Genomic DNA, 92,064 nt, shown 5'->3' with positions numbered 1-92,064 from the left:
CCCGCGCCGCCCGCGCCGCCCGCGCCGCCGGCGCCGCCCGCGCCGCCACCGCTGTCGCGGCCATCGGCAGAACCGCGCGAAATCGCACCGTGGGAAGACGAGCCCGTTTCGCCTCCGCCCCAAGCCGTTTCGCCTCCTCCGCAGCCCGTTCGGCCTGCACCTGCTGCGCCCGTCGTTCCCCCCGCCGTTCCGCCCGCCGTATTACGCGGCCGCGAGGCGATTCGCCGGCGCGATGAACCCGATACGCACTTGCCCGAAGACGACGCCGACGACGAGGACGCAAGCGAAGACGACAGCGCGTATCGTCCCAGCCCTTCCCGCAATGAGCCCGTCTTCGCGCCGCGCGCCGCTGAACCGGTCATCGACTGGGACGCGCGCCGCCGCGCCGCCGGGCACGCCGAGCCGACGTTTGCCGATAACGGCGGCAGCGGCATCGGTAACGACACTGAATACGACGCCGATGGCGACCGTGACGACGACCGCCTTGCCGCCGCCGATACCCGCCATTCCCACGACAAGCTCGACGCCGATGACGACCGCGGGCATCACATCCGCATCACCGACTACGACGACGAGCCCGAGCCCGACGACGGCCGCGAACCCGTCCTGGGCGATACGCGCACGCGCTACTCCAGCGCCACGGATGTCGGCCGAACGCCGCCCGAATTCCTGGATCAAGACCGCCAGGAACGCCGCGGCCTGTTCCGCAAATTGTGGGGCTACGCCTGCCTGTTGGGCCTGATCGCGCTGGGCCTGCAACTGCTGTACGCCTACCGCACTGACATCGCCAATTCCGTACCCGTCATGCGGCCCGTGCTGGAGACGGTGTGCAAGCCCTTGGGCTGCACGGTCGGCTACGCGCGCCGCCTGGAACGCATTGCGATTTCTTCATCGTCCTTGCAGCCGCCTACGGGCGCCGCCGCGATCGACGACGGCCGCAGCCGTCTGGTGCTGAACCTGGTGCTGCGCAACCGCTACGACAAGCCGCAGCATTGGCCCGCGCTGGTGCTCGACCTGACCGACTTGTCGGACACCGTGGTCGTGCGCAAAGTGCTAAGGCCCGAAAATTACCTGACGCCCGAGCAACTGCGCGGCCCCTTCGGCCCGGCAGGCGAGCTCAAGATTTCCGTACCCATTGAAGTGACCGGTGTGCAGGTCAATGGCTACCAACTCGATAAGTTCTTTCCCTAAAGGATGACAAGCATGGCAACCCCTGTTCTGGTTTGCGGTTCGATGGCGTTTGACACGATTGCCGTGTTCGAAGGCCGTTTCAAAGACCACATCCTGGCTGACCGCATCCAGTCGCTGAGCGTGTCGTTCCTGGTGCCCAGCATGCGCAAGGAATACGGCGGTTGCTCGGGCAACATCGCTTACAACATGAACCTGCTGGGCGGCGCGCCCGTGCCGGTGGCCACCGTTGGCGAAGACGCGGGTGAGTACATGGAGCGCCTGTCGGGCCTGGGTATCGACACCAGCCGCGTCAAGGTCATCCCCGACACCTTCACCGCGCAGTGCTTCATCACGACCGACCTGGACGACAACCAGATCACCGCTTTCCACCCGGGCGCCATGTCGTTCGCGGCAGACAACGACCTGAGCGATGCGGATGCGGCTTGGGCCATCGTGGCACCTGATGCCAAGGAAGGCATGTTCGCGCACGCCGAACGCCTGCATCGCCGTGGCATCCCGTTCATTTTCGATCTGGGCCAGGCCATGCCGTTGTTCGACGGCGCCGATCTCGAACGCATGCTCAAGCTCGCGCAGGCGCTGACGGTCAATGATTACGAAGCCGGCGTGGTTGAGCAACGCACGGGCCGCAGCGTGGCGGACATTGCCAGCACGCTGCAAGCCGTGGTCGTGACGCGCGGCGCCGAAGGCGCCACCCTGTACACCGGCGGCAAGACGATTCAAATTGATCCGGTGCGCGCGTCGCAGGTCGTGGACCCGACGGGTTGCGGCGACGCACAGCGCGGCGGCCTCTTGTACGGCCTGACCACCGGCTGGAGCTGGGAAGACAGCTGCCGCCTGGGCAACGTCATGGGCGCCATCAAGATTGCCTCGCGCGGCCCGCAGAACCACAACCCGTCGCGCGCAGAGATCGACGCTGTGCTGCACGCCACCTACGGCATCCATCTGCCCGCCTGATTCCCACGCAGGACGGGAACCGCCACGCGGCGGCGCGGTCGAACAATGCATCAAGTTTTGATAATGCGGCGGCTTTCGGGCCGCCGTATTTACACGGTGTTATCCGCCTATGGCCGTGAGTTTCAGTGTGTTGCAGGGGAGCCTGACACTCATTTTGGGCGGAGTATGATCAATGTTCGTCGGCAGTGCCCGATCGAGGAGTCCAAATGAATCAAAGTAAATCTCTATCCCTGGTGACGCCGCGTACTGGCCGGTGGTTGGCTATCGCAGCAGTTGTGACGTCGATGGCTGTGCTGGGCGGCTGCGCAAATCGCAGCGCGTCCAGTGGCGTGTACAGCTACGACCAGGCCCAGCGCGAGCAGATCGTTCGTACGGGTACGGTCACGGGCGTGCGCCCGATCGTGATCCAGAACGACAAGTCCAGCGGCGTCGGCATGTTGGCCGGCGGTGCGTTGGGCGGCGTGGCAGGCAACGCAATCGGTGGCGGCACGGGCCGTACCATTGCAACCGTCGGCGGCGCCATTCTGGGCGCTTTGGCGGGGAACGCCGTAGAGAACAGGGTTGGCACGAATTCCGGCTACGAAATCACGGTGCGTCTGGATAACGGCGAAACCCGTGTGGTGGCGCAGGAAGCCGATGTGCCCGTCAGCGTGGGCCAGCGCGTTCAAGTGATCAGTGGTTCGGGTCCGACCCGCGTCACCCCGATGTAAATCAAAAGCCCGCGCAAGCGGGCTTTTTTACATGCCGACGGCAGGTTTGCAGGCTGCAAGACAAGCCCCGATTCCGGGGCTTTTTCATGCCTGAATCTCCACTGCCCGATATCGGGGCCGGGCCAGCGCAGGGCGTAAAGTCGTAAAAATCTGTCGCGCTGCCGCAACGCAGCACCCGGGATTTACCCGCAGGCGTTACGTTTGCCAGCCTTTTCTCGCGATTTACCCCAAAAGTTTCATGGCGATTCAACGTCCGAAGTGCAATGATTGCGCCTGCGATCGGCATCACGATGCGATTTTGATGTAACCAAGTGCATCCTGGCGCTGTTCTGGATCGCTGGAACGGTCAGTTGAGTTTCAGCATTTTTCTGTATCCTCACTTACCTGAATCCCAGGGGCGGGGATGTTTTGCCGACGAGGCAATCAGCACTATCTATGCATACCGAGCAAGAACTCCACACCAAGATCGGCGAGATCGTCGAGTCGATCGTCATGAAGAAAGTCACCCCCGACACGCAGTTGATTGCCACTGGCCTGGTTGATTCCCTGGCCGCGGTGGACATCACGCTTGCGGTCGAATCGGAGTACGGCTGCAGCATCCCGGCTCCCGAAATCGCAGAGCATCTTCAGTCGGTCCGCACGCTAGCCGGCTATGTCGCTGCCCATTCTTCGTAATACCCGGTTGTTGTCCCACGTCGCGGCTGCCGCGACGGCGGTAGCACTGGCGGTTGGCGCGTACTGCGGAGCGGATGATCTGCTCAGCCGTATCGTCACGCCCACGTCTGCCCCGTCGACCGCTGCTGCCGACAGGAACAACTACCTGCCCAATCTGGGGCCGGACTGGGGCACTCAGCACGTCAACCTGAATCGCCTGGGCAACGCCCTGAGCGACGGGACGCTGGTTGTGCTGGGCTCGTCCGAACTGTCCAGCCACGATCTGCGCTTCGTGCCTTACCGGTTCTTCCCCGATGAATTGAAGGTGCCGACGCTGGCCTACGGCCACGCCATGTTCCAGTCCTATGGCATCGTCAGCGTGCTGGAGTCCGTGGCGGATTCGCTTACGCCGAACACGCGGCTGGTGATCATGGTGTCGCCTGCCTGGTTCGCCTCGGGCGGCCAGTTGCCGCGCAGCGCGTTCGCTGAACACGTGACGGGACCCGTCTGGGATCGCCTCTGGGATCAGCCCAGCACGCGCGAGCAGATGCAGAACTGGATCACCGACAACGCGAACTGGGGCTTGATCTGGCTGATCGCCAATGGCCAGGTGGCCGAGCTCAAGGACAAGCTGTCGCTGTGGTGGCATGCCCGCAAAGAGCCTGCGCCTGACCGTCCGCGCAGCAAGCTGTCGGTGCCGGCGCACCGCTTCGTGTCCTGGCCGTCGTCGGCGCGCTTGAACGAAGGGCAGTGGGGCCGTCTGACGCACGAGGCGCGTGAAGTGGAACGCGGCTTGGGCGGCAACAATCCCTACGACGTTCGCGACGACTACTACAAGCAGTACCTGGCGCAGCTGTACTCGCCAGCCCGTAACGAGTTCGCCGACGTGGACCCGATCACCCGCACCGAGCTGGGTGACCTGTCGCGCGTCATGGCCCTGCTGCAAAAGCGCAGGGTGAAGGCGTACTTCGTCATCCAGCCGTTCAATCCCAAGCTCATTCTGGATGTCGAACGTTTCGACCCGGTGGTGGCCGCCATTACCGGCATGTGCCAGCGCTATCAGATGGGTTGCCTGGATCTTTACAGCATCCCGTTTGAACCCGGCATGGTGCGTGACGACATGCATCTGGCCGAACTCGGCTGGGCGATGGCGGACCAAGGCATTGCGGAGTACTTTTCCCGATGAAACGTTTCTTCTGGCACCTGTGTTTGTACATAGGCGTGATCCTGGTGTTCGTGCTGCAGGCTCAACCCACCACGGGTAGCGGCGGACCGATCAAGGTCGAATTCCAATACCAACAGTTCTGACCGCACCATGGAATTGTTCGCAAGCTTGAGCTTTTTTGGCGGCGCCCTGTGTGGCGGCCTTGGCCTGTTGGCGTACCGGTCATTCGGCATGCCGTTCAAGATCGGCTACCGCCACATCATCGGCGTGATCTGTCTGGGCGTGTGGATGGCGGTGTTCTGGGCGCGCCCCTATCAGCCCATCGCGCTGCTGGCCATTTCGGGCGGCGCCTTGTGGGCCGTGCGCCGCAACTACATTCCCACGTGGCTGGCGGTGGTCATCACGATGACGCCGTTGCTGCTGGTGAAGACCGGCGTATCGCACCTGGGCGCGATGCTGGGCCTGTCGTTCGCCACGTTCCGCGCGATCGACGTGCTGCTGTTCGCGCAGCGCAATGAGCGCGTGTCGCCGCTGGACTACTTCATCTATCTGTTCTTCCCGCTGACGTTGCTGGCCGGCCCGATGTACCGCTGGCGCAATTTTCAGGCCGATCTCAAGCGCGGCTATGAAGGCGTGAACCTGAATACGTGGCTGACGGGGCTTGAGCTCATCATGCTGGGCGTGATCCAGAAATTCGGCGTGGCCGAGCTGATCTGGCGCTACGGCCTGGCCACGCTGGACGCGCACGACTATTCGTTCTCGGGCGTGGCGCTGAACGCGTCGCTCTATAGCGCCTATCTGTTCTTCGACTTTGCCGGTTACTCGACGATGGCGATCGGTATCGGCATGCTGTTCGGCTTCACCTTGCCGATCAACTTCCGCAACCCGCTGGCCACGCTGAATCCGCAGGACTTCTGGCGCCGCTGGCACATCAGCTTGTCGGAGTGGTTGCGCGACGTCGTGTTCATGCCGATCTACAAGGCGTTGAGCAAGACCAAGTTCTTCGGGCGCCATCGCATGGCCGCGCAGAACATCGGCATCTTCGCGACGCTGCTGGCCATGGGCGTGTGGAACGGCTTGTCGCTGCACTACATCGTCAGCGGCCTGATGTTCGGCGCGTATTCGGTGGGCCACAACCTGCTGATCAACGCCTCGCGCACGCGTCCTGCGCTGCAAGCGACCCTGGCGCATCCCGTGATGCGCTTCCTGGGCCGCGTGCTTACCTTGATTCTGGCTGCGCTGGCGCTGTACGTGTTCAGCGGCCGCAGCCCCATCTGACGCCGGGAGTTTCGGCATGCGTTTCGACCTGAAGTCCTTCCAGTTCGTTGAACTCGATATTTCGCCCGACGCGCTTGCCGTCGCCGCCGCCGACCGCACCTTGAGCTGGGCGCAGTTGCGCGCCGAGGCGCAGGCCTGGGCCGACAAGGCCCGCCAGCACGGCGTGGCGCCGGATGTGCCCGTGGCCATCTACGGCCACAAGGAAGCGTCGTTCTTCGTTGCGATGGTGGGGGCGCTGCTGATCGGCGCGCCGTTCGTTCCCGTTGACACCATCTATCCGGCCGAGCGCCTGCGCCGCATCGTCGAGATCGTGCGCGCCGCCGCCGTCTACGATGCCGCGGCGAACACGTTCACGGCGGGCGAGGGCGCGATGCTGGCCGAGCGCGGCCTGGCTTACGTCATGTTCACGTCTGGCAGCACGGGCGACCCGAAGGGCGTGCAGATCGGCCGCGAAAGCGTTGGCCTGCTGGGTGACTGGATGCTGGGCAGCTTTGGCCTGGGAGATGCGCCCGTGTTCATGAACCAGGCGCCGTTCAGTTTTGATTTGTCGATGTATGAAGTGTTCGCCACGCTGGCCTCGGGCGGCGCCTGCGTGCTGAATGCGCGCGAGCAGATCGCGGCGGCGGGCACCTGGATGCCGCGCCTGGCCGAGCATGGCGTGACGGTGTGGGTATCGACGCCGTCGTTTGCACATCAGCAATTGGCCAACCGCGATTTTTCGCCGGCCACCTTGCCGGCGCTGCGCACGTTCCTGTTCTGTGGCGAACCCTTGCCGGCTGCGCTGGCCAAGAAGCTGCGCCAGCGCTTTCCTGGCGCGGTCATCCTGAATACCTACGGCCCCACGGAAGCCACGGTGGCCACAACCTGGATCGAAGTCACCGATGCCGTGCTGGCCGCGCATGACCCGCTGCCGGTGGGCCATGCCAAACCCGACAGCGTGCTGATCGTGGACGAAGGCGAGATCTGCATCGTGGGCGACCACGTCATGCGGGGCTATCTGAATCGGCCCGACCTGAACGAAGCCAAGCTCTACACCTACGACGACGGCCGCCGCGCATTCCGCACGGGCGACCTCGGGCTGATGGAAGAGGGCGGCTTGTTGTTCTGCCGCGGCCGCATGGACGACCAGATCAAGCTGAACGGCTATCGCATCGAGCTTGCCGAAATCGACGAAGCGCTGCACGGTCTGCCCGGCGTGGAAGGCGGCGCCTGCGCGGTGCTGCGCCGGCCCGATGGCACGGCGGTGCGCTTGATTGGTTTCGTGGCAGGTGTGGCCGAGGAAGCCGCGGCGCGCTTTCTGGCGCCCGAGGCGTTGGCCGGTTGGAAGGAGCGGTTGGCGCAACGCCTGCCGCCCTATATGGTGCCGTCCGAACTGGTGGCCTGCCCGGCGCTGCCCATGTCGAACAACCATAAGATCGACCGCAAGAAGCTGGTCGAGATCTACGCCGGTATTCCGGCGTAGTTCAACGCGTGCGGGGCGCGATGCCCCGCACTTTCACAGACCGATCATGCGCTGGCTGACATTAGCCAGCACCATCAGCAGCACTTGCGCCAGAATCAGCAGCACCAGCGGCGAGAAGTCGATGGTGGTGCGCGGCAACAGGCGGCGGATGGGGTCCAGCATGGGCGCGGTCAGCGCTTGCAGCAGCGGCATCATGGGCGCCATCGGGTTGACCCACGACAGCACGGCCTGAATCAGCGTCAGCCACACCACCAGATTCAATGCCCATTTGATCGCCATGATCAGTGCCGAGCCCATTGCGGCGGGCAGCAACTGGGCAGGAATCAGCGCGCCCAATGCGACGAGCCAGATCAGCACGATGTAGAGCAGCGCGGCCAGCCACGTGGCGACAAGGCTCGTCCAATCAATCTTGTTGCCGGCGGGGATGATCTTGCGCAGCGGCCCGACCAGCCAGTTGGTGGCTTGGTAGACGGCGCGCGCCAGCGGGTTAAAGGGCGGAAGGCGGATCGCGTGCATCCAGGCGCGGGCAATCAATGCCGCGCCAAACAGCGTGAACACGATTTCGAGAAGGAAGCGGAAGATATCACCGAGCATGGACGCGATCACCGAAAAAATAAGGAATCAATTGTCGCATGGTGGCGCAAGTTTATTGCCGCCGCATTTTGCATGCGCATCGTCCGAATGGACGAGCGCAAAAAAGCCGCCCGGCTAGCCGGGCGGCTCTAGTGAAGCTAGTGCTTCGAACCGTCCTGATTACGGACGGCCACCCGTCGGGAACGGCCACGACGCGGCGGGATTCAGCGCGGTCTTCGCGCCCGGGGCAGCAGCCGTGGACGGCGGCGTGGCGGGCTTCTTCGGAGCGGCTTTCTTCGCAGCGGGCTTCTTGGCGGCGGCGGGCTTGGCAGCAGCAGCCGGCTTGGCGGCAGCAGGAGCCTTCTTCGCAGCCGGAGCCTTCTTGGCTACAGCTTTCTTGGCGGCAGGAGCCTTTTTGGCGGCAGGCGCCTTCTTGGCTACGGCTTTCTTGGCAGCGGGGGCCTTCTTGGCAACTGCCTTTTTGGCAACAGCCTTCTTGGCGACGGCCTTCTTGGCAACAGCCTTCTTGGCTACTGCTTTCTTGGCTACGGCCTTCTTGGCTACGGCTTTCTTGGCAACGGCCTTCTTAGCAACGGCTTTCTTGGCAACCGCCTTCTTGGCGACAACCTTCTTGGCTACTGCTTTCTTGGCAACCGCCTTCTTGGCGACAACCTTCTTGGCTACCGCTTTCTTAGCGACGGCCTTCTTGGCGACGGCCTTCTTGGCTACCGCTTTCTTAGCGACAACCTTCTTGGCGGCTGCCGGCTTCTTCGCGGCAACCTTCTTCACTGCCGGCTTTTTGGCGGCGGCGACTTTCTTCACAGCTACCTTCTTGACAGCGGCTTTCTTGGCCGGTGCGGCCTTCTTCGCGACTGCCTTCTTGGCGGCGGCGGGCTTCTTCACCGCTGCTTTCTTTACGGCTTTCTTGGCTGTTGCCATGGTCATGCTCCTTAGGTTCAGGGGTCCCAGAACTTAAACCCGTGCCCCGACTCGCCAACAAGGCGAACCGTGCCCGGGCTATTCATCGGCGCATGCCGCTGTTCTGTGCGAGCAACAGCTACTACGGTTTGCGCTAATGAATTCGGCACAGCCATTTGATATGGCCCCCGCTCCTTTGGCGCGAGCCATTTCAAATGGCGCCGGTCGCAGCCTGATCACAGGCCGCCGACCGCTTGTTCTACGTGTTCGAAAACACCCTGACCGGGAAGAGCGTCATCAAGCCTGTCGCGAACGCAACGCTTCTTGAATCTGAAGCGTGCCCGCGCCGGGCCTGATGACGTACTGCTTTACTCCCAGCTCAGCGTGCCACCGGTTTGGTATTCGATCACGCGAGTTTCAAAAAAGTTGCGTTCCTTTTTCAGATCGATCATTTCCGCCATCCACGGGAAGGGATTTTCTTCCTGCGGGTACAGCGGTTCGATACCGATTTGCTGGCAACGACGGTTGGCGATGAAGCGCAGGTAGGATTTGAACATAGGTGCGTTCAAGCCCAACACGCCGCGCGGCATCGTGTCTTCGGCGTAAGCGTATTCGAGTTCGACCGCTTTGCGGAAGAGTTCTCGAATTTCTTCGCGGAATTCCGGCGTCCACAGATGCGGATTTTCCAGTTTGACGGTGTTGATCAGGTCGATGCCGAAGTTGCAGTGCATGGATTCATCGCGAAGGATGTACATGTACTGTTCGGCCGCGCCGGTCATCTTGTTCTGGCGGCCCAGCGCCAGGATCTGCGTGAAGCCCACGTAGAAGAACAAGCCTTCCATCAAGCATGCGAAAACGATCAGCGACTTCAACAGCGTCTGATCAGCTTCGGGCGTGCCCGTCTTGAAGTGGGGGTCCGCGATCGCGTCGATGAACGGGATCAGGAACTCGTCTTTGGCGCGGATGGACGGAACTTCGTTGTAAGCGTTGAAGATCTCGGCTTCGTCCAGGTCCAGGCTTTCGACGATGTATTGATAAGCGTGCGTGTGGATCGCTTCTTCGAACGCCTGGCGCAGCAGGAACTGGCGGCACTCAGGCGCCGTGATGTGGCGGTACGTGCCCAACACGATGTTGTTCGCGGCCAGCGAGTCGGCCGTGACGAAGAAACCCAGGTTGCGCTTGACGATGCGGCGCTCGTCCTCGGTGAGCCCGTTCGGGTTCTTCCAGAGGGCGATGTCGCGCGACATGTTGATCTCTTGCGGCATCCAGTGATTGGCGCACGTGGCCAAATACTTTTCCCACGCCCACTTGTACTTGAACGGCACAAGTTGATTGACGTCGGTTTCGCCGTTGATGATGCGCTTGTCGGCAACCTTCACACGTTGCGAGGTTGCGGCGCCGCTCGTGCTCAGACCCGCCGCGTGTTCAGGCGCGGCAGGCGTCGGCATGGCGGCGTCGCCAAATACACCGGTCGCAGCCCGGACGCCGGGTGCAGCCTGCCCGCCGCCCGCGGGGGCGGGGGATGCAGGTTGCGTTGCGATGGTGTCGTCTTCCCAATTAATCATTTCAATTCTCCGGAGGCGGTTATTGGCAGGCTTCGCACTCTTCGAAGCCGGCGTCGCCAGGCCTCATGGTGCAAACCGCCCCGAGAACTTCGGGTTCCGGCAAAGCAGGTGCAGCGCCCATCGCCGCAGCCGTGGATTGACCACCAGCAGTGACGGCATTCAATTCGCCGCCGCGGCCCGTGGACTTCTCGGCGCTGGTGGCGCCCAGGGTACGCAGGTAGTACGTCGTCTTCAGACCACGCAGCCATGCCAGCTTGTAGGTGTCATCCAGCTTCTTGCCGGATGCGCCCGACATGTAGATGTTCAGCGACTGAGCTTGATCGATCCACTTCTGACGGCGCGACGCGCATTCAACCAGCCAGCTCGGTTCGACTTCGAACGCAGTGGCGTAGAGTTCGCGGAGTTCGGAAGGTACGCGATCGATGCGGGACAGGCTGCCGTCGAAGTACTTGAGGTCGGCGACCATGACTTCGTCCCAGAGACCGAGTTTCTTCAGGTCACGCACGAGGTAATCGTTAACGACCGTGAACTCGCCGGAGAGATTCGATTTGACGTACAAGTTCTGGAAAGTAGGTTCGATGCACGCAGATACACCAATGATATTGGAAATAGTCGCGGTTGGGGCAATTGCAACGCAATTGGAGTTGCGCATGCCATGTTGTTTGATGCGCGCGCGCAACGTATCCCAATCGAGCGTGCTCGATTCATCAACTTCAACATGACCACCGCGCTCATCGCGCAGCATCTTCAACGTGTCTTGCGGCAAGATGCCACGCGACCACAACGAACCTTCATACGATTGATAACGGCCGCGCTCTTCAGCTAGCAGGCTCGATGCGAAGTACGCGTGATAGCACACGGCTTCCATCGAACGATCCGCGAATTCAACAGCGGCTTGCGATGCGTACGGCACGCGCATCATCTGCAGGCAATCCTGGAAGCCCATGATGCCCATGCCCACCGGACGATGGCGCGCGTTGGAATTGCGGGCCTTCTCGACGGCGTAGTAGTTGATGTCGATGACGTTGTCGAGCATGCGCATCGCGATGCTGACGGTGCGCTTGATCTTGTCGTGATCCAGCTCGAAACCGCCGCCGGCAGCCGGCTTCATGTGCGCGACCAGGTTCACGGAACCCAGGTTGCACACCGCGATTTCCGATTCGTTCGTGTTCAGCGTGATCTCGGTGCACAGGTTCGAGCTGTGAACCACACCCACGTGCTGCTGCGGCGAACGGATGTTGCACGGGTCCTTGAACGTGATCCACGGATGGCCGGTTTCGAACAGCATCGACAGCATCTTGCGCCACAGCGTCAGCGCCGGCATCTTCTTGTAGAGCGTCAGTTCGCCGTTGGCGACACGACGCTCGTAGCCCAGGTAGGCTTCTTCAAAAGCGCGGCCCACCTTGTCGTGCAGGTCGGGGCAGTCGGACGGCGAGAACAGCGTCCATTCGCCCGCTTCCATCACGCGCTTCATGAACAGATCGGGAATCCAGTTCGCCGTGTTCATGTCGTGCGTGCGGCGGCGCTCGTCGCCGGTGTTCTTGCGCAGTTCCAGGAATTCTTCGATGTCCAGGTGCCACGATTCCAGATACGTGCAGACCGCGCCCTTGCGCTTGCCGCCCTGGTTCACCGCAACGGCGGTGTCGTTGACGACCTTCAGGAACGGCACGACGCCCTGGCTTTCGCCGTTGGTGCCCTTGATGTGGCTGCGCAGCGCGCGCACCGGGGTCCAGTCGTTGCCCAGGCCGCCGGCGTACTTGGCCAGCAGCGCGTTTTCCTTGATGGCGTCGTAGATGCCTTCCAGATCGTCGGAGACGGTGGTCAGGTAGCACGACGACAGCTGCGAGTGCAGCGTGCCCGAGTTGAACAGCGTCGGCGTCGAGCTCATGAAGTCGAACGAGGACAGGATCTCGTAGAACTCGATGGCGCGCGTTTCGCGGTCAGCTTCGCGCAGCGCAAGGCCCATGGCCACGCGCATGAAGAACACCTGCGGCAGTTCGATGCGGGTGCCGCGGATGTGCAGGAAGTAGCGGTCGTACAGGGTCTGCAGGCCGAGGTAGCCGAATTGCAGATCGCGCTTGGCGTTCAGCGCCTTGCCCAGACGGGTCAGGTCATAGTTGGCCAGTTCGGGCGACAGCAGGCCGCCTTCGATACCGCGAGCGATGAACGTGGGGAAGTACTCGGCGTAACGCGCAACCATGCCGTCTTGCGAGACTTCTTCACCCAGCACTTCCTTGCGGATCGTGTGCAGCAACAGGCGAGCGGTGACCTGGCTGTAGGCCGGGTCCTTTTCGACCAGCGCGCGCGCCGACAGGATGGCGGACTTGAACACTTCGTCAACGGGGATGCCGTCGTACAGGTTCTTGACCGTTTCCTTCAGGATGGATTCGGTGTCGATGAATTCGGCCAGGCCTTCGCCAGCGGCGACGATGGTCGCGCGCAGTTCAGCCAGATCCAGCGGACGGCGCACGCCAGCGTCGGTCACGTTCAGCACGTGTTCCGCAGGCGCGGCAGCGGCCTTGTCCTGACCTTCGGCGGCAGCGGCGGCGGCGCGTTCTTGCGTGCGCTTCTCGCGGTACAGCACGTAGGCGCGGGCAACATCATGCTGGCCCGAGCGCATCAGCGCCAGTTCGACCTGGTCTTGAATGTCTTCAATATGGAAGGTGCCGCCATTGGGGCGGTTGCGCACCAGGGCGTTCACGGCCTGGCTGGTCAGGTTCTCGACCAGTTCACGCACCCGGGCGGACGCGGCGCCCTGGCCACCGTTTACGGCCAGGAAGGCCTTGGTCATGGCGATGGCGATCTTGCTGGGTTCAAACCCGACCACCGAGCCATTGCGGCGAATGATGTTGTAGCTGGCCCATTGCCCGCCATTGGCGTCGGCAGGGGAATCGGTTTGTGAGGGCGGCACGGCCGAAGGCCGGGTCACAGAGGCGATCGTAGTCTGCATGGAAGCTCCTGTGCGAAAACGCGTAGATAGCGACATGACGACGTCATGTCAGGTACGAATGTGGATCTTTTAGAGGGGGTCGGAACGCTTGGACGGACTAGTCCAAAAGGCGTGGCCGACGAGAATCAGCGCTTAGGCGACCACAACATATAGTGTAGCACCCCTCGTTGGACACTAATTCTAGTGATCGAGAACTACAGGGACAAGAAAAGATTATGACGATGCTCACAAAAGATTGTTACTAAATGCACTAGGCGCGCCCAGTAAGGCGCGCCTAGGACAGGACCGCTCAGAGCGAATGTTTATGCGGTTTTCCGCAGGGGCATGTCGCGCGGGGCCGGTGCCATATAGCTCTGCATCAATCGACCCAATTCCGTCCGATACTTCTCGACGTTCGAAGCCTTCACGTGACCGTAGCCACGGATGGTTTCTGCAAGGCCGGCGATTGTAGCCGCTTGTGCGAGCTTGTCTCGGGTCAACCCTACAAGCAGCTGGTCTATGGTCTGGCGGTACTCTTTGACGAGCGCGCGTTCCATCTTGCGTTCGGCGGTGTGGCCGAAGGGATCGAACCACGTGCCGCGCAACCCCTTCATGCGCGTCAGCAATTTCAGTGCCGTCATCGTGCGCGGGCCCAACGTCATCTTGCGCGGCACGCCGGTGCGCGGGTCCTTGCGGGCAAATATCGGCGGCGCCATATGAAAGCGCAGGCTGTAGTCGCCTTCGAACTGGCCCTTCAATTGCGCCTGGAAGTCGTCGCCGGTATAGAGGCGCGCCACTTCGTATTCGTCTTTGTAGGCCATCAGCTTGAACAGGCCGCGGGCCACCGCCATGGCCAGGCGCGGCGTCTTCGCGTCGGGCGCCAGTTCGCGTTCACGGGCCGCGATGGCTTCCACCACGTCCTGATATTCGCGGGCATAGTTCGCGTTTTGATACGCCGTCAGGTCCGCGATACGGCGCGCAACGGCGCGTTCGAAGGTCTCGGGCACGTGCAGCTGCACGACTTGTGCGCGCGGACGCAGCGCGCTGTCCAGCGCGTCGGGCTGATGCGCGGCCAGACGGCCGCTGTCGAACGCGGCCCGGTTGGCGGCCACCGCCACGCCATTCAATTCGATGGCGCGGTTGATGGCGGCTTGCGACAGCGGCACGCCGCCACGCTGCCACGCATAACCCAGCATGAACATGTTGGACAGGATGCTGTCGCCGAACAATGCCAGCGCGGCTTCGTGCGCATCGATGGCAGCCGTGTTGGCATCGCCCGCCGCATGGCGGATCTTGGCCAGCAGCGCTTCGGGGCGCATGGCGGCATCGGGGTTGCGCGTGAACTCGGACACGGGCGCCACATACGTGTTGACCGTGACCTGCGTGTGCCCGCGGCGCAGCGCACCGAGTGAATCCGGCGCAACAGAGGCCACCGGGTCGCACAGGATCGCGGCGTCGGCCTGTTGCCAATCCAACCGCACCGGGCCGGCCGAGGCGCCCGCAGGCGCCAGGCGGATGTGGCTGACGACCGTGCCGCCCTTTTGCGCCAGGCCCGTCAGGTCCAGCACCGCCGCAGACAGCCCTTCCAGATGCGCCGCCATCGACACGATGGCGCCGATGGTGATGACGCCGGTGCCGCCCATGCCCGCGACGAGCAGGCGGTAAGGCCGGTCAAGCGCGGGTGTCGCCGGCATCGGCAGTTGCTCGATCAGGCGTTGCAGACGTTCCTGATCGGTCTTGGGCGCCGCGCTTTTCCTGGGCTTGCCGCCCATGACGGACACAAAGCTCGGGCAGAAACCTTCCGCGCAGGAATAGTCCTTGTTGCAGCTGGACTGATCGATGGCGCGCTTGCGGCCATACGGCGTTTCCAGCGGCACCACCGACAGGCAGTTCGATTGCACGCCGCAATCGCCGCAGCCTTCGCAGACCGCGCTGTTGATCAGCATGCGGCGTGCCGGGTCCGGGAATTGGTTCTTCTTGCGGCGGCGGCGTTTTTCGGCGGCGCAGGTTTGATCGTGGATCAGCACGGTCACGCCGGGAATGTCGCGCAGCTCGCGTTGCAGCGCGTCCAGGTCGCGGCGATGGTGCACGTTGATGTTCGGACCCAGGTCCACGCCTTGGTATTTTTCAGGCTCGTCGCTGGTGACGACAATGCGCGCCACGTTTTCGCCACGCAGCTGCTGGCAAATCTGCGGCACCGAGATCGGCCCGTCTACAGGCTGCCCGCCCGTCATCGCCACCGCATCGTTGAACAGAATCTTGTAGGTGATGTTGGCGCGCGCGGCGACCGCTTGGCGGATCGCCAGATAACCCGAGTGGTAGTAGGTGCCTTCGCCCATGTTCTGGAAGATGTGCGGCATCTTCGTGTAGCGAGACAGGCCGATCCAGTCCACGCCTTCGCCGCCCATCTGCGTCAGGCCGCCGGTGTCGCGGTCCATCCAGGCAGCCATGTAGTGGCAGCCCACGCCCGACAGCGCCTGGCTGCCTTCGGGCACTTTGGTCGACGTGCTGTGCGGACAGCCCGAACAGAAATAGGGGCGGCGGCGCATGCCGTCGGCGTCGTTGGACAGCGCGGCCTGGCATTCGAACGCCGCCATGTCCGCCGCCAGCGGCAAGCCCGCGGTGCGCGTCAGCCAGCCGGCCAGCGGCTGCGCCAACAGCGACGGCCGCAACTGGCCTGCGGACGGCACCATCGTTTCACCGGCAAAGCCCTTCTTGCCGATGACGGATGGGCGCTCCGGCAGGTTGAACAACAGGTCCTTGATCTGGCTTTCGACCACCGCGCCTTTTTCTTCGATGACCAGGATGTGCGACAGGCCGCGCGCAAACTCCAGCAGCCGTTCGCCATCCAGCGGCCACGTCAGGCCCGGCTTGTAGATGCGCACGGGTGCGTTGGCGGTGACGGTGTCTACGCCCAATCGCGCCAGCGCTTCCATGGTGTCCAGATGCGCCTTGCCCACCGTCACGATCCCCACGGTGGCGCGGGGTGCGGGACAGGTCAGGCGGTCGATGCTGTGGCGGCGCGCAAACGCAGCCACGGCCTTCATGCGCAGGTTCATGCGCGTCTCGACAGCCAGCGACAGGAAATCGCGCGCGGAATACTCCAGCGATTCGGGCGGCATGTCCGGGTCGGCGGGCATGTCGTAGTGCTGAACGGCGGCGGGCGTGAACGAGTGGCCGCTTTCGATGGTCTCGGACACGGCCTTGAAGGCGACCCAGGTGCCGGAATAGCGCGACAGCGCCCAAGCCCATAGCGCGAACGTTTCGTACTCGTCGATGGACGTCGGATGCACGATCGGCATCTGCCAACCAATCAGTGACGCTTCACTGGCGTGCGGAATCGACGACGAGACGGCGGTGTGGTCATCGCCCACCACCACCAGCACGCCGCCATTGCGCGATGCGCCTGCGGCATTGCCGTGATGCAGCGCGTCGCCCGCGCGGTCCACACCCGGGCCCTTGCCGTACCACATGGCGAAGACGCCATCGACGTTGCGGTCGGCGCGCACGCCGGCCTGCTGCGTGCCCATGACGGCGGTGGCGGCCATGTCTTCGTTGATGCCGGGCAGGAACGAGATTTTGCTGGCGTCCAGCGCCTTCTTCGACTTCCACATCGCCATGTCGACGCCGCCCAGCGGCGAACCCCGGTAACCCGACACGAAGCCGGCGGTGTTCAGCCCGCGTTCGCGGTCGACGCGGGCCTGCGTGAGCATGATGCGGACGAGCGCTTGCGTCCCCGTCAGGAAGATGCGGCCGGACTCTCGGGTCAGGTTGTCGGCAAGCTGGTACTCAAGGTCCAGCTGGGGTTCGGGGGCGGGAGTGCCGTCCATAGTGAATGCTCCTGGTATTTCGCACCATGATAGGTTCGCGGGGCATCCGATTTATTGCGTTTTTGGATCGTGCTATCCCTATAATTCGCAATGAACATTTCGTGTTCGATAAAAACCAGGAGACAAAGCGATGGACAAGACCGATATCGGCATCCTCAAGGCCTTGCAAGAGGACGGCCGGGCCTCGGCGCAGCAACTGTCGGACAAGGTGGGCCTGTCGGCCGCCCCGGTGTGGCGGCGGGTGAAGGCGATGGAAGCCAGCGGGGTGATTCAGGGCTATAGCGCCCAGGTCGACCGCAGCAAGGTGGGGCTGGGCTGCATGTTTGCGCAGATCAGCCTGGAGCGGCATTCGTCGAACACGGTCGAGAACTTCGAGCGATCGGTGCGCGACGCGCCCGAGATCCTGGAGTGCTACGCGGTGACGGGCGATTCGGACTTTCTGTTGAAGATCCTGGTGGAAAGCCCCGAAGCGTATGACCGCTTCCTGCACCGGTTCCTGTTCAACATGCCGGGCATCCGCCAGACGCGCACCATCGTCGCGCTGCGCGAAATCAAGCACGAACAGCGTTTGCCGCTGTAACGCGCGCTGCCAAACGGCGCCGCCCGACGCCGTCCCCGCAAACAGACGCGCCCTCTATATATAGAGGGCGCGTGAAATCTTGCGAAAAGCGGCTGGTTGCCGGGGTGAAGCCCCCGGGTGGAAGGCTATTGGGGTTGTATGCCCGAAATGCGAATCCACTCCTTCCAGCGCGCCGTGTCTTCCTTCACGAACGCGTCAAAGCGCGCCACATCCATCGATTCCGGGGTCAGACCCAATGCGCGCAGCTTGCTGGCGGTGGCTTCATCTTTGACGGCCGCCTGCATGTGGGCGTTCATCTTTTCCACGATGTCGGCGGGCGTGCCGGCGGGCGCCGATAAGCCCAGCCATCCTGCGACGACGAAATCCGGGTAATAGCTCGCCATCGTCGGCACGCTGGGCCAGGCCGGATGCGGCTGGGCGCCCGTGACGGCAATGGGAATCAAGCCCTTGCCGTCGATCTGGCCCATGGCGGTCAGGTAGTCCACGAACGCAAAGCTGATCTGCTTGCCGCGCAGGTCGGTGATGATTTGCGTGATGTTCTTGTACGCCGCGCCGGTGATGTTGATGCCGGCGCGCTGCTTGAACAGTTCAGACGGCACTTGCGACGACGAGCTGTAGTAGCCGAAGAAGACCTCGCCGGGATGCGCGCGGGCGTAGTCCACCAGCTCCGGCACCGTGCGATACGGGCTGCCGGGGGCCACGACGCCCACCGTGCCGAAGGTGCCTAGCAAGCCGACTTGGCGAAAATCCTTCTGCGCGTCGTACGGCAGGCTCTTGTACAGGAACTGGTTCGCTGCATGCGTGGAGTTCGTCGACAGCAGGAACGTGTAGCCATCGGCGGCCGCATTTTTCGACGCATTGGTGCCGACGATGCCGCCTGCGCCGGGGCGGTCTTCGACCACAACCGTTTGCCCCGTCTTCGCGCCCAGGTACTGGGCGAACGTGCGCGCGGTCAGATCGGCTGCGCCGCCCGGTGCGGACGGCACGATGATCGTCACGGGCTTTTCGGGCCAGCCGGCGGCATGCGCCGACGCAGCCAGCATCAGGCCCGCAGTAAGCAGCGCCGGACGAAGGTGGCGGGAAATGGACATGCTTGTCTCCTGATGGCGCGCTTGCGCGGCATGCGGCGTGCGCGCTGTTGTCGTTGTTGAAATCGTGGTGGTGAGGGTGATGTTGTGCTTGTCGTGGTTCGGGATCGAACGGGCTCAGCCGAAGTGCTCTTGATGCCACGCCAGGATCGCGGCCGCGCTGACCTGCCAGTGGTCGGCATACATCATGCAGTGCGGTTGATCGGCAAGCACCTGATGCGAAAACCCGTAGCGGCGCGCAATCGCCTGATCCTGGCCAGGCGGATGGCGGTCGTGCGTGTCCAGGCCCGCTTCCAGGCACAGGCCGGGGGCGTTGATCGACTCGGCCTTGATCGCCACGCGCAGCAGGTAGCGGTCGTTCAACACCTGCGGGCTTTCGGCATTCAGGCGTTGCGACACGGCGCTGACGTCGCGGTTGGGCGTGGTGGCCAGAAAGCGCGCGCGGATTTCGGTTGCGGCGGGCGCGGCACGCGGCGTGTCAGCAGGCACCGGCGGCAGGCCGAGCGCGCCGGGCAGGTCACCGGGCGGGGACGGCGCCATCAGCACCACGCCGGCAACCGGGCGCGCTTGTGCGGCCAGCATGGCAGGCAAGGCGCCCATGCTGTGGCCGACGACCACGGTGGGGCGATCCAACACATCCAGCGCGCTGACCACGTCCTGACCCAAGTCCGCGATGGTCACGGACGGGAAGGCGGCGTCTTGCGGCAGCGCGCCGTGGCCGCGCAGATCAAGCGCCGCGCAGGCCAGGCCTGCTTTGGCGAAGTAGTCCAGATAGTGCGCGTAGCACCAGGCGCCGTGATACGCGCCCGGCACAAACAGCAGACCGGGCCTGCCGTCTTGCGGCGTCGCGCCGATTACCAGCCGGCCGCTGCCAGCGCGGCGAGTGGGCAACTGGTCGGCCAAGCTGAAATCCAGCGGGTCGATGGGTGGCGCGCCGGGGGCGGACGGCGTAGGGGCAAAGGCAGGGATAGGAGCATTCATCTTGCGGCCATGTTAAGTGCCGCCCTATGATCAGAAAACTTTATTTTTCCTATGAATCAATAAGGTTTCCAAATCACCCGCCGGCTGTCTTTACGCATGCGTTCGCTTCCCGATTTATCCATCACGCATTACCGGCACTTTTTGCTGGTGGCGGAACTGCGCAGCTTTCGCGCGGCGGCGGCTCGGGCGTTTCGCTCGCAACCGGCGTTGTCGTTGTCCATCCGTGAAATGGAGCAGCGCCTGGGCCAGCCGCTGTTTGAGCTTGGCAACCGCAATACGCTGACGCGCTTCGGGCAAGATTGCCTGCCATTGGCGCGCGAACTGGTCGAGCATCACGACCGCGTTGCGGGCGCGTTATCCGGCTTGGCCAATAACGGGGCCGGCACGTTGACGATGGCGTCAGTCGCCACGGTGGCCACGCACTGGCTGCCGGAGCTGGTGGGCGTCTATCGCGAACGCTATCCGGCGGTGGCGCTGCGCCTGTTCGATGACAACTCCGAAGGGGTCGAGCGCATGGTGCTGGCGGGCGAAGTGGAAATTGGTGTTTGCAGCCCGGTGCTACAGGACCGCCGGCTGACGTTCGAGCCGCTGCTGCGTGATGCATTTGGCCTGGTCTGCCATCGCGGCCATCCGTGGGCGGGACGCAAGTCTGTGACGTGGCGCGAGATCGCCGACTTGCCCTTGGTGGGCACCGTTGCCCACCGCCAATTGGCTGGCTACCCGCAAGCGGCGTTCATGATGGACCGGCAAGTGTTCGTGTCCAACATGATGTCGCTGCTGGCGATGCTGGAACGCGGCGTGGGCGTCACCGTGCTGGCGCGCTTGGGCGTGCCGCCAGACTCGCCGGAACTCGCGTTCGTGCCGTTGGCGCGGCCTCGCATCGAACGCGAATTGGGCATCACGCGGCTGGCCGGACGCAGCCTGTCGCCGGCTGCGGCGCGCATGGAAGAAATGCTGCGTGCAAAGGCGCTGCGCGGCGGACGCAGTGTCGTTTGAAACCAACGCATTCGTGCGTGTTCCGCGCCTAAAACAGGGGCTTTCAGGGCCCGACTGTTGCGCAATTGCACACCGCGCGGATCGTCGTTGATTCTTCCTTGGCGGCTCTTTAGAGTGCGTCATGTTTGCTGCGCGGAGGACGTGCCGGTGTGATCGGTGCGGCGCGTCGACAGACGTGTTGAGGAAGTCATGAGCAGTGTGTATTTGCGTTCGGCCGGCATCGCCTGCGCCGTACTTATTCTGGCCGGTTGCGTCGCCAGAAAGCCCGCCGTCATCACCGAGGCCCAGCCCGCGGAACCGCCCAAGCCGGTGGCCTGCGTGCCGGCCAAAAGCGGCGATCCCATGATCGGCACCTGGTTGTCGAACACGAAGCCGCGCGACGTCAGCGGCGACTTGCAATCGCTGACCGTGTTGTCCGCCGATGGCACGATGGCCTTCGAGTCGTTGTTGAAGATTGGCCGCAAGACGCGCCCCGCGTTGCGCGAGACCGGCTGTTGGACCGTGGCGGACGGCGTCTATACGATGCAGACCACGAAATCCGCCGGCGAGCCCGTAGACGCCAACGACCCCATCTACAAAAACCGCTACCGCGTTGAAAAGGTCGAGCAGGCCAAGCTGACGCTGCGCGAACTGAAAAGCGGCGGCCAGCTCGTGACCGCGCGCCGCATGCCCTCGGGCTACCGCTTGCCTTACTGACAGGCTGACGGTTCTACCGGTTGACCCCGTCGGTCGCGGTTGACCGTTGCGCCGGGCGGACACTCCGCCCGGCGGCTACACCAAGATGGCTGGGCTGCGGTAAGGTGCGGGCTTCGACTTTTGCCTAGCCGCCGGTTCCCCATGCCCGCCATGTCCTCTGAAGCACGCGCCATTGCGCTGCTTGCCCTGGCCGCTTTCGTCAGCGCCAGCGCGTTCCGTATCTGCGATCCCATGCTGCCGCAATTGGCGGCGGAATTCGGCACGACCACCGGCCAGGCTGCGCGCGCGGTGACGGCGTTTGCGGTGGCCTATGGCGTGCTGCAAATGTTCTTCGGGCCGGTGGGCGACCGCTACGGCAAGTTCCGGGTCGTCAGCGTCGCGACCGTGGCGTGTGCGCTGGGCAGCGCGGGCGCCGTGATGGCGGAATCCCTGGATGTGCTGGTGCTCTGCCGTGCGCTGTCGGGCGCGGCGGGGGCGGGCATCGTGCCGCTGTCCATGGCCTGGATCGGCGACAACGTGCCGTATGAACGCCGTCAGGCGACCTTGGCGCGCTTTTTGACCGGCACCATCCTGGGCATGTCGGCCGGCCAGTTGGCGGGCGGGCTGTTCGCCGACACCATCGGCTGGCGCTGGGCCTTTGCCGCGCTGGTTGTGGGCTATCTGACCGTGGGCGTGTTGCTGCATTTCGAAGTGCGGCGCCAGCGCGCGACCGGCTTTGGCCAGGTTGAAGCCGGCGCAGCCACGAAGGGTTTTGTTGCGCAGGCGCGGCTGGTGCTGGGCACGCCGTGGGCGCGCATCGTGCTGGCGACGGTCTTTGCCGAAGGCTTGCTGGTGTTCGGCGCCCTGGCATTCGCGCCGTCGTACCTGCACGAACGGTTCGACATTTCTCTGACCGCAGCGGGCGCGCTCGTTGCGGTGTATGCCGTAGGCGGCCTGATCTATACGGTGGTCGCCGGCCGCATCTTGAAGCGTTTGGGCGAACGCGGGCTGGCCATCGCGGGTGGCCTGGTGCTGAGCGTGGCGTTCCTGTCGTACTTGTTGGGGCCGGTCTGGATGTGGAGTTTGCTTGCCAGCGTGCTGGCGGGCTTCGGCTATTACCTGCTGCACGCAACCTTGCAGACGAACGCCACGCAGATGGTGCCGTCCGCGCGCGGCACGGCCGTGGCCTGGTTCGCGTCGTGCCTTTTCATGGGGCAGGCGGCCGGCGTGGCGTTGGCGGGGGCGGTGGTGGACGAGATTGGGGCGGCGGCCCTGTTTGGCGGATCAGCCGTGCTGCTGCCGTTGCTGGGCGCGTTCTTCGCGCGGGCGCTGAAGGTGCGGGCGGCCATGCAGCAAGCCTGAGGGCAGCGACTGGCGCCTTGCGTGCGCCCCAAAACACCGCGGGCCTTGTTCATCCATCGATGAACAAGGCCCGCGGGCTATGGGCTTCAGGCTGCTTGGACCTTAGATCGCCGCCAGGCGCGCCAGCACCGTCTGCTTGCCCAGCAAGGCCAGCACGGCGTCAACCGCCGGGGTTTGCGTCTGGCCGGTGACGGCCACGCGCAGCGGAATGGCCAGTTGCGGCATCTTCAAACCGCGATCCGCCAGCACCGCCTTGATCAGCGCCGACAGCGCTTCGCGGGTCCAGTCGGTGTCTTGCGCGCGCTGCGCAAAATCGGCCAGCGCTTCGCGCGCCGGGGCGGTCAGGTGCTGTTCGATCAGTTCCGGCGCGGCGGGCGCGAACGGGGCGCAGAACAGCATGGCGCCGTCGGCCAGTTGCTCAAGCGTTTCAGCGCGGTCTTTCAACAAGCCCATCACGCCCGGCAGATCAATCTTTTCCGGATGGCCGCCACGGTTCGCCACGCGCGGAGCCACGCGCTCTGCGAGTTCGGCGTTGTCCATCTGCTTGATGTAGTGGGCATTGACCCAGTTCAACTTCTTCGGGTCCCATTGCGACGCCGACTTCGACAGGTGCTTGGTATCAAACCAGGACACCAGCTGTTCGCGCGAGAAGAGTTCGTCGTCGCCGTGGCTCCAGCCCAGGCGGGCCAGGTAGTTGATCATGGCCTCGGGCAGATAGCCCTCGTTGTCGTACTCCATGACGTTGACCGCGCCGTGGCGCTTGGACAGCTTTTCGCCATCCGGACCCAGAATCATCGGCACATGGCCATATTCGGGCAGCGTCGCGCCCAGCGCGCGCAGGATGTTGATCTGGCGCGGGGTGTTGTTGACGTGGTCATCGCCGCGCAGGACGTGCGTGATGCCCATGTCCCAGTCGTCAACCACGACGCAGAAGTTGTACGTGGGCGTGCCGTCCGGGCGCGCGATGATCAGGTCGTCAAGTTCGGTGTTGTCGAAGCTGATCGTGCCCTTGACCATGTCGTTCCAGGACGTGGCGCCTTCTTGCGGATTCTTGAAACGCACGACGGGCTTGCGGCCTTCGGGGATGGCAGGCAGCGTCTTGCCGGCTTCCGGGCGCCAGGTGCCGTCGTAACGCGGCTTGTCGCCACGGGCGCGGGCGGCTTCGCGCATGGCTTCCACTTCTTCAGGCGAGCTGTAGCAGTGGTAAGCGGTGCCGGCGGCCAGCATCTGCGCAACCACTTCGCGGTAGCGGTCCATGCGCTGCATCTGATAGAAGGGGCCTTCGTCGGGCTGCATGCCCAGCCATTCCATGCTGTCCAGAATGGCCTGCACCGCTTCCGGCGTGGAGCGTTCGACGTCCGTGTCTTCAATGCGCAACACGAACGTGCCTTGATGGTGGCGCGCGAAGGCCCAGGAGAACAGCGCGGTGCGCGCGCCGCCCAAGTGCAGGAAACCCGTGGGCGAAGGCGCGAAACGGGTACGAATGGGGGAAGTGGCGTTGGAGGTCATAGGTGGCAATGATAGCGGCTGCGGCGCCACAAAGCGGCGTCGGGCAGGGTCCACATCAAGCGGACGGCGGGCTTGTCTTGTTACGATGAACGGTATTTTAGATTAGGGCGCACCCCCTATGCTGCGACACGCGCTTGCCCCGATGTTCGAACCCAGCTCGCTGGTGATCGTTGCCGACCGGCCCCTGCCGGCGACGGGGTCGCTATCGCCCGCTTTGAAGGCGAAAACCACAATCGTGGACTGTGAAGTCGGCGTCGCGCCCGAGCTGCCCGCCACGTTGGAAGGCCTGGCGGCGGGCGCCCGCCCTGATCTGGCCCTGGTTTGCGTGTCGCCCGCCGTGTTGCCGGAAACGCTGCGCCGGCTGTCGGCGCTGGCGCCAAGATCGGTCATCTTGTTGCCCCACCCTCTGCCTGACCCCTATCCGCGCGGCACCCTTGCGCTGTGCCGCGCCTGGGCCGAAGAGAACCGCTGCGAACTGCTGGGGCCGCGCTCGTTTGGCGCGCAGCGCCCGCACGCCGGCTTGAACTTCAGCCAGCATCCGGTGTTGGCGCGCGCGGGCCGGGTGGCGTTGCTGGCGCAATCGCGTTCAATCATGGCCGCGGTCATGGACTGGGCCGAAGACGTGCATATCGGCTTCTCTACCGCGGTGTCGCTGGGTGACGAGGCGGTGGTGGGCTTGTCCAAAGTGCTGGACTACCTGGCCAGCGATCCGCGCACCGACAGCATCGTGCTGTATCTGGAAGACGTGGGCCCGGCGCGCGAATTCATGAGCACGCTGCGCGCCGCAGCCAGCGTCAAACCCGTCATTGTGCTGAAGGCCGGGCGGTCAGACGCCGACGGCGCCGACGCCATCTTCGACGCCGCCTTGCGGCGCGCGGGCGCCGTGCGCGTGCGCTACTTCGTGCAGCTGTTCTCGGCGGTGAAGGTGCTGGGCTACACGCGGCGTCCGAAAGGTCAGCGCGTGGCGCTGATCTCAAACGGCAGCGGCCCGCCGCAATTGGCCATGGACTTGATCGGCCCCGACGCCGCCGTGCAGCGCGCCGACCTTGCACCCGCCACGCGGCGCGCGCTTGAAGCCATGTTGGAGCCGGACGCCGCCGTCGCCAACCCGGTCATCACCTATACGCCGCTGACGCCGGAACGCATCCGCACCATTCTTGAGGCCGTGCTGGATGACACGGGCGTGGATGGCGTGCTGGTGCTGCTGGCGCCCGACGCGCTGTCTGACATGCCCGCCGTCGCGCGCGAGCTGGCGCAGATTGCACCCAAGGCGAAGAAGCCCGTCGTCACCTGCTTCATGGGCGACGCCGGCATGCGGCCCTTGCGGCGCATGCTGGACGACGCGGGCACGTCTGCGTTTCGCACGCCGGAGTCCGCCGCGGATGCGTTCGGCGTGTTGGCGTCTCACCATTACAACCAGCAGCTGCTGTTGCAGACGCAGCCGCAAGAGCCGCCCACGCATGTGCCCGACCTGGCCGCCGCCCGCGAGCTGATCGCGCGCGTGCGCGCTGACTGCCGGCGCGAGTTGAATACATCAGAAATCCGGACCTTGCTGAGCCTGTTCTACGTGCCGCTGCGCGACATGCCGGTGGACGTGGCGTCGGTGGAACCCGAATCCCGTCCCATGGCGATCCGCGTGCGGCGTGATCCGCAGTTCGGGCCGGTCGTGCGCTTTGGCGCGGGTGGCCCCGACGCGGTGCTGTCCGTGGCTGATCGCGGTATGGACCTGCCGCCGCTTAATGGCTTCCTGGCCCGTCAGCTGATTGAACGCAGCCGGCTGTGGCGCCGGGTGCTGGCGCCGCGAGTCGGCCACATGGCGGCCGAATCGCTGCAACAGGCGGTGGTGCTGGTGTCGGAAATGGTGTCGGAATTGCCCGACATCGAATCGCTGGACATCGACCCGCTCTACGCCGGTGAAGCGCATCTGCGCGCGGGTGGCCTGCGCATGACGCTGACCGAAACGCCGGGCTGTGAAACGCCGCAGACGTCGGGCTATCCGCATATGGCGATACACCCGTACCCCACGCGTCTGGTGCAGGTGCGTCGCTTCAACGACGGCATCCCGTGGGTGCTGCGCCCGATCCGCCCTGAAGACGGCGAGGCCTTGCAGGAATTCATTCGTGGCTTGTCGGAACGGTCACGCTACATGCGCTTCGTGTCGATGATGCGCGAGCTGACGCCGCGCATGGTGTCTCGCTACACGCAGGTGGACTATCACCGCGAGCTGGCGCTGGTGGCGGCCACGCAGGTGCCCAACCCGGCCAACCGCGGGCATCCGCGCGAGGTCATCGTGGGGTTTGCGCACTACCTGCGCAACCCCGACGGGCGCGGGGCGGAATACGCGCTGGTGATTGGCGACGACTGGCAGCGGCGCGGCCTGGGCCATCAGCTGATGACGGCGTTGATCGACGCGGCGCGCGAGCAGGGGCTGGAATATATCGATGGCCTGGTGCTGTCGACCAACCGGCCCATGCTGTCGCTGATGACACGTCTGGGCTTCACTAACGACGCAGATCCGGAAGACCCGACGATGCGCCGGGTCTGGTTGAATCTGGCTTGAGGCGGCTCGACAAGGCCGGGCCCGGCTTGGCCCGACGCGGCTCGGCCCGGTCCGGCCTGACCGCGGCTTGGCCTAGCGCCTCCCGATCTGACGCGGCCTGTTCAGGCGGTTTTTCTGGCCGCCTGCGCGGGCGTCAGGCGTGATGTCACTTCGTCCACCGACAGCACGTCGCCAAAGAAAAGCATCCATCCATGCAGGGAATGCTCGTGCTCGGCCGGGGTTACGGCGGCCAGCGCGTCGTCGACCATGATGGTGCGGAAGTCGCGCATCATCGCATCGCGCGCCGTGGATTCGCAGCAGACGTTGGTGACAGTGCCGGCAATCAGCAGCGTGTCTACACCCAGCCCGCGCAGCAGCGGTTCCAGCTCGGATGAACCCGGCGCCATCGCGCTGTAGAAGCGCTTCACCACGCGCAAGTCCGATTCCTGTGCATGCAGGTCAGGATGCAGCTGAAAGCCCGGGGAATCGCGGCGCAGCGTTTCCAGCCGGCGCGCACTGCGCTCCGGCGTCAGCATCACGCCATGGTGATGCGACCAGAACGCATCGGCGTTGTCCGACGCCGTCTGTATCCAGACGACCACGCCGCCCGCCGCGCGCACGGCGTCGCACAGGCGGTTCACCGGCGTGATGATTTCGCGGGCCGGCGCGCATTCCCCCTGGTAACCCGGCAGCGTGAAGTACTGCTGCATGTCCACCACGACCACCGCGGTGCGAGCCGCGGGCAGTTCGTCGTACGGATGCAGGCAGCCCTGCCGGGCCACCACGCGGTCTTGTACCCATTGCGGAAATTGCATGTCGATTCCTTATCCGTAGCGCCGCGCCACGGCGGCTTCGATGCGGTAGATGATCAGGTACATCACGCTGGAGATCAGCGCCAGCATGGCGATGGCCGTCATGACGATGTTCAGCTTGAATACCTGGCTGCCGTTCATGATCAAAAAGCCCAGGCCGGAATCCGCCGACTGGAATTCGCCCACGATAACGCCCACCAGCGCCAGGCCGATGTTCATCTTCACGGCCGCGATCAACGTGGGCACGCTGCCCGGCAGCACCACTTTGGTCAGCACTTGCCAGCGGTTGGCGCCGAAGGTGTGGGCAAGTTTCACCTTGTTCAGGTCGATACCGCGAAAGCCCGCGTACACGACCATGATCGTGACGAACACCGCGATGGCGACCGCCATGCCGTACACCGCGTAGTCCGAGCCCAGCCACAGATAAAAGATCGGCACGAAGGCGATCTTGGGCATGGCGTTGGCCACGACCAGGAAGGGGTCCAGCACCTTGTACAGAAAGTCCGACCACCACAATGCGGCCGCCACCACGATGCCGATCGCCATGCTCAGCGTGAAGCCGACCAGCGTGGCCGACAGCGTCGTCATGATGTGCTTGGCCAGATTGCCGTGGTTCCACAATTCGATGAACGTGGGCCACAGCGCGCTGGGGTAGCTCGTCAACAGCGGGTTCAGGATGTGCATGCGCGGCAGGATTTCCCAGGCGCACAGAAAAGCCACCATCAGCAGCGCCTGCGTCAGGCGGATGTTGCGTTTGCGGGCGCGGTCGCGGCGCAGGTAGTCCAGATATTTTTCACTGGGCGCACGCACGGCGCGCAAGGGAACGGTGTTGGCGATGGGCGCATTCATGGGTCAACCCTCCACGTGGACGTCCAGCTCGTCCCACAGCTGTTTGAAGTAAGCATTGAATTCCGGACGCGAGCGCGCCTGGAAGGGCGTGGGCCGCGCGCCGTCACCATAGTGGATGCGGTACTGGCTTTTCAGCCGCCCCGGCCGGCGCGACAGCACGATGACGCGGTCCGTCATGGCAATGGCTTCGCCGATGTCGTGCGTGACCAGCACCACGGTCTTGCCTTCGCGGCGCAGAATGTCCACCACTTCATCCGAGATCGCCAGCCGCGTCTGTGAATCCAGCGCCGAGAAGGGCTCGTCCAGCAGAATCACGTCGGGCTCGGTCACCAGCGTGCGCGCCAGCGCCGCGCGCTGCCGCATGCCGCCCGACAACTGGCGCGGCGTATGCGTCAGGAAGGCGCCCAGCCCGCATTTTTCCAGCAGGTGCACGGCGCGCGCCTCGCTGCGCGCATCGCGTCTGCCCTGGATTTCGGCGCCCAGCATCACGTTGTCCAGGATGGTTCGCCATTCGAAAAGATAATCTTGCTGCAGCATGTAGCCGATGCGCGGGTTGGGCTTCGTCACGCCCTGGCCGTCGATCATCACGGCGCCTGATGTGGGCGGAATCAACCCGGCAATCAGCGACAGCAAGGTGCTCTTGCCACAGCCGCTTTGGCCAATCAGGCTGACGAATTCCCCCGGCGCCAACGTGAACGACACGTTCGACAGCGCTTCGGTTTCGCCTTCCGTCGTGAAGTACGACAGGCATACGTCGCGCAGCTCGATCTTCGCCGTGGCGGCGGCCGGCTTCAGGTTATGGATGGCGGCGCCCATTACTGCACCTTCTTGGCAAAATCAGCCACCACCACGTCTTCATACTTCACGCGGGCGGAGTCCTTCATGACGGCGCTGGCGATCAGCATGTCTTGCAGCTTGTTCATCGCCTCGGCGGTGACCAGCGGCGACGTCTTCCAGATTTGATATTGCTTGTAGCGGTCGATGGCTTCCGTTATCGCGCCCTGGTCCATGCCGGGAAAGAACGTCATGATCTGCGGGGCGAGCGTGGCGGCCGGCGTGTCCTTCACGTATTTCTCGGCGCGCGCCACTACATCGGTCCAGGCCTGAATCACCTTGGGGTTGTCGCGGATGTATTTGTCGGTGGAGGTGAAGACGGTGTAGTCCACCTGGCCGACTTCATGGCCCACCGAGGCCACGATGTAGCCTTTGCCGTTGCGCACCAGTTCGCCGGCTTCGGGTTCCAGGAAGATGCCGTATTCACCCTGGCCTGCCATCCACGCGCCTGCGCGCGCCGGAATGCCGATGTTGTTCAGCAGCTTGACGTCTTTCTGCGGGTCCAGCCCATGCTTGCGCAGCGCGGTTTCCAGGAACACGATCGGGTTGGACCCGGGGCGAAAGCCGATGACTTCCTTGCCCTTGAGCATGGACCAGTCAAACTTGTCGATGGGTTTGCGCGCCAGCAGGAAGAAGCCGTCGGTCGCGGTCAGCCCGGCAAAGATTTTCGGTTTGACGGGCGATTCGCTGTTCTGCACATAGATGGAAGCCTCGGGGCCGATCAGCACGATGTCGGCGCTGCCCGACAGCAGGGCGGTCATGCCCTTGTCGGTGCCTTGTGACGTCTTCATGGACACGTCCAGCCCGGCGTCCTTGAAGTAGCCCTGCGACAGGGCCACGTATTTCGGCACGTATAGAACGGAACGCACGACTTCTTCGTAGCGGACCTTCACGGGGGGATTCAGGGCTTCGGCCTGGGCGGCCAGCGGAGCAAGCAGCGCAAGCAGCGCTGCGCCCGCCAAGCGGGGCAGTGGCAAGGATTTCACGGGACTTTCTCCTGCGTCTTGTATGGCACGCCGAAACCCGGCGCAGCAAGGCCAAAGGGATGGAATCGACAACAACAACAGGGAAGCCCGAACGTGTGCTGCCCGGGCCGATAAGGCATGGATCGAATACTATATTCAACACAAATGGGCGGCAAGCATTTTGCGATTGGCGTTTTTCTCTATGGACGAGCGCCAGCGAAGCCCGGAAAATTCAGGGCTTGAATACCACTTGGTATACAGAAATGGGTTTTGGCCGCGGGGGGAAGGTTGCGGGCGGCCGAGCGGAAAGAGTGGGTTGAGCGGGGTTGAAAGGATGGGGCGGGCGCGTGGAAAGTCACCGCGCGCCACCCATCATCAAACCAATATCACTTCAACACGCCATTCAAAAACGCCGAGATGTCGCGGACTTCTTCGGCGCACACCGAATGCGGCATCGGGTACGTGTGCCAGCGCACGTCGTAACCCAGGCGCTTCAATTCCGTCAGCGATGCCTCGGCCCGCGCCAGCGACACCACCGGATCGTACTGGCCGTGGGCCATGAAGATCGGGGTGGCGTTGTTGGCGCTATTGCGCTCGGCTTCGGCGGTATCCACCAGCGGCAGGTAGCCCGACAGCGCCATCATCCCCGCCAGCTTTTCCGGCAAGCGCAGGCCCGTGTGCAAGGTCATCGCGCTGCCTTGCGAGAAGCCCGCCAGCACGATGTTCGATGTGGGGATGCCACGCGCGTTTTCACGCGCGATCAGCTTGTGGATGGCGGCTTCGGATGCGCGGATGCCCTTGGCGTCTTCCACGCGTACCAGGTCCATCACCAGGATGTCGTACCAGGAACGCATCGACATGCCGTTGTTGATCGTCACGCGCTGCACGGGCGCGTTCGGGAACACGAAGCGCACGCCCAGGCCAGCAGGCAGGTCCAGCTCCGGCACGATGGGCGCGAAGTCGTTGCCATCGGCGCCCAAGCCATGCAGCCAGATGACGGCGTGCGTGGGGTTGGGGGCGGTTTCGATCTCGATGCAATCGAGCAGGTCGGTAGGTGCGTTCATGGACGGCCGGCGGAAATTCAGGGTAGGGGGGTCAGAGCGTCAGGGTCTTCAAGGCCTGGAACAGCGCGCGATAGTGCTTCTTTTGCGGCTCCTGGCCTTGCAGCAGCGAGGCGTTGCCCAGCTTTTCCTTACGCGCGGCGCGAATCAGCGTGCGCAATTGCTGCGCATCGGCTTGCGGATTATTCGCCAGCAGCTTGGTCAGCAGGTCGTCGTCGTCCAGCAGGCGGTCGCGCAGCGTTTCCAGCCGGTGCATGGCGGCGGTTTCTTCGCGCGAGCCGTTTTCCCAGACGTCGAGCTGGGCGCGGATCTCGTCGGCGGGGGCATCGCGCATCAGCTTGCCCACGAAGTGCACCTGACGGCGGCGGCCTTCGCGGCCGGTCGTGCGCTGCGCCATGCGGATTGCCTCATAGAGGCGTTCCGCCAGCGGCAATTGCTTGAGGCGTTCGGGGGACAGTTCGATCAGCTGCTTGCCCAGGTCCAGCAACGCGTGCATGTCACGCTTGATCTGGGACTTGCTGGGACGGTCGTAGCCGTTCTCGTCGTAACCGTCGTCGACGGATTCTTCTTCAGTATGGGAATTCATGGAAAACTGCGCAATGACAGACTTGGCTATGATAACCGTCTCTGCAAATTGGACAGCAATGGTTAAATCCTCCTCCTCCCTGCCGCTGGCGGCGAATCACGCGCGTTTTTCCGAACTCGTCGAACAAACCCTCGCCTACGCGCGCCAAATTGGCGCCTCGGACGCGGCGGCGGAAGTTTCGGAAAGCCTGGGGCTGTCGGTCTCCGTGCGTAAGAACGACATCGAAACCGTTGAGCAAACGCGCGATCGCTCGCTGGACCTGACGGTCTACGCCGGCCAGAGCCGCGGCTCCGCCTCGACTTCCGACTTTTCCGAAGCCGCCCTGCGCCAGACGGTCGAAGCCGCCTGGCACATCGCCCGCCACACCGCCGCTGACCCGGCCGCCGGCCTGCCCGACGCCGATCAGCTGGCCACCGAATTCCCCGACCTGGACCTGCACCACGCCTGGACGGTGTCCACCGAGGAAGCCGCCGAACTCGCGCTGCGCGCCGAGCGCGCCGCCCGCGACGTGGACCCGCGCATCACCAACACCGACGGCGCCACCGTAGGCACCTATGAAGGCCAGTTCGTCATGGGCAACACCCGTGGCTTTCTGGGCGGCTACCCGTATTCGCGCCACAGCCTGTCCGTGGCCCCCATCGCCGGCCGCGGCAACGGCATGCAGCGCGACTACTGGTACACCTCCGAACGCGACCCGGCCAAACTGGCCTCGCCCGAAGCCATCGGCCGCTATGCCGCCGAGCGCACGCTGTCGCGCCTGTCGGCCCGCCGCATCCGTACCGGCAAGTTCCCGGTGCTGTTCGAAGCGCCGCTGGCGCTGGGCCTGGTCGGCGCGCTGACGCAAGCCGTCAATGGCGGCGCGTTGTATCGCAAGGCCAGCTTCCTGATCGATTCTCTGGGCAAGCCGATCTTCCCCAAGCACATCAACCTGACCGAAGACCCGCACATCGCGGGCGGCATGGGCAGCTCGCCGTTCGACGATGAAGGCGTGCGCACGCGCCGCCGCAGCGTCGTGTCGGCCGGAGTGCTGGAAGGCTACTTCCTGTCGTCCTACACCGCGCGCAAGCTCGGCATGACCACCACCGGCAACGCGGGCGGTTCGCACAACCTGGTGTTCAGCTCCACGCTGACCCAGCGCGGCGACGACTTCGAAGCCATGCTGAAGAAGATGGGCACGGGCTTTCTCGTCACCGAACTGATCGGCCAGGGTGTCAATTACGTCACCGGCGATTACTCGCGTGGCGCATTCGGCTACTGGGTGGAAAACGGCAAGATCCAGCACGCTGTGCAGGAAGTGACCATCGCCGGCAATCTGGCTGACATGTTCCAGCAGATCGTGGGTATTGGCGCCGACACCATCTCGCGCGGCACGAAGACCACCGGCTCGATCCTGATCGAGCAAATGGCCATCGCCGGGACCTGATGCCCGCAACAAGCGCGGCGCTGGCCATCGGCCGCCGCCGCGCTTGCTCATCCCGTTGGCCGAGGCCGCATCCGGCTATGCATTCAGCCTTCGCCGTCCGACGCCGCATCCGGCCACGTATTCAGGCTTCGCTGGCCGGCGAAGCATTCCGGCCACGTATTCAGGCTTCGCTGGCCGACGCTGCATTCCCCCTTCGTCTTCCGCTTTGCAATTCCTGACTCGCTGGGGAATTCCTCTAGCGATTCCGACCCCCTTCAACGTGTAATATCCGGCGGGTATTGCTCGAAGTCCTTGAGGTGCTCGACGCCCTTGAGGTTGCTGGTGAGGAGCCAAGAGATGCAACGACGTTCATTCTTGAAGCACGCCGGATTCGGCGCCGTCGCAACGGGGGCGGCCGTCAGCGCGCCCGCGTTCGCGCAGGATATGCCGTCGTTGAGCTGGCGCCTGGCCTCTGCATTCCCCAGCACGCTCGACCTGCGCATCGGCGCGGGCGAGCACTTCTGCAAGTTCGTCTCTGAAGCCACGGGCGGCAAGTTCAACATCCGCCACTTCCCCGAAGGCGAAATCGCCGCCGCAGCCGACCTGCTTGAAGCCGTCTCCACCAACAAGGTGGAATGCGGCCACGGTTCATCGCGGCTCTTCTTCGCCAAGAATCCCGCCTTTTGCTTTGATGCGGTGGTGCCCTTCGGCCTGAACGCGCGCCAGATGAATGCCTGGATGAGCGAAGGCGATGGCCTGCGCCTGACCCGCGAACTCTTCAAGCCCGAGAAAATCATCAACTTTCCGCTGGGCAATACCGGCGCGCAGATGGGCGGCTGGTACGCCAAAGAAATCAAGCGGCTGGGCGACTTGAAAGACCTGAAGATGCGGGTGGACGGCTTGCCCGCCGAAGTGCTGGCGCGCATGGGCGTGTCACCCCAGCCGGCTGACCCCGCCAAGCCTTTGTCGGAAGCGTTCGAGAAAGACGGTCTGCAAGCCGTGGCCGGGGCAGGGGCCTACGACGACGAGAAGCGCGGCCTGAATAAAGTAGCTAAGTATTACTACGCACCCGGCTGGTGGGCGGCGGGCGAACAGTTGTCGCTCTATATCAATGACGAAGCCTGGAACAAGCTGCCCAAGCATTATCAGGCGGTGGTGCAGGCGGCGTCGCTGGCGGCGCACGTGTCGCTGACCGCGCGCTACGACGCGCGCAACCCGGCCGCGTTGGCGCAACTGACCGCAAGTGGCGCGCAAATTCGCACATTTCCGCGCGCCATCATGGACGTGGCGTTCGAAACCACACAGCAGGTCTACAAGGATTTGGCCGCCAAAGACCCAAAGTTCAAGGCGATACACGACAGTTGCATGGGCTTTCGCGATAGCGAGATGCCGTGGTTCCGCTTGACCGAAAGCGCTTACGGCCAGTACCTGGGCGTGGCGTTGTCGGGCAGGTAGCAAGGAGGTCCGCCGCAGGCCGAATGGCATTCGGCGGAGAGTAGGGTTTTTGCTAGTAATACCGCGTTTTTTACAAAAAAATGGGCGGTTTTTGGGCTTTTCTCGAACCACATTCGAGTTTCGGCCTGATACAAAGGAGTAATATCCCGGGTCTTGACGCGCAAACATGGCGCCTTTAGGCGGCATAAGACGTCAATCCGGCGGGATTACACCAGCCCGGATTACCAATATTCCGAGACAGACTTTAGGGTGGTATCAACCATGCAATCCAAGACCAAGAAGCTGCTGGCCGCGCTGATCGCCGCCGGTATCGTCCCGGCTGCGCACGCGGCTGACATCAAGCTGGGTGTGGCAGAAGCCCTGTCCGGCGGCGCCGCTCAATATGGCGTGTCAATCCGCAATGGTTTCCAGCTTGCCGCTGACGAAATCAACGCTGCGGGCGGTATCAACGGCAACAAGCTCGTGCTGGTGGTCGAGGACGAACAAGGCAAGAAAGAAGAAGCCATCAACGTCTTCAAGAAACTGATCTTCAAGGACAACGTCCTGATGGTCTTCGGCCCGACGCTGTCGAACTCGGCCCAAGCCGCCGACCCGATCGCCCAAGCCGCCAAGACGGTCGCCTTTGGCACGTCCAACACCGCCGACGGCATCACGTCCATCGGCAACTACGTGTTCCGCAACTCGGTCACCGAAGCCGACGTGCTGCCGGCCACCATCTCCACCGTCAAGGCCAAGACCGGCCTGAAGAACGTGGCGGTGCTCTACGGTAACGACGACGTCTTCACCAAGAGCGGCTACGACAACTTCAAGAAGGCCCTGGAAGACCAGAAGATCCCGGTCACCACGACCGAAACGTTCGCCAAGGGCGACGTGGACTTCAAGGCTCAGCTGACCAAGATCAAGGGCACCAACCCCGACGCCATCGTGCTGTCCGCACTGCTGGCCGAAGGCGCCCCGATCATGGTGCAGGCCCGCCAACTGGGCCTGAACGTGCCGGTCATCGGCGGCAACGGCATGAACTCGGTCAAGATTTTCGACCTGGCCCCTGGCGGCGCATCGAACAATCTGTGGATCGGCAGCCCGTGGTCGATCGAGAACAAGGCCCCCGAGAACGTCAAGTTCATCGACGCCTACAAGGCCAAGTTCAACGGTTCGCCCGACCAGTTCGCCGCTCAGTCGTATGACGCCATGTACATCGTGGCCCAGGCGCTGAAGAACACCAAGATCTCCGGCGATCTGCCCAAGGACCGCGCAGCCCTGCGCGATGCCCTGCCGTCCGTAACCTGGACTGGCGCCACCGGCCCGTTCAAGTTCCGTCAAGCCAACGACCGCGCTGGCAAGCCCGCCGGCTACGACGCCGACCAGGCGCCGATCGTCAGCGTGACCAAGGACGGCAAGTACGTCATCGAGAAGTAAGCAGTACACATCCCCGCGCGGGGGGATGCGCCTTGCGGACGGCGCCGCCGCCGTTCGCAAGGCGCTTTTGATTTGGAAAGTCCCATCATGTTCGAACAACAATTCGTCAATGCCTTGTCGCTGGGCTGTGTGTATGCACTGTTCGCGCTGGGCTTCACGCTGATCTTCGGCGTGCTCGGGGTGATCAACCTGGCGCACGGCGCCGTCTTCATGGTTGGCGCCTACGCGGCACTGTTCGTCGTTCAGCAATTCGGCCTGCCCCTGTGGGCGGCGCTGATGGTCGCGTTCTTTGTGGCTGGCTTCACCGGCGTCATCATCGACTACCTGGTGCTCAAGCCGCTGCGCAAGCGCAACGCGCCCCACTTGATTCCCATGATCGCCACGATTGGCGTGGGCATCATCCTGAATAACGGCGCCCAAAGCATTTTCGGCGCCAGCAACCTGCGCTTTCCGCACGGCACCGTGCCCGAGGAAGTCATTGAAGTCGCCGGCCTGCACCTCACCGTGATCGAACTGGGCATCATCTTCCTGTCGTTCGCGCTGATGGCCGTGCTGATGTACGTCATGCGCCGCACCCAATTTGGCCGCGCGCTGCGCGCCATCGCCGAATCGCCCAAGGCCGCCTGGCTGCTGGGCATCAACGTCGAGAAGCTGTTCGTCACGACCTCGTTCGCCGCCGCTGCGCTGGGTGGTGTGGCGGGCGTGCTGATCGGGCTGTACTCGAATGCGCTGTTCCCGCTGATGGGCCAGCCGATGCTGCACAAGGGCATCGCGGTCATCATCCTGGGGGGCATGGGCGACATCCGTGGCGCCATGCTGGGCGGTCTCTTCCTGGGCTTCGCCGAGGTGCTGTCGGTGGCTTACATCGGCTCCACCATGCGCGACGCGGTGGCTTTCGGCCTGCTGTTCCTGATCCTGCTGGTGCGCCCGCAAGGTCTGTTCGGCAAAGTGGTTCAACGCAAGGCTTAAAGAATGAGCGGATTCGAAAACTTCTGGGCCATCTACGGCAACCTGGTGCTCACGCTGGGCACCAACGCCTTGCTGGCCCTCTCCATCTGGCTGACCCTGGCCTGCGGCATGTTGGCCATGGCCAACGCCGCCTTCATGGGCATCGGGGCGTACGCCGCCGCGCTGCTCACCATGAACTACGACGCCCCGTTCACGGTCGCGCTTGCCGGGGGCATGGCTGCGCCCGCGCTGGTGGCGGCGCTGATCGGCTTGCCGACTTTGCGATTGTCCGGGGTCTATCTGGCCATGGCCACGCTGGGCTTCGGCGAAGTGGTGCGCGTGACCATCCTGAACACCGAATCGATCACCGGCGGCGCACTGGGCTTGAACGGCATTCCGCAACTGACGCAGTGGTGGCATGTGGTGCTGGCGGTCGTCATCGTGCTGTTCGTGTTGTGGCGCGTTCGCGCCTCCAAGATCGGACGCTCGTTCGACGCCATCCGTGGCGACGAAACGGCGGCTGGCCTGATGGGCATCGACGTGCGCGCCAACAAGATGCTGGCCTTCGTCGCCGGCGCGATGATTGCGGGTCTGGCGGGCGCGTTGAACGCGCACCTGACCTTCTTCATCGGTCCCAATGAATACGGTTTCGACCGTGGCGTTGAAATCCTGACCATGGCCATCCTGGGCGGTATCGGCGGCCTGGCGGGCCCCGTGCTGGGCAGCTTCATCATTACGGTGTTGCCCGAACTGCTGCGCGGATTTGCGGATTTGCGCCTGGTCGCCAACGGAGTGATTTTGGTGGTGATTGTGTTGTTCCTGCCGCAAGGCATCTGGGACCCGGCGCGCTTCAAGCGCTGGATGCGTCAAGGCCAAGGCGGCCAGGGAGGCAAGCGCCATGCTTGAACTTTCATCCGTCTCCAAGAGCTTTGGCGGCCTGCATGTGCTGCATGACGTCAGCCTGTCCGTGCCAGAAGGCTCGATCTTCGGTCTCATCGGCCCCAACGGCGCCGGCAAGACCACGGTGTTCAACCTGATCACCGGCCTGTTGCCGCCCAGCGGCGGCACCATCACGTTCAACGGCCAAAGCGTGCTGGCCAAGAAGCCGCACAGCATCACGCGCATGGGCATCGCCCGCACGTTCCAGAACATCCGTCTCTTCAAAGAGATGACGTTGCTGGAAAACGTGGTGGTGGGCGCGTATCGCCACATGAACTACGGTTTCCCCAGCCTGCTGCTAGGTCTGCCGGGTTACCGCGAGCACGAAAAGCGCGCCCGCGAACGCGCGCACGAATTGCTGACGTGGATGCGTCTGGACCACAAGGCCAACGACTTGGCCGACAACCTGTCTTACGGCGAACAGCGCCGCCTGGAGCTGGCGCGTGCGCTGGCCACCGAGCCCAAGCTGTTGCTGCTGGACGAGCCGGTCGCAGGCATGAACACCGGCGAACGCGCCGAACTCATGCGCGAAATCCTGGCCATCCGTGATCGCGGCTACACCATCCTGATGATCGAGCACGACATGCGCTTCGTCATGGGCTTGTGCGAACGCATCGCGGTGCTGAACTTCGGCAAGATCATCGCTTGCGGCGGTCCTGACGAGATCCGCAACAACGAGCAGGTCATCGAGGCCTATCTGGGCCGCGAAGACGACGAAGACACCGAACAAGCGGAGGCTGCACGATGAGTCGCCGGGCCGCTCCCAAGACGAATACCGTAGCGCATTGCGCGGAGGCTGCACGATGAGCGCGATGTTGGAAGTCCGCGGACTCGAGGTCAACTACGGCCATATCGAAGCCGTCCGCGGCATCGACCTGGACCTGAACGCCAAAGAAATCACCGCCCTCGTTGGCGCCAACGGCGCCGGCAAATCGACCACGCTGCTGGCGCTGTCGGGCCTGTTGCCCAAGGCGCGCGGCCGCATCCTGTTCGAAGGCGAAGACATCACGAACTTGGCGCCCCACCAGTTGGTGGCGCGGGGCATCGTGCAGGTGCCGGAAGGCCGGGCCATCCTCACCACGATGACGGTGCTGGAAAACCTGGAACTCGGCGCTTATCGCCGTGGCTTGAAGAACGTGGGTTCCGATCTGGAATACGTGTTCAACCTGTTCCCGCGCCTGAAAGAGCGGATCACGGGTATCGCCGGCAACCTGTCGGGCGGCGAACAGCAGATGCTGGCCATCGGCCGGGCCTTGATGGCCAAGCCGCGCCTGCTGCTGCTGGATGAGCCGTCGATGGGTCTGGCCCCGATCGTCGTGCAGGAAATTTTCCGTTCCCTGCGCGCCATCAACGCCGACGGCCTGACGCTTTTCCTGGTGGAGCAGAACGTGCGCCAGGCGCTGAAGATCGCGCAAAGCGGCTATGTGCTGGAAAACGGCGCCATGGCGCTGACGGGCACGGGCCGCGAACTGCTGGGCCACCCCCGCGTGCTGGAAGCCTATCTGGGCGCCTGATCGCGCCCTTGCCTCGGGGTTTTGTCCCCGAATTGCATGTGCGCTGGCTGCAACATGGCTTGCGGCCAGCCACCGCCTGACGTCTTTCCGCTTGCCCATTTTTTGAGCAACCGTGTTAGAATTTCAGGCTTTCCCTCATTTTGACCATTGCACGGGCGGGTAATAACGCTTAGGCGGGACGTCGATAAAGGTAAAACCCCCGAACCGAACCCTTGGGTTGCGGTTCATCAGGTTTTTGCCCAGTTGGGGAAAGAACACTGGTTAGATGTTCTGGCCAGCAAGAACTTTTTATTCTTAGGAACCATCATGAAGACCTTTGTGGCCAAGCCGCATGAAGTCCAACGTGACTGGTTTGTGATCGACGCCAAGGGCAAAGTCCTCGGTCGTGTGGCCAGCGAAGTCGCACGTCGTCTGCGTGGCAAGCACAAACCTGAATTCACGCCGCACGTTGATACTGGCGATTACATCGTCATCATCAACGCTTCCGATATCGTCGTTACCGGTACCAAGGCGAAGGACAAGAAGTACTTCCGCCACACCACGTACCCGGGCGGTATCCGCGAAACGAACTTCGAGAAAATGCAAGAGCGTTTTCCCGGTCGCGCCATTCAGAAGGCCGTCAAGGGCATGCTGCCCAAGGGTCCTCTGGGCTACGCCATGATCAAGAAGCTGAAGGTCTATGCTGGTGCCGAGCACCCGCACACCGCCCAGCAGCCCAAGACGCTGGATATCTAAGGAAACGCCATGATCGGTAACTGGAATTACGGAACCGGCCGTCGCAAAACTTCGGTGGCTCGCGTTTTCATCAAGAAGGGCACGGGTAAGATCGTTGTCAACGGCAAGCCCGTCGACGATTTCTTCGCCCGCGAAACTGGTCGCATGATCGTGCGTCAGCCGCTGGAATTGACCGGCCACCTGGAATCGTTTGACATCAAAGTCAACGTCCACGGCGGCGGTGAAACCGGCCAGGCCGGCGCAGTCCGTCACGGCATCACGCGTGCCCTGATCGACTACGACGCGACCCTGAAGCCCGCACTGTCGCAAGCTGGCTTTGTGACCCGCGATGCCCGTGAAGTCGAACGTAAGAAGGTCGGCTTCCGCAAGGCACGTCGTCGCAAGCAGTTCAGCAAGCGTTAATGTTGCTGCAAAAAACCCGCTTCGGCGGGTTTTTTGTTTTTGGGCGTCTCGCGCGCTATCGCTCGGGACGCCTTGCGCGGAACTCTGCGCGCCCTCGTCAGGTCGGACAACGGGGTTAGTGCACCAAATTTGGCACGGTGCCGCATGACCCCTTTTTCGAGCGATACAATCTAGCCTCGTTCTACGAAGAGCACATCATCATGGCCCAAGCATCGAACACCCGTATCAAGGTTGGTATCGTCGGCGGCACCGGTTATACCGGCGTCGAGCTGCTGCGCTTGCTGTCGCAGCATCCCAATGTGGAATTGACCGCCATCACGTCCCGCAAGGAAGACGGGCTGCCGGTTGCTGATATGTATCCGAACCTGCGTGGCCGCGTGAAGCTGGCATTTTCCGCACCGGAAAAGGCCACCCTGACGGATTGCGACGTGGTGTTCTTCGCCACGCCCCACGGTGTGGCGATGGCGCAAGCCCAGGAACTGATCAACGCGGGCACCCGTGTCATCGACCTGGCCGCTGATTTCCGCCTGCAAGACATCCCCACCTTTGAACGCTGGTACAAGATCCCCCACACTTGCCCGGACATCCTTGCGGAGTCCCAGTACGGCTTGGTGGAACTGAACCGTGAAGCCATTGCTAAGGCGCGTGTCATCGGCAACCCCGGCTGCTATCCCACCACGGTGCTGCTGGGCTTGGCCCCGCTGCTGGAAGGCGGCAAGTCGCTGGTCGATGCGCAAACGCTGATCGCCGACTGCAAGTCGGGCGTGTCGGGCGCTGGCCGCAAGGCGGAAGTGAGCTCGCTGTTCTCGGAAGCATCCGACAACTTCAAGGCCTATGGCGTGTCGGGTCACCGCCATCATCCTGAAATCGTGGCGCAGCTGGAAAAGATCTCGGGCGGCAAGGTTGGCCTGACGTTCGTGCCGCATCTGGTGCCGATGATCCGTGGCATGTTCTCTACGATTTACGCGCGCATCCTGCCGGAAGCGCGCGACACCGACTTTCAAGCCCTGTTCGAACAGCGTTATGCCGACGAGCCCTTCGTTGACGTGATGCCTGCCGGCAGCCTGCCTGAAACGCGTTCGGTGCGTGCGTCGAACAATCTGCGTATTGCGCTCAGCCGTCCGGGCAATGGTGATCAACTGATCGTCATGGTCGTGCAAGACAACCTGGTCAAGGGTGCGGCCGGCCAAGCCGTCCAGAACATGAACCTGATGTTCGGCATTGCCGAATCGACAGGTCTGGATCAGGTGGCGATTCTGCCCTAATGCCTCGTAAGGGCGAGGGGCTGCGCGCCGCTCGCCCTGCGCGCTTTATGCCAACTGACGCTCCCGTTCCCTCGCAACCCCGCCCCGCAGGCGGGTGGCTGCGTGTGATCGCGGGTTTGCTCGTTGGCGTGTTGCTAGGCGGTTCGGCGGGCTATTTCCATGCCATGCGACAAGCCCGCCCGCAGGACGCCGTGGTGATCAGTACGCAGCAAGCCGAGGCGCAGGCGGATGCCATGCGCCAGCAAGCCACGCAGTTGCGGTACACCCAAGGCCAGTTGGACACCGCGGATGGCGAGCTCGTCATCGAGCGCGCCGCCCGCGAGGAACTCGAAACCCAGTTGCGTGCGGCGCAGGCCGAGGTCGGCCGTGTGCGCGACCAACTGGCTTTCTATGAACAGCTGCTGCCCGCCGGGCCGGAAGGCTCTGTCGATATCCGTGGGGTGCAGATCGACCGCGAAGGCGGCGGGCTGCGATACAAGGTGCTGCTGATGCGCAGCGGCCGCAATGGCGGCACGCCGTTTGCGGGCGCCTTGCGTTTCCAGGCGACGGGCGTACTCAAGGGCGAAACCGTAACGGTCGATTTGGCGCCCATGCAGGTCAAGGCGGAAGTGGGCCCGGTGACCGCTACCGGAGAATCCACGTCGGCCGCGTCGTTGGCCCTGCAATTCGACCAATATCAGCGCAGCCAGGGCATCCTGGCAGTGCCTGAGGGATTTGTCCCCGAAAGCGTCACCGTCAGCGTGCTCGAGGGGGAAACCGTCCGAGCATCCCGCAGCGTGAAACTGGAACTTTGAGTCTAGTCAAGCCCTGCGCTATAGTGGCGCTATGCGAGCGCCGTTGCCGCTCACCGAAATATGGCCGATCCGGCCAGGAGTGAACCATGAATGCAGTAACCGAAACCGTCGATCTCCAGGCCGCCCCGCCTGTGCCCTTGGTATTTACCGACTCGGCTGCCGCCAAAGTGAAGGACTTGTTGGCCGAAGAAGGCAACCCTGATCTGAAGCTGCGCGTGTTTGTCCAAGGTGGCGGCTGTTCGGGCTTCCAGTACGGCTTCACGTTTGACGAAGTCGTCAACGAAGACGACACCGTGCTGGACAAGGCGGGTGTCCAACTGCTGGTTGACCCCATGAGCTTCCAATATCTGGTCGGTGCCGAAATCGACTACAAGGAAGACCTGGAAGGCGCGCAGTTCGTCATCCGCAATCCCAACGCCAGCACCACCTGCGGCTGCGGTTCCTCGTTCTCGGTGTAATCACCCTGAGCAGGAAAACAAAAGCCCTTCGGCATGCCGAAGGGCTTTTTGTTTGGTGCTGACCGGACGCAAGGCGCCGGCCACTGCAAACCGGCCACTGCAAACCGGCCACTGCAAGCCGGCCGCTGCAAGTCGGCCACTTCAAGCCGGCGACTTCACGCCGGATACAGCGCACCCAGGATGCGAGCCCCGCGCGCGCCTGTGACCGCAGGCAACCCCGCGGGCCGGCGTTCAACGAACGCTTGCGCGAGCCATGCGAAGGCCAGTGCCTCAACTTGTTGGGCGGGCACGCCCAGTGCATCGGTGGGCTGCACAGGGCGTTGCAGGCAATAGGCCAGTTCGCGCATGAGTCCGGCATTGCGGGCGCCACCGCCACACACAAACACCTCCTGCGTGGCCGCAGCGGCTGCGTCGATGGCGTTGGCGACCGTTCTGGCGGTGAGCCGTTGCAGCGTTGCCTGCACGTCCTGAGGGGCTGGCTTGGGGCCGTCAAATGCACGCAGCCGGTCATCCAGCCATTGCATGTTGAACAGATCGCGCCCGGTGGACTTGGGCGGAGGCAGGGCGAACCACGGCTCGCTGGCGATCAGTTGCTCAAGCAGTGGCGCCAACACCTTGCCGGTGGCGGCCCAGCGGCCATTGGCGTCATAAGGCTGGCCTAGGTGACGTTGGCACCAGCCGTCCAGGAAAACGTTGGCCGGGCCTGTGTCAAAGCCGCGCACGGGCTGGGCCGGCGACAGCAAGGTCACATTGGCGATGCCGCCCAGGTTCAGCACGGCGCGGCCATGTTGCGCGCCGAAGATCGCCGCGTGGAAGGGCGGCACCAGCGGCGCGCCCTGGCCACCGGCCGCCACATCGCGGCTGCGGAAGTCCGCGATTACGTCGATGCCGCTTAGCTCCGCCAGCAGCGCGGGCGCATTCAGTTGAACGGTGTAGCCGCTGTCCGGACGGTGACGAACCGTTTGGCCGTGCGCACCGATTGCCTTCACGTCGCTGGCCTGAACGCCCGCCTCCCGAAGCAGGGTGGCGACGGCATCAGCGTACAGCCGGGCCAGCGCATTGGCGGCCAACGCGGCGCGCGCGAGCTCGTCGTCGCCTGACACGTTCAAGGCCAGCAACTCGCGGCGCAGGTTCTCGGGCATGGGCAAGCTGGCGCTGGCCAGCACCTGCGGCGGCTGATCGGCGTCAAGGCGCACGAGCACGCCGTCCACGCCGTCCACGCTCGTGCCGGACATCAGGCCAATGTAGAGCGTTGCGTTCCCGTGCGTGGTGGTTTGCGTAGCGTTCACAGGCGGCCTCAAAAAGAAGAAAGGCGGCCGGCAGAAATGCGCGGGCCGCCTTTTTGGGACGATAACTGATGGGGCCGGTTAGCGGCTGGCCACGTTGGTCAGTGCGTCGGGCAGGGTCTGCTGGAATTCGGTCAGCAGTTGGATCTGCTGCTTATACGGCGCCACGGCCTGGTTGAACGCGCGGACTTCCGCAGGTTCCAGGGCGCGGGCGACCGGCAGGTCCACCGACAGCGGGTCGATCGGCTGATTGTCGACGCGGAACTCATAGTGCAAGTGCGGCCCGGTGGCCCAGCCGGTGGAACCGACGTAGCCCAGCAGTTGGCCTTGCGAGATCTTGGAGCCCTTGGTGATGCCTTCGGCGATACGGCTTTGGTGCGCGTACAGCGTCGAGTACTTGCCATGGTGCTTCACGATTACGACGTTGCCGTAGCCGTTCTGCCAGCCCGAGAATTCAACCGTGCCATCCGCAGTGGAATGGATCGGCGTGCCCGAAGGCGCGGCGTAGTCCACGCCCTTGTGGCCCGTCCAGGTCTTGTGGATGGGGTGCATGCGCATGCCGAACGTCGAGCTGATACGGCTGAACTTCAGGGCGGTGCGCAGGAACGCGCCGCGCAGGCTGGTGCCGTCGAAGTCGTAGTACGAACCGCTCTTTTCGTCGGGGCTGAACCAGACGGCGCTGTAGGTCTTGCCGCCGTTGATGAATTCCAGGGCCAGCACGCGGCCGGCGCCGGCGTAGCGGCCGTCGTGCGAACGCACTTCGTACACCACGCGGAATTGGTCGCCCTGACGCAGATCGCGCAGGAAGTCGATCTTGGCGCTGAGGATGTCGGCCATCTGCATGGTGACCGAGTCCGGAATGCCAGCGGAGTCCGTCGCGCCGAAGAGCGACGACTTGATCGTGCCCACGGCGACGCGAGTCTGGCGTTCGGTGCTTTCGGTGACTTCCTCGGCCTTGTAGCTGTCGCCGGCAGGGGCCACGTGCAGCATGCGCGTCACGACCTGGCCGTCGGTTTCATTGCCAGGGGTGTGGATGTAACGCAGCCAGATCAGGTTGCCCTGTTCGTCCGTGGCGGCTTGCACCGAGCGGCCCGGGTACAGCTTGTAAATGCTGCGGGCGCTGGCGTCGTGCGTCAGGAAGGTCTGCAAATTGGGGGCGTCCAGCTCCAGGCGCTGCAGCACGGCGGCCAGCGTGTCGCCCGCGCGGATGCGGGTTTCGCTGATGTACGGCGCGGCGCTGGGCGTGCTGACTTCGACTTGCTCGGCAGTCAGGGGCAGAACGCTCTGGATGATGCGGGACGGGGGGAGTTCGGTACGGTCGGGTTGCTGCACCATGCCCAAGGCGGCGGCGCCAGCAAACAGACCAATAGCGGAGACGAGAAGAGTGCGACGGAAAAGTCCCGAGCGATGGGGCTTGGGCTCAACGGGCGCAAACAGGGCAGCAACTTTGCGCTTGATGCTACTCGCCAGTTCGTGGAGGCCACGATTCATCGTGAAGATACCCTCTCAGGTGGCTTGAGCTCGCAGGGTGCGTGACACGAACGGCCCCCGCGCGCCACGAAATCCGGGGCAAGGGCTGGCGCGGGGCGCATCTTGTGAACAACGGGTGGTAGGCCGAACCGCAACTGCGTATATATGGCATTTGCGTATGATTGGGCGGTATCCTAGCTGATTCGGCTAGAATTTTCGATAGTTTTCGTCACTTTTTACACCTTTTTGTCGGCTGAAGCCGCTTTGGTCCCCCTGCCATGTCTCCCTCTGAAGCCCCTATCACTCCTGAAGTTGAAGCCGATCTGCGTATAGCCAAGCGCGGCTGCGATGAACTGCTGGTTGAGTCCGAATTCGCCCGCAAGCTGGCCAAGAGCCGCGCCACTGGCGTGCCGCTGCGCATCAAGCTGGGGCTGGACCCCACCGCGCCGGACATCCACCTGGGCCACACCGTGGTGCTGAACAAGATGCGCCAGCTGCAGGACTTGGGCCACAACGTCATCTTCCTGATTGGCGATTTCACGTCGACCATTGGCGACCCCAGCGGCCGCAACAGCACCCGCCCGCCGCTCACGCGCGAGCAGATCGAGTCGAACGCCAAGACCTATTACGCGCAGGCCAGCCTCGTGCTGGACCCGGCCCGTACCGAGATCCGTTACAACTCTGAATGGTGTGATCCGCTGGGCGCCCGCGGCATGATCCAGCTGGCCTCGCGCTATACGGTGGCTCGCATGATGGAACGCGAGGACTTCACCAAGCGCTTCAAGGGCGGCATCCCGATTTCGGTGCATGAATTCCTGTATCCGCTGATGCAGGGCTATGACTCGGTGGCGCTGAAGTCCGATCTGGAGCTGGGGGGCACCGATCAGAAGTTCAACCTGCTGGTTGGGCGCGAGCTGCAGAAGGAGTATGGCCAGGAGCCCCAGTGCATCTTGACGATGCCGCTGCTGGTGGGTACGGACGGGGTCGAGAAAATGTCCAAGTCCAAGGGCAACTACATCGGCATTTCGGAGTCGCCCGATTCGATGTTCGGCAAGCTCATGTCGATTTCCGACACGTTGATGTGGCGCTACTTCGAGCTGCTGTCGTTCCGTTCGCTGGAAGACATCGCCGCTCTCAAGCAAGAGACGGATGGCGGACGCAACCCGCGTGATGCGAAAGTCATGCTGGCTCAGGAAATCATCACTCGCTTCCATTCCGCCAAGGCCGCCGACGAGGCGCTGGCTTCCTTCGAGGCCCGTTTCCGCGATGGCGCCATTCCGGAAGACATGCCCGAAGTGAACATCGGCGGTGCACCGGTGGGCATCCTGAAGCTGCTGCGCGAAGCGGGTCTGGTTGCCTCTGGCTCGGAAGCGCAACGCAATGTGGAGCAGGGTGGCGTGCGCGTCAACGGCGACCGGGTTGAAGATAAATCGTTGCAATTGCCCGCTGGGACTTACGTCGTACAGGTGGGCAAGCGCAAGTTTGCGCGTGTTAACTTGAACCCATAATTGCGAAGTTTTGATACGCTGAGGGTACAGACAGAGGCAGGGACGCCTTTCTCGGCACTTCAAGGAGCACGACATGAAACTTTCGAGTTTGTCTTTTTCCGATCACGAGTCGATTTCGGAACGCTACGCGTTCGGCAAGATCGATGCGCAATCGCACGTCGCGCTGGCAGACAACAACAACCCGCAGTTTTCCTGGGACGATGTCCCGGCGGGGACGCAGTCGTTCGCGTTGATCTGCCATGACCCCGACGTGCCGTCGCGCCCCGATGATGTCAACCAGGAAGGCCGCGAAGTGCCGGCCGACTTGCCTCGTGTGGATTTCTTCCACTGGGTGCTGGTCGATCTGCCCGCCGACCTTCGCGAGATTGACGAAGGCGCCTTTTCCAACGGCATCACGCCGCGTGGCAAAGGCGGCCCGCTGGCGCCGATGGATGCGCGCCAGGGCATCAACTCGTATTCGTCATGGTTCGCCAATGACCACGACATGAGCGGCGACTACTTCGGCTACGACGGCCCGTGCCCGCCCTGGAACGATTCCATCGTGCACCGCTACATCTTCACGCTGTACGCGCTGGATGTGCCCAGCCTGAATCTGAACGGCTCTTTCACTGGCGAAGACGCGTTGCGCGCCATGCAAAAGCACGTGCTGGCGCACGCTTCGGTCACGGGCACCTATACCCTCAACCCGAAACTTGCTCCCAAGCAGATCGGGGCGACATCGGCGTAATCCGCTACGCCAAATCAAAAAGGCCGCAATCGTTGCGGCCTTTTTTTATTCCCGGCTTTCGCCGGCCTCAAACGGTGGATCGCTTCAGACGCAGCAGCGCTATGCCGAAGGCGACGAAGATCGAGCCGACCAGGCGGTTGAGCCACACGACGATGCGGGGACGCCGCAGCGCGTTGCGGGCGCGCCGGGCCAAGGCGCCATAGGTCAAGAGCGACACCAGAGACATCGCCATGAAGATGCCGGTCAGAACGAAGAACTGCGGAAGCAGCGGCTCTTGCGCGTTCAGGAACTGGGGGAACAAGGCCGTGAAGAACAGGATGGGTTTGGGGTTCATGGCGGCGACGAAAGTGGCCTCCAGGTACAGGACGCCCGCGCGGCGTGGCGGCAGGTTGGCGGCCAAGGCTTCTGGCGGCGCAATGTGGGCGCGGCCCAGCAGATGCCGCAGGCCCACATAGATCAGGTAAGCGGCGCCCGCCACCTTCAACGCCATGAACAGCATGGCGGACGATTGCAGCACCACCCCCAGCCCCAGCATGGCCGCGGCCGACAGCAGGAATAGCCCGGTCACATTGCCCAGCGTGGAGGGCACCACGGCGCGCACGCCGCCTGCCGCGCCGTTGCGAATGGCGAGCATGGTGGCGGGGCCTGGGCTGATGACGCTGGCGGCTGCTACTAGCGAGTAGGTTATGAGTGTGGCGCTTTGCATGAAAGTTTCTCAAGTCGGGTTGAGAGCGGTTTTCGGGCGCCGCGCGATGGCGTGGTTTTCGCGCCCGTCCGCCGTATTTTGCTCGCCTTCGGCGCATTTTGGCGGCAATTGATTCCGCTTGACGGGGTAAACTACAAGAATTCTTCGGGTTTACCCCCGACACTGCTTTCTCCTCTCTTACCGCCTCAGGAATCCCCCGTCATGTTTGACCGCAACCTCACCTTGTCCAAGGCTGACCCGGACGTTTGGGCCGCCATCCAGAAGGAAGACGTTCGCCAAGAGCAGCACATCGAGCTGATCGCTTCGGAGAACTACGCCAGCCCGGCCGTCATGGAAGCCCAGGGCACGCAGCTCACGAACAAGTACGCCGAAGGCTACCCGGGCAAGCGCTATTACGGTGGTTGCGAGTACGTGGACATGGTCGAGCAACTGGCCATTGACCGCCTGAAGCAGATCTTCGGTGCTGAAGCCGCCAACGTGCAGCCGAACTCGGGTTCGCAGGCCAACCAAGGCGTGTACATGGCCGTGCTGAAGCCGGGCGACACCGTGCTGGGCATGAGCCTGGCTGAAGGCGGCCACCTGACGCACGGCGCGTCGGTCAACGCTTCGGGCAAGCTGTACAACTTCATCTCGTACGGCCTGGACGAAAACGAAGTCCTGAACTACGCGCAAGTCGAACAGCTGGCCAAAGAACACAAGCCCAAGCTGATCGTGGCAGGTGCATCGGCCTACGCCCTGCACATTGATTTCGAACGCATGGCCCGTATCGCCCGTGAAAACGGCGCGCTGTTCATGGTCGACATCGCCCACTACGCCGGGCTGGTTGCTGGCGGCGCCTACCCCAACCCGGTCCCGCACGCTGACTTCGTCACGTCGACCACGCACAAGTCGCTGCGCGGCCCGCGCGGCGGCGTCATCATGATGAAGGCCGAGCACGAGAAGATCATCAACTCGGCGATCTTCCCCGGCATTCAAGGCGGCCCGCTGATGCACGTCATCGCCGGCAAGGCCGTGGCGTTCAAGGAAGCGCTGGAACCCAGCTTCAAGGACTACGCGCAACAAGTGGTCAAGAACGCCAAGGTGCTGGCCGACACGCTGGTCAAGCGTGGCCTGCGCATCGTTTCCGGCCGTACCGAAAGCCACGTCATGCTGGTTGACCTGCGTGCCAAGGGCATCACGGGCAAGGAAGCGGAAGCCGTGCTGGGCCAGGCCCACATCACGGTCAACAAGAACGCCATCCCGAACGATCCGGAAAAGCCCTTCGTGACCAGCGGCATCCGTCTGGGCACGCCGGCCATGACCACGCGTGGTTTCACGGAAGCCGACGCTGAACTCACCGCCAACCTGATCGCCGACGTGCTGGACAACCCGCGCGACGAAGCCAACATCGCCGCCGTGCGCGCTCGCGTTAATGAACTGACGTCGCGCCTGCCGGTTTACGGCGCGAAGTAAGCGGTTTTGATATCGGCCCGGCGGGATATCCCCCGCCAGGGCCAGACCAAAGGGACGGCCCCGTCAGGCGCCGTCCCTTTGCTTTCGTGGCGGCAGCGGCTATCCTCCACCGATTCCGTCCTGGATATTGGGGACGAATTAGCCCGTATTGGCGCTTCCCGAGCGGCGCATCGTTACAATATGCTTGTTTTTTGCAATCCGTGCCTTTAGGGAACACACATGCGGTGTCCATTTTGCGGCAATGCCGAAACGCAGGTTGTCGACAGCCGGGTCTCGGAAGAGGGCGACGCCATCCGCCGCCGTCGCCGCTGCCTATCCTGCGACAAGCGATTCACCACGTATGAACGGGTGGAACTTGCCATGCCTTCCATCGTCAAGCGCAATGGCAGCCGCAGCGACTACGACCCGACGAAACTCCGCGCCAGCTTGAGCTTGGCGTTGCGCAAGCGCCCCGTCAGCACGGAAGACGTGGATGCCGCCGTGGCGCGCATCGAAGAACAGTTGCTGGCAAGCGGGCTGCGCGAGGTGCCCTCAGAACAGATCGGCGAACTCGTCATGAACGAACTGCGCAAGCTCGACAAGGTGGCGTACGTGCGTTTTGCGTCCGTCTACAAGAGCTTTGAGGACATCGGCGAATTCGTTGAAGCCATCCGCGAAATGCAGGGACCTTTGTTGCCGGGCAAGCTGCGCAAGGAATAAAAGCCCCGGCTGGGCCTTTGGCAGGAACATAACGGCGCCGAGGCGCCGTTATTCGTTTTGGCTCGGGTGCCGTGGCGCCGTTATTGCATGGGAGCCGACCGCGCCAGGCTGGGCGTAAGCGGCTGAAATTTGCGCCAAACGCGGCGCATGTGCTGCGCCGAGCCAAAGCCGGATTTTTCCGCCACGCGCTCCAGGTCCAAGCGGGTTTCGCGCAGCAGGTCGCGCGCCAGCGCCACGCGGATTTGATACAGGTAATCCATCGGCGTGCAGCCGGCGTGTTCGCGAAACAGCCGCGTCAGGTGGCGGGCGCTGGTGTGCGCCTGGTCTGCCAGCGATTGCGCGGACCACGGCGCGGCCGGGTTGCGCACCACGGCGTCCTGCACCCGATGCACGCCGGGGTGCATGTGGCTGCGGTGCTCGAGCCAGGGCGACAACGTGGAATCCGTGCCTGCGCGGCGCTGATAGACCACCATGTCGCGCGCGACCTCACTGGCGACGCGCGGCCCGCAATGGCGCGACACCATATGTAGCGCCAGATCGATGCCGGCCGTGATGCCGGCGCTGCTGACCAGGTTGCCATCTTCAACAAAGATGCGGTTGTCGTGCACGCGGGCGCTGGGGTCGATGCTGGCCAGTTGTTCCAGGCAGGAATGGTGGGTGGTGCAGTCGCGTTGCCGCGTCAGCCCGGCCGATGCCGCGAATAGCGCGCCCGCGCAGACCGTCATCAGCGTGAACTCGTCTGCGGGATGGCGCTGGGCCAGCCAGTCGATGATGGCGTGGGCGTCGGGGTCGTCCAGCCGGGTGTGTTTACCCACCACGCCGGAAATAATGACAAGCGCCTGTGGCGGCAAGGCGGCAGGCAGCGGCTGAATGTGCGCCAGATGCAGCCCGGGAATGCCGCTTTCCACCTCTTTCGACGGGCCGCAGAAATGTTGCTCGAACGTGCCGGGACACAGCTTGTTGGCCACCCGGAAAGCCTCTGCCGGGCCGGCAAGGTCCAGCAGAACGATGCCCCGCGGCAGCACAAAGTACACGGGAATCATGCGGCTTTCCGATGGGTCAAGCGGCCAGCGCGTCGGCGGCGCGCACGATGCGGGCAAAGCGGCCTTGCAGCACAAGTTCGGTGTGGTCGCGGATTTCGGCGGGCGTGTAGTGCTTGCCTGACGGGCTTTGCATGGCGAAGGTCAGCGTGGCGTCGGTGGGAAACACGACTTTGAAGCCGGCGTCGCTGGCGTGCCGCGACGTGGTTTCGCAGCACTGTTCAGTGCGAATGCCGCTGACGATGATGCCTTCGATGCCGTTGTCGCGCAGCCAATCATGCAGCGTCGCGCCGTTGGCGTCTTTGGCGTACAGCGAGGAATGCACCGTTTTGTGGAACACGGCGGCGGGCGCAATGCGCACTTCTTCAAGCGTCTTGACGTGGCCTGAAGCCAGCGAGAACGGGTTGGCGGGGTCTGTGGATGGGCTGATGTGGAACACCTGAAGCACCGGAATGCCTTGGGCCGTTGCCGAATCAATCAGCCCCTGGATCTGTTCCACAAAAGCCGGATACTCGGTTTCATCCCAAAACGGACGTTGCCGGAAGGAATCTTGTACGTCGATGACGATCAGTGCTTGTTTCATGTTTCGGCCTCCGGGCCTGGGATATCAGCAGGTGTAGCGCTATTCTGAAACGGAAGTCCCGCCCGCGCGAGATCGTCCCAAGCCACCTGGCGGCCCAAAACGGACATTCGGTGAGCATACCCCTTCCGGCAGCGCCGGGTTGCACCACGTCATCCAGGCCCGGACATACAATTCCTGCCATGACGACCCCAAGCGAACCCGACGATATCTTCTGGATGCGACGCGCCCTGGCGCTGGCCGAAAGCGTGCTCTACACCACCGCGCCCAACCCCCGTGTGGGATGCGTCATCGTGCGCGATGGGCGCGTGCTGGGCGAGGGTGCTACGCAGCCCCCCGGCGGGCCGCACGCCGAAGTCTGCGCCCTGCGGGACGCTCAGGCCCGCCAGGAAGCGGTTCAGGGGGCCACGATGTACGTCACCCTGGAACCGTGCAGCCATTTTGGCCGCACGCCGCCGTGCGTGGATGCGGTGCTGGCCGCCAAACCCGCGCGAGTCGTCGTGGCCATTGGCGACCCGAATCCGTTGGTCAACGGGCAGGGGCTGGCCCGTTTGCGCGCCGCCGGCATCGAGGTGACAACCGGTGTGTGCGCCGAAGAGGCCTTGGCCATCAATGCCGGCTTCATTTCGCGGATGAGCCGCGGCTTGCCCTGGGTGTGGATGAAGATGGCGGCGTCGCTTGATGGCCGCAGCGCCCTGCATAACGGCATGTCTCAATGGATTACCGGCCCCGAGGCCCGCGTGGATGGCCACCGCTGGCGTGCGCGCAGCTGCGTGGTGCTGACCGGCATGGGCACCGTCCTGAAAGACGATCCGCAACTCAACGTGCGCGGGGTGGACACGCCGCGCCAACCGCGCAAAGCGGTCGTGGATGGCCGCTTCGAGATTCCCGAGGACGCTCGCCTGTTTGACGGCGCGGAAGTCATCCTGTTTACGGCCCGTGAAGATGCCGCCAAAGCCGTACGGCTGGCCGACAAGAATGCCCGAGTCGTCGTCCTGCCTGGCCAGGAGCCAGGCCGCGTGGACTTGCCCGGCATGATGGACTGGTTCGCAAAAGAGCAGTTCAACGAGGTGCATGTCGAGGCCGGCGCGGGATTGAGCGGCGCGCTGGTGGCCTCTGGATGCGTGGATGAGCTGCTGCTGTATCTGGCGCCGGTGCTGCTGGGTGACGCCGCGGGAATGGTGCGGTTGCCGATGCTCGAACATCTGGATGCGGCGCGCCGATACGAATTCATCGACACGGCGCGCGTGGGGGCGGACCTGCGCCTGCGTGCCCGGGTCGCAGGCACGTGGCAGCAACTCATGCAGCGCGTGGCGTTGCCGGCGCTGACCTAGGCCTGCGTTTTCTCGTGTGTTGGCTTGGCGGTGCGCTTGGGGGTGCGTTTAGGCATGCGCCAGGCAAACACGCATCCCCCGCCCGCAATAATCGCCAACAGGCCCACCGCAAGCAGCAAGCCGGCATGATCGCGCCGTAAGCGTTCCCATGCCTTCCAGGCTTGTGTGTAGTGGAACCACGCGGCCGCCCGGAAATCAGGCTCGGCGCACTCGCGGCCGAACGTGCCGCTGAACGGCACCTGGGCGCCTTGATTCACATACCGCAGATAGATTGCCGAGGCGCGGTCGGGCGAGTCGTCGATGATGTAGCGCGCCCCTTGGCAAAGCACGGCAGCGAAAGCTTGGGAGCGGTTTGGCAATTGCCCGGCCGCTTGCAGCGCGTGGTCGGCCGCGATCTGGCGATAGTGAAAGCGGGCATAGGGGCGCGCTTCGCTGGCGGCGAATCGTTGCCGTTCTTCGGGCGTGACCAGCGGACCCGGCAAGGCCGCCTCGGCGCGTTGGGCGGGTGTATCCGGCGTCTGACTGGCGTCGGCCCCGGCCGACTGGCGCCAGGGTTCGGGGCTGCGGCCCGCGCCGTAGGTGTAGTTGCCGTCATACACCGCGAAATCGGGGTCCTGTTCGTAACCCATGATCTCCAAGCCATTGCGGCGCGCGAGGCGCGCGGCGGTAAACCAGGCTTCGGCCCGTGCTGTCCGGCCCCATGCGTTGCCCGCTTTGTGAAGGGCTGCAATGTACTCCTCGACCTTTTGGTGGCGGCTGGAAGGCCTAACGCGCCAGACACCGGCCGCATCATCGGTGAGATCCGCGAAGCGGGCATCCGCGTCCGAGGGAAAGTAAGCCAGCGCCTGGTCCATGCGGCCTTCTCGCATCAGACGGCGCGCGAGCAGCAGGCGCAGGCGGTCGCCATCGGGAATGGGGTGCTTCACCGCCCACTCGTAGAAGCGCTGGTAGTCGAATTGCAGAAAGCCCGGCGGGGTGGCCGGCATGGCGGATGCGGGCACGTGCTGATCCACGTAATGCTTGAGCTCATCTACCGTCAGCACGCGCTCGGCCACATACGCCGCGTCGTTCCAATAGGGCGACTGGAGCCAACCCCCTTCTGGCAAGTCGGCAGCAGACGGATCGTTGGCGTGCAGCAGCAAGTCCAGCGCTTCGACGTACTGGCCGCGCGACAGCGCCAACACGCCACGCTCGGCCGTTAGCCGGGCGATGCCGGGGGCGTCGATGCTGTGCTCGTCGGCGTTCGGAAAGCTGCTTGCGGCGCGTGCGTAGGCTTGCGCCGCGGCGGCCATGTCTCCCCGACGGATCGCCAGTTTGGCGCGAATCCACCAAGCTAGCGGGGTGTCCAGACGCTCGGCTAGCGGTTGCGCCAGGTCATAGCGACCGACCCGATACGCTAACGCGGCCACGCGATCCGCGTTCTGAATCCTGCTCACATCCTGCTTGGCCAGCGCGGTGGCAAGGACCTGCAACGCCGGGTTGGGCGTCACATTTCCCCTGCCTGCCAACGCGGCCGCATCTGCATAACCCCGTTGGCCGTTCACTTCATACGTGGCGAAAATGTCATAGGCGCTGTCGGGATTGCCGTCGACGATGTCGCCCACCCGCGCCAGCGCATAGGCCACCAGCAAGCGTTGCGAGACCGGGTCGTCGATCAGCCGGACGGCACGGGCAGGCGCGTTCAACGCCCAGCTCGCAATCAGGCGCAGTGATGCCTGCCCGCTGCTGGAGCCCCGCGCGGCCTGCTCGGCATACAGCTGGATAGCATGCTTCAACGCTGTGGCAGGAATGGCGTCCGCGCACGAGGTGGCTGACTGGAAATCCTCGTACGTGCAGCCTCCTTGCGAGCCCCTCAGCAAGCCGCGTGCCTCTTGGCCAAAGCTGGCGATGGCGAGTCCCCACGGGTCAGGCGCGCCGTCTCGCGCCAATTGGCGGACGCGGGCATAAGCGGCAGCAGCGGCAGCAGCGGCAGAAGCGGCAGAAGCCGGCCCCGGAGGCGTGGCGTCGACGGGCATTGCGGCTGATGCGCCATTTTCCAGCTCGGCCAGCATGTAGGTAGCCCAGACGCTGCGCGCAGCGCCTTCGTTGCCCGGCAGCGCAAGAATCGCGTGCAGGCGTGCTCTGGCGCGGGATACGGCCACGTCGGTCTCGTCGTTCGCGGCAGCAAGGATATCGACGGCGGCAGCGGTATATAAACGCACGGCCTCTGGCAGCGTGGCGCCCGCCGCATAAGCCTGATCGCCGTCCGGCAATTGCCGCATCGCGCGCACGGTGGCGCGCTGCGCGGGGCTCAGCGCGGGATCGAAGTCTTCGGGAATGGCGTCCTGCCTATCGTTGCCGCCAGGCAGCGTTCGTAATTCCTGAGCGCGTATCGCGTCAGCCGGCACCACCAAGCGCGATGCCTCATAACTGAACGAATTGGCAGGCGTGCTGCGTAGCGTGCCCGCGCGGTCGTCCAGCAACTGCGCCGGAAAGTCCGGCCCGCAGGCAACGACGATTCCAGCGCCGATGGCGCAGGTCAACAGGGCAATTCGAGCGATGGTTTTACGGTTTTGCATGGAAAGTGGTGGGTGGCGTGTCGCAGCGTATCCAGCCGATATTGCGCAGGCTGCCGGCGCGCAGCAGGCCGTCATGCGCACGACGCAGATACCAGCCGGCGTTGTCTTGCTCAAGCGTGTAACCATTGATGCCGTCGGCGGCGCGGCAAACGCCGTCCCAACGGATAGTGAAGGGAAGCGTGGCATCGGCATTGCCGGTGTTGGACAACACCAGGTCAAACGTCCCCGCGGTTGTGGCGCGTTGGGCGAAGACGTTAAGCTCCGCTTGCAATGATTGGCGCGTCAATACCGCGCGCCACGTCGCCAGGCTCCATGCGCGTTCGTCGAGTGCGGTGGGCAGGCGAAACCAGACCATGCCGGCCAATCCCGCGGGCCGATCCTGGCGGATCTGCTCGGCAAAAGCCGCCATGGCAGCGGGCGCGGCGACGAGTTCGCTGGCGCGGGTTGCGGTGGTCAACGTGGGCCGTTCGCTTTCGATTGCGATGATGTTGCCGTCGTCATCCCACGAGACACGGCTGCCATACGTTGGCAATGCAATCCGCCAAGGGCGCTGCGTGCGGCCGGCAAAAGCGCTGATCCACGCCTGTGCGCGCTTGGCGTCAAACAAGCCTTGTGTCGGGTTCAGTACGGCGTGAACCTGCAACACCGACTCATCGGGCACCTTCAGTAAGGCGTCGAGATCGGGGCTGTTTAACCATGTTGGCAAGGCGGTAATTGATAGCGGCGTGCCTGGTTCAAGGCGGTTTTTCAACGCCGTCAGAAAGCCGCGATAGGCCGCAAGCTTCGATGTTGCGCAGTCGTAATCGATTTCAACACCGGCCAGCGGCACGCCGGCTGCGCGCCAGGCCAGGGTTGTCGCGGCAATTCGCACCAACGTTTCGTCAACGTTCAGCGCATCGACGCGTCCATCCAAACGCAACACCATCACCGCCGGTTTTTGTGACGCCGCCAGCGCATTCACGTCAGGCCGGGCATCGATCCATCTGCCGCCAGCGCTCATCTCGGCGATCAGCACGCGCCAGGTTCGCACGGCATCTGCACTTGCCGCCAGCGCTTCCTGCACCGCCGGCGTCCAACGCCGTTGCCATACGTACGCATCATTCGGCAGGTCTGGAAGTGGCTTCCCGCAAGCTCCCAGCGCCATCAAAACCATGGCGAAAGCTGCGGCGGCGGTGAGTCTGGCCGCAGGCAATGCGCGGTTCCTGGTCAAGCCGAATGCGTGCCACAAGCGAAGCAACATGACGCTGCGAATCAAGGTGTGTAGTCAGAAAGCGAGAGATGCTAGCACTCTGCTTCATCGGCTGCTAATTCAGTGATTGCATGTCGTGTTGTGGATGATTCGCGTCGTATTCAACGTGGCAATTGCATCAAGTTTGCGAGCGATTCACACGCGCGAATTTTCATGATGAAAATCCGTATCACTATTTTGGGTGATGTGCCAAATGAATTGCCACAAAACGGTCAATTGGCTTTAGCATAGGCCCATGACTTGGCGATACGTGCTTACGGCCATCACCGCAAAGTGCCACGCGCCCTCGTCACCACGGATTCCCGTGCCGCGATATCGGCGCTTTTTCACAACCGAACCGGCACGCTGCTGAACGCAATCCCAAGGGGCCGTTCAGACCGTCCGCTGCCATCGCATAGCGGGCGCATCGGGTTAACGCCCGAATCATAAGAATCCACCGGGATATCGCTCATCCCTTCAAATCATTGCTGACCATTTCATGTGCGGCCGCACCAGGCGTGCGTGCCATAGCGATAAGCTGAAGGCGTGCGAGTTAACTTATTCACGTAAGTTGCATTCCCTGACGGAACTTGTGTCCGCCGGATGCAGCCTAAATGGAAAAGGCCCCAACGTGCTTCATGGATGATGTGTGGCGAAAGCAACATAACACCTGGCCGACAGTGCTTATCGCGAGTTTGTCTAGTAAAGCGCAAGCACTAAGGCACAATGGGGACACGTAGGGATGTGCTGAATTTTTCGCGTGTTGTAGGAGGTTTCCGTGCAAAACATCGTCGAAGGCTTCAAGTCGCAGTATGCAAGAGAGCAGGAGTCAGAGCTTTCCCTTGAGGAATATCTGAACCTCGCCAAACGCGATCCCATGGCGTACGCCAGCCCCGCTGAGCGCATGCTGGCGGCGATCGGCGAACCCGAAACCGTGGATACGCGCAACGACCCACGTCTTTCCCGCTTGTTTTCCAACCGGACCATCCGGCGCTATCCGGCGTTCCAGGAGTTCTACGGCATGGAGGACGTGATCGGTCAGATCGTCGCGTTCTTCAAACATGCCGCTCAGGGGCTGGAAGAGCGCAAACAAATCCTCTATCTGTTGGGCCCTGTCGGCGGCGGCAAGTCGTCCATCGCGGAACGGCTGAAGGCGCTGATGGAAAGCTATCCCATCTATGCCTTGAAGGGATCGCCGGTCAACGAATCGCCGTTGGGTCTGTTCCATCCGGAACGCTTCGGCGACACGCTTGAAAAGGAATATGGCATCCCGCGGCGTTACCTCACGGGCATCATGTCGCCTTGGGCGGTCAAGCGCCTGAAGGAGTTTGACGGCGACATTTCACAGTTCCGTGTCGTGCGCTTGAACCCGTCGGTGCTGCGTCAGATCGCCATCGCCAAGACCGAGCCGGGCGACGAGAACAATCAGGACATCTCTTCGCTGGTGGGTAAGGTCGACATCCGCAAACTCGATCGCCATTCGCAAGACGATCCGGACGCCTACAGCTATTCCGGCGGCCTGTGCCTGGCGAACCAAGGCTTGCTTGAGTTCGTGGAGATGTTCAAGGCCCCGATCAAGATGCTGCATCCGCTGTTGACGGCCACCCAGGAAGGCAACTTCAAGGGCACGGAGGGCTTCTCCGCGATTCCGTTCAACGGCGCGATTCTGGCTCACTCGAACGAGTCCGAATGGCAGACCTTCCGCAACAACAAGCACAACGAAGCGTTCCTTGATCGTATCTATATCGTCAAGGTGCCGTATTGCTTGCAGGTGTCGGAAGAGGTCCGCATCTACGAAAAGCTGCTGCATCACAGCTCGCTGTCCAAGGCGCCTTGCGCACCTGGAACGCTGGACATGATGGCGCAATTTTCGGTGCTGACCCGCCTGAAGGAACCCGAGAACTCCAGCATCTATTCGAAGCTGCGCGTGTACGACGGCGAAAGCCTGAAGGACGTCGACCCGAAGGCCAAGGCCTTGCAGGAATACAAGGACTACGCCGGTACGGACGAAGGCATGAACGGGGTGTCGACGCGTTTCGCGTACAAGATCCTGTCCAGCGTCTTCAACTACGACCAGACGGAAGTGGCCGCGAACCCCGTGCATCTGATGTATGTGCTTGAGCAACGGATCGGCCGCGAGGACTACCCCGAAGAAATTCGCCGCCGCTACCTGGAGTTCATCAAAGGCTTCCTGGCGCCGCGCTACGCGGAGTTCATCGGCAAGGAAATCCAGACGGCTTACCTGGAGTCGTATTCCGAGTACGGCCAGAACATCTTCGACCGCTACGTGACGTTTGCCGATTGCTGGATTCAGGACGAGGAATTCCGCGACCCTGAAACCGGTGAAAGCTTCGATCGCAGCGCGTTGAACGACGAGCTGGAAAAGATTGAAAAGCCAGCGGGTATTGCGAACCCGAAGGACTTCCGCAACGAGATCGTGAACTTCGTGCTGCGGGCGCGCGCCAACAACAACGGCCGCAACCCGACCTGGACCAGCTATGAAAAGCTGCGCGAAGTGATCGAGAAGAAGATGTTCTCGAACACGGAAGATCTGCTGCCGGTGATTTCGTTCAACGCCAAGGCTTCGGCCGAGGACAAGTCGAAACACCAGAGTTTCGTGGATCGCATGGTGGAAAAGGGCTACACGGAAAAGCAGGTCAGGCTGCTGTGCGAGTGGTACCTCCGCGTGAGGAAGTCTTCCTGAGCGAGGTGAATCATGAATTCACTGATCGATCGCCGTCTTAACGGGCGCAATAAAAGCGCCGTCAACCGCGAGCGTTTTTTGCGGCGCTACAAGGACCAGATCCGCAAGGCGGTGCACGGGATGATCCGTGACCGCTCGATTCAGGATATGGATCAAGGCGGAGAGATCAACCTGCCCGCCCGAGATATTTCCGAGCCGACCTTTCGGCACGGATCGGGCGGTGACCGCGAGATGGTGCACCCTGGTAATCGTGAATTTGCCAAGGGTGACACCATCGACCGGCCGCAGGGCGGGCAGGGTGAAGGCGGCTCGGAGCCGGGCGAGGGTGAAGCCGTAGATCAATTCACCTTCAGCCTGTCTCGGGCCGAATTCCTGAACCTATTCTTCGAGGATCTGGAACTGCCTCATCTGGCGCGCAACCAGCTGGGCGAAGTCAGCCAGAAGAAATGGCAGCGCGCGGGCTACACCACCACCGGTTCGCCCAGCATGTTGAGCATCAGCCGCACGCTGAAGTCTTCGCTGGCGCGGCGGGTGTCGCTGAACGTGAAGGCGCGCGCAGATCTTGAAGATGCCGAGGAAGCGCTTGCCAAGGCTCGCGCGGCGGGTGCGCCCGCCGCCGAGATCCGCACGCTGGAACAAGACGTCGAGGACTGCCGCGAGCGTCTTGCCCGCGTGCCGTTCCTGGACGACCTGGACTTGCGCTATCGCAACCGCGTGTCGGTCGCCATTCCGATGGCGCGCGCGGTCATGTTCTGCCTGATGGACGTCTCCGGGTCCATGGACGAAGGCAAGAAGGACCTGGCCAAGCGCTTCTTCACGCTGCTGTACTTGTTCTTGTCGCGCAAGTACGAGCACGTGGACCTGGTCTTCATCCGGCACACGGACAACGCCGAGGAAGTAGACGAGCAGACGTTCTTCTACGACCCCAAGAGCGGCGGCACGATTGTGCTGTCCGCGCTGGAGCTGATGCGCGAAATTCTGGAAAAGCGCTATCCGCCCTCGGCGTGGAACGTGTACGCGGCGCAAGCCAGCGACGGCGATTCGTTTGGCGCCGACGCGGGCAAGAGCGCGCGCTTCCTGGCGGAACACCTGTTGCCGTCGACCCGGTATTTCGCCTACATCGAAATTCCCGACTCGCAAGAGGCTCGCAAGAGCAGCCTGTGGGCGGAGTATGAACAGAAGTTGGAGCCGCATTTCGTCATGCGGCGCATCTGTGATCGCGGCGAAATCTTCCCCGTGTTCCATGACCTGTTCAAGAAGGAAACCGCATGAATGCCATCGTGGGTGCTCTCGTAGAGCCGGGATCGGCTGGCGGCGCTCGGCCGATTTCCCAGGGTTCCGAATGGACGTTCGAACTGATCCAGTCCTATGACGACGCGATCTCCAAGGTCGCTGCGGAATATGGGCTGGACACCTATCCGAACCAGATCGAAGTCATCACTTCGGAACAGATGCTGGACGCCTATGCCTCGGCGGGCCTGCCTATTGGCTATCCGCACTGGTCGTACGGCAAGGAATTCATCCGCAACGAGCAATACTATCGCCGCGGCATGCAAGGGTTGGCGTACGAGATCGTCATCAACTCCAACCCCTGCATCTCGTATCTCATGGAAGAGAACTCCATGACGATGCAGGCGCTGGTGATTGCGCACGCGTGCTATGGGCACAACTCGTTTTTCAAGGGCAATTACCTGTTCCGCCAATGGACGGACGCGGACGGCGTGCTGGACTATCTGGTGTTTGCACGCAAGTACGTGATGTCGTGCGAAGACCGCTACGGCATCGATGCGGTGGAGGCGTTGCTGGATTCCTGCCACGCGCTGTCGCATCACGGGGTTGACCGCTACAAGCGGCCGGCGCCGATGTCGTTCAAGGAAGAGGCCGCGCGCCAGGCCGAACGCAAGGAACACGCGCGTCTGCAATACAACGACTTGTGGCGCACGCTGCCGCGTCTTGAAGCAGACAAGGACACGCGCGTGGATGCGTCGGTCTTCCCGCCGGAGCCCGAAGAAAACCTGCTGTACTTCATTGAGAAGTACTCGCCCAAGCTGGCGCCGTGGCAGAAGGAGCTGGTGCGCATCGTGCGCAAGATCGCCCAGTACTTCTATCCGCAAACGCAGACCAAGGTCATGAACGAAGGGTGGGCCACGTTCTGGCACTACACCATCCTTAACCGCCTGCACGAAAAGGGGCTGGTGAACGACGGCTTCATGATGGAGTTTTTGCAAAGCCACACCAACGTGGTCAGCCAACGCGGCTTTGACGAGCGCGGCTATGGCGGCATCAACCCCTATGCGCTGGGCTTTGCGATGATGTCGGACATTCGCCGTATCTGCGAAGCGCCCACGCCCGAAGACCGCCGCTGGTTCCCGGACATCGCTGGCGGCGATTGGCTGAAGACCCTGGACTTCGCCATGCGCAACTTCAAGGACGAGTCCTTCATCTCGCAATACCTGTCGCCGCGCCTGATCCGCGAATTCCGCTTCTTCGCCATTTCAGATCATCAATCGAATCCGAAGCTGGAAGTCGCGGCCATTCATAACGATGAGGGCTACCGCGACATCCGCCGTCTGCTCGCCGCGCAGCACAATCGCGACAATCAGGTGCCGGACATCCAAGTGGTGCGCTTTAACCGCGACTCCGACCGCTCGTTGGTGTTGCGGCATTTGAAGAGCCGGAGCCGCCCGCTGGCGGGTGACGATGCCGAACAGGTAATGAAGCATCTGGCGCGGCTTTGGGGCTTCAAGGTCAGGTTGGAAGAGACCGAGCCGGACGGCACGATCAGTTCCTACCGTGAGCAGGAAGCGCCAGCGTCGATGTAAAGGCCGGATGATGGAAGCCGGGACGCCTCAGGGCGTCCCTTTTTCTTTTCACGTTGGGCTCGCTTGTGTCCGCTACCCAGAATCTGCTAGAATCGCGGATTCGCAAATTTCGCAATGCTGGTTTACGCATAGTGAAGTGTTGATGTTGCGTTCATCAGCAAGCGACAAGGACAGGTGGCCGAGCGGTTGAAGGCGCACGCCTGGAAAGCGTGTATACGTCAAAAGCGTATCGGGGGTTCGAATCCCCCTCTGTCCGCCAGAATATGAAGGCCCCCGAATTCATCGAATTCGGGGGCCTTTTTGTTTGCCGCGCCGTCGTGGCCATAGGCGTTACAGGTAGACCAGTGAAATGGTGGCGCTGCCGTCGAAAGCAATGTCGGTGCCGGTCGGCAATGCGCTGCTGCGGTTAATCGTCGGGACGACGGTCAGCGCACCATTGACCGAGGTGATCGGAACGGGTGTGCCGTTGCCGCCGCCCGGGGCTCCAATCACGAACGAGTACGTGAAATTGGGGCTGAGGTAATGGCGCGAGGGGATGTCGGCTCGCCAGGTTTGCAGGTTGGCGCTGTAGATAACGGAGGCTTTGGAGCCGTTCACCATAATGTCGGGGTCCTTGAACCCAAACATGTAGCCCCCGATGGGGATTTGGGCGTCATCCGCGCCAGCAACGGTTCCGAGTCCGTAGATGAAATCGTCTGTGATGATGGAGCTAGGGGTAGCCCAGGCGTTGACGTTCAGATCCGCCTTAGGCACTTTGCTGCTTGCGCGATTATCGACAACACGCAGCCCGATTCGGGTTTCGCCGTTGCAGGTGACTTGCAGGCCGATCGCCTTTTCGCCCACTTTGGTGCCATCGGGAGCGAGCGAGTTGAAGGGCCGCTCGCCGAAGTCCAGCTGGCCGTCGCTGTCCAGAGTGAGGTCGCATGATGGCGGTGTGAGGCGGCCAGTGACCGTGAGGTTTGCCGAGGGGGCCGCTTGAGTCGTTGCGGTTATCAGAACGCTCGCGGCAAAAAGGCAGCGCAGCGCGTGTGGGGATCGTGCCAGATAATTCATGAACATCCAGGGTCAAAAGGGGAAGAAGCACGCAGTCTTGGAACTGGCCGCCTTGCGGTATAGCAGCATGCGCCTGATACGGCTTGGCGGTCAGTCGTCGCGAATGGGCGGCGTCAGAGGTAGCGCAGCGTGAAGGTGACCGAGCCGTCTATCGGAATCTCTTTCGCGATGGGTAGTGCGGCCGGTTTGTTCAGCAGCGGAAGAACCGCCAGGCTGACCGATGCATTCGTGATGGCTGCGGCGGCAGCCGGGGCGCCGAATGAATACTCATCCACCAAATTCAGGTTGATGCTGTCCTGAGCCGAATGAACCGGCCAGGAGGACGAGCTGCCAGCCGCGCGAGCCAAAATCTGCATGGTGTCGACGGCGGGCGGCTTGCCGTCAATCAGAGAGGCTTCGGGGCGAATCAGTAGCACTGCTGCGCCGATCTTGACGTCATCGATGCGGCCCAGCCCCCACGCATGAGGCATGCCGTTTTCGGGGTTTTGGTAGGGCCATTTCAGGCCCGCTGCGATCGCTTCCTGGTGCGTAATGGTGGAGTTCGCGCGATTGTCCTGTGCCGTGAACGCCACGCGTGTTGGCCCGCCGCAGGCAATCTCCAGGCGGGGGTGCTGTTCTTTGAGCAGAGTGCCGTCTGGGTCCAGGGTTCGAAACGGGATATCGCCGAAATCGACCCCGCTTGCACCATCGACGCTGACGTTGCAAGCGGGCGGAGTAATCTGTCCACCCACGATAAGGTTGGTTTGCGTAGTGTTGGCCTGGGCGCCGCCGACCGCAGTCAGGGCGAGGCAGGCGCATAGGTGAGGCAGATTTTTAATCATAGGAGCTGGCGCAAAGCGCTCTCTTTTAAAAGTCCAAATTCCGGCTACAGGTAGCGCAATGTGAATGTGATTGAGCCGTCCAGGGGGATTTCGTCCGCGGAGGGCAAGGTTGCCGGTTGCCCGATCAGGGGGGCAAGCCCGAGCGCCACTTTGGCATTCGTAATGCGTCCGGGGGGGCCACCCGCCGCGCCGAATGAATATTCAAAGTTGGGGCTGAGGTTGACCGAGTAATGCGATGACGCGACTGACCAGCTGCTGCTGCCCGTGGGCCGCGCGATGATCTTTTGCGCACCTGCCTGGGTCAAGGGCGTGCCGTCGATGGTGGTGGTGGGCGGGTTGATCAGGACGATCAAGGCTCCCGTCTTGATGTGATTGCCGTCTGCAAAGCCCAGGCCCCAGGAATATTTGGGGCCGTTCTCGGGGTTTTGGTACGGCCAGTTCAGGCTGGGGGCTTCCTGGATGGTGATGCCGGACCCGGCACGATTGTCTTGGGCGACAACGCTGACGCGCGTGGGGCTGCCACAATCGATCTGCAGGGCAGCGTCTTTTCCGTCAAGCTTCGTGCCGTTGTTGTCCAGCGCGTTAAACGCAATAACGCCGAAGTTGAACGTTGAGTCGCTGCCAAAATGGACGTTGCACGCGGGCGGAGTCAATTTCCCAGTGATGGTGAGATTGTTACCGCTGATAGCGGGTGCAGCAGCCGTTAGCGCGGCAAGCACAATGCCGAGTTTGAGATGGGTTGTCATGAACGTTCCTAATTGCCAGGCATGCCGGGTCATGGCAGCAACGATCCGATGTGGCCGTGGCGAGCGCGAAGCAGGACGCGGCGCGGGCGGCTCCTGGGAGACGCTTTGTCGGACTGCACGGGTTTCGGTGATCGACAGCGGAGGGCTCCACAAGGCCCTCCGCACGGATTTCGGTGACCGACCGCGGAGGGCTCCTCAGAGCGCCATCCGCGTTGTCTTTACAGGTAGATCAGCGAAATGGTGGCGCTGCCATCAAAAGCAATGGCGCTGCTGGTCGGCAAGTCGCCGGAGCGGTTGATCGTCGGGACGACGGTCAGCGCGCCATTGAGGGCGGTAATGGCGATAGGCGTGTAGTTGCTTGCGCTGGGAGCACCGATCACGAAGGAGTACGTGAAATTGGGGCTGAGGTAATTGCGCTGCGGTACGTCGAATTTCCAGTTGCGCTTGTCAGCGCTGTAGACAACGTAGGCTTTGGAGCCGTTCGCGGTAACGTCGGCATCCTTGAAGCCAAACATGTAGCCGCCGATGGGTACCTGGGTGTCGCCGGCGCCGGTAACCGAACCCAGCCCATAGATGAAGTCGTCAGTGATCAGCGCGTTGGAGCTGCCCCACGCGTTGGCGTTCAGCGCAGCCTTCAGAACCTTGCTGCTGGCGCGGTTGTCTACAACATGCAGCCCGACACGGGTGGCGCCGTCGCAGGTGACTTGCAGGCCGATGGCCTTTTCGTTCAACTTGGTGCCGTCGAGGCTGAGCGTGTTAAATGCACGCTCGCCAAAATCCAGATGCCCATTGCCGTCCAGCGTAAGGTCGCATGACGGCGGCGTGATGCGGCCGGTGACCTTCAGTTCCGCAGAGGTGGCCGCTTGGGCCGTTGCAGTAATCAAAAAGCTCGCGGCTAAGAGGTAGCGCAGAGCGTGCGGGGTTCGTGCTGAGTGATTCATGGCCATCCAGTTCAGATGTGGGGTGGGGGTAAACCACACACTCTAGGAAATGGCCGGCTTCCGGTATATAGGCGTGGGCCTAATCTTTACTGGGGGCGCGCAGATGGCTGCGCTACTATTGTTCACGCTGGTTTTGCGCTTAGCGAACAGCCGTGGAAAGTCTTAGGTTTGTCTTGGAATTCCATATTGTTAGCGTCTCAAATTCATCCGTTGCGTATCGCCCTACTTGATGACCACCCGGTAGTGCGGGCCGGGGTGGCCGCCTACCTGTCGCAAAATCGCGACATCGTCGTCTTGGGCGAGTACGAGTCCAGCCGCGACTTGATCTTGGCGTCGAGCACGCAGTTGGCCGATGTGCTGCTGATCGACTATTCGCTGGGCCCGACCGAGATGGATGGCATCTCGTTGATCAAGACGTTGCGCATCAAGTTTCCCGCAGCTCGCATTCTGGTGCTGTCCGCCCTTTATGACCCCGCCACGGTGGCGCTTGCCCTGCGTTCGGGCGCACATGGCTTCGTGGGCAAGGGTGGCGGCGCAGACGAAATCGTACGCGCCGTGCGCAAGGTCGCGGCGGGTGGCACGTACTGCGATGACCAAATGACTTACCTGCTTTCGGGCGCCACCACTGCACCTCAAGAACTGCAGCCGGCCGAATGCGACCTGTTCGATGGCGCGTCCTTGTCTGCACGGGAGCGCGAAGTGATCCGCTGCTTGTTGGAAGGGATGACCATTTCGGAGATTGCGGCCAAGTTCGGACGCAGCCCCAAGACCATCAGCGCCCAGAAGGCCACCGCCTATCGAAAGCTGGGTGTGACGACAGACAACGCCTTGTTCAAGCTGCGCGGGATCTTGTAGTGCGTGGAGTGCCGCGTTGCTTGACGCACCGTGGCGCGGCGCCGCTTAACGCGCCGTAGCGCGCTCGGCATCCAGCAATTCGAAAAGCAGGGTGGTAGACCATTCAGTCTGGTCATGGACGCGAACATCGGTGTCTCTGACTTCTGGCGTCAGATCGATCTGTGCCGTGAACGTGCGTCCGCTGCGGCCGTGTTCCATGACAGCGACATCGCCCGGGCGCAGCGCGACTTGGGTTTGCGGACCGTGGTGAGGAATCTCCAGATTGATCAGGCGCGTGTCCTGGCCGTCTATCCTTCCCTGGCTCAGCACCACCCGCAGCTCACCCGCCTGGGCAAAACGCGCCGCACCGTCATTGCGGGTGGGCGCCGTGACGCGCAAGGCCAGGGGGCGAGGCGTGGGGCAATGAATCGTCAGCGGCACCGTGCGGGGTTGCAGCACGTAGCGGCGGCCTTCAAGAAAGGTCAGTTGGCCCGCAGTGAAGCTGCCATAGTCCACAACGCTCTGGCCGACGCTGATCTGACAGCCAACCTGCGACGGCACGGCCGGGCCGGGCGACAAGCGGGCCGGTTGCGAAGCAGCCGCCTGGCTGCTTGTCAGCAGCCAGGCCGTCATCATCAACGCGGCTAGGCGCGGCGTGGAGTGTGTGCGGCGAGTGGGCGTCATACATTTTCCTCTGTGGCGGGTGGGGCGTTGTCGGGATTCGACTGCGGTTCGCAGGTGGCTTGTGCGCGCTCGTACAGCGCATCCAGGTCAGGGGATGCCGCCAGGTTGAACAGGAGTTCGCATCTGGCGCCATCAGCCGCCGCCACGGTCAGCGGTGCGGCAAGCGCCTGCGCATCAGGCAGGAATATCTGACCGCCGCCGCCTACGAGCGTGATGAACGACCCGGTGGCGCTAAGTACGGCGGCGCCCTTGGGTACGACCTCTCCACCAGGGTAGGTTGCAGTCAACAAGGTGCGGCGCACTTTCACCACCGCGAAATCGATGGCCGATACCGAGCCGCGCGCGGGCTCCAGGCCGTAACGGCCATTGATCAGGTCCACGTTGCGCGCAAGCGTTGCGGTGGCCACCTGGATTTGTCCGTCTCGGTAGGCGGGCAACGAGGGAATGACGGCCCGGCCCCAGGGGTCGGTCCAGACGCTGCCGGAGGGCGTATTCAGGCGCACGCCGGACAAGTCTCCTACCGATGCGATGGCGAACGTGTCCTGCACGCGATAGGGCGAGAAGCTCAGCCCTTGCGCATGGCCGACGAGCGCACCGCGTACGCGTGTGGAATGACTGTATCCCCCGCTGAAGCTGCTGGCGGCAAGGTTGAGTTGCGTGAAGGCGGAGTTAACGCCGAGCGAGCCCGCGTAGCTGGCATGGCCGTTGGAGCTGGAGGAGGCCGAGAGCGAATAGGTGGCGCGGTCATCTATCGCCGCGCTGGTATTGGCCCCGTAGCTGGTGCCGTTGTCTTGCCGCTGCATGGACGCACTGACGCTTTGCTTGCCCAGCGGAAAACTGAGGTTCAAGTACATGAAGCTGCCTTGATTGCGATGGCTGGAACCTACATCGCGTTCAAATGACAGAGACACGCTCGTGCGGTGAAAGGTCTTGCCCCAGTTCAACATGCCGCGCCGCGATGCGTGGCCTCGCGTATTGAGGGATTCGCTGTAGTTCGCACTGAAGCCGCCCAGGGTGGAATGGCTCCAGCCCAGCCCGGCGCTGAGTTGCTGTTTGACGCGGTCGTCGCGATAGCGAGGCGCGCGAGGATCGTCGTGCGGCAGGGGGCGAGTTTCGCTCGCGCTTTGGATATCGCTATAGCCGTCCGTGCGCCGCAATAAAGAGACGTTCGAGGACACGCCGGGCAGCAACATGGCGGAACCCGACAGCAGAAACTGCGCGCCGCTGCGACCCGTATGGGCGTTGTGGGACCACTGGCTTTGCAGCGCTGCCTGCGCGCTGGCGGGCAGAATCACGTCGGCGCGTGCGCCAATCGCGCGGTAATCGCGGCTGAACATGCCGCCCGCGGTCAAGTTGGCGCGAGAGCCCAGCGAGACGCCATACTCGGCCGATGCGACAGGGGTGGCGCCGCTATTTGAGAAGCCGGTCTGGCGCAACATGCCCAGTCCGCCGCTAAAGCCGACGGGGGCGCCCAGCCGGTCGACTTGCAACGCGGCCGCTGGAACGATGAAGTCGCGGACTTCGCCCGAGGTCTCGTGAATGACGACTCGGATATCTTGGGTCAGCGAACGCGGCACCACGTCGCTTAGCGTGAAGGGGCCTGGCGGCACGATGGTTGATGCCAGGGGTATGCCGTTTTGCAAGACTTCCACCCGCGCCTGGGTGTGGGCGATGCCTGAAATAGGCGCGCCTTCCTGCGTCCGGGTTTGCAGCGCGGTCTCGGGAAACAGTTGAACGCCGTTGACGGGAACGCCGCCAAACAACGCGCCCTGCAGGTTGATTTGCCCCGCTTGAAGGGTGGTTTCCTTCGTGTGGAACGTGCGCTGCGCATAGGCGTCGAGATGGTTCCACGTCGACTTTCCGCCCACGCTGGAATAGGTGTTGTTGCTGCGAAGAATCCAGTCGTTCGCGTTCAGGCCGAATTCTGTGTATGCCTGCAGATAGCGATTCGCGCCGCTCAGATGGCGGGTCTGGCTGGACAGCACGTCGTAGTTAAGGATGACGGCACGCCCGCCCGATTGATAGGACACGGTGCTTTCACGCTTGGCCACGGCGCCGGGCGGGGCCACGATTTCCACCGCCATGCGCTCGGGTTGCAAGTCGATGGTTGTCGTGGGCCACGCACGCAAGAAAGCGTCAGGACAGGGGGCCGCGTCGCCGCCTTGTTCCTGGGGTGTCTTCAGCTGAGCAAGCGTCAGCAGATCATGGGTCAGGCACAGTTTGCCTTGGGTGTCGAACGTGGCTTGAGCGCGGCCTATCGGGCGGCCGTTCACGGAGATGCTCACCGTGTGATCGCCTTGCAGGAAACGCGCGCCGTTCTGAAAGTGCGAGGCGATGGCGGGGTTCAAGCCCCGGCTCTTCAGGATTTCGAGGTCAAATCCGCCGCCTTCGGCCTGCGCGCTTGCAGGATCGTGCGCGCAGAGCATCAGGCTTGCGGCGGCAAAGGCGCCACTGCAAGCCGCGCGGGCGCGCAGACGGAACGAGGTAGCCATCATCAAGCTCGACACGCCCAAATTGGGCCGTGGCATTTTCAGCGCTTGATCGGTGCGTCGAAAGACGAGACTTGATAGCCATAGACGGTGGCGGGATACAGACGCACGGTCGTCTCGCCTTGCAAGCCGGCGCCTGCTGCGCGCAGTTCCAGCGTTTCGCCCGGCAATACGTAGGTCTTGGGCAGGATCAGCGACTGGTTCGAAGGCTGCACGTGGACTTGCTGGTCCATCCGAACGACGTAGGGGCTGGGGTTGCGCACCGTCAGCTTGCCGTCTTGGGCCGCCCAGACGAGCTTCTTCCAGGGAGCGTTGTCGGCGGCGACGCCCTTGGGCAATGCGATGAGCGGCAGATCCTGGCGTATGGTCAGGCGCAGCTTGTTGGTCTGCTCGCCAGATTGCGGGATGCCTTCGAAGACGGCGCGCTTCATGCGTTGCGCGCTCAAGGGCTTGTCGTTGGTCAACAGGAAGCGCACCAATTGCGTCTTGCCTGGGGCAAGGACGGCGGCCGGCGGAGACACCGTGACCCAGTCGTCTTGGTCTTCCTGAATATGTTCGATCATGGACACCAACAGCACGGGCTCATCGCCGGTGTTCTTGATGCCGATCGTGCCTTCGCCGGTGGCTTCGTCCACGAGCACCACGGAGGTTTCGGGCTGGATGCCCATGGAATGCGCTTGGCTGACGGGAAAGAGGGCGACAAACAGCATCGCCGCGAGAACGCGGGAAAAGGAATTCTTGAACATTGGAGATCGCTAAGGCAGCGGCCCGGCGGGCCTGAGAAGCGTTGCAGTGTAGGGATGGGCTCGCGGCCTTGATATAGGCGTGGGCCTATTTCCCGTACCTTGCTTGTCCAATGCCGGGGCGGGCCTTGCGGCCTCGCCCCTTCACGCGCCGCAGGAAGCGGCTCGGGTATTATCAAGCCCTTGCGCCGGGCTTAGCCTTTGCGGTTTTCGTATGAGGTGTCCAGCACATCGTCCTCGGGTGTGATGACGCCGGGTTCACCAGGTTGTGCGATGGCGCGCCCATCGCGTGGCATGCCCGCCACTTGTTTGCTTTGGTCGGGCATCGGCAGCGTTTCCGTGCCTTTGCGCGGGTCGACGGGCGCGCGGGGTTTGTCTTCCGCGGTTTTGTCCACGGCTTGGGGATCAGGTGCAGTTTTCAACATGGCGCTTGCTCCGCTTGCGGGCGTCCCAGGATGGCGACGCGCCTGGATTTCTGCTTTCATCTTAGGTCTCGGAGCGCGCGTCGCGGCCATTGCGGCTGTCACGTTTGCAAGCGGCTGTTGCAGGGCCAGAACCTTATAATTTCGCGCGCCTCGCGGTTTAGCGGCCAGCGCTTGTCCAACCTTATTTCTCCGCCCACTTTGACCGAATCCGTCGAACGCTCTGTCCATGCTGAACTCGTCGCCGTGTTGGTCGCCGTGACCAACGGCGAGCCGCGCGTGTTGACGACGGATGATGCGCGCGCTCTGCCGGCGGGGCCTTTCGAGTTGTCGCATCGGTCCTTGCAGGCCGGGTTGCGCGCCTGGGTAGAGACCCAGACGCATCATCCGCTGGGCTATGTGGAACAGCTCTATACCTTCGCCGATGGCGACCGCTCCGATGAGTCGGGCGGGCGCGTCATGTCGGTCAGTTACCTGGGCCTGACGCGCGAAGCGGGCGAGACCGGCGTGGCGCAAGTCGGGTGGCAGGACTGGTATCGCTATTTCCCTTGGGAAGATCGGCGGGCCGGTACGCCTGCGCTGGTCGAGGACTTGATCGTGCCGCAGTTGGCGCAGTGGTGCGAGGCCAGCGCCGACCTGGCGGTGCGCACGCGCCGTCATCAGCGCGCCGCGATTACGTTCGGCCTGGAGGGGGCCGCGTGGAACGAGGACATGGTGCTGCAACGCTACGAGCTGCTGTTCGAAGCCGGGCTGGTGCCCGAGGCCGCACGGCGCGGCGGCGGCAAAGCTGTGCTTCCGGGCGAGCCTATGCGCCATGATCATCGGCGCATTCTTGCGACCGGCATTGCGCGCTTGCGGGCCAAGATCAAATACCGGCCCGTGGTGTTTGAATTGATGCCGGCCGAGTTCACCTTGCTGCAGTTGCAACTGGCCGTCGAGGCGCTGGCGGGGCGCGGTCTGCACAAGCAGAATTTCCGCCGCCTGATTGAACAGCAGGAGCTCGTTGAAGAGACGGGCGAGATGGCCACCGGCACCACCGGCCGGCCAGCCAAGCTGTTCCGATTCCGGCGCGATGTGCTGGCCGAGCGCGCCATTGCTGGCAGCAAACTGCCCCTGTCCCGTGCACTTTGATGCTTGACAGTGCTTATGCTCGTCTTTAGCATAAGTGGTGCGCAATCCTTGCGCGCCTTTTTTTAACTCACAAATACTCAAAATGAGCATTAAAGCCGAAGCGCCCTCGACCGCCTCCCGTCTGGCTGTTCCGCCCTTGCCCGACGTCATGTTGGAGCCGCTGGTGCGCGCGGCCCTGCTGGAAGACTTGGGGCGTGCGGGAGACCTGACGACGGACGCCATTGTGCCGGCGGACGCGATCGCGCAAACGCGGTTGGTTTCGCGGCAGGAAGGGGTGCTGGCCGGATTGGATCTGGCCCGGCTGGCCTTTCGCGCCATGGACCCGAGCCTGGAATTCATCGTGTCGCAGCGTGATGGCTGCGATCTGGCGCCGGGGACGGAAATTGCGCGTATCCGCGGCAACGCCCGCGCCATGCTGACTGCCGAGCGCGTGGCGCTGAACTTCCTGTGCCACCTGAGCGGCGTGGCGAGCGCCACCGCGTCGATTGCGCGGGCGATCTCCAGCTACGGTGCGCGCGTGACCTGCACCCGCAAGACGATGCCGGGCCTGCGGGCTGTGCAGAAGTACGCGGTGCGCGTGGGCGGCGGCAGCAATCACCGCTACGGCCTGGATGACGCGGTGCTGATCAAGGACAACCACATCGCGCTGGCGGGGGATGTCGCCACTGCCGTGCAGCGTGCGCGCGCGGGCGTTGGCCACATGGTCAAGATCGAGCTTGAAGTGGACACGCTGGCGCAGCTTGAGGTGGCGCTGTCGCTGGGCGTGGATGTGGTGCTGCTGGACAACATGAGCCTGGACGATCTGCGCCGTGCCGTGGCCATGTCGCGCGGCCGCGCGATCACTGAGGCCTCGGGCCGCATCACGCCGGATACGGCCGCCGCTGTCGCCGCCACCGGCGTGGATCAGATCGCCGTGGGGTGGCTGACCCACAGCGCCAAGGTGCTCGATATTGGCCTGGATGCCTGAACCATCATGAAACGTCTGCTTCGATCGTCTCTTGCGCTATCGGCGCTGTCCCTGGCGGCTTGCGGCAATTCGCCGTCGGGTGAAGTGGTTGCCGATGCGTCCTTCCCCACGCATCCGATCACAATCGTCGTGACCTTTCCACCTGGCGGCGGCACCGATCTGCTGGCGCGGCGTATTGGCGCCTCGCTGCAAGAGCAACTGGGCCAGCCCGTGGTGGTGGAAAATCGCCCCGGCGCCAGTGGCAACATCGGCGCGCGCATCGTCGCGGAAGCGCCGCCTGACGGCTATACGCTGTTGATGGTGAACAGCTCGTTTGCGATCAACCCCGGCGTGTATCGGAACCTGGGTTTTTCACCCAAGCGGGATTTCACCGCAGTCATCAACGTGGCGTTCGTGCCTTCCGTTTTTGTGGTGCCTGCGGCGTCGCCGCTGGTGCAGCTGGATGATGCGCTGGCGGCGGCGCTGCCGGGCAAGCCCTTGCCGTTCGCCTCCTGCGGCAACGGTACGCCGCAGCATTTGGCGGGCGAGATGTTGGCGAGATCCAGCGGCGCGGTGTTGCAGCACGTGCCGTACAAGGGCTGCGGGCCGGCGCTGACTGATGTCACGGCGGGGCAGGTGGGGATGGGCATCGTGACGGCATCAAGCGCCGCACCGCTGATTGCCGCTGGCAAGCTGCGCGCTTTGGCAGTGACTTCGCCTGCACGTTCGCCGCTGATGCCGACCGTGCCCACCGTGGCCGAACAAGGTATTGCGGGAGTTGCGCTGGATCAGTGGCATGGCCTGCTGGCGCCGGCCGCCACACCGCCTGCCGTCGTCGAAAAACTGAATGCCGCCGTGGCGAAGATCGTGCGTCGGCCAGATGTGCAGGCGTCATTGCGGGAACAGGGCTTCACGCCGGCCAGCAGCACGCCGCGGGAATTCCAGTCGATGATCAATGCCGACATCGACCGGTATACGGCATTGACCGACGCGATTGGGTTGCGGGCGGACTGATGGGGGGACGGCGGGCAGGTGCGGCCGGCGAGGCGCGGCGGGCCAGGTGTGGCTGGCGAGGCGTGACCAGTCAAGTGCGACCCGCCAGGCGCGACCGGCCAGGTGCGGCCGGTGAGTTGCTGCCGGTAAGGCGTGGCCCGCCCAGGCCCGTCAGGCCACGGCCGTCTTGGCGTGCTGTTCCAGCTTTTCCTTCAGGCCGGGTTCCAGCTTGAGCTGGCGCGCCAGTTCGTCCAGGTAGGCGCGTTCCATATAGCTTTCCTCGTCCACGACGAGCAGGCTGGCCAGGTACATCTCGGCCGCCATTTCCGGGGTGCGCGCTGACTTCGCCACTGCAGCGGGGTCCAGCGGACGCGATAGTTCGGTTTCCAGCCAACGCTGGTCCTGGGCGTCGGACGACAGTTTGGACAATTCCGTTTCCAACAAGGCGCGTTCTTCGGGGCCGATATGTCCATCGGCCTTGGCCGCGCCGATCATGGCGGTAAGCACCGCGGTGCTGTGCTGTTCGGCCTCGGGCGCGGGCAGGCGGTCCAGCGTTTGGGGCGGGGTGGCCGGCGCACCGCCTGCCTGATTGCGTTGCCAGTCGCCGTAGGCGCGATACGCCAGCGCGCCGAGTGCGGCCATGCCGCCATACATGGCGACTTTGCCGCCGATCTTGCGGGCCTTCTTGCTGCCCATCAACAGGCCTAACGCGCCCGCGCCCAAGGCGCCGCCGCCCAGACCGGTCAGAAAGGAACCTTTGCCGCCATTGCCTGCACCGCCGGTTGCGCTTTGCACGCGGTTGGTGGCGTCGGAAAGCAGGCCTTGGCCCGATTGCAGTAGTTGATCCAGTAGTTGTCTGGCGCTCATGAGTCCCTCTTTATGTGTGCATGAATGCGGATAGGGATATCCGACACCCATCATCGCGATAAGTTCAGGTTTCTGTCAGTAAGCAAACCCGTCGGCGGGTGCTACAACGGGGGCTGGGGCGCCCGCGCCGGGCGTCCACCCAAGGAGAGTGATCCATGAGCATCCGCGTCCGTCAGAATGCGCCCAATACCCTGCAATTCACGGCGACGGCCGAAGGCCACGACTTGCCGCTGGCGATGCCGCAGCCGCAAGGCGAAGGCCCTGATCCGCATGATTATTTCGACACCGCGCTGGGCGGCTGCAAGGCGATGACCCTGATGGTCTACGCGCAGCGCAAGGGGTTGCCGCTGGAATCGGTGGGGGTGGAAGTGGTGCGCGACGCCGGCGAGGAACGCAAGGGCATCTACCGGCTGACGGCCAAGCTGACGCTGCACGGCGAGCTGTCTGATGCGCAGATCGACGAGCTGCTGGGGATTGCAGAGAAATGCCCGATCCACAAACTGATGACGGCGGTGGATGTGCAGGTGTCCACGCTGATCGTGCGGCCGGCCTGAGCAGCCTGGCTGGGAAGACGGCCGGGAAAGAACGGCGGGGAAGAGGGGCTGGAAGGAACGGCTGGAAGGAACTGCTGGAAAGAACGGCTGTAAAGAACCGCTGGAAAGAACCGCTGGAAAGAACCGCTGGAAAGAACCGCTGGAAAGAACGGCGAGGCGGGGCGTTTGGCGCCCCGCCTCGCCAGGCGATCAGTCTTCCATGCCCGGGACGATGGTCGAGAAACCGGCGTCCACATGGGTGATTTCGCCCGTCACGCCGGCGGCCAGATCCGACAGCATGAAGGCGGCGACGTTGCCGACATCGTCAATCGTGACGTTGCGGCGCAGCGGCGCTTGCGATTCCACGAACTTCAGGATGGCCGAGAAGTCCTTGATGCCGCTAGCGGCCAGCGTCTTGATGGGGCCGGCCGAAATGCCGTTGGCGCGAATGCCGCGCGGGCCCAGCGCCGTGGCCAGGTAGCGCACGCTGGCTTCCAGCGACGCCTTGGCCAAGCCCATCGTGTTGTAGTTGGGGACCACGCGCTCGGCGCCCAGATAGGTCAGCGTCAGTACCGAGCCATTGCGGCCTTCCATCAGCGGCAGCGCAGCCTTGGCCATGGCGGCGAAGCTGTAGGCCGAGATGTCGTGGGCGATGCGGAAACCTTCGCGCGACAGGCCATCCAGGAAGTTGCCGGCGATGGCTTCGCGCGGGGCGAAGCCGATCGAGTGCACCAGGCCGTCCAGGCCGTCCCAGTGCTGGGCCAGTTCGGTGAACGCGCCTTCGATCTGGCTGTCTTCGGCCACATCGCAGGGCAGCACGATCTTGCTGCCGAATTCGGCGGCGAATTCGCTCACACGGTCTTTGAAGCGGTCGCCCACATAGGTGAACGCCAGTTCGGCGCCTTGCTGGTGACAGGCGCGCGCAATGCCGTAGGCGATGGATCGGTTCGAAAGCACCCCGGTGACCAGGATGCGCTTGCCGGCGAGAAAGCCCATGTTTGTTCCTTTGATTTTTTTCCTGCGAAAAGACCGCCTATTTTAAGGAGTTTGGCGGCTTCGCGTGCTTGGAAAAACGGCGCCCGGGTGGGGCGCCGTCGAGTTCGTGCAGGTGGCTGCTGTCAGTCGAGCCTGTCAGCCGCGCCCGTCAGTCGGGTCTGTCAGCCGCGGGCGTTGGTGCCCGGCACGCGCAAGGCCGTGCCGACCTTCAGCGCGCTGCCCTTCAGGTTGTTCAGCGAGCGCAGCGCGTCAACCGTGGTGCCGTACTGCTTGGCCAGCGAGAACAGCGTGTCGCCCTGGCGGACCTTGTGGGTGCGCACGTTCGGGCGGGCGCTGGCCACGCGGGCGGCGGGCGCCGGCGCGGCGCGGCCACGCGGGGCCACGGCCTTGTTGTCGGAAGGCGCCTGCTCCAGCGCGCCCACCGGAGCCGCCAGCGACGCCAGTTGCACGCCACCGGTGCCCGGTTCGCCCGGCACCAGCAGCGCTTGGCCCGAGGCCGCCTTCTGGCGCGAGCCGATGTCGTTGGTTTCACGCAGCTTGGATTCCGTCACGCCAAAACGCTTGGCGATCGACGCGTAGGATTCGCCACGGCGCGAGTGGTAGATCTTCCAGGCGCTCAGGTCGCCCTTGTAGTTCGTAAGGTTCGCGTTGAAGATTTCGACGCGGTCGGCCGGCAGCAGCAGGGTCGGGCCGTGATCGCCACGGATGACCGGGCGGTTGAACGAGGGGTTCAGCGCCTTGAATTCGTCCAGCGGCATTTCAGCCAGCTTGGCGGCAATTTCCAGGTCGATGTCGCTGTTCTTCTGCACCGTCACGAAGTACGGCGTGTTGCCCACCGGGGGCAGCGCCACCGCGTAACGCTGCGGGTCGGCAATGATGTTCTTGATGGCCTGCAACTTGGGCACATAGTTGCGGGTTTCATCCGGCATGTTCAGCGACAGGTAGTCGGTGTTCTGGCCGGCCGCTTCGTTCTTGGCCATGGCGCGCTGCACCGAGCCTTCGCCCCAGTTGTAAGACGCCAGCGCCAGGTACCAGTCGCCCTGCATCTCGAACAGCTTTTCCAGATAGTCCAGCGCGGCGTTGGTCGACGCGATGGGGTCGCGGCGTTCGTCGCGCCACCAGTCTTGCTTCAGATTGAAGTGCGTGCCGGTGGCCGGCACGAATTGCCACAGGCCGGAGGCCTGGGCGCGCGACAGGGCGGTCGGGTTATAGGCGCTTTCCACAAAGGGCAGCAGCGCCAGTTCCGTCGGCAGGCCGCGGCGGTTGATTTCGTCAACGATGAAGTACAGGTATTTGCCTGCGCGTTCGGCCATGCGCTGAACGGCCTCGGGGTGGGACGCGTAATAGTCGGTCCACTGCTGCGAGAGGTCGGTGTTCAGGTTGGGGATGGCGAAACCGCGGCGGATGCGGTCCCAGGCGTCGCTCGGCGGGTTGGTCAGGTCAACCGTTCGGGACGTATCCCGGGCGATGTAACGCCCTTGGGAATTGGTGGTGAGGTTCTTGCTATCGGGGGCTTTGGTTCCTGCGCAACCGGCGAGGACTGCCAACATGAGTGGCAGAAGGAGTCGGGATAGATTCATCAGGCGGTCACTTGAAATCGTTCTTCCATTCACGCAGGGAGGCGAAGACCTCTACCGGCGTAGGTTGATTGCGTCCGGCCCAGCTGGCTGCGGCTCGGATGACGTCGACTTGCTGCGTGCGCAAAAACGGGTTCGTCTCGCGTTCCTGACCGATGGTCGACGGAAGCGTGGGGAGACTTTCTGCTCGTAGTTGCTGGGCTCGCTGATACCACTGTTGCAGGGTGCGGTTGGCGGGGTCCACAGCCAATGCCCAGCGCAAGTTCGCTAGAGTGTACTCGTGTGCGCAAAAAACCTGTGTATCTGGCGGTAAAACGGAAAATTTTTCCAAGGAATCATGCATTTGCGCAGGAGTTCCCTCGAAAAGCCGGCCGCAGCCGCCCGCAAACAGGGTGTCGCCACAGAATAAAACGGGTTCTATTCCGGCCGCCCGGCCGGTGTACGCGATGTGGCCGGCGGTGTGGCCCGGCACGTCCAGCACGCCCAAGTCCAGGTCCAGTTCAGGCAGCAGCACGCGGTCGCCTTCCGAGAGCGGCACGTCGCAGCGCGGCAGCCGTTCCCGCGCCGGACCGTATACGGTAAGGTCCCCGATGCGTGACAATTCAAGCACACCGCCCACATGGTCGCCGTGATGGTGCGTGAGTAGAATGGCGCGCAGCCTCAAGCCTTCTTGCTCGAGCCATTTCAGTACCGGACCGGCTTCGCCCGGGTCCACCACGGCGGCGTTTTCACCGTGGACGATGGCCCAGATGTAGTTGTCAGAGAAAGCGGGTAGAGGCAAGACCGCGGCATGGCGCTCGCGGCCGCCTGCGGGGGCGGTCAAGGCTTGCATGAGATTCGAAGGAATAGAACGTGGCAGAAGAAACACCGCCGATTGTAGAACTGGCCGAATGGTTCCAGACGCCACCGGGGCAGTACGCCCTGGCCTGGGAACGGGCCCAGTTTGACGCGGCTGTCGCGGATGTCTTCGGATATTACGCCTGGCAGGTCGGGATGGCCGACATGAACCTGCTGCGCGCCAACCGCATGCCTTTCAAGGGCTACGTAGGCACCGAGACCCCGACGGCGGAAAGCATCGCCAACTGGCAGTCTCGCGTGGTGCTGGCCGAACCCGAAGCGCTGCCGTTCGAATCCCAAAGCGTCGACCTGCTGATCCTGCCGCATGCCTTTGAATGCACACAGGACCCGCACAACGTGCTGCGCGAAGTCGAACGCGTGCTGGTGCCCGAAGGGCGGGTGGTGATTTCGGGTTTCAACCCCTGGAGCATGTGGGGCGCGCGTACGCGCATGCCCGGCATGGAACCCTGGCTGCCCCAGCCGCCATCGGCCCAGGTGTCGCTGCCGCGTCTGAAAGACTGGTTCAAGCTGCTATCGCTGGAAGTCGAGGAAAGCAGTTTTGGCTGCTACGCGCCCGCCTGCCGCAGCGAAAAATGGTTGCAGCGCTGGGGCTTTCTGGAGTCGGCCGGCGCACGCTGGTGGAGCGTGGGCGGGGCGGTCTATATGGTGTCGGCCGTCAAGCGCGTGGCCAGCATGCGTATCATCGGCCCCGCCTGGAAGACCAAGCCCAAACGGGCGCGCGCCGCATCGGTGGTGGTCAACCGCCAGGCGGATGACGCTGTCGACCCGTCATGAAGGGCGGGCCAGTCATGAAGGGCGGGCCAGTAACCCTCTTGCGGGCCGGCCCGGCATTCCCCTGATGGGCGTTGCGCCCGGATATTTACTTTGCACGAACAAGGATTACAAAGCAGCACCATGCAGGACAACAAACCGAACGACCAGAAAGTGGAAATGTGGACCGACGGGGCCTGCAAGGGCAATCCGGGTCCGGGCGGTTGGGGCGTGCTGCTGCGTGCCGGCGGCCACGAGAAAACCCTGCACGGCGGCGAACTCCAGACCACCAACAACCGCATGGAGCTGCTGGCGGTTATCGAAGGCCTGCGCGCGTTGAAACGCCCCTGCGTCGTCACCATCCACACCGACTCCCAGTACGTCATGAAGGGCATGATGGAATGGCTGGCGAACTGGAAGCGCCGCGGCTGGATGACGGCCGATAAAAAGCCGGTCAAGAATGCCGAGCTTTGGCAAGCGCTGGACGATCAAGTCCAGCGTCATCAGGTGTCCTGGCGCTGGGTGCGCGGGCATACCGGCGACCCCGGCAACGAACGCGCGGATCAGTTGGCCAATATGGGCGTGGAAGTGGCCCGGCGGGCCTGACGGCATCGGGATATACCCTGAAATCCGCCTTGAGGGGCGGATTTAGTTCTTTCATCCGGCTTCTGGATTGTTCCAGTATGTAAATTCGGGTGCTACAGTGCCATCCCTCATTCCAGTTCCTGCGGCGTCGTCCTAGTGGGGAAATCCGGTCCGCGCCGCATCACCGCCACATTCGCGCATGAAAAAAGCTGTACTGCTGGCCGCCGTTGCGGCCGGGTTGGCCGCGGGGGCCGCATTGGGCGTTTTTGTGCCGCGATGGCTCGCGCCCGGGGCAGCGCCTGCCCAAACTGCCGCCAAAACCCAGGTCACCCCCGCCGCTCCCGTCCGGGTCGAAGTGGCTTCCGTCAAAGAAATTCCGTTTGCGCGCGGCCTGTCGGCCGTGGGCAGCCTGCGTTCCGACGAGTCTGTCGTGTTGCGCCCGGAAGTGGCGGGCCGCATCCAGTCGATTGAATTCAAGGAAGGCCAGCCGGTTACCCGCGGCCAGACCCTGATCCGGCTGGACGACTCCGTGCCGCGCGCCGAACTCGCACAGGCGCGCGCCAACCTGACGCTGGCGCAGAGCCATTACCGCCGCGCCGTGGAATTGCAGGGCAAGGGCTTCGTCAGCCAGCAGGCCCGCGACGAATCCGCCAGCACGCTGAAAGTTCAGGAAGCCGCCGTGGCGCTGGCGCAGGCGCGGCTGGACAAGATGACGATTTCGGCGCCGTTTGGCGGCATCGCCGGGCTGCGCAGCGTGTCCGTGGGCGACTACGTGAACCAAGGGCAGGACCTGGCGCCGTTGGAAGCCATCGACCCGCTGAAAGTGGACTTCCGCGTGCCGGAAATGTATTTGAGCAAGGTGGGCGTTGGCCAGCAGCTGACGCTGCGCCTGGACGCGCTGCCGGGCCAGGAACGCCAGGGCCTTGTTTACGCCGTCAGCCCGCTGGTGGATGCGGGCGGCCGCTCGATTTTGCTGCGCGCCACCGTCGACAACAAGGATTCGGTGCTGCGCCCGGGCATGTTCGCGCGCGTGCAATTGCTGTTCAATCAGGACAAGGCGCTGGTGGTGCCGGAAGCGGCGTTGTCGCCCTCGGGCGAGACCCAGTACGTGTACCGAGTCAAGGATGGCCGCGCCGAACGGCGCGAAGTGACCATCGGCGAACGCCGTGAAGGCCGCGTCGAAATCTTGACCGGCGTGGCGGCGGGCGATCAGCTCGTGGTGGCGGGCATACAGCGCGTGACGGACGGCGCGGCCGTGAACGTCGTCGGCAGCGGCACGTGAGGCCGGCTCACATTTTTTCTTGGCGGTGACGCAATGCGTATCTCGGAAACTTGCATCAAGCGGCCGGTGTTTGCGTCGGTGCTATCGCTGATCATCGTGCTGATCGGCCTGATCTCGTACTCGCGGCTGACGGTGCGCGAATATCCGAAGATCGACGAGCCCATCGTGTCGGTGGACACCACCTACAAGGGCGCCTCGCCCGAGGTGATTGAGTCCCAGGTGACCAAGCCGCTGGAAGACCAGCTGGCGGGCATCGAGGGCGTGGACGTGATGACGTCCCGCAGCCGTTCCGAACGCAGCCTGATCAACATCAAGTTCAACCTGTCGCGCAACCCGGACGCGGCGGCGGCCGAAGTGCGCGACAAGGTTTCGCGCGCCCGGCGTTTCCTGCCCGACGAAATCGACGAGCCCATCATCGGCAAGGTCGAAGCCGATTCCCAGCCCATCATCTACATCGCGGTGGAATCGGGATCGTTCTCGGCCATCCAGACGTCTGACTACATCAACCGCTACATCAAGACCCGGTTGTCCGTGTTGCCGGGCGCGGCGGAAGTCCGCGTGTTTGGTGAACGCCTGCCGTCCATGCGCATCTATGTCGACCGCGACAAGCTGGCCGCTTACGGCCTGACCGTGCAGGACGTGGAAGCGGCGCTGCGCAGCCAGAACGTGGAAATTCCGGCGGGCCGCATTGAATCGCGCGCTCGGGAATTCTCGGTGGTGTCATCCACCGACCTGCAAACGCCCGCGCAATTCGAAGACGTGATCGTGGCCAACGTGAAGGGCTATCCGGTCCGGCTGCGTGACGTGTCCAAAGTGGAAATCGCCGCCGCCAGCGACCGCGTGCTGTCGCGCTTTAACGGCAAGCCCGCCATCAACATCGGCGTGACCCGGCAGTCCACCGCCAACCCGCTGGAATTGTCGAAGGCCGCGCGCCAGGAAGTCGAGCGCTTGAACGAGACGCTGCCGGCCGGCATGAAGCTGACCATCGCCTATGACTCGTCGGTGTTCATCGAACGTTCCATTGATTCCGTCTTCCACACCATCGGCGAAGCCATCATCCTGGTGGTGCTGGTGATCTTCTTTTTCCTGCGCAACCTGCGCGCGAGCATCATCCCCATCGTCACGATTCCGGTGTCGCTGGTGGGCGCGTGCGCGCTGATGTACTTCTTCGGTTTTTCGATCAACACGCTGACCCTGCTGGCAATGGTGCTTGCCATTGGCCTGGTGGTGGATGACGCCATCGTGGTGCTGGAGAACATCTACCGGCACATCGAAGAGGGCATGCCGCGCAAGGAAGCGGCGCTGCGCGGCTCCAAGGAAATCGGCTTCGCGGTGGTCGCCATGACGATGACGCTTGTCACCGTGTACGCCCCGCTGGCGTTTGCCACCGGGCGCACGGGGCGGCTGTTCATCGAATTTGCGCTGGCGCTGGCGGGCGCGGTGTTGGTGTCGGGCTTTGTGGCGCTGACGCTGACGCCCATGATGTGTTCCGTGCTGCTGCGCCATGAAAGCAGCCACAGCCGCTGGTACAACCTGATCGAAGGCTGGCTCAATGCATTGAGCAACGGCTACCGCCGCCTGCTGGGCGCGTCGTTGCGCCATCGCTGGCTGGTGGTGGTGATCGGCCTGGCCGTGGCGGCCGGCAGCGGCGTGCTGTTCAAGGTGGTCAAGAGCGAACTGGCGCCCATCGAAGACCGCGGTGTGGTGTTCGGCATTGTCAGCTCGCCCGAAGGCGCCACCTTGAACTACACGCTGGACAGCATGCTGGGCATCGAGAAGTTCTATTCGCAAATTCCGGAAGCCAGCGGCAGCCAGGTCACGGTGGGTTTTCCGACCGTGACGGACGGCACCGCCATCCTGCGCTTGAAACCGTGGGAAGAACGCGACCGCAAGCAGCAGGCCATCACCCAGCAACTCCAGCCGCAATTCGCGTCGTTGCCAGGCGTGCGCGCCTTCCCGACGAACCCGCCGTCGCTGGGGCAGTCTGCGCGATCCAAGCCGGTGGAATTCATCATCATGAGCCAGGCGTCGTATGCGGAACTGTCGCGCCTGACCGAAGTATTCCTGACCGAGCTGCGCAAATATCCCGGCTTGCTCAACCTGGACACGGACCTGCGCTTGAACACGCCTGAGCTGCGCGTGCGGGTGGACCGCGACAAGATGGCCGACGTGGGCGCCAATGTGGATACCGTGGGCCGCACGCTGGAGTCGATGCTGGGCGGCCGTCAGGTCACGCGCTACAAGGACGAGGGCGAGCAGTACGACGTGATCGTGCAGGTGACGCCGCGCGACCGCGCCAACCCCACCGATATTTCGGGCATCTACGTGCGTGCGCGTGATGGCAGCATGGTGCAGCTGGATAACCTGCTGGGCGTGCATGAAGGCGTGTCGCCGCAGTCGCTGAACCACTTCAACCGCCTGCGCGCAGTGAAGATCGACGCCGCCGTTGCGCCGGGCTACGCGCTGGGTGAAGTGCTGACGCACATGCATCAGGTGGCGCGTGATGTCTTGCCCAACACCATCATTACCGACCTGGACGGGCAGTCGCGCGAATTCCGCGATTCATCCGGCAGCATCTATCTGGTTTTCGGCATGGCGCTGGCCTTCATCTACCTGGTGCTGGCCGCGCAGTTCGAAAGCTGGCGCAACCCGTTCATCATCATGCTGTCCGTGCCGCTGTCCATGACGGGCGCGCTGCTGGCGCTGTGGCTCACGGGCGGCACGCTGTCCATCTATAGCCAGATCGGGCTGATCACGCTGGTGGGGCTGATCACCAAGCACGGCATTCTGATCGTGGAATTCACGAACCAATTGCGCGACGAGGGCCGTGAGCTGTTCGCCGCCGTTACCGAGGCCAGCGTGCTGCGCCTGCGCCCGATTCTGATGACGACGGGCGCCATGGTGCTGGGCACGGTGCCGCTGGCGCTCTCCACGGGCGCGGGGGCGGAATCTCGCCAGCAGATCGGCTGGGTTCTGGTCGGTGGGCTGATGCTGGGTACACTACTGACCTTGTTCGTCGTGCCGGTGGCCTACACGCTGATTGCCACCGCACGCAAGAAACCCGGCCATGCCGGCAGCGCAGAGCATCCCCCGGCCCACCCGCCGGGCGCCCACACGCCGCCGGCTTCGGCCAATGCAGCGTCGGAATAAGTCATGCGCCAGATCATCTTTGACACGGAAACCACCGGACTGGACCCTGCCCAGGGTCATCGCATCGTTGAGATCGGTTGTGTGGAAATGGTCAACCGGATGTCCACGGGCAACAACCTGCACATCTACCTGAACCCGGACCGCGACAGCGACCCCGAGGCCTTGGCGGTGCACGGGCTGACAACGGAATTCCTGTCCGACAAGCCCCGCTTCGCCGATGTGGCGGACGAATTCGTCAAGTTCATCCAGGGCGCGGAACTCATCGCGCACAATGCCGCGTTCGACGTGAAGTTCTTCAACGCCGAATTGGCGAAGACGGGCCGCGGCCTGATCACCGACTACTGCGAGACGGTCACTGATTCGCTGCTGCACGCCCGTTCGCTGTTCCCGGGCAAGCGTAATTCGCTGGACGCGCTGTGCGACCGCTTCGGCATTTCCAATGCGCACCGTACGTTGCACGGCGCATTGCTTGACTCGCAGTTGCTGGCGGAAGTCTGGCTGGCCATGACGCGCGGGCAAGACGCGCTGCTGATCGATGTGGACGATAACGATGGCGCAGGCAGCAATGGCATTGTGCTGGCCAAGTTCGATGCGTCGGGCCTGGTGGTGCTGAAGGCCAGCGACGCCGAGCTCGCCGAGCACGAAACCTATCTGGCGGCGTTGGACAAATCGGTGGGCGGCGAGTGCGTGTGGCGCAAGATGGATGCGCCGGTCGCGGCGGCATAAATAATTTTCTAAGGCGACTTGCGCACGTTTTAAAAAACATGCTATTATTTCGCCTCTTTCAGGGTGGTTAGCTCAGTGGTAGAGCACTGCCTTCACACGGCAGGGGTCACAAGTTCGAAACTTGTACCACCCACCAAAGACCCTTGGAAGACAACGCAGGTGTAGTGAAGTTAAGTTTGTATAAGCGTGTTCGAAAGAGCGCGGGTTGTATGAATGAACTGAAACGAGCGCCATGGGTTGTCGACAAGCCGCACCGGGGGTGCAAAGCAATCAAGCCAACCTTAATCGGTTGGCTTTTTTGTTTTCCGGAGCCTTCTTCGGATTGATTCCGGGGTCATCGCGGAATCATCTCGGGGTCATCGCGGGCTCATCTCTTGATGTGGCGCAAACCGAGCTTTCGCGATTGCGTCGCAGCGCATGTCATTGGACGATCACCCTGCCTATCATGGTGATAACGAAGACAGTGCGTGGCCAGAGAATGGCCAAAAGAATGGCCAACAGGAGACCTCCATGGATGCCCACACCAATACCATGTTGATCATTGTCGTCACGGGCGTGGCGCTGATGCTGGTCGGTTTCGGGCTGCGAGACCGCAATCTGGGGATGGGCCTGATGGGCGTGGGCCTGATTACGGCCCTCGGCACCATCCTGTACAAGGCCTACATCACTTTTTATTGAGCCGCGCGAGCAGCGAGTCCAGCTGATTGGCGAACGCCTTGCGGTCGGCCTGGCTGAATGACGGCGGGCCGCCCGTGTCCACGCCGCTTGCGCGCAATTCTTCCATCATGTCCCGCACCGCCAGCCGTTCCCGGATGGTCTCTGGCGAATAACGTTCGCCGCGCGGGTTGAGCGCCATCGCGCCTTTTTCCAGCACTTCAGCCGCCAGCGGAATATCGCCAGTGATCACGAGATCGCCCGGCTCCGCGCGCTCGACGATATGCGCATCGGCGACATCAAAGCCGCGTGGCACCTGCACAGCGCGGATGAGCGGGGAAGGCGGCGTGAAGAGCATCTGGTTGGCGACCAGGGTCAGCGGCACCTGCCAGCGCTGCGAGGCGCGAAACAGGATGTCTTTAATGACCCCGGGGCAGGCGTCGGCATCGACCCAGATGTGCATTGCGCTTATTCGCCCAGCGACTTCTGCAGCAGCTCGGCCACGATGTCGTTGGTGGACACACCGCGTTCGGCGGCCAGGGCGCGCAGCTTGTCAGCATGGGCTTGCGACACTTTCAGCGGAAACGGCACCAGACCGGCGGCTTGATCCAGCTTGCGCTGTTCGCGGCGGTCGGGGGCTTGCGAGGCGGTGCCGAAGCGGTCGGGCGTGGAGGACTGCTTCAACTGGCTGGCCAGCTTCAGGGCCTGGTTCTTTTGGAGATCAAATTTATTCATGGGAATTCCTGATTAGGAGCGCAATCATAAGCGCATCCGGCATCAACGCGGTTTGGCGTGCTCCAGCGCGGCCAAACCTTCCTCGGCGCCGTCGTGCAACGGCACGGTCAGCCCACGCCGGGCGTTGGCCACCGAGACCTGCGCGCCTTGCGTCGAGCCGGCAGCCAGCAGGTCCTGGCCGGTCTGGTAGACGGCGCGCACCACCATCAGCGCTTCGTCGCGGGTCAGGTTGGCCGTGGTCAGCAGCAGCGCCGCGGTGCCGATGGTGGGAATCGGTTCCGGTTGATTCGGATAGGTGCCCGCCGCGATTTCCAGCGGCATCAGGTCGGCATCGGCCTTCGTCAGCGATTTGATGGCGGCCGGGTCCAGCGGCAGCAGCTTCAATTTCGCCTGGGTCAGCGCGTCGCGCAGGGGCGTGGCGGGTACGCCGATGACCTGCGCGGCGGCATCCACCGTGCCCGCTTGCAAGGCTGGCAGCGACGCCGCGAAGGGCGTGTCAGCGATCTTGTAGTCGCGCCCCGCTTGCAGGCCATGGGCCGCCAGCACGTTTTCCAGCGTGGCGCGCACGGCGGACCCTTCCGGCCCCAGCGCAATGGTCTTGCCCTTCAGGTCGCGGATGGTGCGCAGCGCCGGATCGTCGCGCACGACGACGTGGACAAGTTCGGGATACAGGCTGCCCAGAGCACGCAGCCCGGTGAACGGGCCTTCCGACGCGAACGGGCCACGGCCTTCGTAAGCCATGCGCGCGGTGTCGCCTTGGGCCAGCCCGACCACGGCGTCGCCGCTACGCAGCAGCGCAATGTTCTCGGCGCCGCCGCTGGTAATCAATGGCGCCACACGGATCTGATGGGTGCGCGCCACGGCGCTTAATGCGCGGGCAAAGGCCAAGTACTCGCCGCGGTCCGGTCCGCCCGCCAGCGGGTAGCCCTGTTGCAATCGGGCCAGCCGGCCATTGATACGCGCCACCGAGCGCTCCAGCTCCTGCTGCACCACGTGTTGCGCGGTGCTGGAGGCGCTGTAGGCGACCGAATGGGTGATCTGATCCAGCGTGTCCAGCAGGCGCTTGGTGACGGGCGGGGGGGCGCCGGTATCCAGCGAGGGGGCTTCGGCCGCCTTGAAGCCGGCCGGCGTCACCAGCTTCCAGTCATCGCCTTCCTGCCGGTAGATGGCGCTGGCGTGCGCAACGATACGGTCACCCGCCTGATTGCCGCCGGACTTCACGCCACTGATGCTGCGCGGGCCTGCGCCCAGCAAGGTCACCAGCGACGCCGCACCCGGCTGGTCCCAGGCGCCCAACGCGATATCCCGGCCCACGCCCAGCTCAACGTCGTAATAGACCACGCGGCGGGTTTCGCCAGCGGGCGCGGTGCTGTCGGACGCCGAGCCCATGCGTTTGAGTTCGGTGATGCGGAACAGGCCGTCGCCGTAAGTGGAGGCAAGCACGCGCTCGACATCGGCGCGCAACGCATCCGTGTCTGGTGCGCGGCCGCAGGCGGCCAGCAGCAGGCACAGCGCAATCAGCAGATAGCGTTTGAAGTTGACCATGCTCACATCCCTCCCACGAACGGCAAGGAGATCAAGGACGTCAGCACGATCACGTTCAGGATGTCGACGAGGAATGCGCCCGTGACCGGCACCACGATGAACGCTTCCGGCGCGGGACCGTGCCGGCGTGTCAGCGCCTGCATGTTGGCAATCGCGGTGGCGGTTGCGCCCAGGCCGAAGCCGCAGAATGCCGCCGACATGATGGCCGCTTCGTAATCGCTCTTGAGAATGCGGAACACCACCCAAGCTGCGTACAGCGCGCAGAACAAGGTCTGCACGATAAGCATCAGCGCCAGCGGACCTGCCAGGCGGGCAACGCTGGATAAGTCCAGCGTCATCATCGTCATGCCCAGGAATAGCGACAGTGAAATCGTGCCGATGATCTCGGTTGCGCGGTCATCCAGTTTCAGCCCCAGGCGCGCACCGCCATTGCGGATGATCACGCCGGTGGCCAGGCACCACAGGAAGTTCGGCAGGCTGACGGGCGCGTCTTCAACCAGCATCGCAAGATAACCGCCGAACACCAGGCACACGAATGCCGCCGTCAGCGACACGATGTACGAGCCGGCGGTGGACGGCGCAGCCTCCTCTGCCAGGGCGGCGGGGGCTTGCCCCGATTGCGCCGCCTGGGCTTGATGGTCCAGGCTGCCGGCCAGCTTGTGCCGGCGCATCAGCCATTCGGCCACCGGGCCTCCGACAACGCCGCCCAGCACCAGCCCCAGCGTGGCGGACGTCATCGCCAGCGCCATCACATCCTGAATATTGTTGAAGTCGGCAAAGCGCGTGGCATAGGCCGCACCGGTGCCGTGTCCACCCACCAAGGTGATCGTGCCCCCCAGCAAGCCCATGAGCGGATGCATGTCCAGCAGCCAGGCCATGCCCAGACCCACGGCATTCTGCAAGACAAGGAAGGGAATCAGCGCCAGCAGGAATGCGATCAGGCGCGGGCCGCCTTTGGCAAGCAGCTTCAGGTTGGCGGTAAGCCCGATGCTGCCGAAGAACAGTAGCAGCAGCGTGGGCCGGATGCTGGTCTCCAGCGAGACCGAGACGCCGCCCCAGTTCGACAGCAGATACGCAATGACGGCGAATAGCAGGCCGCCCACGATGGGGTCGGGAATGCTGTAGCGGGCCAGGATACCGATCTTGGTGGTCAGTACGCGTCCAACGACGAGTACCAGGCAGCAAGCCAGCAGGGATTGAACGGGCGAAAGCGAAATCATATGGGCCTTCGCGCCCCAGACAGGGCGCCGCAATTCAGACTATCGGAACCGTTGCCGCCACATCATTCGAAATGTGCGCCTATCTTACGGCCACGCAGGCCGCAATGTATAGGGACGGGGCAACGCGCGTGCTCCCGCGTGGCGGGAGCCGCGTAATTGAAGGGGTTAAAGCGGAATGGCCCGGGCCATGTAGCGGGCCTGCGGACCGTAGCCCGCCAGCTTGTCGGCCAGCTCGGCGGCCAAGCGCTCGCCCTGTTCTGCGACCGGGTGGTAACCATGGCGCAGCCAATAGCTCACGGCGGATTCCAGCGACACGAGGCTTGCGCGACGCAAGCCGTGATCCATTGCTGCCGACGCCGCGGTCCGCAGTAAAGCCTGGCCCACGCCCAGGCCTTGCGCCGCGGGCACCACGGCGCAGTCATGCAGGAACCAGTGGTCGGCCTGCGCGGGCAACGTGGTCAGCGCCACGTCCAAGGCGGGCGGCAGCCCGGCATCCCAGGGGTAGGAAATCAGATAACCCAGCAGGGTGTCGTCGTCCTGCGTTCTGGCCACCCAGCAATACGCAGGCGCCAGCGCCAGGCGGTTCAGGAAGAAGGCCGCGCTTTCCAGCAGAAAGTCGGGGTAGGCCAGGGTCTGGGCATCCAAAATGCCGTCCACGTCGCTGGCCAGCATAGGGCGGACTCGGTATTGCATGACAACCTGTGAAAACAAAATCTGGGCGCATTTTACCGATGTCGGCGTTTGGGGCAGGGCGCCGCTTTACGCAGCTTCACAAATCGGGGACACAGATTTACGCGATGTTTACGCGGCTTCATCGTTTTCAGCGTGCCGCTGCCTAGAATTCTCTAGCGGCATCGTGCGTGCAAGCGTGTGCCGCATTTCATGAAAATTCGACGAGGCGCTGCGCATACTGCTCGGCATAGCGTCCTGTATTTCGATCAAAGCGTCTTATGCACATCCAATTCCGGTCCGACCCGATTCCTCAGCAAGTGCTGACCAAAGCGTATCCCCTGGAGTCGCTCTGGTCATCTCGCGTTGCGGCCGTGCCGTATGACACCTGCGTGACGTGCGTCATTCCCTGCCTGAACGAGGCCGAGAACCTGCGCGTCTTGCTGCCCTTGTTGCGCGTGCGTCTGTCGGCGCTGTGCACGGGCTGGGAAATCATCGTTGCTGATGATGGCAGCACTGACGGCACCGAGGCGCTGATGGCGGAATGGACGCAGCACGAGGGTTTTCGCTACGTGCAGCTGTCGCGTAATTTCGGCAAGGAAGCGG

83 protein-coding genes and 2 tRNA genes (1 of these 85 only partly in view) are annotated in these 92,064 nt (G+C 63.4%); 47 read left to right on the top strand and 38 right to left on the bottom strand.

Annotation, left to right across the window (positions count from 1 at the left end; translation table 11 throughout):
* Window positions 1-51: 51 nt before the first annotated feature.
* From HV765_RS28265 to HV765_RS28235, 8 genes are all read left to right on the top strand, one after another.
* Entirely contained in the window at window positions 52-1,191 is a 1,140-nt protein-coding gene (locus tag HV765_RS28265) for a DUF3426 domain-containing protein (RefSeq protein WP_254600751.1), read from the top strand.
* A gap of 12 nt (window positions 1,192-1,203) precedes the next feature.
* On the top strand, window positions 1,204-2,145 hold the full coding sequence (locus HV765_RS28260) for a carbohydrate kinase family protein (RefSeq protein WP_054427254.1): 942 nt from the start codon (window positions 1,204-1,206) through the stop codon (window positions 2,143-2,145).
* A 206-nt stretch (window positions 2,146-2,351) separates the two neighbouring features.
* Entirely contained in the window at window positions 2,352-2,855 is a 504-nt protein-coding gene (locus tag HV765_RS28255; RefSeq protein WP_054427255.1) for an outer membrane lipoprotein, read from the top strand.
* A 435-nt stretch (window positions 2,856-3,290) separates the two neighbouring features.
* The gene (locus HV765_RS28250; RefSeq protein ID WP_054427256.1) at window positions 3,291-3,530 is read left to right on the top strand and encodes an acyl carrier protein; all 240 of its coding nucleotides are present in this window, start codon (window positions 3,291-3,293) and stop codon (window positions 3,528-3,530) included.
* The gene (locus HV765_RS28245; RefSeq protein ID WP_175171665.1) at window positions 3,508-4,695 is read left to right on the top strand and encodes a D-alanyl-lipoteichoic acid biosynthesis protein DltD; all 1,188 of its coding nucleotides are present in this window, start codon (window positions 3,508-3,510) and stop codon (window positions 4,693-4,695) included. Before HV765_RS28250 ends, HV765_RS28245 begins: the two co-directional genes overlap by 23 nt.
* On the top strand, window positions 4,692-4,817 hold the full coding sequence (locus tag HV765_RS32080; protein ID WP_156337003.1) for a hypothetical protein: 126 nt from the start codon (window positions 4,692-4,694) through the stop codon (window positions 4,815-4,817). Before HV765_RS28245 ends, HV765_RS32080 begins: the two co-directional genes overlap by 4 nt.
* 7 nt (window positions 4,818-4,824) lie before the next feature.
* On the top strand, window positions 4,825-5,952 hold the full coding sequence (locus HV765_RS28240) for an MBOAT family O-acyltransferase (RefSeq protein WP_175171664.1): 1,128 nt from the start codon (window positions 4,825-4,827) through the stop codon (window positions 5,950-5,952).
* A 16-nt stretch (window positions 5,953-5,968) separates the two neighbouring features.
* Window positions 5,969-7,414 (top strand): D-alanine--poly(phosphoribitol) ligase, encoded by a 1,446-nt coding sequence (locus HV765_RS28235; RefSeq protein ID WP_175171663.1) that lies wholly within the window; start codon window positions 5,969-5,971, stop codon window positions 7,412-7,414.
* Between the two features lie 33 nt (window positions 7,415-7,447).
* On the opposite strand, the gene HV765_RS28230 is transcribed toward HV765_RS28235, so the two are convergent.
* The 5 genes from HV765_RS28230 to HV765_RS28210 form a co-directional block, all read right to left on the bottom strand.
* A complete protein-coding gene (locus tag HV765_RS28230; protein WP_054427260.1) occupies window positions 7,448-8,008 on the bottom strand; it encodes a YggT family protein in 561 nt (186 codons plus the stop codon).
* Between the two features lie 159 nt (window positions 8,009-8,167).
* Window positions 8,168-8,926 (bottom strand): histone H1-like DNA-binding protein, encoded by a 759-nt coding sequence (locus tag HV765_RS28225; RefSeq protein ID WP_175171662.1) that lies wholly within the window; start codon window positions 8,924-8,926, stop codon window positions 8,168-8,170.
* A 347-nt stretch (window positions 8,927-9,273) separates the two neighbouring features.
* Window positions 9,274-10,470, bottom strand: a complete 1,197-nt coding sequence (locus tag HV765_RS28220) for a ribonucleotide-diphosphate reductase subunit beta (protein ID WP_054427262.1) — start codon at window positions 10,468-10,470, stop codon at window positions 9,274-9,276.
* A gap of 19 nt (window positions 10,471-10,489) precedes the next feature.
* Window positions 10,490-13,420 carry a ribonucleoside-diphosphate reductase subunit alpha gene (locus HV765_RS28215; RefSeq protein ID WP_054427263.1) on the bottom strand — a complete coding sequence of 977 codons (2,931 nt, stop codon included), beginning with the start codon at window positions 13,418-13,420 and terminating at the stop codon, window positions 10,490-10,492.
* 302 nt (window positions 13,421-13,722) lie between these two features.
* Window positions 13,723-17,229 carry an indolepyruvate ferredoxin oxidoreductase family protein gene (locus tag HV765_RS28210; RefSeq protein ID WP_175171661.1) on the bottom strand — a complete coding sequence of 1,169 codons (3,507 nt, stop codon included), beginning with the start codon at window positions 17,227-17,229 and terminating at the stop codon, window positions 13,723-13,725.
* 130 nt (window positions 17,230-17,359) lie between these two features.
* Between HV765_RS28210 and HV765_RS28205 the strand changes: the two genes are divergently transcribed.
* Window positions 17,360-17,809, top strand: a complete 450-nt coding sequence (locus HV765_RS28205) for an Lrp/AsnC family transcriptional regulator (RefSeq protein WP_006217287.1) — start codon at window positions 17,360-17,362, stop codon at window positions 17,807-17,809.
* 125 nt (window positions 17,810-17,934) lie between these two features.
* On the opposite strand, the gene HV765_RS28200 is transcribed toward HV765_RS28205, so the two are convergent.
* Together HV765_RS28200 and HV765_RS28195 are read right to left on the bottom strand one after the other, a co-directional pair.
* The gene (locus HV765_RS28200) at window positions 17,935-18,900 is read right to left on the bottom strand and encodes a Bug family tripartite tricarboxylate transporter substrate binding protein (protein ID WP_175171660.1); all 966 of its coding nucleotides are present in this window, start codon (window positions 18,898-18,900) and stop codon (window positions 17,935-17,937) included.
* Between the two features lie 114 nt (window positions 18,901-19,014).
* Window positions 19,015-19,878, bottom strand: a complete 864-nt coding sequence (locus HV765_RS28195) for an alpha/beta hydrolase (RefSeq protein WP_175171659.1) — start codon at window positions 19,876-19,878, stop codon at window positions 19,015-19,017.
* Between the two features lie 96 nt (window positions 19,879-19,974).
* Here HV765_RS28195 and HV765_RS28190 point away from each other — a divergent pair, with 96 nt between their 5' ends.
* From HV765_RS28190 to HV765_RS28180, 3 genes are all read left to right on the top strand, one after another.
* A complete protein-coding gene (locus HV765_RS28190) occupies window positions 19,975-20,874 on the top strand; it encodes a LysR family transcriptional regulator (RefSeq protein WP_175171658.1) in 900 nt (299 codons plus the stop codon).
* 189 nt (window positions 20,875-21,063) lie between these two features.
* Window positions 21,064-21,570, top strand: a complete 507-nt coding sequence (locus tag HV765_RS28185; RefSeq protein ID WP_054427268.1) for a hypothetical protein — start codon at window positions 21,064-21,066, stop codon at window positions 21,568-21,570.
* 141 nt (window positions 21,571-21,711) lie between these two features.
* On the top strand, window positions 21,712-22,911 hold the full coding sequence (locus HV765_RS28180) for an MFS transporter (RefSeq protein ID WP_175171657.1): 1,200 nt from the start codon (window positions 21,712-21,714) through the stop codon (window positions 22,909-22,911).
* 102 nt (window positions 22,912-23,013) lie between these two features.
* Here HV765_RS28180 and gltX read toward each other — a convergent pair whose 3' ends face one another.
* Entirely contained in the window at window positions 23,014-24,420 is a 1,407-nt protein-coding gene (gene gltX, locus HV765_RS28175) for a glutamate--tRNA ligase (RefSeq protein WP_054427269.1), read from the bottom strand.
* Between the two features lie 118 nt (window positions 24,421-24,538).
* On the opposite strand from gltX, the gene HV765_RS28170 reads away from it, so the two are divergent.
* Window positions 24,539-26,980: a bifunctional acetate--CoA ligase family protein/GNAT family N-acetyltransferase gene (locus HV765_RS28170; protein ID WP_054427270.1), complete on the top strand. Its 2,442-nt coding sequence runs from the start codon at window positions 24,539-24,541 to the stop codon at window positions 26,978-26,980.
* A 101-nt stretch (window positions 26,981-27,081) separates the two neighbouring features.
* Here the strand turns inward: HV765_RS28170 and HV765_RS28165 are convergent, their stop codons facing one another.
* From HV765_RS28165 to yjgA, 6 genes are all read right to left on the bottom strand, one after another.
* Complete coding sequence (locus HV765_RS28165) at window positions 27,082-27,774, bottom strand: cysteine hydrolase family protein (RefSeq protein WP_054427271.1); 693 nt, start codon at window positions 27,772-27,774, stop codon at window positions 27,082-27,084.
* Between the two features lie 9 nt (window positions 27,775-27,783).
* Complete coding sequence (locus HV765_RS28160; RefSeq protein ID WP_175171656.1) at window positions 27,784-28,620, bottom strand: ABC transporter permease; 837 nt, start codon at window positions 28,618-28,620, stop codon at window positions 27,784-27,786.
* 3 nt (window positions 28,621-28,623) lie between these two features.
* Entirely contained in the window at window positions 28,624-29,436 is an 813-nt protein-coding gene (locus HV765_RS28155) for an ABC transporter ATP-binding protein (protein WP_054427273.1), read from the bottom strand.
* Window positions 29,436-30,440, bottom strand: coding sequence for an ABC transporter substrate-binding protein (locus HV765_RS28150; RefSeq protein WP_054427274.1), 1,005 nt, complete (start codon window positions 30,438-30,440; stop codon window positions 29,436-29,438). Before HV765_RS28150 ends, HV765_RS28155 begins: the two co-directional genes overlap by 1 nt.
* Window positions 30,441-30,805: 365 nt before the next feature.
* On the bottom strand, window positions 30,806-31,483 hold the full coding sequence (locus tag HV765_RS28145) for an alpha/beta hydrolase (protein WP_175171655.1): 678 nt from the start codon (window positions 31,481-31,483) through the stop codon (window positions 30,806-30,808).
* 31 nt (window positions 31,484-31,514) lie between these two features.
* Window positions 31,515-32,066, bottom strand: coding sequence for a ribosome biogenesis factor YjgA (gene yjgA / locus HV765_RS28140; RefSeq protein WP_054427276.1), 552 nt, complete (start codon window positions 32,064-32,066; stop codon window positions 31,515-31,517).
* A 58-nt stretch (window positions 32,067-32,124) separates the two neighbouring features.
* On the opposite strand from yjgA, the gene pmbA reads away from it, so the two are divergent.
* From pmbA to erpA, 12 genes are all read left to right on the top strand, one after another.
* Window positions 32,125-33,489: a metalloprotease PmbA gene (gene pmbA / locus HV765_RS28135; protein WP_175171654.1), complete on the top strand. Its 1,365-nt coding sequence runs from the start codon at window positions 32,125-32,127 to the stop codon at window positions 33,487-33,489.
* A gap of 336 nt (window positions 33,490-33,825) precedes the next feature.
* Window positions 33,826-34,923 carry a TRAP transporter substrate-binding protein gene (locus tag HV765_RS28130; protein ID WP_054427278.1) on the top strand — a complete coding sequence of 366 codons (1,098 nt, stop codon included), beginning with the start codon at window positions 33,826-33,828 and terminating at the stop codon, window positions 34,921-34,923.
* Window positions 34,924-35,184: 261 nt separating this feature from the next.
* On the top strand, window positions 35,185-36,339 hold the full coding sequence (locus HV765_RS28125) for an ABC transporter substrate-binding protein (RefSeq protein WP_054427279.1): 1,155 nt from the start codon (window positions 35,185-35,187) through the stop codon (window positions 36,337-36,339).
* 87 nt (window positions 36,340-36,426) lie between these two features.
* Window positions 36,427-37,308, top strand: coding sequence for a branched-chain amino acid ABC transporter permease (locus tag HV765_RS28120; RefSeq protein WP_046806103.1), 882 nt, complete (start codon window positions 36,427-36,429; stop codon window positions 37,306-37,308).
* A 3-nt stretch (window positions 37,309-37,311) separates the two neighbouring features.
* Window positions 37,312-38,193 (top strand): branched-chain amino acid ABC transporter permease, encoded by an 882-nt coding sequence (locus HV765_RS28115; RefSeq protein WP_054427280.1) that lies wholly within the window; start codon window positions 37,312-37,314, stop codon window positions 38,191-38,193.
* Window positions 38,186-38,974, top strand: coding sequence for an ABC transporter ATP-binding protein (locus HV765_RS28110; protein WP_054427281.1), 789 nt, complete (start codon window positions 38,186-38,188; stop codon window positions 38,972-38,974). Before HV765_RS28115 ends, HV765_RS28110 begins: the two co-directional genes overlap by 8 nt.
* 55 nt (window positions 38,975-39,029) lie before the next feature.
* Complete coding sequence (locus HV765_RS28105) at window positions 39,030-39,740, top strand: ABC transporter ATP-binding protein (protein ID WP_054427282.1); 711 nt, start codon at window positions 39,030-39,032, stop codon at window positions 39,738-39,740.
* Window positions 39,741-40,046: 306 nt separating this feature from the next.
* Window positions 40,047-40,475 carry a 50S ribosomal protein L13 gene (gene rplM / locus HV765_RS28100; RefSeq protein ID WP_006217309.1) on the top strand — a complete coding sequence of 143 codons (429 nt, stop codon included), beginning with the start codon at window positions 40,047-40,049 and terminating at the stop codon, window positions 40,473-40,475.
* 9 nt (window positions 40,476-40,484) lie between these two features.
* Window positions 40,485-40,877 carry a 30S ribosomal protein S9 gene (gene rpsI / locus HV765_RS28095; RefSeq protein ID WP_006217310.1) on the top strand — a complete coding sequence of 131 codons (393 nt, stop codon included), beginning with the start codon at window positions 40,485-40,487 and terminating at the stop codon, window positions 40,875-40,877.
* Window positions 40,878-41,077: 200 nt separating this feature from the next.
* Entirely contained in the window at window positions 41,078-42,142 is a 1,065-nt protein-coding gene (gene argC, locus HV765_RS28090; protein ID WP_054427373.1) for an N-acetyl-gamma-glutamyl-phosphate reductase, read from the top strand.
* Between the two features lie 47 nt (window positions 42,143-42,189).
* Entirely contained in the window at window positions 42,190-42,936 is a 747-nt protein-coding gene (locus tag HV765_RS28085; RefSeq protein WP_054427283.1) for a DUF6776 family protein, read from the top strand.
* A gap of 86 nt (window positions 42,937-43,022) precedes the next feature.
* Window positions 43,023-43,394, top strand: a complete 372-nt coding sequence (gene erpA, locus HV765_RS28080; RefSeq protein ID WP_006217313.1) for an iron-sulfur cluster insertion protein ErpA — start codon at window positions 43,023-43,025, stop codon at window positions 43,392-43,394.
* A gap of 155 nt (window positions 43,395-43,549) precedes the next feature.
* On the opposite strand, the gene HV765_RS28075 is transcribed toward erpA, so the two are convergent.
* The gene (locus tag HV765_RS28075; RefSeq protein ID WP_054427284.1) at window positions 43,550-44,683 is read right to left on the bottom strand and encodes an anhydro-N-acetylmuramic acid kinase; all 1,134 of its coding nucleotides are present in this window, start codon (window positions 44,681-44,683) and stop codon (window positions 43,550-43,552) included.
* A gap of 78 nt (window positions 44,684-44,761) precedes the next feature.
* Entirely contained in the window at window positions 44,762-46,171 is a 1,410-nt protein-coding gene (locus HV765_RS28070; RefSeq protein ID WP_054427285.1) for a M23 family metallopeptidase, read from the bottom strand.
* Window positions 46,172-46,428: 257 nt separating this feature from the next.
* On the opposite strand from HV765_RS28070, the gene tyrS reads away from it, so the two are divergent.
* Together tyrS and HV765_RS28060 are read left to right on the top strand one after the other, a co-directional pair.
* On the top strand, window positions 46,429-47,658 hold the full coding sequence (gene tyrS / locus HV765_RS28065) for a tyrosine--tRNA ligase (RefSeq protein WP_054427286.1): 1,230 nt from the start codon (window positions 46,429-46,431) through the stop codon (window positions 47,656-47,658).
* Between the two features lie 73 nt (window positions 47,659-47,731).
* Complete coding sequence (locus HV765_RS28060; RefSeq protein ID WP_054427287.1) at window positions 47,732-48,385, top strand: YbhB/YbcL family Raf kinase inhibitor-like protein; 654 nt, start codon at window positions 47,732-47,734, stop codon at window positions 48,383-48,385.
* Window positions 48,386-48,452: 67 nt separating this feature from the next.
* On the opposite strand, the gene HV765_RS28055 is transcribed toward HV765_RS28060, so the two are convergent.
* The gene (locus HV765_RS28055; protein WP_054427288.1) at window positions 48,453-49,091 is read right to left on the bottom strand and encodes a LysE family translocator; all 639 of its coding nucleotides are present in this window, start codon (window positions 49,089-49,091) and stop codon (window positions 48,453-48,455) included.
* A 201-nt stretch (window positions 49,092-49,292) separates the two neighbouring features.
* Between HV765_RS28055 and glyA the strand changes: the two genes are divergently transcribed.
* Window positions 49,293-50,543, top strand: coding sequence for a serine hydroxymethyltransferase (glyA, locus tag HV765_RS28050; protein WP_054427289.1), 1,251 nt, complete (start codon window positions 49,293-49,295; stop codon window positions 50,541-50,543).
* 219 nt (window positions 50,544-50,762) lie between these two features.
* The gene (gene nrdR, locus HV765_RS28045) at window positions 50,763-51,242 is read left to right on the top strand and encodes a transcriptional regulator NrdR (protein WP_054427290.1); all 480 of its coding nucleotides are present in this window, start codon (window positions 50,763-50,765) and stop codon (window positions 51,240-51,242) included.
* An 80-nt stretch (window positions 51,243-51,322) separates the two neighbouring features.
* Here the strand turns inward: nrdR and HV765_RS28040 are convergent, their stop codons facing one another.
* Window positions 51,323-52,285 carry a GlxA family transcriptional regulator gene (locus tag HV765_RS28040; RefSeq protein ID WP_054427291.1) on the bottom strand — a complete coding sequence of 321 codons (963 nt, stop codon included), beginning with the start codon at window positions 52,283-52,285 and terminating at the stop codon, window positions 51,323-51,325.
* A gap of 16 nt (window positions 52,286-52,301) precedes the next feature.
* A complete protein-coding gene (locus HV765_RS28035; protein WP_175171653.1) occupies window positions 52,302-52,865 on the bottom strand; it encodes an isochorismatase family protein in 564 nt (187 codons plus the stop codon).
* A 179-nt stretch (window positions 52,866-53,044) separates the two neighbouring features.
* Here HV765_RS28035 and ribD point away from each other — a divergent pair, with 179 nt between their 5' ends.
* Window positions 53,045-54,196 carry a bifunctional diaminohydroxyphosphoribosylaminopyrimidine deaminase/5-amino-6-(5-phosphoribosylamino)uracil reductase RibD gene (gene ribD / locus HV765_RS28030; RefSeq protein ID WP_420840187.1) on the top strand — a complete coding sequence of 384 codons (1,152 nt, stop codon included), beginning with the start codon at window positions 53,045-53,047 and terminating at the stop codon, window positions 54,194-54,196.
* On the opposite strand, the gene HV765_RS28025 is transcribed toward ribD, so the two are convergent.
* Both HV765_RS28025 and HV765_RS28020 read right to left on the bottom strand, forming a co-directional pair.
* Window positions 54,193-56,754, bottom strand: coding sequence for a hypothetical protein (locus tag HV765_RS28025; protein WP_175171652.1), 2,562 nt, complete (start codon window positions 56,752-56,754; stop codon window positions 54,193-54,195). The two genes, ribD and HV765_RS28025, sit on opposite strands and share 4 nt — an antisense overlap.
* Complete coding sequence (locus HV765_RS28020; RefSeq protein WP_254600750.1) at window positions 56,741-57,784, bottom strand: DUF3142 domain-containing protein; 1,044 nt, start codon at window positions 57,782-57,784, stop codon at window positions 56,741-56,743. Before HV765_RS28020 ends, HV765_RS28025 begins: the two co-directional genes overlap by 14 nt.
* A gap of 985 nt (window positions 57,785-58,769) precedes the next feature.
* On the opposite strand from HV765_RS28020, the gene HV765_RS28015 reads away from it, so the two are divergent.
* The 4 genes from HV765_RS28015 to HV765_RS28000 all read left to right on the top strand — a co-directional run bounded on the left by HV765_RS28015 (window position 58,770) and on the right by HV765_RS28000 (window position 63,767).
* The gene (locus tag HV765_RS28015) at window positions 58,770-60,686 is read left to right on the top strand and encodes a PrkA family serine protein kinase (RefSeq protein WP_391568539.1); all 1,917 of its coding nucleotides are present in this window, start codon (window positions 58,770-58,772) and stop codon (window positions 60,684-60,686) included.
* Between the two features lie 12 nt (window positions 60,687-60,698).
* Window positions 60,699-61,958, top strand: coding sequence for a YeaH/YhbH family protein (locus tag HV765_RS28010; RefSeq protein ID WP_054427296.1), 1,260 nt, complete (start codon window positions 60,699-60,701; stop codon window positions 61,956-61,958).
* A complete protein-coding gene (locus tag HV765_RS28005; protein WP_054427297.1) occupies window positions 61,955-63,508 on the top strand; it encodes a SpoVR family protein in 1,554 nt (517 codons plus the stop codon). Before HV765_RS28010 ends, HV765_RS28005 begins: the two co-directional genes overlap by 4 nt.
* A gap of 168 nt (window positions 63,509-63,676) precedes the next feature.
* A tRNA-Ser gene (locus HV765_RS28000) sits at window positions 63,677-63,767 on the top strand.
* A gap of 71 nt (window positions 63,768-63,838) precedes the next feature.
* Here HV765_RS28000 and HV765_RS27995 read toward each other — a convergent pair.
* From HV765_RS27995 to HV765_RS27980, 4 genes are all read right to left on the bottom strand, one after another.
* Window positions 63,839-64,561 carry a DUF1120 domain-containing protein gene (locus HV765_RS27995; protein ID WP_175171650.1) on the bottom strand — a complete coding sequence of 241 codons (723 nt, stop codon included), beginning with the start codon at window positions 64,559-64,561 and terminating at the stop codon, window positions 63,839-63,841.
* A gap of 113 nt (window positions 64,562-64,674) precedes the next feature.
* The gene (locus HV765_RS27990; protein WP_175171649.1) at window positions 64,675-65,382 is read right to left on the bottom strand and encodes a DUF1120 domain-containing protein; all 708 of its coding nucleotides are present in this window, start codon (window positions 65,380-65,382) and stop codon (window positions 64,675-64,677) included.
* Between the two features lie 44 nt (window positions 65,383-65,426).
* Complete coding sequence (locus tag HV765_RS27985; RefSeq protein WP_175171648.1) at window positions 65,427-66,161, bottom strand: DUF1120 domain-containing protein; 735 nt, start codon at window positions 66,159-66,161, stop codon at window positions 65,427-65,429.
* A 185-nt stretch (window positions 66,162-66,346) separates the two neighbouring features.
* Entirely contained in the window at window positions 66,347-67,075 is a 729-nt protein-coding gene (locus HV765_RS27980; RefSeq protein ID WP_082387269.1) for a DUF1120 domain-containing protein, read from the bottom strand.
* A 204-nt stretch (window positions 67,076-67,279) separates the two neighbouring features.
* On the opposite strand from HV765_RS27980, the gene HV765_RS27975 reads away from it, so the two are divergent.
* Window positions 67,280-67,924, top strand: a complete 645-nt coding sequence (locus tag HV765_RS27975; protein ID WP_254600749.1) for a response regulator — start codon at window positions 67,280-67,282, stop codon at window positions 67,922-67,924.
* Window positions 67,925-67,969: 45 nt separating this feature from the next.
* Here HV765_RS27975 and HV765_RS27970 read toward each other — a convergent pair whose 3' ends face one another.
* The 4 genes from HV765_RS27970 to HV765_RS27955 all read right to left on the bottom strand — a co-directional run bounded on the left by HV765_RS27970 (window position 67,970) and on the right by HV765_RS27955 (window position 72,244).
* Window positions 67,970-68,587, bottom strand: coding sequence for a DUF1120 domain-containing protein (locus tag HV765_RS27970; protein WP_054427303.1), 618 nt, complete (start codon window positions 68,585-68,587; stop codon window positions 67,970-67,972).
* A complete protein-coding gene (locus tag HV765_RS27965; protein ID WP_175171647.1) occupies window positions 68,584-71,115 on the bottom strand; it encodes a fimbria/pilus outer membrane usher protein in 2,532 nt (843 codons plus the stop codon). Before HV765_RS27965 ends, HV765_RS27970 begins: the two co-directional genes overlap by 4 nt.
* A gap of 2 nt (window positions 71,116-71,117) precedes the next feature.
* Entirely contained in the window at window positions 71,118-71,822 is a 705-nt protein-coding gene (locus tag HV765_RS27960; RefSeq protein ID WP_175171646.1) for a fimbria/pilus chaperone family protein, read from the bottom strand.
* Between the two features lie 191 nt (window positions 71,823-72,013).
* The gene (locus tag HV765_RS27955) at window positions 72,014-72,244 is read right to left on the bottom strand and encodes a hypothetical protein (protein WP_054427306.1); all 231 of its coding nucleotides are present in this window, start codon (window positions 72,242-72,244) and stop codon (window positions 72,014-72,016) included.
* Between the two features lie 198 nt (window positions 72,245-72,442).
* On the opposite strand from HV765_RS27955, the gene HV765_RS27950 reads away from it, so the two are divergent.
* The 3 genes from HV765_RS27950 (at window position 72,443) to HV765_RS27940 (ending at window position 75,332) form a co-directional block, all read left to right on the top strand.
* A complete protein-coding gene (locus tag HV765_RS27950) occupies window positions 72,443-73,372 on the top strand; it encodes an NUDIX hydrolase (protein WP_175171667.1) in 930 nt (309 codons plus the stop codon).
* A gap of 82 nt (window positions 73,373-73,454) precedes the next feature.
* On the top strand, window positions 73,455-74,339 hold the full coding sequence (gene nadC, locus HV765_RS27945; RefSeq protein WP_175171645.1) for a carboxylating nicotinate-nucleotide diphosphorylase: 885 nt from the start codon (window positions 73,455-73,457) through the stop codon (window positions 74,337-74,339).
* A 6-nt stretch (window positions 74,340-74,345) separates the two neighbouring features.
* Window positions 74,346-75,332: a tripartite tricarboxylate transporter substrate binding protein gene (locus HV765_RS27940; protein WP_175171644.1), complete on the top strand. Its 987-nt coding sequence runs from the start codon at window positions 74,346-74,348 to the stop codon at window positions 75,330-75,332.
* Between the two features lie 150 nt (window positions 75,333-75,482).
* Here HV765_RS27940 and HV765_RS27935 read toward each other — a convergent pair whose 3' ends face one another.
* Window positions 75,483-76,178, bottom strand: coding sequence for a tellurite resistance TerB family protein (locus HV765_RS27935; protein ID WP_054427309.1), 696 nt, complete (start codon window positions 76,176-76,178; stop codon window positions 75,483-75,485).
* Window positions 76,179-76,333: 155 nt separating this feature from the next.
* On the opposite strand from HV765_RS27935, the gene HV765_RS27930 reads away from it, so the two are divergent.
* Window positions 76,334-76,732 (top strand): OsmC family protein, encoded by a 399-nt coding sequence (locus tag HV765_RS27930; protein ID WP_054427310.1) that lies wholly within the window; start codon window positions 76,334-76,336, stop codon window positions 76,730-76,732.
* A 189-nt stretch (window positions 76,733-76,921) separates the two neighbouring features.
* Here HV765_RS27930 and fabI read toward each other — a convergent pair whose 3' ends face one another.
* The 3 genes from fabI to gloB form a co-directional block, all read right to left on the bottom strand.
* Complete coding sequence (gene fabI, locus HV765_RS27925) at window positions 76,922-77,707, bottom strand: enoyl-ACP reductase FabI (RefSeq protein WP_175171643.1); 786 nt, start codon at window positions 77,705-77,707, stop codon at window positions 76,922-76,924.
* A gap of 161 nt (window positions 77,708-77,868) precedes the next feature.
* On the bottom strand, window positions 77,869-79,287 hold the full coding sequence (locus HV765_RS27920; RefSeq protein WP_054427312.1) for a transglycosylase SLT domain-containing protein: 1,419 nt from the start codon (window positions 79,285-79,287) through the stop codon (window positions 77,869-77,871).
* Window positions 79,288-79,294: 7 nt separating this feature from the next.
* Window positions 79,295-80,116 carry a hydroxyacylglutathione hydrolase gene (gloB, locus tag HV765_RS27915; protein ID WP_175171642.1) on the bottom strand — a complete coding sequence of 274 codons (822 nt, stop codon included), beginning with the start codon at window positions 80,114-80,116 and terminating at the stop codon, window positions 79,295-79,297.
* A gap of 20 nt (window positions 80,117-80,136) precedes the next feature.
* On the opposite strand from gloB, the gene HV765_RS27910 reads away from it, so the two are divergent.
* From HV765_RS27910 to HV765_RS27880, 7 genes are all read left to right on the top strand, one after another.
* Complete coding sequence (locus HV765_RS27910; RefSeq protein ID WP_054427314.1) at window positions 80,137-80,916, top strand: class I SAM-dependent methyltransferase; 780 nt, start codon at window positions 80,137-80,139, stop codon at window positions 80,914-80,916.
* A 120-nt stretch (window positions 80,917-81,036) separates the two neighbouring features.
* Complete coding sequence (rnhA, locus tag HV765_RS27905) at window positions 81,037-81,498, top strand: ribonuclease HI (RefSeq protein WP_054427315.1); 462 nt, start codon at window positions 81,037-81,039, stop codon at window positions 81,496-81,498.
* Between the two features lie 178 nt (window positions 81,499-81,676).
* Window positions 81,677-82,759 (top strand): efflux RND transporter periplasmic adaptor subunit, encoded by a 1,083-nt coding sequence (locus HV765_RS27900; RefSeq protein ID WP_054427316.1) that lies wholly within the window; start codon window positions 81,677-81,679, stop codon window positions 82,757-82,759.
* A gap of 33 nt (window positions 82,760-82,792) precedes the next feature.
* Window positions 82,793-85,909 carry an efflux RND transporter permease subunit gene (locus tag HV765_RS27895; protein WP_054427317.1) on the top strand — a complete coding sequence of 1,039 codons (3,117 nt, stop codon included), beginning with the start codon at window positions 82,793-82,795 and terminating at the stop codon, window positions 85,907-85,909.
* A 3-nt stretch (window positions 85,910-85,912) separates the two neighbouring features.
* Complete coding sequence (gene dnaQ / locus HV765_RS27890) at window positions 85,913-86,635, top strand: DNA polymerase III subunit epsilon (protein ID WP_175171641.1); 723 nt, start codon at window positions 85,913-85,915, stop codon at window positions 86,633-86,635.
* Between the two features lie 61 nt (window positions 86,636-86,696).
* Window positions 86,697-86,771 (top strand) — tRNA-Val (locus HV765_RS27885).
* 374 nt (window positions 86,772-87,145) lie between these two features.
* Window positions 87,146-87,313 (top strand): hypothetical protein, encoded by a 168-nt coding sequence (locus HV765_RS27880; protein WP_175171640.1) that lies wholly within the window; start codon window positions 87,146-87,148, stop codon window positions 87,311-87,313.
* On the opposite strand, the gene HV765_RS27875 is transcribed toward HV765_RS27880, so the two are convergent.
* From HV765_RS27875 to HV765_RS27855, 5 genes are all read right to left on the bottom strand, one after another.
* A complete protein-coding gene (locus HV765_RS27875) occupies window positions 87,300-87,752 on the bottom strand; it encodes a YaiI/YqxD family protein (protein WP_175171639.1) in 453 nt (150 codons plus the stop codon). The two genes, HV765_RS27880 and HV765_RS27875, sit on opposite strands and share 14 nt — an antisense overlap.
* 5 nt (window positions 87,753-87,757) lie before the next feature.
* On the bottom strand, window positions 87,758-88,024 hold the full coding sequence (locus HV765_RS27870) for a hypothetical protein (RefSeq protein ID WP_054427321.1): 267 nt from the start codon (window positions 88,022-88,024) through the stop codon (window positions 87,758-87,760).
* 42 nt (window positions 88,025-88,066) lie between these two features.
* Complete coding sequence (locus tag HV765_RS27865) at window positions 88,067-89,569, bottom strand: TAXI family TRAP transporter solute-binding subunit (RefSeq protein WP_175171638.1); 1,503 nt, start codon at window positions 89,567-89,569, stop codon at window positions 88,067-88,069.
* 2 nt (window positions 89,570-89,571) lie between these two features.
* Window positions 89,572-90,789, bottom strand: a complete 1,218-nt coding sequence (gene gltS, locus HV765_RS27860) for a sodium/glutamate symporter (protein WP_054427323.1) — start codon at window positions 90,787-90,789, stop codon at window positions 89,572-89,574.
* 165 nt (window positions 90,790-90,954) lie between these two features.
* On the bottom strand, window positions 90,955-91,461 hold the full coding sequence (locus tag HV765_RS27855) for a GNAT family N-acetyltransferase (RefSeq protein ID WP_175171637.1): 507 nt from the start codon (window positions 91,459-91,461) through the stop codon (window positions 90,955-90,957).
* A gap of 278 nt (window positions 91,462-91,739) precedes the next feature.
* On the opposite strand from HV765_RS27855, the gene HV765_RS27850 reads away from it, so the two are divergent.
* Window positions 91,740-92,064, top strand: the start of a protein-coding gene (locus HV765_RS27850) for a glycosyltransferase family 2 protein (protein ID WP_054427325.1). Its footprint extends 728 nt past the window's final position; only the first 325 of its 1,053 coding nucleotides appear in the window; the start codon lies at window positions 91,740-91,742; its stop codon lies beyond the right edge, outside the window.

This window comes from Achromobacter kerstersii (genome assembly GCF_902859595.1).
Lineage (GTDB): Bacteria > Pseudomonadota > Gammaproteobacteria > Burkholderiales > Burkholderiaceae_B > Achromobacter > Achromobacter kerstersii.
Note: the sequence above shows the minus strand (reverse complement) of the source record. Positions and strands in the feature narration are given on the sequence as shown.

Coding starts and splice junctions, on each gene's coding strand:
- HV765_RS28200 (WP_175171660.1), bottom strand. CDS start 18,900: ATGTCCATTTCCCGCCACCTTCGTCCGGCGCTGCTTACTGCGGGCCTG.
- HV765_RS28225 (WP_175171662.1), bottom strand. CDS start 8,926: ATGGCAACAGCCAAGAAAGCCGTAAAGAAAGCAGCGGTGAAGAAGCCC.
- HV765_RS28220 (WP_054427262.1), bottom strand. CDS start 10,470: ATGATTAATTGGGAAGACGACACCATCGCAACGCAACCTGCATCCCCC.
- ribD (WP_420840187.1), top strand. CDS start 53,045: ATGACGACCCCAAGCGAACCCGACGATATCTTCTGGATGCGACGCGCC.
- HV765_RS28145 (WP_175171655.1), bottom strand. CDS start 31,483: ATGAACGCACCTACCGACCTGCTCGATTGCATCGAGATCGAAACCGCC.
- rnhA (WP_054427315.1), top strand. CDS start 81,037: ATGCAGGACAACAAACCGAACGACCAGAAAGTGGAAATGTGGACCGAC.
- HV765_RS28010 (WP_054427296.1), top strand. CDS start 60,699: ATGAATTCACTGATCGATCGCCGTCTTAACGGGCGCAATAAAAGCGCC.
- HV765_RS27965 (WP_175171647.1), bottom strand. CDS start 71,115: ATGCCACGGCCCAATTTGGGCGTGTCGAGCTTGATGATGGCTACCTCG.
- HV765_RS28055 (WP_054427288.1), bottom strand. CDS start 49,091: ATGCAAAGCGCCACACTCATAACCTACTCGCTAGTAGCAGCCGCCAGC.
- HV765_RS28195 (WP_175171659.1), bottom strand. CDS start 19,878: ATGAATGCTCCTATCCCTGCCTTTGCCCCTACGCCGTCCGCCCCCGGC.
- HV765_RS28155 (WP_054427273.1), bottom strand. CDS start 29,436: ATGGGCGCCGCCATCCATAACCTGAAGCCGGCCGCCGCCACGGCGAAG.
- HV765_RS27955 (WP_054427306.1), bottom strand. CDS start 72,244: ATGTTGAAAACTGCACCTGATCCCCAAGCCGTGGACAAAACCGCGGAA.
- HV765_RS28120 (WP_046806103.1), top strand. CDS start 36,427: ATGTTCGAACAACAATTCGTCAATGCCTTGTCGCTGGGCTGTGTGTAT.
- HV765_RS28180 (WP_175171657.1), top strand. CDS start 21,712: ATGCCCGCCATGTCCTCTGAAGCACGCGCCATTGCGCTGCTTGCCCTG.
- HV765_RS28005 (WP_054427297.1), top strand. CDS start 61,955: ATGAATGCCATCGTGGGTGCTCTCGTAGAGCCGGGATCGGCTGGCGGC.
- tyrS (WP_054427286.1), top strand. CDS start 46,429: ATGTCTCCCTCTGAAGCCCCTATCACTCCTGAAGTTGAAGCCGATCTG.
- HV765_RS28240 (WP_175171664.1), top strand. CDS start 4,825: ATGGAATTGTTCGCAAGCTTGAGCTTTTTTGGCGGCGCCCTGTGTGGC.
- HV765_RS28205 (WP_006217287.1), top strand. CDS start 17,360: ATGGACAAGACCGATATCGGCATCCTCAAGGCCTTGCAAGAGGACGGC.
- HV765_RS28115 (WP_054427280.1), top strand. CDS start 37,312: ATGAGCGGATTCGAAAACTTCTGGGCCATCTACGGCAACCTGGTGCTC.
- HV765_RS28040 (WP_054427291.1), bottom strand. CDS start 52,285: ATGATTCCCGTGTACTTTGTGCTGCCGCGGGGCATCGTTCTGCTGGAC.
- HV765_RS28235 (WP_175171663.1), top strand. CDS start 5,969: ATGCGTTTCGACCTGAAGTCCTTCCAGTTCGTTGAACTCGATATTTCG.
- HV765_RS27990 (WP_175171649.1), bottom strand. CDS start 65,382: ATGATTAAAAATCTGCCTCACCTATGCGCCTGCCTCGCCCTGACTGCG.
- HV765_RS27875 (WP_175171639.1), bottom strand. CDS start 87,752: ATGCACATCTGGGTCGATGCCGACGCCTGCCCCGGGGTCATTAAAGAC.
- nrdR (WP_054427290.1), top strand. CDS start 50,763: ATGCGGTGTCCATTTTGCGGCAATGCCGAAACGCAGGTTGTCGACAGC.
- HV765_RS28125 (WP_054427279.1), top strand. CDS start 35,185: ATGCAATCCAAGACCAAGAAGCTGCTGGCCGCGCTGATCGCCGCCGGT.
- HV765_RS28255 (WP_054427255.1), top strand. CDS start 2,352: ATGAATCAAAGTAAATCTCTATCCCTGGTGACGCCGCGTACTGGCCGG.
- HV765_RS28035 (WP_175171653.1), bottom strand. CDS start 52,865: ATGAAACAAGCACTGATCGTCATCGACGTACAAGATTCCTTCCGGCAA.
- nadC (WP_175171645.1), top strand. CDS start 73,455: ATGAGCATTAAAGCCGAAGCGCCCTCGACCGCCTCCCGTCTGGCTGTT.
- HV765_RS27895 (WP_054427317.1), top strand. CDS start 82,793: ATGCGTATCTCGGAAACTTGCATCAAGCGGCCGGTGTTTGCGTCGGTG.
- HV765_RS28130 (WP_054427278.1), top strand. CDS start 33,826: ATGCAACGACGTTCATTCTTGAAGCACGCCGGATTCGGCGCCGTCGCA.
- erpA (WP_006217313.1), top strand. CDS start 43,023: ATGAATGCAGTAACCGAAACCGTCGATCTCCAGGCCGCCCCGCCTGTG.
- argC (WP_054427373.1), top strand. CDS start 41,078: ATGGCCCAAGCATCGAACACCCGTATCAAGGTTGGTATCGTCGGCGGC.
- HV765_RS27865 (WP_175171638.1), bottom strand. CDS start 89,569: ATGGTCAACTTCAAACGCTATCTGCTGATTGCGCTGTGCCTGCTGCTG.
- HV765_RS32080 (WP_156337003.1), top strand. CDS start 4,692: ATGAAACGTTTCTTCTGGCACCTGTGTTTGTACATAGGCGTGATCCTG.
- gloB (WP_175171642.1), bottom strand. CDS start 80,116: ATGCAAGCCTTGACCGCCCCCGCAGGCGGCCGCGAGCGCCATGCCGCG.
- HV765_RS28215 (WP_054427263.1), bottom strand. CDS start 13,420: ATGCAGACTACGATCGCCTCTGTGACCCGGCCTTCGGCCGTGCCGCCC.
- HV765_RS28060 (WP_054427287.1), top strand. CDS start 47,732: ATGAAACTTTCGAGTTTGTCTTTTTCCGATCACGAGTCGATTTCGGAA.
- HV765_RS28070 (WP_054427285.1), bottom strand. CDS start 46,171: ATGAATCGTGGCCTCCACGAACTGGCGAGTAGCATCAAGCGCAAAGTT.
- HV765_RS27985 (WP_175171648.1), bottom strand. CDS start 66,161: ATGACCCGGCATGCCTGGCAATTAGGAACGTTCATGACAACCCATCTC.
- rplM (WP_006217309.1), top strand. CDS start 40,047: ATGAAGACCTTTGTGGCCAAGCCGCATGAAGTCCAACGTGACTGGTTT.
- yjgA (WP_054427276.1), bottom strand. CDS start 32,066: ATGAATTCCCATACTGAAGAAGAATCCGTCGACGACGGTTACGACGAG.
- HV765_RS27855 (WP_175171637.1), bottom strand. CDS start 91,461: ATGCTGGCCAGCGACGTGGACGGCATTTTGGATGCCCAGACCCTGGCC.
- HV765_RS28245 (WP_175171665.1), top strand. CDS start 3,508: ATGTCGCTGCCCATTCTTCGTAATACCCGGTTGTTGTCCCACGTCGCG.
- HV765_RS27900 (WP_054427316.1), top strand. CDS start 81,677: ATGAAAAAAGCTGTACTGCTGGCCGCCGTTGCGGCCGGGTTGGCCGCG.
- HV765_RS27980 (WP_082387269.1), bottom strand. CDS start 67,075: ATGGCCATGAATCACTCAGCACGAACCCCGCACGCTCTGCGCTACCTC.
- HV765_RS28105 (WP_054427282.1), top strand. CDS start 39,030: ATGAGCGCGATGTTGGAAGTCCGCGGACTCGAGGTCAACTACGGCCAT.
- HV765_RS27920 (WP_054427312.1), bottom strand. CDS start 79,287: ATGAATCTATCCCGACTCCTTCTGCCACTCATGTTGGCAGTCCTCGCC.
- HV765_RS27940 (WP_175171644.1), top strand. CDS start 74,346: ATGAAACGTCTGCTTCGATCGTCTCTTGCGCTATCGGCGCTGTCCCTG.
- HV765_RS28190 (WP_175171658.1), top strand. CDS start 19,975: ATGCGTTCGCTTCCCGATTTATCCATCACGCATTACCGGCACTTTTTG.
- dnaQ (WP_175171641.1), top strand. CDS start 85,913: ATGCGCCAGATCATCTTTGACACGGAAACCACCGGACTGGACCCTGCC.
- HV765_RS27960 (WP_175171646.1), bottom strand. CDS start 71,822: ATGTTCAAGAATTCCTTTTCCCGCGTTCTCGCGGCGATGCTGTTTGTC.
- HV765_RS27970 (WP_054427303.1), bottom strand. CDS start 68,587: ATGACGCCCACTCGCCGCACACACTCCACGCCGCGCCTAGCCGCGTTG.
- HV765_RS27930 (WP_054427310.1), top strand. CDS start 76,334: ATGAGCATCCGCGTCCGTCAGAATGCGCCCAATACCCTGCAATTCACG.
- HV765_RS28230 (WP_054427260.1), bottom strand. CDS start 8,008: ATGCTCGGTGATATCTTCCGCTTCCTTCTCGAAATCGTGTTCACGCTG.
- fabI (WP_175171643.1), bottom strand. CDS start 77,707: ATGGGCTTTCTCGCCGGCAAGCGCATCCTGGTCACCGGGGTGCTTTCG.
- HV765_RS27870 (WP_054427321.1), bottom strand. CDS start 88,024: ATGAATAAATTTGATCTCCAAAAGAACCAGGCCCTGAAGCTGGCCAGC.
- rpsI (WP_006217310.1), top strand. CDS start 40,485: ATGATCGGTAACTGGAATTACGGAACCGGCCGTCGCAAAACTTCGGTG.
- HV765_RS28250 (WP_054427256.1), top strand. CDS start 3,291: ATGCATACCGAGCAAGAACTCCACACCAAGATCGGCGAGATCGTCGAG.
- gltS (WP_054427323.1), bottom strand. CDS start 90,789: ATGATTTCGCTTTCGCCCGTTCAATCCCTGCTGGCTTGCTGCCTGGTA.
- HV765_RS28260 (WP_054427254.1), top strand. CDS start 1,204: ATGGCAACCCCTGTTCTGGTTTGCGGTTCGATGGCGTTTGACACGATT.
- glyA (WP_054427289.1), top strand. CDS start 49,293: ATGTTTGACCGCAACCTCACCTTGTCCAAGGCTGACCCGGACGTTTGG.
- gltX (WP_054427269.1), bottom strand. CDS start 24,420: ATGACCTCCAACGCCACTTCCCCCATTCGTACCCGTTTCGCGCCTTCG.
- HV765_RS27935 (WP_054427309.1), bottom strand. CDS start 76,178: ATGAGCGCCAGACAACTACTGGATCAACTACTGCAATCGGGCCAAGGC.
- HV765_RS28110 (WP_054427281.1), top strand. CDS start 38,186: ATGCTTGAACTTTCATCCGTCTCCAAGAGCTTTGGCGGCCTGCATGTG.
- HV765_RS28185 (WP_054427268.1), top strand. CDS start 21,064: ATGAGCAGTGTGTATTTGCGTTCGGCCGGCATCGCCTGCGCCGTACTT.
- HV765_RS27880 (WP_175171640.1), top strand. CDS start 87,146: ATGGATGCCCACACCAATACCATGTTGATCATTGTCGTCACGGGCGTG.
- HV765_RS28160 (WP_175171656.1), bottom strand. CDS start 28,620: ATGAATGCGCCCATCGCCAACACCGTTCCCTTGCGCGCCGTGCGTGCG.
- HV765_RS28085 (WP_054427283.1), top strand. CDS start 42,190: ATGCCAACTGACGCTCCCGTTCCCTCGCAACCCCGCCCCGCAGGCGGG.
- HV765_RS28210 (WP_175171661.1), bottom strand. CDS start 17,229: ATGGACGGCACTCCCGCCCCCGAACCCCAGCTGGACCTTGAGTACCAG.
- pmbA (WP_175171654.1), top strand. CDS start 32,125: ATGGTTAAATCCTCCTCCTCCCTGCCGCTGGCGGCGAATCACGCGCGT.
- HV765_RS28025 (WP_175171652.1), bottom strand. CDS start 56,754: ATGCAAAACCGTAAAACCATCGCTCGAATTGCCCTGTTGACCTGCGCC.
- HV765_RS27995 (WP_175171650.1), bottom strand. CDS start 64,561: ATGAATTATCTGGCACGATCCCCACACGCGCTGCGCTGCCTTTTTGCC.
- HV765_RS28170 (WP_054427270.1), top strand. CDS start 24,539: ATGCTGCGACACGCGCTTGCCCCGATGTTCGAACCCAGCTCGCTGGTG.
- HV765_RS28165 (WP_054427271.1), bottom strand. CDS start 27,774: ATGCAATTTCCGCAATGGGTACAAGACCGCGTGGTGGCCCGGCAGGGC.